The sequence below is a fragment of the Streptomyces sp. PTY087I2 genome (assembly GCF_001687325.1).
GTDB lineage: Bacteria > Actinomycetota > Actinomycetes > Streptomycetales > Streptomycetaceae > Streptomyces.
The window spans coordinates 1-106553 of record NZ_LZRD01000027.1 but is presented as its reverse complement, the minus strand read 5'-3'; the positions used below and the strand labels follow the sequence as shown (position 1 = coordinate 106553).

The window sequence follows — 106553 nt, the reverse complement described above, 5'->3', positions numbered from 1 at the left end:
TGTGCAGCCGGTTCAAATTGCAAGCATTCCAGTTACCCCGCCTGCGACAATTTGCAGTACTGCGGGTGTGACTTGGAATGACGCTCACGATAGGGTCTGTGTCACTGACAGATCCGGTTACCTGTGGCAGGTTGATCAAGTTTCATCACGCGTGTTCTGAAGGTTCCCGTGAGGAAGCAGGACCGTGCGGGGAGGTTTCGCGTTGTACACGGCCACGGCTCGGCGACGCTCACAACAGTCGGCTGACGAACAGATCGATATGAGCTTTGAGCTCTCATGCCGTCTCGCTCGGTCGGCAGGAGTGTGCCGTGCGGCATCACGTGCGCGCCTTGATGGCCTGGCAGTGCGGGTTGAGCATAGGTATCGCCGCACAGCAGGTGAGCCAAGGCGAACAGAAGTCTGTCACGGCGGCCGGTAGGTAGGTAGGCATGCCGGCCCTATCCTCTACCAGGAAGTTCATCGCGTTGCGGGCCAGCCAACTGGTAGGCGTCCGAGGTGAAATCATCACCAATCGCGGGCCTGACTCGTCGGTACCCGGGCGCCCATCCAATATCCAACCGAGGGGCATGGATGCATTAATTACCTACGAAATATCAAGAGTCCGAACGGGGGCTCTGCGCACAGAATTGGAGGGTGGCGCAAATGACATGGTATAGCGTTGCGAAAGTTACAATTGCGTTTGAAACTGGCCTCCCAAGTGAGTCCATTTACGCGAACTCGCGGAATCAGGTTGGTGTAATTGTCACCATTTGGCCGGAGGATGAAAACCATAATTCGATCACCGTCGATCAAAGCCATCTGGCCGCTAACACATGGCTCATTGACTATGTCGATGAGTCCGAACTTAATTGGAAGGGCCAATCGAGCTGGTGTTACACGGATACCGAGGATCCGCATTTCAATAATGTCCCGAACCTCGCAGGAATTTCTAACCGAAGGCAGCCTGTAGTTTCTCATGCCGCAGAAGGGGGAGCGCAGCAGCTAAAATACTACGTATACTGCAGCCCGGGCGTGAGTGGCAAATCAATTGCAGTCAAGGTGANATTTCAATAATGTCCCGAACCTCGCAGGAATTTCTAACCGAAGGCAGCCTGTAGTTTCTCATGCCGCAGAAGGGGGAGCGCAGCAGCTAAAATACTACGTATACTGCAGCCCGGGCGTGAGTGGCAAATCAATTGCAGTCAAGGTGAAATCCGATAGCGGGGAGGTTACCGTCACTTCGCAGAATTCGGGGCAGTCCCTCCAGTCCAAGGTTTCCCTCGTGCCGAAGCAGGCAGTGAATTACGATCTCGACAATATTGACTGGGTCAGGGAGGACCTAGTATCGCTTCGCCAGGACGACACTCAATATGTAAATTTCGAGGGCGGAAGTAACTGGTATCTGACTGCGAAGGAGAATTCCGAAGGGCGCGTCTTCTGCCACTTCGAAGTCTCCAACGTTGTGACTGATAACCAATACGACGGTTTCTATGGGTGGCAAAGCGGAAAGGACAATTTTAACGCGAAGTGGTGGAGTTTGCTGTGCGGCGCCTATGTTTGGTACCAGGAGCCACACGACGTCAAGTATCCGGCAAATGGATTTTCCGCAAATTCGAATTCTGCAAACCCTGGTGGAGGGGCAAGCGCCGTAATCCTTAAAATGCCCAACGGGAACAAATGGTGGGACGCGGCAAAGATCTACGATCGGTCTGCGGATGCTGACAACCAGTCGCTGTGCGTGACTTGGGCGAATGCCGGTACTGGTGGAGATGGCTGGGTGCAGAACCAGCCCAATCCGCTACAGAGTGGCACCCCCCTTCATGGGCCTAACGACATCCACAATTACTACAACCCGAAAATTGTGGCATATGACCAGTATGGGAATAGCGGCACCTTCTACCTCGATGGGCATGACGGCCAATACGGAGGCATTATGAAACTCTATACCAGTGCCCCGCCTGCTCCCTACTGAGCTCACTGATTCGTGAATGGTTCGCCGGCTCTGTCGGCGAACCATTCCGCGTTCCTTTGGCTCGACCGGGGCTTGGCAGAAGGAAGGCAAGCACAAGCCCTCTCCAGTCTCAAGATCCGGTCCTGTGCTCAATCGGCCGTATACCGGAGTCTGGCTCTCGTCCAGGTTCATGTCCGGATAGGCGGGCCTCAGCACTCTGAAATCCCCGCCTTGCCCTCGGTCGGGGGCGCCGGCACATCATGGGAACAGGGCGCGAGGTGCTGTGCATGGCGGTGCGGTGTCATGCGGCGCGTATCCCGTAGTCGCAGGGAATGGCGATGCGGGCATAGACGGTCTTGCCGGTCTTGCGGTCCGTGCGGGGCCGCGTACCCCAGTCTTGGGTGAGCCGGTCGACCAGAGCCATGCCGAAGCCGCCGTTCTCGCCGCGTGCCGAAGGAGGGCAGAGGCAGGGCGGAACGGGCCCGGAGTCGTCGACCTCCAGAGTCACATCGGTTCCGTCCCAGTGGGTGCGGAACTCTTCCGGATCCGCGGCGTGCTGGTCGGCGTTCGTCACGAGTTCGCTGACGATCAGCAAGGCATCGTCGATCCGGTCCCGCACGGAGGAGTTCTGCGCGGTGGACAGTCCTTCGATCGTCGAGGGGAACGTCTTCCGTCCAGAGTGCGCTCGTCGCTGATGTCGGCCATGTCGATCCTGTCGGTGTCTACGACGGTCATCGTGCCGCTCCTCCCCGCTGCCGCACGGGCGTGCGGGCAGCCGCGTAGTACAACGATAGGCCCGGCGCCCCGGACACGCCCGGACCTGCCAGACTCGCGCGCATGAGCAGCAGCGATCCCGGCCGTCCGGCCTCCCAGCGCCTTTTCGCCGCCGTCCTGCCGCCCGCGTCGGCCGTGGCCGAACTCCGTACGGCACTCGCACCGCTGCACACCCTGCCCGGGGCACGGGATCTGCGCTGGACGGGCCCCGAGGGCTGGCACGTCACGCTGGCGTTCTACGGGGAGGTGCCCGAGGACGCCACGCCGGAGCTGGAGGCGCGCCTGGAGCGGGCCGCGCGTCGGACCGCGCCCTTCGCGCTCTGCCTGCACGGGGCCGGGCACTTCGGCGGGCGGGCGCTGTGGGCCGGGGCGGCGGGCGGGCTCGACACGCTGCGGCTGCTCGCCGAGCGCGCGGATGCAGCCGCCCGGCGGACCGGGCTGCCGATGGAGCACCGCCGCTTCGCCCCGCACCTCACGCTGGCCCGGAGCCGGGGCGGGGTGGACCTCCGGCCCTTCGCCGCGGCGCTGGCGGGGTTCGAGGGGCAGCGCTGGGAGGCCGCGGAGCTCACGCTCGTACGGAGTCATCTGCCGGTGTCCGGGGTGCCGGGGGAGCGGCCGCGCTACACGGCGGCGCGGGCCTGGCCGCTGGGCGGGTGAGGGGCCGCCATGACGCCCGGGGCGGCCCGGCGGCCGGGTCCGGTGAGCGGTGCCGTTACGCTCGAAGGGTGGACCCGAAGACCAGAAACCGCATCATGGCGGCCGTGCTCGTGCTGATATTCGTCGTCGTCGCCGTGGGGGCCGCCCTGGGCGGCTGAGACCGGCGGGCCGCCGGGTGGCGTCGCGCCTCCCGGAAGCCCGGCGCGTCCGGGGTGCGTGCTTGCCTGGAGTGGACTCGAAGGCGTTGGCTTGGGCGCCATGAAGTACACACAGCTCGGACGTACGGGACTCAAGGTCAGCCGCCTCGTCCTCGGGACGATGAACTTCGGCCCGCAGACCAACGAGTCCGACAGTCACGCGATCATGGACTCCGCGCTCGGCGCGGGCCTGAACTTCTTCGACACGGCCAACGTCTACGGCTGGGGCGAGAACAAGGGGCGCACCGAGGAGATCCTCGGCACCTGGTTCGCCCAGGGCGGTGGCCGGCGCGACAAGGTGGTCCTGGCCACCAAGATGTACGGGAACATGGGCGCCGACGGCGAGGCCTGGCCCAACCACGACAAGCTCTCCGCCGTGAACATCCGGCGCGCGGTCGACGCCTCGCTCAAGCGCCTCCAGACCGACCACATCGATCTGTACCAGTTCCACCACGTCGACCGGAACACGCCCTTCGACGAGATCTGGCAGGCGATCGACGTCCTGGTCCAGCAGGGCAAGATCCTCTACGCCGGTTCGTCCAACTTCTCCGGCTACAAGATCGCCCAGGCCAACGAGCAGGCCGCCCGGCGCGGTTCGCTCGGCCTGGTCAGCGAGCAGTGCATCTACAACCTCGTCGAGCGCCGCGCCGAGATGGAGGTCATCCCGGCCGCGCAGGAGTACGGCCTCGGGGTCATCCCCTGGTCCCCTCTGCACGGCGGCCTGCTGGGCGGCGTCATCAAGAAGACGACCGAGGGCGGCCGCCGCGCCTCGGGCCGCGCGGCCGACGCCCTGGCCGACCCCGCCACCCGCGCCCAGCTCCAGGCGTACGAGGACCTGCTCGACAAGCACGGCCTGGAGCCCGGCGAAGCGGCCCTGGCCTGGCTGCTGACCCGCCCCGGCATCACGGGCCCGATCGTCGGCCCGCGCACCGCCGAGCAGCTGGACAGCGCGCTCCGGGCGCTTGAGCTGGACCTCCCGGAGGCGGTGCTCACCGGCCTGGACGAGATCTTCCCGGGCCCGGGTCCGTCGCCGGAGGCGTTCGCCTGGTAGGAGCCGCGGACACGGTGTACGGGCCCGCCCCCTCCCGGGAATGCTTCAGCCGGGGCGGGCCCGTCTGCCTGCATGCGGCCGGTCCGAAAGGCGGGCCCTATCCCTTCGCCGCGAACCCGTCCAGCGCCGCCAGCACCGCCCGCCGGGTCTCCGTGCCGCCCATGTGGCCCGCGTTGTCGATGATCGTCAGCTTGGCGTCCGGCCAGGCGCGGTCCAGTTCCCAGGCGGTGATCAGGGGGCCCGCGAGGTCGAAGCGGCCGTGGATCAGGGCGGCCGGGATGCCGGTCAGGCGGTGGGCGCGGGAGAGGAGTTGGCCCTCCTCCAGCCAGGCTCCGTGGGCGAAGTAGTGGGCGCAGATCCGGACGAGCGCCAGCTGGTCGCGGTCCGGGCGGCCGCTGTACGGGGGCGGGCCCGGGGGCGCCTCCATCGAGACGACCGCGTCCTCCCAGGCGCACCAGTCCGCCGTCGCCTTCTCCCGTACGGCCGCGTCCTCGCTCTCCATCCGGCGGGCGTACGCCGCGACCAGGTCGGCCGGGTCGCTCACCTCGGGGACGCCCGCGCGGAAGGCCGCCCAGGCCTCGGGGACGAGCTGTCCCGCGCCCCGGTAGAGCCAGTCGATCTCGCTGCGGCGGGTCGTCGTCACCGAGGGGATCACGACCTCTGTGACCCGCTCCGGGCGCTCCTCGGCGTACGCCAGGATCAGCGTCGAGCCCCAGGAGCCCCCGTACAGAAGCCAGTTGTCGATGTTCAGGTGTTCTCGCAGGCGTTCCATGTCGGCGATCAGGTGGGCCGTCGTGTTGTAAGCCATATCCGTTGCCGGGGCGCTCGCGTGCGGCGTCGAGCGGCCGCAGCCCCGCTGGTCGAAGAGGACCACCCGGTAGCGGTCCGGGTCGAAGTACCGGCGGGAGCCGGGCGAGCAGCCGGACCCCGGGCCGCCGTGCACCACCAGAGCCGGCTTGCCGTCCGGGTTGCCGCACACCTCCCAGTACACGAGGTTGCCGTCCCCGACGTCCAGCATCCCGCTCTCGTACGGTTCGATCGGCGGGTACAGGTCGTTCGGTTCGCGGTGCACGGGCGTCGTTCCCCTCGGCGTGGCGGGCGGGTGGGCGGTGGGCCACGTTACGCGGATGCGGTCGTCGGACGAGTCCCGTACGGTCCTGGCCATGCCCGTACGCATCGATCTGACCCTGGACTGCACCGACGCCCAACTACTGCGCGCCTTCTGGAAGTCGGCCCTGGGCTACGTGGATCTCCCACCGCCGCCGCCGTTCGCGACCCGGGAGGAGTGGCTCGCCCAGTTCGATCTGCCGGAGGGCGAGACGGTGGACGACGGGGCCTGGCTCTGCGACCCCGAAGGCGTCGGCCCGCACCTCGCCATCCTCAAGGTGCCCGAGCCGAAGACCGCGAAGAACCGGCTGCACATCGATGTGCGGATCGACGGCCACGGCACCCCGGCCGAGCGGTGGGACCGGGTCCGGGCGGAGGCTGCGCGGCTCGTGGCGGCGGGCGGGTCCGTGCTGGCGGAGGTCGACGAGCACCACGTGGTGATGGTCGACCCGGAGGGCAACGAGTTCTGCGTGGCGGCGGCCGGCGCGCCCGACCCGCAGGACTGAGTGCGCGTGACCCGGCGGCCGCCGCGCGCCCGCCCCGCCGCCGCGGCGTAGCCTGGACGCCGTGAACGCCGACCCCCGAATCCTCGCCGTCCTCGACACGCTCCTCGCCTCCGCCGCTCCCGACGAGCGCGGCGCGCTGTGGCATCTGGCCGAGCCGGGGCGGGAGTTGGACGCCAATCTGGTGCGGCTGCCGCCGGACGCCGAGGTCGGGGAGCATCAGGAGGACGTGCTCGACGTACTGCTTGTGGTGCTGGAGGGGGCGGGCCTCCTGAGGGCGGGCGGCCAGGTCCATGACCTGGACCTCGCGCCCGGCGTCGTTCTCTGGCTGCCCCGGACGTCCCGGCGCGCCCTCGCGGCGGGGCCCGACGGGCTCACGTACCTCACCGTCCACCGCCGCCGCCCCGGCCTCGCGATCAAGCCGCCGAGCGGGGCGTACGAGGGTGGCGAGGGGCCCTGCATGCTGGACCGGGTCTGCCCGGAGTGCGGGCGGCTGTCGCAGGACCCCTCGCCGGTGTTCTGTAGCCGGTGCGGGGAGCGGTTCCCGGAGCGGTGAGCCGGGGGTCGTGAGCCGGGGGTCGTGCCCCGGGGTGCCCCATCGTCGGCGCGGCCCTCAGAACCCCTCGCACTCCGTCAGTTCCGGGCGGCCCGGCGGGTTCTTGTTGCCCACCAGCCCCGACAGGTTCTCCTTGTACATGTCCTCCCACACCCGGCCGGCCAGGATCGTCCGCAGCGCCGAGCACACCTCGCCCTTCAGGATCGGCGACTTCGGCCGCATCGCCACGCCGTAGCCCTCCGCGCCCTGGATGTTCTCCAGCCGCCGCACCTTGCCCGGGTTGGCCTCGACGTACCCGGCGAGAATGATGTCGTCCGAGGCCACCGCGTACACGTCGGACCTCGGGTCCAGCAGCTTGTCCAGGCAGTCCTGGTAGGTGTTGGGCTGCGATTTCGCCATGGTGAAGCCCTGCTTCGGCAGCGCCTTCTCGTACGTCGACTCCCGTGCCGTGCACACCTCGACGCCCAGGTCCCGCAGATCGCTGGAGTCGTTGATCGTGTACTTCGCCGACTTCTCGCGGACCAGGAAGCCCCGGCTCGCCTCGTAGTACGGGCCCGCGAAGTCGACGCTGTAGCCGTCGGGGCCGGCCGTCTTGCGGTCGTCGGTGATGCTGTACGAGGCGATGACCAGGTCCACCTGCTTGGTCTTCAGCGCGGTGGACCGGTAGTCCGTGGCGACCGTCGTGAAGGCGACCTCGTCCTTGCCGTACCCCATGCTCTCGGCGATCGCGTACGCCAGGTCGATGTCGTAACCCTTGTACGTACGCGTCTTCTTGTCGAACTTGCTCAGCCCGGGCTGGTCGTCCTTGACGCCGATCTCCAGGGTGGGGTGCGTGTCCTTCCACTGTTCCTGGCTGCCGTTGCCGGCCCCTCCCCGGCCCTCCGTCGAGCCGGCCCGGTCGCCCCGTTTGCCGTCCTTGCCGTCGCCCCGCGCGGCCAGCCAGCCGGCGCCGGCCAGCAGCGTCACGCACACGACGGCCGCCGCGATCTGCCACCCCCGGTAGCGGGAGCGCCGCTGCCCGCTCGCCGCCGGAGGGTCAGGTGCGGGCTCGGGAGCCCGAACAGCCGTGCGCAGTACGGGCGTCGGGGGCGTCGCGGGGTCCGGCGTGGAGACCTCCGTCGGCGGATGCGTCGCCGCGCCCGCCGCACCGGCGTTCGGCGAGGCCGGGTCGTCGAGCACCTCGCGGAGCATCGCCTCCGCCGTCGCCGCGTCCAGGCGGTCCCGGGGGTCGGTGATCAACAGCCCCTGGATGACCGGGGCGAGGGGCCCCGCGTACCGGAGGACGGGGTCGGGGGAGTGCCGGATGTTCTCCTGGACCTCCCACACCTCGTGCCCGGCGAACGGCACGCGGCCCTCGACCGCCTCGTACAGCGTGACGCCGAGCGCCCACAGGTCGGAGGCGGGCGTGGGGCCGGGAGAGGCGGGGGCGAAGAGTTCGGGGGCCAGGTAGGAGGGGGTGCCGATGACGCTGCCGGTCCGGGTCACCCGGTCCGCGCCCTCGAAGGTGGCGATGCCGAAGTCGACCAGGATCGCGAGGCCGTCGTCCCGGACGAGGACGTTGCCGGGCTTCACATCCCGGTGGACGACCGATGCCGCGTGGACCGCCCGCAGGCCCTGGAGGACCTGGAGGCCGATGTTCGCGGCGCGCGGCACGGCGAGGACCCCGTCGCGGCTCAACAGGTCCGCGAGGGACCGCGCTTCGAGCAGCTTCATCACGATCCAGACCTGGTGGTCGGTCTCGACCCGGTCGTGGACCGTCACCACGTTCTGGTGCTCGATCTTGGCGATGGCCTCCGCCTCGCGCCGCGCGCGCTGCATCGCCGTCGCCTGCGTGCCCCCGGTCACGGCGTTCCGGTCGAGCAGGCCCTTGACCGCGACGAACCGGTTCAGCCGCCGGTCGTGGGCCTTCCAGACCTCGCCCATCCCGCCGCTGCCGATCTGCTCCCGCAGCTCGTAACGGCCGTCGATCACGGTCCGGGGGGCGTCGTCGTCCGCCCGGCGGTCGGCGAGGCGCCCGTCCTGCCCGTCGTCCGCTCTGCCGGTCCGGTCTTCGTTGTGCATACGAAACCCCCTGTGCACTACATGGACCAGCTCAGACTAGACACCTTCTAGCCTGCCGCGCCGCCGTTGCTCTTCAGCAGCTGGCCGTTGATCCACTGACCTTCGGGGGAGCAGAGGAAGTCCACCAGATGGGCGGTGTCCCGAGGGGTGCCGAGCCGGCCGAGCGGGGTGCCCGCGGCCAGGGTCTCGCGCAGGTCGTCGGTCATCCATCCGGTGTCCACCGGGCCGGGGTTGACGACGTTCGCCGTCACTCCGAGGTGGGCCAGCTCGTGCGCGGCGGCGAGCGTGATGCGGTCCAGGGCCCCCTTGCTGGCGCCGTAGGGGAGGTTGCCCACGGTGTGGTCGCTGGTGAGCGCGACGATCCGGCCGGTGGCGGTGCCCGGTGCGCTGCGGAAGCGGAGACCGTACTCCCGGATCAGCAGCCAACTGGCCCGGGCGTTCACCGCGAAGTGCCGGTCGAACGCCTCCACGGTGGTGTCCAGCAGCCCCGAGTCCACCGACTCCGCGTGCGAGAGGACGAGCGCGGTCACCGGTCCGCCGAGGCGCTGCTCGGCCTCGTCGAAGATGCGGGCCGGTGCGTCGGGGTCGGTGAGGTCCGCCTCGATCGCCGCCGTACGGGCTCCGGCCTCGGCCAGCTCCTTCGCGATGGACTCGGCGGCCCCGGCTTCGGCGCCCCACTCCATGCGGCGGTCGTACGGCGTCCAGTAGGTGAAGGCGATGTCCCAGCCGGAGGCTGCCAGCCGCCGCGCGATGCCCGCGCCGATGCCGACACTGCGGCCGACGCCGGTGATCAGGGCGATGGGACGGGACGGAGCGGGCGAAGGCTGTTCGGTGATTGTCACGCGGTGATCCTTCGTGACTCGTACGGCGTACGTCAATGGCCTTTCCGGTCACGCGGGCAGTACCCGTGCGCCCGCGCTGACCTGCGGTGACCCATCTTCCTGGTGGGCCGACGCGATCTTTGTGTTTCCCCGCGGAGGCAGGCGCTCCTAGCGTGGACACCGGAAACCACAACGAACGGCACATATCGGAGAGGGAGTCCGTCATGAGTGAGCAGCAGCAGTCGCTGAAGGGGAAGACCGCCGTCGTCGCCGGGGGCGCGAAGAATCTCGGGGGCCTGATCAGCCGCTCGCTCGGCGAGGCCGGAGCGAACATCGTCGTCCACTACCACGGCGAGAACACCGCCGCCGACGCCGAGAAGACGGCGGAGGCCGTACGGGGCACAGGCGCCCAGGCCGTCGTCGTCCGCGAGGACCTGACCCGCGTCGAGGGGGTGCGGAGCCTCTTCGACCAGGCGCTGGACGCCTTCGGCGGGGTGGACGTCGCCGTGAACACCACGGGCATGGTGCTGCGGAAGCCGATCGCGGAGACGACCGAGGAGGAGTACGACCGCATGTTCGCGATCAACTCCAAGGCGGCGTACTTCTTCCTCCAGGAGGCCGGTGCGCGTCTCAACGACGGCGGCCGCATCGTCAGCCTGGTGACGTCGCTGCTCGCCGCGTTCACGGACGGGTACGCCACCTACGCGGGCGGCAAGGCCCCGCTGGAGCACTTCACCCGGGCGGCGGCCAAGGAGTTCGCCCCGCGCGGGATCGCGGTGAACAATGTGGCCCCGGGGCCGATGGACACGCCGTTCTTCTACCCGCAGGAGACGCCGGAGCGCGTGGAGTTCCACAAGTCCCAGGCGATGGGCGGCCGGTTGACCGAGATCGAGGACATCGCGCCGCTGGTGAAGTTCCTCGTCACCGAGGGCGGCTGGATCACCGGCCAGACGATCTTCGCCAACGGCGGCTACACGGTCCGCTGACCCCTGTCGGCGGTTCGCTGACCTCAGTCGGCCGATGGCGTCCGGGAGGACCGCGTGAGTCTGGACCTGCGCAAGCTGGAGCATCTCGTCGCCGTCGCCGAGGAGGGCGGGTTCACCCGGGCGGCCGAACGGCTGCATCTGAGCCAGCAGGCGCTGAGCACCTCCATCCGCACCCTGGAGCGGCACGTCGGCGTCCGGCTCCTGGACCGGGGCCACCAGCACGTCACCCCGACCCCGGCCGGGCAGGCCCTCATCGACGACGCCCGGGCGCTCAGCGCCCAGGCGCTCGCCGCCCTGGACCGGGCCCGCCGCATCGGGCGCGGCCAGGCCGGGCATCTGCGGATCGGCCACACCCCGGCGGTCACGGCGGAGGAGGTCGTGGAGCTGCTGACCCGGGCCGGTACGGAGGAGCAGGGCATACAGGCCCACGTCCGCCAGCTCTTCCCCGACGAACTGCGCGAGCAACTCCTCACGGGCGCCTGCGACCTGGGCCTGACCCGGGCCATGCCCGCCGACACGGGGCTGACCCGGGCGCGGATCGCCGAGCACCGCCTGCGGATCGCCGTCCCCGCCGGGCACCCGTTCGCCGCCCGGCCCGCGGTGGCCCTGGCCGATCTGCGCGGCCAGCCGCTCACGGTGTGGGGCGAGGCCGGCTCGTCCGCGTACACGGACCTCCTGATCGGCCTGTGCCGTCAGGCGGGCGTGGAACCGGACGTCCGGCGCAACCCGGTCCAGGGCACCCCGCCGGTCACCGCCGTCACCGCGACCGGCCGCATCGCCTTCGTCACGACGCCCCCGGGCCCGGCGGCGGGCGGCGCGGCGTACGTCGTCGACCTGGACCCGCCCGTGCACGTCCCGGTCCACGCGCTGTGGCCCGCGCACACGACGTGCCCGGGCCGGGACCTCTTCCTGAGGGACGACAGGGACGGCAGGGACGACATGCGGGGGTGAACCCGCCGACAGAGACTCGGTGGGTGGAAGACAGAGACTCGGTGGGAGGAAGAAAGAGGAGGAGCACGATGACCACATCGATCAGCGATCCGGTGGTGGAGAAGTTCATCGCCGCGGTGAACGCGGGCGACAAGGACGCCTTCTTCGCCGATGTCCTCACCGAGGACGCCACCATGTCCGACGACGGCAGCGAACGGGACCTGGCGGCCTGGACGGAGAAGGAGATCTTCTCCCCGCAGGCCAACGGCCGTATGAAGGTCGTGGAGGCCTCCGACGACGGCCGGGTCCTCGTCGTCGACTACACGAACGACACCTGGGGCACGATGCGGACCCGCTGGGTCTTCACGGTCACCGGCGACCGCGTCAGCCGCTTCGAGACGGGCCAGGCGCCGTCCTAGCCCTGCTCTCCGCCGCCGCTCACAGCCGGCGGTAGGTGCGCCCGCCGCGCCGGGGCAGGGCCGCCGGGTCGTCGGGACCGGTCCGGGTGGCCCGCAGCGCGAGGTGGATCTCGGCGCGTACGGTGGCGTCGCCGAGGTTCTGGGCGAGGTGTTCGGCGCACTGGGTGAGCCAGTTGGCCAGGGTGGTGCGGTGGACGTGCAGTTCGGCCGCGGCGGGGGCGGTCCGGGCGTGGTGGCCCAGCCAGCAGGTCAGCGCGATCCGCAGATGCGGCTCCAGACCGCCGACCAGACCGCGGGCCCAGGACCGGGCCGCCTCGGTGTCCAGGAGGCCGGCGGGCAACGCCTCCAGCCGGGCGGGGCCGTTCCCGTTCTGGCTCCCGCTGTCGTCGGCGGGGGCGGGCGCGCGGAGGGCGAGCAGCAGATGCGCCTGCACGGTGGCGTCCTCCAGGTCCGCGCCCAGCAGCCGGGACAGCTCGCGTATCCGGGCCCGTACCGTACCGGCGGACAGCCCGAGCGCGGCGGCCGCGCGGGGCTTGGAGCCGGTGCGGAGCCAGACGAGCAGCAGGTGCTGGTGGGCCGGGGTCAGCGGGCGCAGCACGGCCCGCGCCCAGCGGGCGTACGGGGCGGTCGGCAGCAGGGGCGTGAGCCGGGAGGTGCCGACGGCGTCGGCGGGGACGATACGGCGGTCGGGGGTGGCGCTGTGCCGGGCGGCGGCGGCGTCGCTGTGGGCGGTGGGCATCTCGGCCAGGGGCAGCGGCCCGGCCATGCCCGCCAGCAGGTGGTGGCGCTCGCTCACCCGGGAGACCAGGCGCAGGACGCGGCCGTCGTCGCCGCCGCGGTGGAGTTCGGCGACGACGAGTTCGCCGTCGAGCCGGCCCAGCAGGGTGCAGGCGTCGGCGTGCGGGGCGAGCGAGGGGCGTACGGCCCGCCACAGGACCTGGTGGGCGGTGGGGACGTCGGCGCCGGTGAGCCGGTAGACCGTGACATGGGTGAGCCGGTTCCCGCCCAGGGTGTCGGCTACGGCGGTGGTGTGGCCGGCCAGCAGCAGCCGGACGAGCGTGGTGTGCAGCCGCATCTGCTCGCCCCGCAGCTCCGCCGCCCGCTGCCCGCGCACCTCCAGGAGGGCCGCGGTGGTGGTGGCGACGCGGGCGGCCTGTTCGGGGGAGACGGTGGGCCCGGGGGCCAGGACGAGGACGGCTCCGGCGGCCGGGCGCTGGAGGCAGTGCGGGTGTTCCCGCGGGGCGGCGGCCGCGTGCACGCCGTCGGCGGCCGAGGCGGCGGGGGTGCTGTAGACGGCTCCGGCGATCGGGTCGGCCAGCACGGCCCAGCCCTGGACCAGCAGGGCGGCCTCGGCGATCAGATGCGCACCGGACCGGGTCGCCGCCCGCAGCAGCCGGTCCGTCGTCTCCCGCGCGTGCCGGGCGCCGCCGCCCGGACAGGCGGCCTCGTGGCCGGTCGTACCTGTGGTGCTCATGGGAGAGAGCCTCTGCGGGCCGTGCGCGCCGCGTACGGGACATCTGGATATCTCCCGTACGCGACAAGGCTGTTGGGGGTGGGATCGGACGCGGATCAGGGGATGCGGGCGACCGCGCCCCATCCGGCCCGGGCCGTGGTGGTGCCGGTGTTGGCGTCGGGGCGCCAGTTCGGCCAGGACACCATGCCCGGCTCCACCATCTCCAGCCCGTCGAAGAACGCGACCGTGGTCTCCGGCTCCCGGAAGATGTACGGGATCGCGCCGCTCGCGTTGTACTCGTCCTGGACGGCCCGGTGGGCCTCGTCGGACGCGGTGGAGTGACTGAGCGAGAGGTAGCTGCCGGAGGGCAGGCGTTCCACCAGCCGCCGGACCAGGGACAGCGCGTCGTCCCAGTCCACGATGTGCCCCAGGACGTCGCTGATGACGAGCGCGACGGGCTGCGTCAGGTCCAGGGTCTTGGCCGCCCCGGTGAGGACGGTCTCGGTGTCGCGCATGTCCGCCTCGACGTACGCGGTCGCGCCCTCGGGGGCGCTGGTCAGCAGCGCGTGGACGTGCAGGAGCACCAGCGGGTCGTGGTCGACGTACACGATCCGGGACTCCGGGGCTATCCGCTGGGCGACCTCGTGCGTGTTGTTCGCGGTCGGCAGCCCCGCCCCGACGTCGAGGAACTGCCGGATCCCGGCGTCCCGGGCGAGATAGGTGACGGTCCGGCGCAGGAAGTCCCGGGACTCCTTCGCGAACGTCTCGATCAGCGGGTACTTGCCCCGGTAGGCGTCGCCCGCCGCCCGGTCCGCCGGGAAGTTGTCCTTGCCGCCGAGCCAGTAGTTCCAGACACGTGCGGAGTGCGCGACGCTCGTGTCGATCTGCGCGGGCAGTTCAGGCCCATTTCCGGTCGTACTCATCCTGTAGTACCTCTCTGGTTCGGGCCGGCCGTATCGCCATCACGCACGACACGTCCAGCATTCCCTGATACGTCTGCACGGGGTGCGGGCTGTCCCACACCTCCGCCGTGCCGGGCAACCCGCCCTCCCGCACCACATGATCGGCGATCTCCCGGATCTCCACCCGGTACAGGGAGAGGGCCGGTACGCCGGTCAGCGGGTGCGGAGGTGCGTACTCGGGATGCAGTTGCATCGTCACATCCCCGCGCTCCGCTGTCCGTTGAAGCATCTCGAACTGCTCGCGCATCACCTCGTCGTCGCCCACCTGGCAGCGCAGCGCGGTGACGGGCAGGACGGCCCAGAGGCGGGTCTGCTGTTCCTGGAGCCGTTTCTGACGCTCCACCAGGAAGTCTGCCCGCCGCTGCCGGGCCGCCGCGTCCCGTTCGGGGAACATGACCTCGTCCACGGCCATCGCGTACGCCGGGGTGCGCAGCAGCAGCGGGACCAGCGCCGGATGCCAGGTCCGGACGACGCCGGCGGCGGACTCCACGCTCATCAGGTCCATCTGCCAGGGGGCCATGGCGTCCCGCCAGGGGTGCCACCAGCCGGGCATGTTGGCGGCGTTGAGCCGCCCCATGATGTCGTCGGTCTCCGCCGCGCCGGCCCCGTAGAGGCCGAGCAGATCGGACACCTGCCCCACGTCGAGGGAGGTCTGCGCCTGTTCCAGCCGCCGCAGCGTCGAGGGATGCCAGCCCAGTTGCGTCGCCGCCTGCGGTACGGACAGGCCGGCGCCCTCCCGCAGGCGCCGCAGACGGGCCACCAGGACCAGGTGCCGTGCCGTACGGCCCGACCGTTCGCGCGCCACGGTTGCCCCCTTCCGGCTCCGGCTCGATCTGTCCGACATTCCGCGCAGTCTGCGCGCAGTGCACACAGAGCACCTTGCGACGCTCGCACGGCGCTCCCAAGGTAAGCATGTCCGACTCCATCGCACGCCAACTCGGTAAGACCGGGCCGATCTTGCCCCATGCCCCGCAGCTCCCGCCTCCCGCCCCTTCCGGCCCCTTCCGCCTCAGCTTCGCCGCCCCGCCAGCCGCTCCGCGTACGCGCCCAAATGCTCCGGTACTTCCGTACTCCGGTACTCCCGTACTCCCGTACTTCCGCACCCCGTTCTGCCGTTCCGTGCACCGTCGTTCCGGCGGCCCGTTCTCTGGAGCCCACCGCATGAACCACCCGACCGGCCTGACCGACCCGACGCCGCTGAACCACCTGGCGGACGTGACGCCGCTGATCCACCCGAAACTGCGGTCGGTCGTCGCGGCTCCCCGGCCCGCCCAGCCCCGCCCGCTCGACCTGCGCGTCCGCGCCCAGCGGATCCAGATCGACGAACTCGTCGTCGACGACCCCCACCAGGTGCTCGCCCACGCCCGGCAGGCCGCCCTGGACGACCCGGAAACGGCCGAGCAGTTGGGGTACAGCGCGACGGACGAGCTGCCGCTTCCGGACGCGGCGGCGCTGCTGTGCGCGCTGTACGACACGGACACCCTGACGGCCATGGGCCTGCGCCTCACCCGTCACACCACGCGCGTCTCCGCCTCCAACCAGCAGACGGAGCCGGTCTCGTTGGTGCGGTCCACCGCGCCGGAGGGCCAGGAGGGCTGATTCTTCCGGCCGTTGGGCAGCGTGGGTGCGGGCAGACTGGAGTGCATGGACTCTGGACTCGCCGCACTGCTGGGGGCCGCCGTAGGTTCCGCCGCGACGCTCGGGGCGGCGATCGTCAACGGCCGCGCCCAGGCACGGTCGCAGCACGCCCAGCAGAGCCGCCAGCACCGTCGTGAGGCGTACGCCCGGTACCTCGGCGCGCTCCACGACCGCGACCTCGCCATGGACGCCGTACTCGACGCGCTGCGCCCGGACCGGCCCGATCGGACCGCGATCGAGGAACTGACGGTCCGCTTCGTCACGTTGGCCCGTGAGGTCCACCGGACCTGCGAGGTCGTCATCCTCGAAGGCCCGGCAGCGGTCGCGGCCGTCGCGGAACGCGTCTCCAACGCCTCCGCCGACCTCTCGTACGTCATGCGGAGCATGGCCGAGGATGCCCGCGCGGGCGACACCACCCGCAAGGCGGAGCACGCAGCCCTGGCCGCCGAACGGGAGCGGGCCCTCTACGAGACGGTCAAGGAATTCCGCGTGGCGGCCCGTGCGGCCATCGGCCAGGCGGTCTGACGGCAACGGGGTCGTGGGGCGCGGGCCGGGGTGTGACGAGAGGGCTACCGGGACACCGCGTGGCGGATGCCGTACGCGGCGGCGCCGACGAGGAGGACGGCGGCTCCGGTGAGCACGGAGGGCAGCGGCAGGGCGAAGGCGAGGACGAGGCAGCCGGCCAGACCGGTGACGGGGATGATCCGGGCCGGGCGGCCTTCGGCCCGGGTCAGGGTCCATGCGGAGGCGTTGGCGATGGCGTAGTACGCGAGGACGCCGAAGGAGGAGAACCCGATCGCTCCGCGTACGTCGGTGGTCGCGGCGGCCACGGCGACGACGGCGCCGACGAGGAGTTCGGCCCGGTGGGGGACCCGGAAGCGCGGGTGTACGGCGGCCAGGGCGTGCGGGAGGTGGTGGTCGCGGGCCATGGCCAGGGTGGTGCGGGAGACGCCGAGGACGAGGGCGAGCAGGGAGCCGAGGGCCGCGACGGCCGCGCCGACCCGTACGACGGGGACGAGCCAGCCGGCGTCGGCCGCCCGCGCGGCCTCCGTGAGCGGGGCCGCGGCGGAGGCGAGTCCGTCGGGGCCGAGGACGAGGAGGACGGAGACGGCGACGAGGGCGTAGACGACGAGGGTGATGCCGAGGGCGATCGGGGTGGCGCGAGGAATGGTGCGGGCCGGGTCGCGGGCCTCTTCGCCGAGGGTGGCGATGCGGGCGTAACCGGCGAACGCGAAGAACAGCAGCCCGGCTGCTTGGAGCACACCGGCGGCCGTGGCGTCCGTACCGATCTCCAGGTGGGCCGCATCGGCGCTGCCGGAGGTCAGGGAGGCGGTCGCGACGGCGGCGAGCACTGCCAGGACGACCGCCACGATGACGCGGGTGAGCAGGACGGACTTCTGGATGCCCGCGTAGTTGACCGCCGTCAGGGCCACCACGGCGGCCACCGCGACCGCGTGGGCCTGGCCCGGCCAGACGTAGGAGCCGACGGTCAACGCCATCGCTGCGCACGATGCGGCCTTGCCCACGACGAACGCCCACCCGGCCAGGTACCCCCAGAACGCGCCGAGCCGCTCACGCCCGTAGACGTAGGTGCCGCCCGAGGCCGGGTAGAGGGCGGCGAGCCGGGCGGAGGAGGCGGCGTTGCAGTACGCGACGACAGCGGCCAGCCCGAGCCCGAGCAGCAGCCCGGACCCGGCGGCACGGGCGGCGGGGGCGAGCGAGGCGAAGATCCCGGCGCCGATCATCGACCCCAGGCCGATCACCACGGCGTCCGGCACGCCGATACGCCGCTGGAGTTCGCCCGGGGGTGCGGATGCGGATGCGGCTGCGGCTGCGGCTGGGGATGCGGCTCTGCGCGGGGACGGACTGCTCAATCCGTGTCTCCTTGCGGCCATGTTCTGCTTCTGCGGTCCGCCGCACGATAAGCGATCTCGGTGAATCCTTCACCGAGAAGGTGGTGAGGAGAGGAGGCGATCAGGGCGCGTGAAACTGTGCGGCGGCAGGACCTGGGGCAGGGCCTCGGAGGGCCCCAATGCTTCCGGATCGACTGGGTGCCAGGCTGGCTACTGGGTTGGGGTGGCGTCCACGGCGGCCTCGGCGATCCTTATCGCCTTCTGCTCGCAGTCGGAGGGTTGCGGCTCGTCCCAGAGCTTTACGGACACGATGAGGTTGTCCGCACGGACGGAGAGCGCACATCCGCCGCCGCGGGACGGCGAGGAGTTCCAGTACGCCTCGTCGGCGAAGGCGAGACCGGTCGCGGAGCGCTCGCCCCGCCCGAAGATCTCCTTCTGGAGCGCAGCGCCGCTCTGGGATTCGTACGAACGGCGCAGGTTCCAACTGACCTCGGCGAAGGGAAAGACATTCCAGCTGTCCGGCTTGAGCGGGTTCTTCTTCTGCCAGGAGCAGGTGGTCTCCAGTGAGGAGGTGAGGTCGTCACGGTCTGTGCGCTGTTCCGGCAGGGGGAGCTTCGGCGCCGCTTCGGCGCAGGTCGGCATCCTGAGGTACCGGTCGGTCGGCCCGTCGGTCCGTACGAACCACCAGGCCCCGGCGCCCAGTACGCCCAGGGCGGCCGCGGCTGCGGCCCAGTCCCGGATCCAGCGCCTTCGCCGGGGTGGGGCGGTCCCGGCCGGGGTCGACAGTTGGGTGACGACGGCGGTGAGGGCGTCCGGCCGGGGCGGGACCGCCACCGGCTCGGGGGTGGGGTCCTTGGCCAGGAGGCGGTCGACGCCCGCCCGTTGCTCGGCGATCGCCGCTCGGACGGCCGGCGGCCAGGGGTGGGCGACGGGGGTCACCGGCCCCAGGGCGGCGAGGAGTTGTGCGGGGGTCGGGCGGCCCGCAGGGTTCTTGGCCAGGCAGGCGGCGACGAGACCGCGCAGCTCTACCGGCACGGCGTCGAGCGGGGGTTCGGTGTGCACGACGGAGTAGAGCTCCTGGAGGGGCGAGGGCCCGGCGAACGGGCTCTTCCCCGTCGCCGCCAGGACCAGGACCGAGCCGAGGGAGAACACGTCGCTCGCCGGAGTGAGTTCCCGGCCCTCCGCCTGCTCGGGGGACATGAACGCGGGAGAGCCGACGACCAGCCCCGTGCCGGTCAGCTCGGTGAGGTTGCCGCTCTCGGCGGCCCGCGCGATACCGAAGTCGATGACCCGCACCCCGTCCTCCGACAACAGGACGTTGTCCGGCTTCAGGTCGCGGTGGATCAGCCCCGCCCGGTGGATCTCGTCCAGCGCCGCCGCCAGGCCCACGGCGAGCCGCCGTACGGTCTCGGCGGGCAGCGCGTCCGATCGCTCCACGGCCGAGCCGAGGGAGGGTCCGGCCACGAACACGGAGGCGAGCCAGGGGGCGGCCGCCTCGGTGTCGGCGTCCAGGACGGCTGCCGTGCAGGCCCCGGACACACGCTGGGAGGCAGCAACCTCGCGCCGGAACCGGGCGCGGAAACCCTCGTCGGCCGCGAGCCGGGCGTGCACCTGCTTCACGGCGGCGAGCCGCCCGTCCGGCGCGACGCCGAGGAGCACCCGCCCCATGCCTCCCCGGCCCAGTTCGGCGAGGAGCCGATACGGGCCGACCCGGTGCGGGTCAGCAGGACCGAGGGGGCGGATCACCATGCCTTCACCGCCGCCATGAACTGCTGCCCGGTCTCCTCGGCGACGCTCTCACAGCGGTCCGCCGGAAGGGTGGGACGATCCACCGCCACGAAGAGGTTCAGATTCCCGTCCCGCCCGCGCAGGACGCATTGGTCGCCGGCCCTCTCCCACAGGGCCTCTTCGACGAAGTCGAGGTCCGAGACGCGCGAGGTGGTGCCGCGCCGGTAGAACTCCTCGTAACGCTCCTTCGCCCGCTCGGCGCCGGTCCGGCCTTCGGCGCTGTCGTACTGGTCCCAGGTGATCGTGATCGTGTCCTCGGAGCCGGCGCTCCACCTGCACTGTTCGGACCACCGCCCGCCGGGCGGCGGTCCGGCCGGGTCCCCCGTGGCCGGGTAGCGCTCCGCGACGAGTCCGGCGGGCGTCTCGACCCGCGCGTATATGTGGGCGCAGTCGGGCGGCGCCCCGGTGTACCGGTCGGCGACCCGGTCCAGCGGTACGTCCCCCGGCGTCGGGACCGACTCCGGCACCACCAGGTAGAACACATCCGCCGCCCAGCCCGTCGCCGCGCCCACCGCGCCGGTGACCACGAGGACGCCGGCGACGACGGCTGCCGCGATCCGCCCCGCCGGGGCCGGCGTCGGGGAGCAGGGACGGGAGCCCGTACAGGAGTGGGCGGGGAGGCCGGGTTGGGAGTGGGGGGTGAAGCCGGTACGGGCGCGGGCGGGGGAGCGATGGTCGGCGTGGTATGGACGACCAGCCGCTCGGCCTCCGTCCGCCGGGCCGTGATTCGGGCGTGCACGGCCTGCGGCCAGGGGCGGGCGGCGGCCGGCACGGACCCGAGGCGGGCCGACACCTCCTGCGGGGAGGGGCGCAGTGCCGGGTCCTTGGCAAGGCAGGCGGCGACGAGATCCCGCAGGTCCGGCGGTACGGCCGTGAGGTCGGGCTCCTCATGAACAACGGCGTACAGCATCGCCGGAACCGAAGCGCCGTCGAAGGGTGGCCTGCCCGTGCAGGCCAGGGCCAGGGTGGCACCGAGCGCGAACACGTCAGCGGCGGCGCCGGGATTTCCGCCCTCGATCTGTTCGGGGGCCATGAAGGCGGGGGAGCCGATGAGGGCGCCGGTGTGGGTGATCCTGGTCGCGTGGTCGACGGCCCGCGCGATGCCGAAGTCGATGACCCGGACGCCGTCCTCGGTGAGGAGGACGTTCGACGGCTTCAGGTCCCGGTGGACGAGCCCGGTCCGGTGGACGTCGGCCAGCGCCCGTGCGAGCCCGGAGGCGAGCCGCCGCACCGCCTCCTCCGGCAGCACGCCAACCATCTCCAGGGCCTCACCCAAAGTGGGTCCGGGCAGGAACAGGGAGGCGAGCCAGGGCGCGGGGGCGTCCGGGTCGGCATCGACCACCGGCGCCGTATAGGCCCCGGAAACCCGCCGGGAGGCGTCCACCTCGCGCCGAAACCGGGCGCGGAAGCCCTCGTCCTGGGCGAGGTCGGTGTGCACGCGTTTGACGGCGACGAGGCGCCCGTCCCCGGCCGCCGCCAGCAGGACCCGGCCCATGCCGCCCTGGCCGAGCACGGCGATCGTCCTGAACGACCCCACCTGCGACGGATCGTCCGGCCCCAGTGCCTGCATGTTGAGCTCTCCCCCGCATGGATGACTCGAACCAGCACGTGATCCTAGTGGCGCTTGTCATGTTGGTACGGGGCTGGAGTGAGGCGGTGTCAGGTGGCGCGCCGGCCGCCTTTGCGTCATCCGTTCCAGCCGGCCGCCGGGCTGTTCTATGGCCGGCGAAGGTGGTCGGCCAGGGCCAGGAAGACGAAGAAGTTCGGCATCTCTGACACTACGGGGGTAGTCACCGCAGTGGCGCCCAGCGAACGCCACTTCCCGGCCATCTTGATCTTGACGTAGCCGCCGATCACCCTGATCTCCTCGATCTGAGTCCACTTCGCGGCATCGCGCGCCGAACCCACTGCCTCCCGGGATATCCACAGCTTGCCGAAGTTGAGCGATTCCCCCGAGTGGATCGCGGCGAGGGCCTTGGGGAGCTGTGCTCGGGTCACTCCTTGCTGGATGGCCGTCCCCCACTCCTGTGGTTTGGAGAACTGCCCCTTCTTCACCACCCTGTCCGACCGGCCGCGCAGCACGATGTTCCGCTCGTCGATATCGGTGAGCGTGTACCAGTACTCGGTGTACCCGGTGGCACCTGTGTGCCGGATGCTCCTTTGGAGAACCGATGTGCTGTCGTAACGCACGGCATGGGCCTGGCCCTTCACGACTGCGGTGAGGCCGTGCTCGTACAGGTCGAGCCGAAAGCCCTCATTCCTCTTCGACGTGCGCCGATCGAACCAAAGGCTGATCAGAACCGCTACGAGCAACCCGCCGGGAAGCACTGCCACGATCGGTTCGGTCGTGAGGGCCAGGACAAGTCCGAGCCCTCCGAGCACAATCACCGCGGCCACGGCGCAGCCGCGGAAGCCATCCGTCTGAGATCCGGGATAGGTCGCGGACCGTTTGCCCAGACGCCCGCGGTCCGCGGCTTCGTCGATGCTTGCCTGGAGCTGGTCCTGGGCATGCGATCGCCCGTCTTCTCCGGTCACTTCTCCCCCTTGAGCTCCGGTGTATCGCCCGAGTCCGGCGATGAGCACGAGGGATGCTAGCGCCCCAAGATGGCTCAGCGATGATCATTTCAAGACACCGTCCAAGAGGCGGCGAACTCGACGAGCGATGTCCAGGTGTCGGACGCATGGAGGCCCATGCTCGTTTTCCCGGAATGCATTCGCTACAACAGTGCGCTCTCTGTTCGGTCCCTTGTGCAAGCACAAGGGACCGAACAGCACAGTTGTCCAGCCATTCCCATGTCTGGAACTCGTTCCCGATCGCATACATGTGCTTGACCTTCGTTAGTCTGTCGAGGCGCGAGAGCGAAGCGTAGGCAGACGGGGGAGTTGCGTGTCCGATTCGGAGCGATGGCAGGGACTGTTCGGACCGGCGGAAGACGGCACCGCGATGAGGCTTGCCTCGGCGTCCTCCGGCCCTGGGGCCGGGGCAGGCGGAGCAGGGAACCTCAAATACAGCAAGGGCCCTTGGACCAGTGCGTCCGGCACCGCCGGTGATCTGCGGACAAGGACGGTGACGAGCCGGACGGTGCTCGGGCGCGGCCACGAGGGCGTCGGGGCGGGTGCCACCGGATTCAGCTCCGCCGCGGCCCTCAAGAGCGTGCTGAAGTCCTGGGAAGAACGCCTTCAGGCAGTACGGGACGAGTGCGAGCAGCTCCAGGGGAACCTGCTGACGGTCGCCAAGGAGATGGGGGAGTCGGAGACCGCGGTCAAGGCGTCCCTCAAGGGCGTCCACGTCCCCGGCAAGGCGGACGAGAAGCGATGACCGAAACCCTGACCTGGCAGCTGCTGCGCGACCTCAAGACCTCTGAGTTCACGCAGGCGGGCGACAAATGGCACGAGGTCTCCAGCCGTTCGGCCTCCGACCGGGGGCGGGTCGACCGGGCGATGTCCGCGAAGCTCCGGGAGACCCAGGAGAGCGATTCGGCTGAGGCGGCCCTCGGCCGGCTCCGACGCCTCAGCCGCAACTTCCAGTACGTGCACACGGAGTGCGGTCTCATCCGGACAGCGCTCAACGGGCTGGCCGGCGATCTCGCCGAGCCTCAAAAGCAGTTGAAGCAGGCACTCGCGGACGCCGCCTCCCTGAACTTCACCGTCCACGAGGACGGGTCCGTCAGCTACCCGGCCGTCAAGGTCGAGGACCTGACCGGGGCGAAGCAGGAAGCACCGGGCGGTAGTTCCCAGGGAAGCTCGCGCCTTCCACTGGATCCGCCCGGCCTCGGCTCGCCGGGGCAGCCGTCGCTGTATCCCGGCTACTCGGGCTTCAAGCCGGTGAACCCGAACGCGGAGAAGGCGCAGGACGTGGCCGACCGTATCGCCCGGGCCGTACGGTCCGCGCGCGAGATCGACGCCCGGTACGCGAAGACGCTCAACGGACTGAGGGCGGAGAAGGGCCTCGACGTCACCGCGGCCACGCTGAAGGACGTCGCCCGGGACACCGCCGACGTCCGCTCCACCGCGGGCATGCACCTCGCCGAAGGCATCCCGCAGGACAAGGACCCCGCCGAGCGCAAGAAGTGGTGGGACGGGCTGACCGATGAACAGCGGCAGGAGTACCTGAAGGTCGCACCGGATCTGATCGGCGATCTCGACGGGATTCCGGCGGCGGCCCGCGACGAGGCGAACCGGAACTACCTGCCGGTCCTCATCGATGAGTTGGCGCGGCAGAGCGGCGACGAGGCGAAGACCAAGCTCAATGCCCTCCGCATGATTCAGGGCAAACTGAACGGGTCCAGTCACCCGCCCATGTATCTTCTGGGCATCGGGGACGAGGGCAACGGGCGTGCGATCGTGTCGTACGGCAACCCCGACACCTCCAGGAACGTCTCGGCGTACGTTCCTGGTCTCGGCACCAAGCTCGACGAGGACTTTGTCGAGGAAACGATGAAACGGGCTGAGGACACTGCCCTTGGCGCCCGGGAAGTGGATCCATCTACCGCTTCCATCATCTGGCTCGGCTACGACGCCCCACAGAGCCTGGACGTCATGTCGAAGGGCGACGCCCAACGCGGTGCTCCGGCCTACAACGAGTTCATGGCAGGCCTCTCGGCGACGAATGGGAACGGGGACCCGCATGTGACGGCGATCGGGCATTCCTACGGCTCGCTCACCGTGGGCACGGCCGCGAAGGAGGCCGGCGGGATTCCGGGCGTCGACGATGTGATCCTGCTCGGCAGCCCCGGCGTGGACGCGCAGAAGGCGACGGAACTCGGCGTGGGCAAGGAGCACGTGTTCGTCGGCGCCGCCGACAACGACCCGGTCACCCACCTGCCGACGAAGGCGGAGTCGTACCTCGGCTCGTCGGTCGGCTGGGTGCTGGGAGGTCCGGAGGGGGTCAGGACGGCGAATGACCTCTTCGACCTCGGCAACGATGATGTGTACTTCGGGAAGGACCCGGCGAGCGCGGCCTTCGGGGCACAGCGCTTCGCGGTCGACGACGGGCCGAGGATGGTGCTCGAAGCCGGACGGTTCAAGGCCCACTCCCAGTACTTCGATCCGGATAGGGATCGGGAATCGGCGGACAACATCGCCAATATTGTCGGCGGGCGTCCTGAGGCCGTCGTGAGGGAGAAGCACCGATGAGGCGCATAGCGCGGACTGTTCATCTGACCTGTGCGGGGGTTGTGGCCGGTGTGCTGGTCGCTGGGTGTGGGCTGGTGGGCGGTGCCGAGAGCGGAAATGGGGCGGTGGCAGACATGGACATGCAGGAGGCAGCGGAGCGTGCCGACGAGGTGTTCTACGCGACGGTCGGCGAGATCAAGCCGGAGGTCGACTGGACCCACCGCGCGACAACGACAGGCAGCTGCGACGTAACGCGTTACTGGACGGTCATGACGGTCGTCTCCGAGCAGCGCCGGGGCAACTTCCTGGGGGTGGTTGAGCGCTTCTGGAAGGCGAGCGACTATCGGATCGACATGGTGAATCCGAGCAAAGACCTACCCACGATCATCGCCACGTCGCCGGACGGTTTCGGGATCAGGGTCAAGTTCGGCTACAAGGGGCAGGCGTTCTTCGAAGTCACGAGTCCCTGTGTGGACAAGTCGAAGGTGGCCCCGCCCACGAAGCTCGCGAATGGTCGCACGTACGAGGGCGAGATCCCCACCCCCAACGTCCGCTCCGACTTCTGGTCCGCCGAGTCCCCGGTAGCGAGCCCCGCCCCGTCGTCCTGACGTCGTTACTGACCATTTCAGGATGAACGTCAGCGTCGGCACCCTGTTGAGTTACACGCCGTCGTCGAGGGCGTACAGGTCGCGGCTGCGCGGCATGCCTTCAACCAGGTTTAGGATCGCTTCGTGGAGTAGACCGTTGGTGGCCAACACCGTCATGTCGCCTTCCAGTACGGGCTCGCCTCCGAGGTCCGTCGCCCGGCCGCCGGCTTCCGACACGATGACGGGCATGGGTGCCACGTCCTCGTAACCCATGGGTGGGCCGGCGATCACGACGGCGTCCGCGCGGCCGGTGACGAGGTCAACGATGCAGCCCATCGACGCCATCAGGAACACCTGTCGGTGGAGAGCGGTGAGGAGTTCCTCCGGCCAGCCGGCCGGGTTGAGTGCCTGTGTCCTCGCTCCGCGCGTGCTGGTCCGCTTGGTGACTCGGGCGCGGTGGCCCGATTTCAGGTCCGGGCTCTCCCCGGTCAGCACCCAGCAGCCCAGGCCCCGCCCGGCTACGACCATCTGTCGGCTCATGGGCATGTTGATCACCCCGATAGCGGGACCATATTCGTCCTCGTAGGCGATGTCGTTGGAGAACAGCGGCCACCGGCGGGTGAACGACGTGGTGCCGTTGATGGGGTCGATGATCCATCGTCTCCCTGACAGCCCGGTGGTCGAGCCCTTCTCCTCCCCGTAGATGCCGTCCTCCGGCACACGGCGGGCCAGCTCGTCCCTGACCAGCTCTTCGACGGCGAGGTCGATCTCGGTGACCTCGCTGCCGTCTTCCTTACGGCGGCTTCCCCACTCTCCGAAGAAGCCCTGCGCGGACACCTGGCCGGCCCGCGCGGCCAAGTCGACAGCGAAGTCGAGGAGCTCTCGGTCAGCGGGAGGGGCGTCGAATGTGTGATCCATCCAGTGAGCCTGTCACGACTTCCAACACCAAGGTGCGCCCTCCTTCAACCGACCGGCTCAGGGCGACGTTCGGAGTCGGCGTAGGCAGATGCTCCCGCTTGGCGCTCTTGGTCCAGGCGGCGGTACTTGTCGTAGTCGTAACCACGGTCGCCGAACAGCCGCTTGGGCCTGCGGTGAGGTCGCCCACGAGCACCGCGGATGTGCGGTATCGCGTCCAGCAGCGGGATCAGCTGAGGGACGTCGTGGCGGTTCCCGCCAGTCAGGGAAACGGACAGAGGTGTTCCGTGTCGGTCGGTGATCAGACGGTGCTTGCTGCCCGGACGAGCGCGATCGACCGGCGAAGGCAGCCGGCACGTCGGCCCAGTTCACCCCTTTGCGCAGCACGTAGACGATCCCACGCAAGGCAGCCCGGTCCTCCACCGGCAACCGCCCCGGATACCGACGACGACGCGGCGGGCGAGGAGGAAGCAACGGCGCGATGCGGTCCCAAAGGCCATCGGGTACAAGACCATCCGCCATGGGAAAAGTCCGCCCCGGCCCATGTCACAACAAATCCCCCACCAACTCATTCTGAAATGCTCAGTTAGGCGATACGTCCGCGACGTCTACCGACCGGCGTGCTGCCGGACACCGGGCCGCTCGTGGGTGTGGTGTCCGACGGAGGGTTCCGGACAGCTTCGAGCCGTGAGTGATGCCACGTCTTTGTGTGTTTGACAGGAGATTATTCGGGGATTCGACGGTGAATCCGTAATATTTCCTTGCAGTTCCGATTCGCCCCTCCCGGGACAGCAAGATCAACATCGTCGGACTCTGCCCCTCCCGTTTCGCCGTGTCCGTATGGCGGCGAACCGGATCGCCGCGACTACTCCCGCCCGGGCATGTGGCTGTAGGCATATTCCATGACTGCATGCCGGATGCTCCGACCCTGACCGAGTCGGGCGGCACCGGCAGTGACATGCCGTCATTCGTGGGGTTCTCGAGGGCGCCTGCCTTCGATCCCCGTTCACCCGTCGCCGTACCTGGGGGTTCTTTTCCATGTCTCCATTCACTCGTCGTCGCGCTGTCGGCGCTGCCGCCACTGCTCTGACCGGCCTCGCCCTGACAGGCTTCGCGCGGGCGGCAGGAGGGTCGTCGCCCGACCGCCGGACCGCAAGCGATCAGCTCTCCGGGGGACACGCAGGGCACTCGGAAACGCATGGGCACGGAAGTCCGCAGCCGTTCCGCGAAACCTTTCAGGGGCGCCTCATCGAGGGCGCGCCGACGCATGACGACGGGCACCACGGCGGCTACTCCGTGCGGGTCGACGGCGAGGAACTGCATGTGATGCGGAACGCGGACAGCACGTGGGTCAGCGTCATCAACCACTACGAGACGTTCGCCACCCCGCGCGCGGTGGCCCGGGCCGCCGTGATCGGGCTCCAGGGCTCCGACCTCGTACCCCTGCTGTGATCAGCCCATCCGCCCGCTGAACGTTTTCGAACCGGGGAGCAACCTCATGACCGTACGCAAGAACCAGGCGAGCCTCACCGCCGCCGAGAAGCGACGCTTCGTCGACGCGCTGCTGGAACTCAAGCGCACCGGCCAGTACGACACCTTCGTGACCACGCACAACGCCTTCATCATGAGCGACACCGACAACGGCGACCGGGTGGGTCACCGGTCGCCGTCCTTCCTGCCCTGGCACCGCAGATTCCTCATACAGTTCGAGCAGGCGCTCCAGGCCATCGACCCTTCCGTGGCGCTGCCGTACTGGGACTGGACGGTGGACCGTACCGCCGCCGCCTCGCTGTGGGCACCCGACTTCCTGGGAGGCACCGGCCGCGAAAGGGACGGGCAGGTCGCCGAGGGGCCGTTCGCGGTGAGTGGCGGCAGATGGCCGGTCACGGTGACGGTCGACGGGCGCGGCTTCCTCCGCCGCGCGCTCGGCTCCGGCGTACCGCAGTTGCCGACCCGCTCGGAGGTGGACGCGGTCCTTGCCATGCCCACCTACGACTCCGCGCCCTGGAACAGCGCTTCGGACGGGTTTCGCAACCACCTCGAAGGCTGGCGCGGCGCCAATCTCCACAATCGCGTGCATGTGTGGGTCGGAGGCCAGATGGCCACCGGCGCCTCGCCCAACGACCCGGTCTTCTGGCTGCACCATGCGTTCATCGACCGGCTCTGGGCGCAGTGGCAGGCACGCCACCCCCGCTCCACCTACCTGCCTGCCACCCGGACGAGGAACGTCGTGAGCGTCGACGACGTCATGCGGCCGTGGAACGACGTGACACCTGCTGCCATGCTGGATCACGCGGCGTACTACACCTTCGACACCCTGGCATAGCGCGGCGGCGGGTTCCGGGCCGACCTGTGACGCCGCCTAGGACGCGGCGAACTCCACGAAGGACGTCCAGGTGTCGGGGGAGACGGCGAGCGCGGGGACGGTGAGGTCCTTGGAGTCGCGGACGTGGACGGTGTGGGGGCAGGTGGCTACCTCGACGCAGTCGCCGCCCTGGTTTCCGCTGTAGGTGGACTTGGACCAGGTGAGCGCCACCTCTATGCAGTTGCCGCTGTTCTCGCCGCTGTAGCTGCTTTTGAACCAATGGAGTTCTGTGCTCATTCGGCCAACTTCTCGATCTCTGCGCTGGAATTCTCGGGGTCGAGAGCTTGCGCCCGCATGTTGCCATACTTGCCGAACATGTTGCCCACGGTGGGCTCTTGGTCGGTGAGGGCCCTGTGGTCCTGGACTTCGAGGTAGGCCAGCCGACGCCGTTCCCTCGTTTCCAGGAGGACGAACGGTCCGCTCAAGCCGCTGTGGGTCTCGCGGCGGGGAGACATCACCTGGAGTGTCACATGGCGTAGCTGCGCCACCTCGAGAATGCGGGCGATCTGCCGACGGTGTACGGCCCGGCCGCCGATCGGGCGGGCCAGCGCGCTCAGTTCGAGGACGAAGCTGAGGTCGGGCACGTCCTTGCGCGTGATGAGCGCCTGGCGGGCCAGCCGGTCCGCGACCCGGCCTTCGACCACGTCGTCGCTCACCGGGGGGTAACCGCCCTGTAGAACGGTGCGAGCGTACGCCTCCGTCTGGAGGAGGCCGGGCACCACATGCGTCTCGTACTCGTGCCGGGCCGCCGCGTTCCTCTCGAGTTTCGCGAAGTCCTCGAACCAGTCCGCCAGGTAGCTTCCCGTCACGTCCGCCGCCGCCGCGATGAGTGCACCTTGTGCACCCAATGCGGCGTCAGCGCGCTCGACGAACGGTCCTCTCGGCGGCCGGTTCCCGCGTTCGACCATCGCTACCTGGGACTTGGAGAACCCGATCCTCCCGCCCAGGGCCTCCTGCGACAGCCCGGCCCGCTCGCGGAAGTGGCGCAGCAGTCGGCCGAACATGACGGCGTTGCCGCTCGTCTCGTTTCCCAGGTGCACGGCGCCCCCTACAAGTGCACAGTGGTGCACGGACTCCTCAGAACTCTGGTCACCGTACGTGTCTGCCGCAACGCTGAGCGCATGGAACTGAAGAATTCACCGGATCCGGTCCCCTTCCATTCCTCCTGGATCCCCGCCTCCGGCCACGCCCTCCGCCACGTCGGCATCCACTTCGACGCCGTCCGGGCCATCGGCATGCTCGGCGAGGAAATCGCGTACGAGGTCATGCAGTTCACCGACTTCCAGGCCGGGCCCATCGTCCGCTCCGGCATCGGCGAGCGCAGCATGTACTTCCTGCTCGCGCCCGGGGCCGCCGCCGAGCACCGGTGGCCTCCCGGGGTGGAGGCGATGAGCCGGAGTGCTCGCGGGGACGCGTTCGTCGGGGTGCCCGCGTTGGGTGGCGGCACCTGGCCGCTGGACTGGCGGTCGCGGCCCACGGTCCAGGATCCCTTCGTGGACGGTGCGTTGCTGCACGAGATGGCCTGGCTGCGGGCGGGGTGCGCCGTGCCGGAGTGAGCGAGCGTGCACGACGAAAGCAGCGGGGCTGTGTCAGCACCCGCTGCTTTCGTCGTCGCCCCCCGGCGACAGCCCTGATCAGTGTGCGAGGTCGCCCTTGAAGGTATGGCTGGCGAAGTCCATGGAGATGCTGTACTTGGTGCCGGTCTTGACGTCCACGGCAATCTCGCGCCACTGGTCCAGGGAGTTTTTCTTGGTGAATTCCTTCCAGCTGTTGCACGTCGTGCCGCCGGAGGACGGGTGGAAGCACACCCGCACCATCAGTGTGTTCGCGCTCCCCCAGGTAGTCATCCTCAGGTTGATGTCTTTGCACCGTGAACTGGTGGTGTACGGGCCGAAGCTGTGCGCAGCCTCGTCCGTCCCCATGTTGAAGGTCTTCTTGGTCGCGCCCCCGTAGCAGGTCGCGGCCGCCGCGGGCGACGCCGTGCCGACCGTCAGTGCGCCGGCCGCCATGACCAGTCCACCCGCAACTGCCGTCAGCCGCTTTGCCGTTGTCTTCATGTGCAGTTCCCCCGTTGGTCCCTGTGATCGAGCGGTCGGGCTCGTGGCTCGTCCGGCTCCTGAGCCCGCTGCCCAAGCTACCGAGCCCGCCGCTCACAGGGTCCCTATAACTATTCAGGGTCCGGCCGCGCGCACCATGGAGACATCGATCGGGTCCTGCCTCTTCAGGACGAAGCCGTGGCGCTCGTACAGGCGATGGGCGGGGCGGACCGTTACGCAGCCCGCGAGTTCACCGTCGACCGTGATGACCGACGTGTGCCGCGCGGAGAACGACTCCCGCAGCCGGTGCCGCCGAATCCGATCGCGTACCGCTCTCCGTGCCGTCGGCGTTCATGGCCGAAGTGTCTCGGTCGGCGCTTCCGGTTACGGGACCCGGGCCACGGCCACGTAGATGCCGCTGAACTCCTGCGTGGGCGCGGGCGTTCCGTTGAACCACTCCGGGGCCTTCACCAGGCCGGGGGCGACGATCTCCAGGCCCTCGAAGAACCGGGAGAACTCCTCGCGGCTGCGCAGGGCCAGCTGGATGCCGCCCTTCTTGTACTCGTCCTCGCTCTGCTGCCCGATCTCCTCGTTCACGTCCGACGCGCCGTGGGACAGCACGATGTAACTGCCGGGCGCCATCGCGTCCGTGAACGTACGGACGATGCCGATCGGGTCCTCGGCGTCCGGCAGGAAGTGGAGCAGGCCGAGGAGGGAGAGGGCTATCGGGCGGTCGAAGTCCAGGGTCTCGCGGGCCGCGTCCAGGATGATCGCGGGCTCGCGGACGTCGGCGTGGACGTAGTCCGTCACGCCCTCCGGCCGGCTGACCAGCAGCGCTTCCGCGTGGCGCAGGACGATGGGGTCGTTGTCGCAGTAGACGACCCGGGCCGAGGGGCGGATCTCCTGCGCCGTCTGGTGCAGGTTCGGCTCGGTGGGGATGCCCGTCCCGATGTCCAGGAACTGCGTCACGCCCTCGCCCGCCAGCCAGGCCGTCGCCCGGTTCATGAACGAGCGCTGCTGCCGGGCGCCGACCTTCGCCTCGACGGGCAGGAGTTCGGCCACCTGCTGGTCCACCGGGTAGTTGTCCTTGCCGCCCAGCAGCGCGTCGTAGACGCGGGCCGAGTGCGGCTTGCTGGTGTCGATCGGGGGGTGAGGCGCCTGTGCCGTCATACCGAACTCCAGATACACGTGGTGTGGACCATTCAGTCGACGCAGTCTCCCATACGCCTACGGGGCCCCGGCGGAGACCCAGTGACCCACCAGATCCGCGTAGAGCGGGCTCCTGTGCAGGAGTTGGGCGGGAGAGCCGACGTCCGTGCGATCGCCGTCGAGTACCAGAACGCGCGGCGCGCGCAGCGCTGAGCTGATGCGGTGCGCCACCACGACGAGTGTCGTTCCCCGCTCCGCGAAGGCCCGCTCGGCCCGTTCCTCGGCCGCCGGGTCGAGGTGGCAGCACGCCTCGTCCAGCAGCACGATCGACGCGGGGGATACATGCGCGCGGGCCAGGGCCACGAGCTGCCGTTCACCGGAGGAGAGCGGGGGGCCGTCCAGGCCGACGGGCGCGTCCAGGCCGCCGAGCCGGTCCACCAGGGCGCGGGCGCCCACGGCCGTCGCCGACGCGAGGAGATCGGTGTCCCGAGCCTCCGGACGCAGGTAGCGCAGGTTGTCCCGCACGGTGCCCGTGAACACGTACGCCTCCTGCGGGATCAGGGTCACCGCCCGGTGGAGCCAGGCCCGGTCGACCTCCGTCGCCGGTACGCCGCCCAGGGTCAGCCGGCCGCTGTCCGGCCCGGCCATCCCGGCCAGCAGCGTGGTGAGGGTGGACTTCCCCGCACCGCTCGGCCCGACGACCGTCAGATGTGAGCCGGCGGGGATGTCGAGGGTGAGCCCGTCGATGACGGGTGCCGCTCCCGGTCCGTACGCGTAGACGACGTTCACTAGGGACAGGTCCGGGGAGCGCGGAGTTCGCGGAGTTCGCGGGGTTCGGAAAGTCTGTGGGGGGAGGGCCTCGCCCGAACCCCCCGGAGGGCCGGGCCGCGCTTCCCCGGGTTGGCCGGGCTGCGCTTCCCTCGGAGGGCCGGGCCGCGCCTGCCCTCGAGGGCCGGGCCGCGCTTCCCGCGTCGATCGGCTCAACTGGCCGAGTACGGTCGCCAATTGCACCCCCCACGAGCCGAGTACGGCGACGAGCGCGCGCAGGGCCGGAGCCACTCCGCTGACCAGGTAGCTGGTCGCGCCCAGCAGTTCGCCCACCGACAGTGCACCGCTGTCCAGGAGTCGCGGGGCCGACAACAGCAGGACCAGCAGCGGGAGATGGCTGCCCAGCGACACCAGCAAGGCGTTGGCCGACGCGGTCCGGGCAACCGCCCTGACCGCGTCCCGGTGGTCGGTGATCCGGGCGGACAGCTCGTCGGCCACCCGGTCCCGGGCACCGCACGCGACGACGTCCCGGATGCCGTCGAAGGTCTCGCCCGCAGCCCCCGTGAGCCGCTCCTCCGCCCGCAGCTGGCGGCGCTGGCGGCGGGCGAGGACGCGGAGGCGGGGGACGCAGAGGAGCAGGGTGAGCAGGACCGGGGGCAGGGTGACCGCCGCCACCGGGGCGGACAGGGCGGCCAGGCCCACGAACGCCATCAGCAGGGAGACGCCCAGCTGCCGGGCCGAGCGCAGCAGGGCGGACACCAGCGCCCGCACGGTCTCGACCTGGACCGTCAGCCGGGCCACGCCCGCGCCCGCCGTGTCCCGGGCTCCCGCCGCCGCGCGGTGCACGGCCCCTGCCGCCACGGCCGTCACCAGGTCGTCCCGGAGCGGCTCCACGATCCGCCCCAGCCACGGTGTCAGCGTCCGGGTCATCAGGGCGCGGAAGACCATCGCGGCCCCGAGCAGGCCGATCCAGAAGAAGCCTTCGGCGGGCCGTCCCGCGAGGAAGCCCCGGTCCAGGGCGGCGGCCACGAGCAGCCCGGAGGCGAGCGCCGGAACCGCCTCCAGCAGCGACCATCCCGTCACCGCGACCGCTGCCCCGCGGTGCTGCCGCAGGAACCCGGCGAACAGGTGCCGGTCGATGGGGCGCGGGGCTGCCTCGCTCATACCGACTCCTGGGCGTGCGGGTTCATGTGCGGGGCCGTGCTCGGGTCGGTCCGCGCTTCGGCCCCGGGCCCCGTCCTGTGCGGGGCCGTGCTCTTGCCGGTCCGCGCTTCGGCCCCGGAGCCCGGCTCGTGGTCCGGGGTGGCCTCCGGGGCGGTCCGCGCCTCGGACCCGATCCCCGCTCCGAGGGTCGGGGCCGCCTCCGAGTCCGTGCCTACCGCGAACAGGGCCCGGTAGTCGGTGAGTTGCCACAGATCCGCGTGCGTGCCCAGGGCGCGGATCCTGCCGTCCTCCAGCCAGGCCACCAGGTCGGCCCGCGCGGCGGTCGACACCCGGTGGGCGATCAGCACCCGGGTGCGGTCCGACCAGGCCGAGGCGAGCGCGGAGCCGACCCGTGCCTCAGTGGCGGTGTCCAGGCTCGACAGCGCGTCGTCCAGCACCACCACCGCCGGATCGTGCACCAACGCGCGTGCGAGGCCTAGGCGTTGGATCTCGCCGCCGGAGAGCGGGGCCTCCGTGATCGGAGTGTCGTAACCATGCGGGAGGCGGGCGATGAAGTCGTCCGCCCGGGCGGCCGCGGCGGCCGCCCGCACCTCCTCGTGCGAGGCGTCCGGGCGGGCGAAGGCGATCATCCCGGCCACCGTCGCCCCCAGCAGCGCGGGCCGCTCGAAGGCGTAACCGACGGTGGCGCGCAGGGCTCGGGGAGTCAGCTCCCGCAGCGGTACGCCGTCGATGGCGACCAGGCCCGCGTCGGGCTCCCGCAGCCGCCCGATCAGCGCCGCCAGGGTGCTCTTGCCCGCCCCGGACCGGCCGACCACCGCGAGCGCCGTGCCCGCCGGGACGACGAGGTCCACGGCGTCCAGGACGGTCCGGGCGTCCGAACGTACCGTCACCCCCGACAGGGTCACCGTGCCGGAGCGGCCCGCCGGGCGCGCGCGGGTGCCGGGGACCGGGACCGGCTGGTCGACGACCTCGGCGACCCGACGTGCGCCGGCGGCCGACATGCCGAGCGCGAAGAGGGCGTCGAGCTGGTCCAGCGCGGCCATCGCGAGCGCCGTGTAACCGACGACCGCGGCGAGTTCGCCCGCACTGATGTCACCGTGGAGCAGGGCGAGACCTCCGGCACAGAGCACCAGCACCTCCACGGCCGGGATCAGCAGGTCCACCTGCCATCCGGTGTCCCGCTGGAGCGCCCAGACGCGGTGCCCGGTGCGGGACAGCTCCGGGAGGGGGCCGAGGACCCGGCGCGTCTCGGCCGCCGCCGTGCCGCTCGCGCCGATGGTCCGGGCCCCGCCGAGCGCTTCCAGCAGCAGGGCGGAGATTCTGCCCTGGGTCTCCTGATACCGGAGGAACAGCCCCGAGCCGCGGTTCATGAAGCTCCGGGCGATCAGCGCCAACGGCGGTACGCCCAGCGAGAAGCAGAGCCCGATCCGCCAGTCGAGCAGCCACAGCGCGACCACCCCGCCGAGCGAGGTCAGCACCGCCGTCGAGGCGGTGACCAGCGTGACCCCGGCCGAGCCGGCCTGCGCGCACCCCGCGGAGAGCCGCCCCGCGAGATCCCCGGCGGGAAAGCCGGCCGTCCCCGGTACCCCCGCGTCCAGGGCACGCCGGGCCAGGGAGTGGCGGAGAGCGGCCACCGTGCCGGAGCCGTACCCCCCGTTGGCGAGGGTCTGGAGGGCCCCGGTGGCGACGACGAGGGCGAGGAGCGCGGCGCACACGAGAAGGGGGCCGGTGACGGACCGCCGGGCGACGACCGCGTCCAAAGCCCGCGCCATGGCCCAGGGGAACGCCAGCGTGCCGGCCGACCCCAGGACGGCCGTGACGGAGGCGAGGACGAACCAGCCACGCGTCCGGGCGGTCGCGTCCCACACCAGTCGCTGGGGAGACGTCATCGAACTCCTTCCGGCCGTCCGGCGGTCCGGCGGGGGCGGACGGACACGGATCGCGGTGAGTCGTGCGTACGGGAGATGAGCGGCGGGCGTACGGCGGACACCCGAGTGGTGTGCGTACGGGAGACACGGCGCGCGCCGGACGGGCCCGGGAGGGGCCCGCCCGGCGCACGGCTGCTACTGCTGCTCGAGGCTGGTGATGCGGCACGTCCAGGTACACGTCTTGGTGCAGCCGGCCAGTGCGACGGACTCCTCGCCCTCCAGGGTCTGGAGCTCGTCGACGTCGACGGTCATGGTGTTGTCGATCATGGTGGTGTCCTTTCGTCGTGAGTGATGTGCCCGAACACCGCCGAGGACCGGCGGTGTCGCACGGCCGCGTCGGCGACCGTGAGTTCAGGGGGAGCGGGGGTGCGGCGGCGGTCCGGGACCCGGACTGTCAGGAAGCTCACCAGCCGGTCGGTGAGTTCGGCGCCGCCCCGCTCCTGGAGCGGGTGGTGGCCCGCTCCCGCGATGTCGAGGCAGTCGTGGGGGGCGCGCCCCGGGCCGCCCGCTTTCGCCAGCGACCGGCGCAGCCGGCGCGTCTCGTCCACCGGCACGACGGGGTCGTCGGTGCCGTGCAGGGCGAGCAGCGGTACGCGGATGCGGTGGGCGAGGCGCTCGACGTCCCGGGGGCCCAGGTCGTCGTCCGGCGGCTCGCCCAGGCCGTGCCGGTCGATCAGCGCGCGCACGGCGGGCGACGACCGCTCGCGCAGCCCGCGCGCCGACAGGAACGGGGCGATCACCGCGCAGCGCGCCCAGGCGTACGGGTCGGCGCACACGGCCAGCAGGGCGAGGAAGCCCCCGTAACTGGTGCCGAGGAGAACGGGCGGTTCGGCGTCCGGCGGGCGCTGCTCCGTGAGCGTACGGACCAGGCAGCGGATGTCCGCGAGGTCGGGCACGCCCCAGGCGCCGTGGATCGCCTCCGCGTGGGCCCGGCCGTAGCCGGTGCTGCCGCGCTGGTTGGGGGCGACCACCGCCGCCCCGGCCTCCGACAGGCGCGCGAGCACCGGGTCGTGGCCGAGCGTCCAGTGGTCCTCCGGGCCGCCGTGCAGCGCGACGACGACGGTGGGCGCGGTACGCCAGTCGCCCAGGCGGACGGCCTCGAACCGCCCGGACGGGGTGGCGAACCACTCGGTCGGGGCGTGCGAAGTCCCCGGGGTGTCAGGGGTGTTGGAGGCCGTCCCGAGGGTGCCGGGCGGGGCCTCGCGGGTGTCGGACGGAGCGTCGCGAGTGTCGGACTGGGCGTCGTGCGAGGCGTCGTACAGGGCGGGGAGCGCGGTGGGGTGCGTGGCGGTGTCCGGGACGGTGACCAGGTCGGCGGGACGGTCCGGGGTCGCGTACACGACGCGCAGCCCGCCCGCGCTCCAGCCGGCGACGGGGTGGAACGCGCCCGGCGGCAGCCCGGCGGGACGGGGCCGGTCCGCCCCCACGTCGTACAGGAAGAGACGGGCCTGCGCGCCCCGCGAGACCCGCAGCGCCACCCGCTCACCTGCCGGGTCGGCGACCAGTGGAAGGACCGCGCCGTCCAGGGAGTTGAGCCGGTCCGGGAAGTCGAGCCGGGGCTGGTCGCCGAGGCTGGCGCGGGCGATCCGCAGCCGCCCGTCGCCGGGATCGCTCGCCGTCAGCAGCAGCCCCGAAGCCGGTGCCGAGAGCAGCAGTCGGTGGATGCGGCCGTTCGCCGGTGACGGGAGAGCGTGCCACCTCCCGTCGCGCAGGTCGAGGGAGACGGGGCGGTATCCGTCCGGCCCTTCGAGGTCCGTGGCGTAGCGGCAGCCCGTCCCGTCCAGCGGCAGGAGGGCGGTGACCCGGCCCGGCAGGGTGACGGGATCGCTCAGCCGCAGCGGCGTGGAGCCGACCCGCCAGATGCGGGTACGGCCGTCGTGGTCGGTCTCCACCGCCAGCGCGAGCGTGCCGTCCGGGCCGCCGGGCACCAGGCGCAGGCCCCGCGCCTCGACGTCGAGGTCCTCGGCGGACAAAGGGGCCTCGGCCGGGGAGAAGCCCTCGGGCTCGGGCTGGGCCGGGTGCGGGACTTGGGGTCCGGCGGGGGAGGGGGCCTCGGCTGGGTAAGGGACTTGGGGTTCGGCGGAGGGCGGGATCTCGGCCGGGTACGGGACTTGGGTTCCGGCGAGGGGCGGGATCTCGGCCGGGCAGGAGTCCTCGGGCTCGGGCTCGGGCTCGGCCTGGTACGGGACTGCCGGCCCAGCGGGGGACAGAATCTCTGCCTGGTATGGGACTTGGGGTCCGGCGGAGAGCGGACCCTCGGCCGGGTGCGGGACTTGGGGTCCGGCGGGTAACGAGACCTCGGCTGCGTACGGGACGTGGGGCCCGGTGCGGGAGGGGACCTCGGCCGGTGACGGGGCCCGCGGCTCATCGAGCGGAGGGCCGGCGGGCGCGGGGCGGGACAGCAGGAGCAGGTGGCGGCCGGAGGCCGCCGCGCTCCGCAGCCGCAGCAGTCCGCCGTCCTCGGTCGGCAGCACCTGGGTGGCGGTGGTCTCCGCCGGGGCGCCCTCCCGGTAGTGGGGCGTACCACCGGCGTACGGGGGTCGCGGACCGTCGAGGTCCCACCACCCCGGAGCCAGCGTGCCGTCGAGGTCCCACCACCCCGGGGCCAGCGCGCCGTCCGCCGTGGCCACCAGGCAGGCGGCGAAACGGGACCGCGCCGAGAAGCGGAAGCTGATGCGCTCCGGCCGCCGGTTCATCGCACCCCCACCGCGGTACGCGGATGGCGACCGGCGGGCGCGAAGAGTTCCGGGGTGTCCGGCATCCAGAGCCGCGGGCCCCCGTCCCGCAGGCGCAGCAGCATGCCGACCGTTCCGGCGGCACCGGTCTGGTAGCCGCCCGTGACCGCCTCCAGCGATTCGTCGGGCACCACCAGCAGGCCGTCCTGCCGCACGGCACGCGTGCGGATGCACGCGGCCAGCTCCCCGGCCTGATCGCGGTACCGGGGGTCGTCGAGCGCGGTGGCCATGTCGAGCAGGAACTCCGCGTTCCCGGCGAGCCCGTGGCAGGCGGCGGGGGAGGAGAGCCACATGGCCTCCCGTACCCCGGCCGCCGCGCCCACGGCCGCCTCCCGGTGGCGTTCGTCGCCGGTCCGCGCCCAGAGCCGGACCAGGAACGTGCCGATGCCCGAGGATCCGCTGCACCAGTGCGTCTGCCCCACCGGCCCGTCGGCGTCCCGGTCCCCGGCCGGCCAGACCGCCCGGCCGTCCTCGACCCGGGCCAGCTTCACCAGGGTGTCGCCCGCCGTACGGGCCGCCCAGAGGAGGCCCGCGTGGTCCGCCGCCACCCCGGTGGCCAGCAGGAACGCGCCGATCCCCGCGATGCCGTGGGCGAACCCGTAGTGGCGGGCTCCGGCGAGGTTCGAGTCGAAGGCGGCCGGGACGGGCCAGATCACCCCGGCCGGATGATCCTCGGCCGCCGCGACGATCGCCTCGGCGCAGGCGATCGCCCGGTCGCGGAAGACCGGGTCACCGGTCGTGCGCCAGAAGTGCAGTTGGGTCATGCCGGCCCCCGCCGCCCCGTGGCAGATGTCCCGGTTGGGCCAGTCGACGGGGACCGCGCGCGCCAGTGCGGACGCCTCGGCGGCGACGTCCTCGTCGCCCAGCAGCAGCGCCGCGTCGAGCAGCGCCCAGGCCGTGCCGGAGCGGCCGAAGTGCAGCCCGGGCAGGAGCGTTCCGTCGGCTGTCCGGCCGGTGGGAAGGTCGGCGAGACGCCGCCGCGTCCACTCCGTCAGCTCCGCCACCCCGTGCCGGACGTCGGGCCCCGCGCCCGCCGCCGCGGCCCGGGTGAGCACGGCGAGGACGCCGGCCGATCCGTACTGGACGTTCAGCGGGTCGGTGGTCGCGCCGAACGAACTGACGTCCCAGAGGTGTCCGCCGCTGCCGGGGCGGGTGCGGAGCAGGTACGCCAGGCCATCGGCGATCAGCCGTTCGCGCTCCTCGTCGGGCAGGGCCGGGACGCCGCTCCCACCGGTGGCGCCCGTGCCCGTCACCCGGGTTCCGCCGGTGGGCCGGCGATCGGTTCCGGCCAACTCCGCGAGAACCTTCCGTACCCGGGACAGCTCCCAACGCCCTTCGGGGAGCGGGGCGCAGAGGGCGAGCAGCAGGGGCAGGAGCGGTGCCGCCCAGGCGCGATCGGCGATCGCCAGAGCGATCAGGGCCTCCGTACGTTCGCCCACCGGGCGGTCGTCGGGGACCAGGAGCATGTCGACACCCGTCGCCAGGTGGAGCAGCACCGCGCCGAGGCCGTAGAGATCGCCCGCGTACGTCGGAGCCGTGAAGTCGTAGTCCCGCAGCGAGGACACCTCGGGGCCGACATAGCCCGGGGTGTACCCGCGGCGGACCGGGACGCCCTCGGGGGCCACATACTCGACGTCGATGAGCCGGACCCGGCCGTTCGGCGTGACCATGAGGTTGTTCGGCGAGAGGTCGCGCAGCACCCGCCCGGTGCCGTGGACGGCCGCCACGATGTCCACGATCTGCCGGCCGAGGTCCAGGAACTCCGCGAGGTCCCGCACCGGGCGCTCCACCAGCCGGTCGCGCAGCGTCTGCCCCGGCACGAACTCCTGGGCCAGGAACAGGTTGCCGCCCTGGGCGAACAGCTCGATCGCGGCCGGGGTGAAGCCCAGCGGGGCCAGCACCTCCAGCATCTCGGCCTCGTGGCGCAGGGTGTCCTGGAGGTCGGTGCCGTCCATGCGGACGCCGACGTGCGCCCGCGCCTCCTTCACCACGACCTGCCCGCCGGTGGTCTCGTCGGTCGCGAGATACACCCCGCCCTTGAAGGCGTGCCGGATCGCCTTGGCGACCACGTAACGGTCGTTGAGACGCACGGACTTCTTCCCCGGATTCTTCCCCGGTGTCCGCGTCGGCTTCCTCTCCGGTGCCCGCGTCTGCTCCCGCTGTCCGGTCTGCTCCTGCTGTCCGGTCTGCTCCTGCTGTCCAGTCTGCTCCCGCTGTCCGGTCTGCTCCTGCGACGGGCTCGGCGTCGTCTCCGGGGAAGCCGTCGGTTCCGGGAACGGCGGCGGCGCCCACGCGGGGGTGGTGACCCAGGCCTGACGCCGGTCCTTCTCCAGCCCGCCACCAGGATTGCGCAGCCGTACGTCCGTGTCCCCGTCGTTCGTCGTCGTCCGCACCCCGCTGAACACCCCGTAGCGGTAATGGACGAGGCTGCCCGGGGCGTACGGCTGGTCCGACAGGATGCGTGGTCCGCGCAGTCCCAGCGTCGCCGCGTGCAGCCGTCGGGCCAGCCGGCGGAACAGCTCCGGGTCGTCGGGGTAGACCGTGATGAACTTGCCCCCGCCGCCGCGGTCGGCGCGCCCGCCCGTCAGCAGGGCGACCCGGTCCAGGGCTCCGGCGAACTTGAACGAGGCCCGCTCCTCGACCAGGACATCGGCCGCCACCGCCAGGACCAGGGCCGCGGACAGCGGTGTGGCCGACAGGTGCAGCTTCCAGCCCTGCTCGCCGCTCCGGTGGCCGCGCGGCCGGACCGAGCACCAGAACTCCCCCTGCTCGACCGCCCATTGAGTAGCGCCGCGCCGGTGCAGCACCCCTTCGACGATGCCGGGCAGCAGGCCGGTGTCCAGCGCGAAGAAGTTGCCGCTGTCGTGTTCGTCGCGGTCGGTGCTCACGGGCGATCCTTCCTGGCCGGTGTGCGGCGCATGGGTGCTGGTGACCGAACGTGATGAGTCGTCATATGCGTTTTGGCCAGGGCGCATCGAAAGATCTGCCGAGTTGTCCGGGAATCGCGGACCGTCCTCGGCCACCTCTGTTTATCGTGGCGGCGAGCGATCCCCCGATCGCCACGGGTGACGTTAGCGGTGTGCCGAGGGGCCGGTGCACCACCCGTTCTGGGGGGTTGCGATCAAGGGGGGCCGTCGGATCGACAGAACCGAAACCGGGCTGCACCGGGCTCGGAAGACCATGGTCATCGCCACCGCGCTGTATCGCGGGAGCCACCTGGTCGCGGGGGGTTCCGTGGTCGCGCAGCACCAGCGCGACCGGCTGTTCCCGTGGCTGGCCCTGAGCGCCGCGATCGCGTCGACCGCCCTCATCTGGTTCATGGCGGCCCGGCACCGGCGGCTCGTCACCTGGGCCGTGGGACTCGACGTTCTGGTCATCGGCTGCCTGCTGCCCTTCGGCGCGTACGCCTGGGGCGGGGCCCGCACCCAGGAGTCGATCGCCTGGGTGATGCTCCTGGGCGGATCGGCTTCGGCCATGGCCGCCGTCGCCTTCGGGGCGCGCCTCCTCGCCGTCGCCGTGGCGCTCCTGGTGGCCACACATCTCACCGGGTATCTCATGGCGGATGCGGACGCCGCCGTGACCGGCGCCCATCTGAACGCCCTGGTCTTCTCCGCCGTCGTCTCCTGGGTGCTCACCTGGTACCTCTGCCGGCAGGGCGAGCAGGTGGACTCGGCCAACCGGCGCGCGCTGGCCGCGGAGGCGCAGCGGGCCAGGTTCGCGGAGCGCGTCGCCCATCACAACGCCCTGCACGACACTGTCCTCGCCACGCTGACGGCCATCGCCCGCGGCGGCGTCGACGCCAACACCTCGATGATGCGGGAGCGTTGCGCGCGGGAGGCCGCGTACCTCAGGAGGCTGGTCGAGGAGGCGGACGACCGCGAGCAGGCCTCCGAGGTGCGGGCCGCACTGGAGGAGTCCGTACGCGCCGCCGAAGCGCTCGGGCTGCGGGTGACCGCCCGCTACCACGAACCGCCCGCCGTGCCCGGCGAGATAGCGCTGGCCATGGCACAGGCCACGACCGAAGCCCTCAACAACGTGCGGTGCCACGCCGGTACGGGACACGCCTTCCTGACCGCCGCCGGCGACTCCGGCCGGCTGATCGTCACCGTGGTCGACCGGGGCCGGGGTTTCGACGCCGGCGCCGTCGGGCCGGGTGAGGCAGGCAGACCCGCCGGGCCGGGAGGAGGGGTCGGTTCCGCCGGACCGAGGGGCGGACCGGACGAAGCAGGCAGGCCCGCCCGGCAGGCCACCGGCGGGATCGGGCTCGACCGTTCCGTGTACGCCCGGATGCGCGGCGTGGGCGGCCGGGCCTTCGTGGACAGCGCCCCCGGCGAGGGCGTGCGCGTGGAGCTGAGATGGCCGGGGTGATCACCGTCGCCGTGGTGGACGACGACCGGATGCTGCGCGACGGCATCCGCTCGTGGTTCGCGGGAGTCGAGGAGCTGGACCTCGTCGCGTGCGCCGCCACTGTCGACGAGCTGCTCGCGGGCCCCTGGGAGCCGCCGGACGTCGTCCTGCTGGACCTGATGCTCCGGGACGACCGGCCGCCCGCCGACAACATCCGCCGCCTCCGGGCGGCCGGCAGCCGGGTGCTGATGATCAGCGTGGTGGCGGACCGCGACCGGATCGTCGCGGCCATCACCGACGGCGCCGACGGCTTCCTCACGAAGGACCACGAGCTGTCCGTACTCGTCGAAGCCGTCGGCGAGATCGCGGCCGGGCGCACCGCCCACTCCCCGGAGCTGGCCTTCGCCCTGGCCTACGACCGGGGCTCGGCCCGCCCCCGGCTCTCGCCGCAGGAACGCGAGGTACTGGTGGGGTACGCCTCCGGGCTCACGTTGAAGGCGACCGCCCGCCGGGCCGGGATCACGGTGAACACGGCGAAGTACTACCTGGACCGGGTGAAGGCCAAGTACCAGGAGGCGGGGCGGCCCACCTACACCAAGATCGACCTGGCGACCCGGGTCCGCGAGGACGGCTGGCGTTGACCCGCACGCGGGCGGCAGCCGAAGATCGCTGATGTGAGCCACCCTTCTGACCTGCCTCCGTCCTCGTCCTCGCCCTCACCCTCGGGCGAACCGCCCCGCACGGACGGGCCGCCCTCCCCCTGGGCCCCGCCGTCCTCGGCCGAGTCACCGCACCCGCCCGCACCGGCCTGGCAGAGCGGGCAGCCAGGGCAGCCAGGAAACGCAGGGCAGGCATGGCAGCCAGCGCAGCCAGGGCCGACAGGGCAGCCAGGACAGGCATGGCCGGGCGGGCAGGGCTGGGACAGGCCCCCGGAGTGGAGCCGCCCGCCGACCGGGCCGGTCCGCGCCCCCTCCGGCTCCCGCTACGACGAGCAGGGGCGCAACGGGCAGGGCGGACGGTTCGGCTGGCTCGGTGAGCTGTCGGCCGTCGTGGGGCTGGTCGTGGCGGGCGTCATGGTCATCAGCATCGCCGGGTTCGTCGTCGCGGAGCTGCTGGACGCGGGGCCCGCGTCGGCGGACAGCGAGCTCTTCTTCGAGGACCCGGTCGCGGATCTCGTTGTCCAGCTCCTCGGCATCGCGATCGCGATACCCATCGTCCTGTTCGGCGCCCGCGTGCTGGGCCGGCGCCCCGCCGGAACCGTGTCCTCCGTCGTCGGGCGGCTGCGCTGGGGCTGGCTCGGGCGGTGCGCCGCCGTGGGCGTCCCGCTGATGGTCGTACAGGTCGGCCTGCTGATCGCGTGGACCTGGAACGACGAGCCGGTGGGTGAGTCGGGCACCGGCTTCCCCGGGTGGCCCGTCTTTCTGCTCAGCCTGGCCGTGATCCTGGCGCTCGTGCCGTTCCAGGCCGCCGCCGAGGAGTACGTCTTCCGGGGCTGGCTGGTCCAGGTGATCGGCCGGGTCGCGCGCTCGCCCTGGCCCGCGGTCGTCGTCGCGTCCCTGCTGTTCGCCCTGGCCCACGGGTTCGGCGAACTCTCCGGGTTCGTCCTGCTGCTGTACTCGGCGCTGTGGTGGGGCTGGCTGGTGATCCGTACCGGCGGACTCGAAGCCGTGATCGTCATGCACGTCGCGAACAACCTGCTGGCCTTCGGCCTGGCTGCCGGCTTCGGCGAACTGGCCAGCACGGAGACCGCCGCCGACGCCCCCTGGCAGGCCATGGTCGCCGAACTCGTCTTCGCCCCGCTGTACTGCCTGATCGTGGCCAGGATCGCCGGCCGCCGCGGTATCGAGCGGGTGACTCCCTGACCGGAGCCCGGCCACGCCGGTCATCCCGGTCATCCCGGTCACCCCGGTGGCCCGGGGAGCCGGGGCCCGTCAGAACTCCACGGTCAGCTGCGCCCGCACGTGCGCCCGCAGCACCCCCGCCATGTCCGTCGCGCAGTCGCTGATCAGCCACTGGATCTGGAGGCCGTCCATCAGCGCGATGAGCTGCTGCGCGGCGGCCGACGGGTCGACGTCGTTCCGGAGTTCGCCCGCCTCCCGGGCCTGGAGGTAGGCGCGTTCGGTGTTGGCGACGGACGTACGGTAGCGGGCCTCGAAGTACGCGTGGGCCGGGTGGTCGGGGGCCGTGGCCTCCGCCGCGACCACCGAGAACAGCTCGACGATCCCGCGCCGTTTGGCGTTCAGCTCGGCGAGGTCCACCAGCCGGCGCAGATGGTCCACGCCCCGGGTGACGCCGAGCGCCAGCCACTCGTCGTCCACGTCGTCGCGGCGCTGGAGGACTGCGAGGAGCAGCGCCTCCTTCGTCGGGAAGTGGTGCAGGAGCCCCGGGTGGGAGATGCCGCAGCGGGTGGCGATGACGCGCAGCGACGCGCCCCGGTAGCCGGCCTCGCCGAACAGGGTCATCGCCTGGTCGAGGATCTCGGTCCGCTTGGCCCGGCCCTTGGCGTAGTTACGTCGGGTTCCCGGGGTCACGCGTCTTCACCCGCTGTCATCGCCACGCCTCTCTGCTTCCGCCCCAGATTCTCACAGGGGTGAATACTTACCAAGCGGTCGGGATTGAGCGTACGGTACTGCGAGTGCCGCACCGCGAGTGCGCCGTAGCCGTCGTAGCCCTCGTGGCCGTCGTGAGAGGAAGTCCCGTGGGTCCCAAGCCGCCGTATCTCGACCCCGCGCTGCCCGTCGCGGAGCGGGTCGCCGACCTCCTGGGGCGCATGACGCTGCCCGAGAAGGTGGGCCAGATGCTCCAGCTCAACGCCAAGGAGGGCGTGCGGCATCTCGTCGAGGACCTGCACGCGGGCTCGATCCTGCACGCGTCGCCGGAGCGGGTGCGCGAGGCCGCCGAGCTCACCGCGAGGACCCGGCTGCGCATCCCGCTGCTCGTCGCGGAGGACTGCATCCACGGGCACTCGTTCTGGGAGGGCGCCACGATCTACCCGACACAGCTCGGGATGGCCGCCACCTGGGACCCGGAGCTGGTCGAGCGGATCGCGCGGGCCACGGCGGTGGAGGTCGCGGCGACCGGGGTGCACTGGACGTTCTCGCCGGTGCTCTGCATCACCCGGGACCTGCGGTGGGGCCGGGTCAGCGAGACGTTCGGCGAAGACCCTTTCCTGATCGGCGAGTTGGCCTCCGCGATGGTGCGCGGCTACCAGGGTGAGGGCCTGGACGACCCGACCGCGATCCTCGCCTGCGCCAAGCACTTCGCCGGGTACTCCGAGACCCAGGGCGGCCGGGACGCCAGCGAGGCGGACATCTCCCGCCGCAAGCTGCGCTCCTGGTTCCTGCCGCCGTTCGAGCGGGTCGCGAAGGAGGGCTGCCGGACCTTCATGCTCGGCTACCAGTCGATGGACGGCGTGCCGATCACCGTCAACAACTGGCTGCTGAACGAGGTGTTGCGCGGCGAGTGGGGCTACACCGGGACGCTGGTCACCGACTGGGACAACGTCGGCCGCATGGTGTGGGAGCAGAAGGTCTACGCCGACTACGCGCAGGCGTCGGCGGCGGCGGTCCGCGCGGGCAACGACATGGTGATGACCACGTCGAACTTCTTCGAGGGGGCCCAGGAGGCGGTGGCCCAGGGCCAGTTGACGGAGGCGGAGATCGACGCCGCCGTACGCCGCATCCTCACGCTCAAGTTCGAGCTCGGCCTCTTCGAGAATCCGCGCCACCCCGACGCCGACCGGCAGGCGGAAGTCATCGGCAGCGGGGCGCACGGGGCGCTGAACCTGGAGGCGGCCCGCCGCTCGCTGGTGCTGCTGACGAACGACGGCACGCTGCCGTTCGCGGGCGGCCTGGAGGCCGGCGGAGAGGGGCGGGCCACCGGGCCCGGTCCCCGTACGGTCGCGGTCATCGGCCCCAACGCCGATGACGCGCAGACCCAGTTGGGCGACTGGGCGGGCTCCTCCGGACAGGCCGACTGGCTGCCGGACGGCCAGCCGCGCGTCATGATCCGTACGGTCCTCGACGGCTTCCGCGACCACGTTCCCGCCGACTGGACCGTCTCGTACGCGCCCGGCGCCCGGATCCTGGAGGTCGGGCCGGACCCGGAGGGGGAGTTCTTCCCCGACGGCCAGCCCCGCCCTGAGGTCGTCCACCCGGCCGCCCCCGACGCGGAGTTGATCGCCGAGGCCGTCGCCGCCGCCGAGGCCGCCGACCATGTGGTCGCCGTCGTCGGCGACCGGATCGAGCTGATCGGCGAGGGCAAGTCGACGGCCACCCTCGAACTCGTCGGCGACCAGGTGGCGTTGCTGGACGCCCTGGCGGCGACGGGCAAGCCGCTGGTGGTCGTCGTCATCAGCTCCAAGCCGCTGGTGCTGCCGCCGTCCGCGCTGGACGCGGCGGCGATCGTGTACGCGGCCAACCCGGGCATGCTCGGCGGCCGGGCGATCGCCGAACTGCTCCTCGGGCTGATCGAGCCGACCGGGCGGCTGCCGCTGTCCTTCGCCCGGCACGCGGGCCAGCAGCCGACGTACTACAACCAGGTGCGCGGCCAGCACGGTACGCGCTACGCGGACCTCACCCAGCGCCCGGCGTTCGCGTTCGGCGAGGGGCTGAGCTACTCGACGGTCGCCTACACGGACCTGGAGGTGCTGACGGCGGTGGTCGACGAGTCGGAGACCGTACGGGCCCGGGTCACGGTGACCAACACGGGGGCGCGGCCCGCCCTGGAGACGGTCCAGGTGTACGTGAGCGACACGGTGACATCGGTGACCTGGGCGGAGAAGGAGCTGAAGGCCTACCGGCAGGTGGCGCTGGCCCCGGGGGAGTCGCGCGAGATCGTCTTCGGGCTGCCGGTGGCCGACTGCACGCTCGTGGACGCGGAGGGCGTGCGCAGGGTGGAGCCGGGCCGCTTCGAGCTGCTGGTGGGCCCGTCGTCCCGGGACGAGGCGCTGCTGCGAGGGGAGTTCACGGTCAAGGGCTGAGCTCTGGACGGTGGGCGGCTCTCGGATCGGACGCGATCAGGGATCGTGCAGGGGACGCCGACGGACCTGAGGCGAGTCATTTCCGTTGTGGTCCAACACAGTGGTCCTGCGGCACGGCGCGGTCGTCGTCATGGCTTTGTCGTTGGTATAGACATATATGCTGGGGCAGCAGCTTCCTTAAGAGCGATATAGAGCGCTAACAAGAGGCTCGAAGCAATGCTTTTCTCCAGCCGTATGTGCTGTTAGTTCGGACCATGTTGCTTGTGCGCCATAAGCGAGAGTCGGAGATACTGATATTCGGCTCGATTTGGCATGGCCATTATCTACGCGCGCCCAGAAACTGGGGGACCCGAGCGACGAGAACGATCTGAAGGAATCTGCATGCACCTCCACCCCGCAGCCCTCAGGGCCGCTGCACTGTCCGCAAACATGAGAGGGGTACGCGACCGGGCGGTACCCCGTGCATCCGACCGGCACGGTCAAGGCAGCTGATGAGAACGGTCACGACGGACACGATCAGGGAGGCCGCACCCGACCGGGCCCGATCGCCCTGGCGTTGGGGGCCGTTGGTCCGCTCGGGGTGGGCTCATCGCTGTTCCGGTCCGCGCACCTGCGGCGGCACCCCATGGGATCGCTGCCCATCTTCGTGGAGAGTCGGCCGGTCAGCGATGCATCTTCCTCGATGAGTAGTTACATCGTCCCCTGCGCAGTCCCGCTCATTGCACGCATCGTCGCTGTGTTGGCGAGCGAGGCGGGCGAAGGCGGCGCCGAAGATGCAGGACAGGACGCACCAGGCCGTCAGGCACAGGAGTAGCGCCTCAAGGGGCATGGGCTGTCTCCAGACGTTCCGCCGTGGAAGGGAAGTAAGTTGCTCGATCTCCCCAATGAGGGGTGCAGGTCAACGAGGCCCCTTGCGTCAAGCCGTTTTTGGGTTGAGGCCACCCCCTTATTTGGGATCACCCCCTTATTTGGGATCACCCCCTTATTTGGGATCACCCCCTTATAGGTGGCAAGGGCCTGCCCCTCCCTCGGGCGGCTGCTGATCCGAGCAGCACGCGATGTCGCAGAAGACAGAGCTTCGGTGCCGGCGCCCGGGGCGACGTTCTCCGCTGCGTGTTCGCATCGGCAGCGATTGCCTGAGCTCAGCGATTCCACACGCGAGCTTGGCGAAGGGACCCGCCCTCGCCTGTCGCGGCGATGAGGCCGACGTCGCGTTCCCTATCCGCCCCGGCTCGCTTCCCTGGCAGAACCGCGTCTTCCTCGGTGTGCGGAGCTGGGTCAAGGCACCGCGCACCGCGCGCGACTCAAGAGGTGCACGCCGGGGGAGCCGCCCGTCGAAGCATCGGCCGACCTGGGCGAGCGCCTGACGGACGGGCGCCTTGCTGGGCGGACGCCTGATTCACAGTGGCACGGTCGATGTCTGAAATTTTGCCCTTAGGGATTCGCCTAGAGACTTATCCTCCGGGCTCTCATCACTCCAAGCATTTGCCAGATGTTTCAACAGGCGATTCCATAAGGCGCATGCAAGGGTTGAAGCATCACTTCCGGGGGGACCGGAGGCAGAAATGATTTCTTGGGTGATCATATCGGTGGTTCTTCCTGCGGCCCTATGGGTCAGATGGATTATCTGGAGCATCGAAATGACAGATCGAACGAAATCCAACCCTCGGTTCGGGGCCAAGTCCCGACCAAAAGAGATGGATAGCGATGAGCGTGATGAAGGAAAGCAGTAGATCGGTTCCCGGAAACAGTTGCCGGAGCCGCGGAGAGAGCTTTATGGGGCCGATGCCTCGGAGGGATGATCTCGCGGAATGGTCGCACAGGTGTGCAGATCGTGGAGAGCTTTTCCGGGAATGGAAAAACCTTGAGGAACAGCTGGCCGAGTATGCGATGAAGGTTATTTATCACTGGATCAAAAATGGGACGATCTTTCACCGTGTGCAGCAGATTTCCAGATACAAGGTAGGGGGGAGTCGCGAGACTTTAAGAGAGAGCGACACTGCCCTGGAGTTGGCAGGATGCATTGTGGCAGTCGCCCTGAAATCCTTCCGCAAGAATCTGGAAGCAGGCACCCTTTCCTGGCGTCCGGACGGTGGCGCATCGCTCCCTACATATTTTGTCGGACAATGCCTCCTCTGCTTCCCGAACGAGTACCGAAGGTTCATGAGGGAGTTTCAAAGCGCAAATGAGAGCTCTTTGTCAAGCATCAGCGATGATGCGTTCGGGGCAGACAAGGGAGTCACACCTGATAAGGCCGCCACCAACTATCTGGAGGCTCGAAGAATTCTCAGCGGTCTTCCGAAGCGAACTCAGAGAATGCTCGTCTACGCCTCAGTGGGTTACTCGCAGAAGGAAATTGCAACCTACCTGGGAACCACATCAAAGGCGGTGGAGATGGTGCTGCGACGCTACCGGAACAGTATCCTGAAGAACGATTCGACCTCATACCCATGAACCTCGCCTTCCCTGGTGCGCGATGCCCGAAACGGGCGAGCAGCAGAGCAGAATGCGTAGCGATGAACGCACTCTGCCGATTGCTCGGCCTGCAGATCCAAAATTCGTACCAGCAGCGCAATTTTGCTCCGTGGTGCGCTGGTCCCAGACTGGAGTATTTTGAAGTGTCCAGCCGTATTGATTTGGCGATCAAAGAAGCAGCCAAATCTCTATGCCGACACAAGGTCGGTGCTGTTCTGATAAAGGGGTCCAGGGTGCTGGCCATGAGCAGCAACCGATACCGCAATTCTCCAGGGGTCGACTTCATGAATGCGACCTTTCATGCGGAGGAGGTTGTGCTGCGCAGGTTCACCCCGGCGAGAGGGGCGACCATCTACGTCGCACGCGTGAACCGGATTGGTGAGACGGCTCTGGCCCGGCCCTGCGAGCGCTGCCAGGCGGCACTTCTCGAACGAGGCGTGCGCCGTGCCTGTTACACAACGTCCACAGGGTTTGAAGTACTCAAGTTGACTTCCTTCTGATCCATCTCTCCGTATGTGTAAACCAAGGCGGACGGAGGAGAATCGACATGCCAAATGTACTGAGTGAGGCCCGCAGTGAGTACGAGCTGCATCCTGCGACTCCAACGGTAACGCTCGCGTTCCCCACCCCAACTAGCCAGTCTGACGTGCGTACACTCATTGAAACTTCCGTACGTCTAGGGGTGAGAGAATTTGACATCACTGTATCTGGCTCAGGACATGAAACTGTGGAATCGTGGGTCGGGGAAGGGCTCCGCAGAAGCGGTCTCATCCGTGAGAAGCTGACCATCTCTGCTCGAATCGGGCTGGGGACGCAATGGTGTCCTAGCGCCGGATACACATCCCGAAAGCGCATCCTGTCAGGATTGGACGGAGTTCTCCGACGTGCAGGACTCGATTTTTTAGACGTGCTGTACGTACATCGATTGGACCCGACGACTCCTTTCGAAGAGACGATGGAAGCTCTTTCCTGGACTGTTCAGCAAGGGAAAGCCATGTACGCGGGTGTTTCTGCGCTTTCCCCTCGATACCTACTGGCGGCCAGTAGGTATCTACGGAGTCTGGGGACGCCCTTGAGGATGTATCAATCCTCTTACTCATTGAGTAACAGGTGGGTACAGAAAGGAGTGACGGATATCCTCCGGCGGGAAGGGATCGGTCTCTTGGCCGCAGCACCGCTGGCCCACGGTCTCCTCACTTCGCGAACCTGCACCGGAGCCACTAGCGTCTCAAATTCGTTCCCGTCAGAGTTGTCCGCCTTCGGCGCGAGAAAAGGGTGGACGGTCGAGGAAGTCGCCCTTTCCTGGGTCTGTAGTCAGCCGGCCGTCACATCGGTGCTCATCGGTTCTTCTTCGGCCGACCATGTCACAGCCAATGTACTGGCGGCTGAGAAATGCCGGCTGACTCGTCCTGAGCTGCAACAGCTGGATGAGCTCAGCGCAGACTATTCCGCCTGGCTCCAGCGGTGAACGTGATCTCCGGAGATTTCTCGCATCGACTTTCACAGGACGCGCGTATGCGACCCGATCGGTCGGTACGATGCCGCACAGACGGCTGAAGCTGACAGTGGAACTACTTCGCTGCTACCGGGAAACGTTTGTTCGGTTAATCCCCCCCAACGGGTGAAGACCGAAATTCTGACACCTATTCGTTACGGGCAGAACATCTCGGCGGGCAATATAACCGTCTTCATGGGGGTCTTTTATGGAATCGACAATCCTATTTCCTTCGGTGCTTTCGGATAACCTTCCTGTCGCCTTCTGGGTCACAGACCTGGATCTTCAGCTGACGTGGATCACGGCGTCCCCAGTGCTTGAGAGTCTGCTTGCCGGACCCGGATCCGTACGGATGCTGGGCAATAGAAAAGTCCTGGACCTCTCCTACCCGCAGCACCCGAACGTTGTCGCCCACCTCAAGGCGAGAAGAGGGGAGGTTGTGAAATGGAAGACCGGACCGAACCAGTCGCTATGGGCGTGCGTTGCCCCTCTGTTCGATAAAGAAGGCGCCACAGTCGGGCTCTCCGGGGCCGCAGTCGATATGAGCGAGCTGCAGGCAGAAAGATCACAAAGGGAGAGCCTTGAATTTCTTGTCAGGATGGTTCTGAAAAACGGCGGGTACGGAATGGCCGTGACAGATCAGGACGGATATGTTGTCTTTGCGGACGATGAGTACTGCAAAATCTTGAACAGGGAGAAAAGTGAATTGCTCGGCAGTAAGGGGCCTATCGCCCCCCGGGCCCAAGCCGAACTGGCAGACATGAAGGATTCCCCTCACCGAGAAGGAAACGTTTCTTCCCAGGGGAAGTTCAGGATCACCCACACTCCTCTTCGCACTTTCGACGGGCGAACGATGACCTGCCACCTCGCTCGGAGGCAATCCGCCGAGGACGAAGTCACGCAGGAGTTGGGGGGATTGTATGAGGCGCTTTTTCTTGAAGCCTCGAACCCGATGGTCCTGCTGAATCGCGACGGAACGATCAAGAAGGCCAATGGGAAATTCTGCGAAATTCTGGAAGAAAAAGAATCCAGGGTCTGCGGTACCTCAGTCTATGACTGGCTGACGCAGGAATCTGCCGACAAAGTGCATGGCTTGTTCGAGAACAAACCTGGCGAACTGTGCTCGGGCCTGGACATCATCGTGACGGGGAGTCTCGGAAGGCGCTTTATTATGCACTGCGAAGTGCATATGAGCAGAGAGCGATCGAGCGGCAACTCCCATGTCCTACTGTTAGCGAACTCCTGGAGAAGTTCCGCACTCCGGGGCGCTCCCAAGAAGCTGGACGACCTGGACAGGAAAATCTTGGAGATGATAGCCCAGGGGAAGCAGAATTCCGAAATCAGTGGATCTCTTTGCATCAGCCGCCAAGGGCTCGATTACCGTATCAAACGGCTACGGGACATCCTGGGTGCGGATGGCCGTGGAGCGCTGGTAGCAAGGGCATACTTCCTTGGAATGCTCTGTCCCGAGCAGTGGCCTCCGAAAGTATCCGCAGACAACCTTCAGCCTTGCTTCTGATGCTCTGCGAACCTCTTATCTATCGCCTACTGTCACGTCCCCATCAGAGGATTAGCAGAATTCCATGGGTTGGAGTGGCCGTCATCTGTCAGAGCAGATGACGGCCACGGAACGGCTTGCCGGAGAGTGCGACGGAGGAAGAGCGCTGCTGACCTTTAGAGAGCGGGGGTCGGCAGACTGCGTGAAAGACGGCAAGCGCTTATGCGATGACCTTTCACATGACCCTCTTCCCGGCCGTTTACTGGGCTGTTCTCGGGAGCGTTCTTCTCTTCGGCCTCCCACCACTCTGCGCACAGTTCGGCGCACCAGTGAGATTCTCGGTCGTTGCAGGGGGAGCGCCGGTCTCTTGTCCAGTAAGCGTCGAACAGCTCTCTCCAGGCGCCGGAAGCGTATTCGTCATACGACGGTGAGTGTTTACTCATGCCACGATCAACCTCCGGCACCGCAGTTGGTTGCTGGGTGAATGCCCCCTGTCGGACGACCGACTCCGGCACAGCCCTCGCTCAGCCCCATGCAGCAGAGCCCTCTTGCGACGTACATCGGAGGCAGGCGCCCTTGCTCATCAGCCGGCCCTGGCCTTGGCCGTCGGCTCTCCCTCGTCTTCCGGTCACATTGTCCCCGAGCTCGTTCCGTGGCGAGGGCCAAGCGGTGAAGGGCGGCTCGAGCCCCCAGCAAGCCCTCGACTTCCTCGTGGAAGGCCCCACTCGCGCTGGATGTGAACGCGGTCTGACCACCCAGGTGCTGCCGATGGCGGGTCAGCTCACCGCGAAGCCCACCAACGGCGCCGTCAATCTCTTCGTTCCTGAGACCGTCAGCAGCGGCGGCCTCGATGTCACGGCTGGTACCCAACTCGCCTGTACCGCGACCCACGCCAAAATTTCAGACAACTGTCCCGCTACCCACGTCGACATACGCATCCATGAGAATCTCACCCTCTCTCAGACCCCCTGGGCCGTCCGCTGCGGTCCCAACGGAACCCTGACCCCCGTGACCAAGTAGCTATGAGACCGAGGTCAAGGCGGGGGTCTCAGAGCGCTGAGACCCGCATCATTCCTATCTGAACCGCTAGGGTCATCCGGAAGCATGTACCTCGGCAGTCCTGCTGCACCGGCCCACCGCTGTGCTGTCGTATCCGGGGCAGCCATGGCATCGCCGAACTGAAAAACTGTGGCGGGACCTGTGCCGCCACCTCGGCATCATGGGCACACGAGCGACGCTGTCCAAGCCAGCGCGCTTGCGGGGCCCGCCCATCCCACCAGCGGACGTGAACCTGGGCGAGAGCCAGACTCCGGCATACAGATGGTTGAGCGAGCATAAGATCAGATTTTGGGACTGGAGAGGGTCTGTGTTTGCCTTACTTCTACCAAGCCCCGGTCAAGCCAAAGAACGCGTGAATGGTTCGCCGGAGAAAAGAGCCAGCGAACCATTCACGAATCAGGTCGTACTAGTAACGAACCAGCCAGATCAGTAGGGAGCAGGTGGGGCACTGGTGTAGAGTTTCATAGTGCCTCCATATTGGGCGTCATGCCCATCGAGGTAGAAGGTGCCACTATTCCCGTACTGGTCATATGCCACAATTTTCGGGTTGTAGTAATTGTGGATGTCATGGGGCCCGTGATAGGGGGTCCCATCCTGTAGCGGATTGGGCTGGTTCTGCACCCAGCCATCTCCCCCAGTACCTGCGTTCGCCCAAGTCACGCACAGCGACCGGTTGTTGGTATCCGCAGACCGATCGTAGATCTTTGCCGCGTCCCACCACTTGTTTCCATTGGGCATCTTAAGGATTACGGCACTTGCCCCTCCACCAGGGTTTGCAGAATCTGAATTTGCGGAAAATCCATTTTCTGGGTACTTGACGTCGTGCGGTTCCTGGTACCAAATATAGGCGCCGCACAGCAAACTCCACCACTTCGCGTTAAAGTTATCCTTTCCGCTTTGCCGCGCATAGAAACCATCATATTGGTTATCAGTTACAACATTGGAGACTTCGAAGTGACAGAAGGTGCGACCTTCGGAATTCTCCTTCGCAGTCAGATACCAGTTACTCCCGCCCTCAAAATTCACATATTGAGTTTCGTCCTGGCGAAGTGATACCAGGTCTTCTTTGACCCAGTCAGTATTACCGAGATCGTAATTCACCGCCGGCTTCGGCACGAGGGAAACTTTGGCCTGCAGGGCCTGGTCCGAACTCTGCGAAGTGTAGACAAACTTCTCGCTATCAGTTCTCACTTTTACCGCAATTGATTTACCACTCGCGCCCGGGCTGCAGTAAGCGTAGTACTTTAGCTGCTGCGCTCCCGGCCTCTGCGGCGGAATTAAAATCTACAGGCTGGATTCGATTAGGAGCTCCTGCAGAGCTCGGGGCTTTATGGAAATACGGATCCTCGGTATCCGTGTAGCACCAGTTCGATGTCCCATTCCAGTTCATCTGGGACTCGTCCACATAGTCAATTAGCCATGTGTTTGCAGCCAGATGGCTTTGATCGACAGCAATTGACTGACCGTTCTCATCAATCGGCCAAATGGTGACGATTATGCCAACTTGATTCCGCGAGTTCGCGTAAATAGACCCACCCGAGGCACCGCTGTCAAGCTAATTGAAATTTTTGAACAGCTATTTCATTTCATTTGCGCCATCCTTCCGTTCTGTGAAAAAGCCCCGTTCGGGCTCTTACTATTTTCGTAGGTAGTTGAGGTACCCATGTCCCTCGATTGGACTTTGGATTTTCTCGGGTGCCGACGAGCCAGCTGGCGGTTGTACCCGGACGTCCATCAGTTGGGTGGCCTGCAACGCGACGAAGCTCCTGGCAGAGGGATCGGTGCGGAGCCGGCGTTCCTATCTGCAGCGCCGTGACAAACCTTTGCTCGCTCTAGCTCACCTGCTGCACGGCTCACTCCCCGCCGGGCGAGCGAGAGGGACAGCATGAAAGCCCAAGGCCCTTATCGATCTGTTCGTCGTCCGACTGTTGCGAGCGTCGCCCAGCTCTGCCACGACCGTGAACGACGTGATACCGCAGCGCACGGTCGTGTTCCTGTCTAAAATTTCTTGAGGGAGAACCTTTAAACCACACGCGATGAAACTTGATCAACCTTCCACAGGTAACCGGATCTGTCAGTGGCATAGACCCTATCGTGATCTTCATTCCAAGCCGCGCCCGCAGTGCTGCAAATCGCCGCAGGTGGGGTAACCGGAATGGTTGCGATTTGAACCGGCGGTGCACGTATCCTGGACTCACCCTCCAAAGGATCTCCCTGCCACTCGTTACATAGGCATTGCCTAGGCTGTCCAGCGTCACCCCTATGGGCTTACCGAGATTCCCGCCAACCTTTATTGATTTCTTCTTGTCCAGATCGATATTGAACAGTGAGCCGCCTCTGACGTCGGTCACGTATGCATTTTCTCTATCCCCGTCCAGCGATACAACGCCGATCTCGTCAGTTTCAAGGCGGGCCACCTCAGTGGTGTTTATGCCAGGCTGGCCATCCAGGGCTACCCTTAGCAGTGCACCATTTGCAGTGACGTACCCAAAATTCCTGGCCGCGTCCAAAGCGACACCTATGGCGCCCGGTATGTTTGCGACTAGTGTATTTTACGTGCTGTCCACAGATTCATGCAGGCCGGTCACTTTCCATAGTGCATCAGGTGTAGTTATATAGGCGCGGTCTGCGTCGTCTAGCGCCAAATGTGCGACACGGTCGGGTAGCGTTGCAAATACCTCCAAGCTTCCATCGCCCCGCTTTTCGCCCTCCATGCTTTCTGGTTATAGTAGTCGGTGGCATAGATGTTCCCCGATTGAACAGTCCGCCGCTGCTGACCATCCACATGCTCTTCGGCCAGTCATCCGTCTCAACAGGCCCGCCTCGTAATGCTTTTTTTACCTCTACCTCGCGGCAAGCCGCTTCGCGAATTCCGGGTCAGGAGCGTTAGTGGATGCGGTCCAGGTCCACGTCGAGGACCGCGAGACCTGGTTGACCGCGAAGCTGCTGGTCCCGCGCCAGTTCGCGAGGTCGGCTTCGTGTGCGGCTGGCACGGCGTCGGTGGTGGTGCTGGTGGCGGTCGAAAACCCGGGGCAGCCGGAGAAGGGCACCAACACGCAAACGGATCACTTCCGCCGGTCGAGGACGCAGGCGTGATGCCGCTCGTAGTCCGGGGGCGCCGTTGACCGACGGGCAGTGGGCGCAAATCGGGCTGGTGCTCCCGGTTCGGACACCGCAGCGGGCGGCCCATGGCGGGATCACCGAGAAGTGATCCCGCCATCGCTCACGTGATGCCCCGCCTTCGCGTTCCGGGTCCGTCCACGCCGCCCTGTTCGTGCCCCGTTCCGAGGCCGTCGGCTCAAGAGGTGGAAGCGCCGACACCACAGCATCCACACCAAGATCCGATGCCTCGGCGAGCAGGCCATGCCCCTCGAAGAAGTCACCGCGGCTCGCCCGTGGCCGTCACCGGGATCACCGTGCCATGGGGGCCGCACCGGACGGTCCACGGTGTACGGGAGGGGGTGAGGCTCTCGTAGATGTGGATGTCGACCTGGGTGGCAGGGCGGTTGCCGGGGACGTGGGCATGGGCCGCCGTACAGGCGAGTTGGGTGACAGCGGTGACGTCGAGGTCGCCGCTGCTGACCGTGTGGGGTACGTAGAGGTCGACGGCGCCGTCGGCGGCGTTGGCGGTCAACTGCCCGGCCATCGAGGGCACCTGGGTGACCAGGCCGCGGTCGCGTTCGGCGGTCGTGGGGCCTTCCAGAAGGAGGTCGAGTGCCTGCTGGGGGCTGAGGGGACGATCGGTGGGGCGGTTGACGGCGCGAATGCCGTACGGGCCGGTGAAGTAGAGCTTGACGGTGCGGGCTTCGGTGCCCGGACGCTGGATGCCCGAGGCGGGCGCTCCCGCGGGGGTCGGTGCAGTGGACGTGATACCGCATCCGGCGGCGGTCAGAGCGGTGAGCACGACCGTGGCGGCGGCGCGGACGGGAAAGCGGGACATCATCGTGGTTCCGGTGGGGGCGGGGCGGCGAGGGGGAGGGTGAGAGTGAACACGGCTCCGGCACCGACGGCGTTGACGGCGGTCAGTGCGCCGTCGTGGAGGAGGGCGTTCTCGTATGCCAGGGCAAGCCCGAGGCCGCTCCCTTCGGAACGGGCGCGAGCCGTGTCGGCCTTGTAGAAGCGGTCGAAGACATGGGGCAGGGCATGTTCGGGAATGCCATCGCCGTGGTCGACCACGGTGAGGACTGCCCGATCGCCTTCGGCCCGGGCCCGGACGACGACCGGAGGCCGGCCGTGGTGCAGGGCGTTGCCGACCAGGTTGGCGAGGATCACGTCGATGCGGCGTGGGTCGGCGTGAAGGGGGACAGGCCCGGCGAGATCGGTGATGACGCGTTCGTCGTCGTCCCAGCCACGCAGGCGAAGGGTCTTGGCGACGAGGGTGCGGAGGTCGACGTCTTCGGCGCGCAGCGGGGCCGTCTTGGCGTCGAAGCGGGAGACCTCCATCAGGCCCTCGACCATGCGGGCGAGGGCACGGGTCTCGTCACTGATGAGGCGTACGGCGTCGGCGGTGTCGGGCGGCAGGGTTCCGGACGCCGCGTCCTCGTCGAGGACCTCGGTGACCGCGGTCATCGCCGCGAGCGGGGTACGCAGTTCATGGGCGACGTCGGCGGCGAAGCGGCGCGCGCTCCCCTCCAGCCGGCGCAGCTCGGCGTCGTCCCGCTGCAGGGTCTCCGCCATGGTGTTGAACGTGCGTGTCAGGTCGGCGAGTTCGTCGTGGCCCGTAGGCTCCAGCCGGGTACCGAGCTCACCGGCGGCGATGCGTTCGGCACCGTCGTGGAGGCGCCGTACGGGGCGCAGCACACGGCGGGCGGCGAAGAGCGCGGGTACGAGCGCGAGCGCGAGTGCGGGGAGAGCCGCCGCTTGGGCGGCGGTGCGCAGGGCCGCCAGGTCTGCTTGATCGTCGTCGAGGGCGAGGGACGCGTAGACGGTCAGCCCCGAAGACGTACGCCCGCGGCCGGACGACACGGCGGAGTCGGCGGCGTACTCGACCGGCATCGCAAGCGCCAGCCAGGGCCTGCCTCCGTGCTCGACGCGCTGATACGAGGCCTCGCTCCCCTCCCGTGCCCCTGCTCGCAGCTCCTTCGGAACGGGGGGAGCCATGGGCGCGGCGGAGATGAGCGGACCGTCTTTGTAAGCGGCTGCGGAATGCCAGGCGTAGGCGCCGCCGGCCCGGTCGAGCTGGCGGGTGAGGTCGCGCAGGCCCTCAGCGCTCGGTGGAAAGGGCAGACCGGGGGCGAGGGAGTCGAGCTGGGCCCGCAGATCGGCGACGGCGGCGTCCTGAGTGCGGTCAAGGATCGTGGAGCGCGCCTGCTGGAAGGTGAGACCAGCTGTGAGCAGGGAGCCGAAAGCAGCGGCGAGGAGAAAGGCGACCACGAGGCGTACGCGCAGGCCGCGCGGGAAGCGGAGCGGGGGAACCGCGCGGAAGGTCATGTCGGCCCGAACCGGTAGCCGAAACCACGCACGGTCTGCACGTACACCGGAGAGCGGGGGTCGTCCTCGATCTTGGCCCGCAGCCGCATCACGCAGGCGTCGACGAGGCGGGCGTCACCGTAGAAGGAGTGCTCCCAGACCTGTTCCAGGAGCTGCTGACGGGAATAGACCTGCCCGGGGGTGGCCGACAGGAAAAGCAGCAGTTTGAGTTCCGAGGGGGCGAGGGCGAGTTCGGCCCCATTGTCGGACACGATAAGCGCCGTACGATTCACGGTGAGGGTGCCGTGCCGCTCCACGTCTGTCCGCGCGGCCCCGGCCTGTACGTCGTGGTCCTGGGCGGGGGCGACACGGCGCAGGACCGCCTTCATGCGCGCTTCGAGTACCTCACCGCCGGCCGGTTTGATGATGTAGTCGTCGGCACCGGCCTCCAGCCCGACAACCACGTCGATGTCGTCACCTCTTGCGGAGAGGATGATGATCGGAACCTGCTTGCTCTCACGGATGCGGCGGCACACCTCCAGACCGCTCATGCCCGGCAACATCAGGTCGAGCAGCACCAGATCTGGGCGATGGCGTTCGAGCGCGAGCAGACCGGTCTCCCCGCTGGCCGCGACCTCCACCTCGTGTCCTCGGCGCTTGAGCGCGAGAGTGACACCTTTCTGCACGGCGAGGTCGTCTTCGATCAGGAGAACTCGTGGCATGGGAGGGGGCGCTCTTCTCCGGTGTGGTTCGGCCCGGTGGGGCTCCGGGTGTGGTTCGGCCCAGTGGGACTCTCGACGTCGTCCGGTCCTGTGGTGCTCTCGGCATTGTTCGACGAGGATGCTCGAAGCGTATGACGGACAGTTCCGCTTTTCTTGATGAAACGATGACGGTCGGCCCCTCCCCTTGCTCTGGGCGGTTCCGTCGAGGGCATGAGCGATACGCAGCACAGCACGAGGACAGACCACCGGGTGGGAGCGAGAGGCGCAGCCCGACAGGCCGGCTTCGCACGACTGGGGTTGATGGCCGCCATCGTCCTCGCCCTGGCCTGGACCGCGGCCTTCTCCTTCCCCGGCGGCAGAGCACCGGGACACCTCAGGAGCGAAACGGCTGCTGCCCGCGGCGGGCCGAGTGGGGAGGACGTGTCCTTGCCCCGGCCGGTCGTGGACATGGCCATCGTCCGAGAGTCCGAGGACCCCGGAAAGACGGTGAACATCACCCTCGACGACGGTCCCAGCCCCCGCTGGACACCCAAGGCCCTCGAACTGCTCCGGCAGTACAAGGCCAAGGCCACGTTCTGTGTGACGGGCCCGAACGCCGCCGCTCACCCTGACCTCATCCGGCGGATCGTGGCTGAAGGACACCGCCTGTGCGACCACTCCATCAGCCACGACAGCACGATGGACCACAAACCCGTGGCATACCAGGAGAAGGAGATCCTGGACGCCAAGCGCATGATCGACAAGGCGTCCGGCGGCGCGCGTCTCTGGTACTACCGGGCGCCCGGCGGCGCCTTCACGCCCCAGAGCCGCCAGATCGCGGCAGCCCACGGCATGCGCAACCTCGGCTGGAACGTCGACCCGAGCGACTACGAACAGCCGGGCACCAACCGGATCATCCGGGCCGTGCAGCAGCAGATCGAGAAGGGTCCAACCGTCCTCCTCCACGACGGCGGCGGCAACCGTGCCCAGTCGATGGAAGCCCTGGGGCGACTTCTGCCCTGGTTCACCGAGCGGGGCTACACCTTCAGTTTCCCCGAGGCCGGCTGAACCGGTCGCCCCGTCCCGCACCCGTCCTCACAGCTCCCCCGACCGCACCTGAAGACCCGACCGGAGATATCACCATGCGTAAGACCGCTGCTCCTCGACCCGCTCGTCACACGCACCCCCGAACCGTCGGCCTGGCCGCCCTCGCCGCCGCAGCCGTTCTCGGCCTCACCGCCTGTCAGAGCTCCGCCACCGGTACCGCGAGCAGTGCCGACAACCCGGCGGCCCGGTCCGTGTCGAAAGGCGCGGACACCAAGCCGCGCCGACTGCTGTGGATGGGCGACTCCATCGGCGAGGCGGAGGCCCCCGCCCTCGGCGCGGCGATGAAGGCGAGCGGCACCGAGTTCGCGTCGATGGCCGCCGCGGGTGGCGGCGGCGTGATCGGTGAGACAGCCGCCCGCACGTGGCAGCTCCTTCCGGAGAAGCTGGCCTCGTTCAAGCCGGACGTCGTGGCCTACCAGATCACCACCTACGACTGGGGAACCCCCAGTCAACAGCGCGCGGGGTACGAACACCTGGCCAAGGCAGTGCACGACTCCGGGGCCGAGCTCCTGATCGTCTCCGCTCCGCCCTTCAAACTGGACGACTTCTACAAGAAGCATGAGGCCGCTATCAGGACGGCCCCTCAGGCCGCCCGCGGAATCGCCGACAAGCGCCCGGACAGCGTCCGCTTTCTCGACGCCTCCACGCTGTGGGGAACCGACAGCGGCACCGCCAGGGCACAGCGCAGCAAGGACGGCATCCACTCCTGCCAGCAGGGTTCGGCCGCCTTCGCCACTTGGTTCGGCAAGGAGCTGAACAAGCGGTACGGATTTGCTCCCGCTGCCCCGGAGCAGTGGGCCACCGGCGCGTGGACCGGCGACAAGGTCTTCGGCTCACTCGGCTGCGCATAGCAGCGGTGAACCCGTCACACGCCACGTACGCGGCGGCTCCTGTGAGCAGGACCGGGCGCCGTGTACTTCATCGAGGAGCCCCATGACCGCGCCCGTCCCCTCCCCGTCCCGCGCTCCCGCCACCGGCGTCGCGACCCCTGTGACACGACCAGGCGGCAGCACCGGCCACATCAAGGCCCTGGACGGGCTGCGAGGGCTGGCGATCCTCGGTGTCCTCCTTTTCCACGCCGGCCGCTTCGACGGTGGCTTCCTCGGAGTGGACCTCTTCTTCGTCCTGTCCGGCTTCCTCATCACCGGGCTTCTCCTGAAGGAGGCAGGCACCCAGGACGGCCGTATCCGCCTCGTCGCTTTCTGGGGACGGCGAGCACGCCGCCTGACGCCCGCTCTCGCCGTGATGATCACCGGGGTCTTGCTGCTGGTCTGGCAGTTCGGCACGTCACCGCTCCGACAACAGGCTCTCGACGACGCCCCCTGGGCCGTGGCCAATCTCGCCAACTGGCACTTCATCGCTGAGCAGGCGGCCTACTGGCAGTCGTCCGACAGCCAGGTGTTCGGTCACCTGTGGAGCATCAGTGTCGAAGAGCAGTTCTACCTTGTCTGGCCCCTGCTGATCGCCGTACTGGCGCGCACCAGCAAGGCCGAGAGGCTCGTCGCGACGGCGGCGGCCACCGGGGCGATCCTTTCCCTCGCTCTCATGGTCACGCTCGCCGAGCCCGTCGACACGACCCGCGTCTACGAGGGCACCGACACCCGGGCCTTCTCTCTGCTCCTGGGCTCCCTGATGGCCACGGCACCCGCCTCCCGGCTGTTGGACCGTGTCGGCGCACGCGCAAAGGGGTGGTGGGCTCTGATCCTGGCGGGCTGCATCGCGGCCTACTGGCTCAGAGCCGACGGCCAGAGCTCACCCGGCCTGTTCCACGGGGCTCTCTTCTTGCACGCCCTGGCTGCGGCCCTGCTCATCGGTTGTATCGTCCGTGCCCCGTATCACCCTCTCAGCCGCTTTCTGTCGGCACCGCCGCTGCGCGGACTCGGCCTTGTCTCGTACAGCCTCTACCTGTGGCACTGGCCCGTTTTCCTCCTGCTCGGCGAGGCTCTGCCTGGCCTGGTCGGCTGGGGCCGCACTGCCTTCCTCGTGGCTGTCTCTCTCGCCGCTGCCTTCGTCTCCAAGGTCTTGGTCGAAGACCCCATCCGCTTCCGGGCAGGCTGGGCACATGGCCGCACAGGTGCGGCAGCCTTGCTCGCTGCCCTTGTCGTGCTCACGGCCCTGTGGGCGATCCTGCCCCGGCCTCAGCTCGGCGCGGGCTCGGTCGACCTCACCCGCCTCGCCGCACATTCGAAGCCGTGCAGTTCACAGGTCTGCGACCTGTCACGAACGGACGCCGGGGACGTTGGAATGGTCAGCAACTCTACCGAGGGGTAAGGAAGCGGGGGGACATATGAGTGATCGCAGCAACTGGCCAAGTGGCCTTGGGGCCCGGCCCTGAAAGGCGGGATCACCGGCCACGTCGGCTGCGAGATGAACAATCTGTCGTGGGAGGGGAAAAGACAACAGCGCATCGGCATGTGTGTTAAGGCTGCGCCGGGCCGATCGAGGCGGGATCATCGCCTCGCCCAATGTCGGCAGATTTGATCTTTGGGTCGAGAGGCGGCAGTGCCGGACGGTCGGCGCCGACCAACCGGTACTCGGTACTCCTCTCTCAGCGAGGTCCCCAAGCCGGCCGTCCCCGTCATTTCCGAAAAGGTGATGGCGTGTGGCTGAATAGGTGAACGCCTTCTCGGCTTTCGTCTCAAGATGCCCGCCAGCACAGACAACGGCACCCGATTTCCGTGGCGGGGGGCTCCTCCGCCGCGCCCTGGAACAACGAAGGAAGAACGGCTTTGGGAACTCCGCTTCCATTTCCGAGTGATGAGGATGTAGACCGTGCACTCGATATTCTCAATTTGGCCATCACGCGTGCGGGCGACGGGATTCACACCCTTACGCTCAGTGTGGAGGGAGTGGGCGGGCAGGCTCTCGCGCAATTCCATTTTGCTCATCATGTGGACTACGGATTCGTTCCGGTCGAGGAGATGAGTGTCCCCTTCTGTGAACTGCTGGCAGTGGCTGTCAAGGGGGATTGTTCGAGCGGGATGATCCTTCGCTCGTGGGGCCTCAAGGAGCGGGTGCGTGGATGGGAATTCGACGATGCCGGTCATCCGTGCCCTCTCAGCGGATCCGAACTTTTCAACTTCTACCGCAAAGGTTTAGGGGCTGGAGTCCACGATGCGCTGCCTGGGGATACGGATTACATAGACGCCCCGGTCATCTGAGAAATCAGATGTAGGGGAGCCTGGGATGGCTGCTGTCGAGCTGGACGGGCGCGGCGGCAGACGGACTGAGGAAGACATCGACCGCCGCGGGAGCGACTGCGGCCCCAGGGGGAACGCAGACTGGGGTCGCAGTGGTCGGATGAGCATCCAGTCGGGGCCCCAAAGGCCCTGCCCGCTGCTCGCGTTTACTCCCTCACCGCTGACGGACCTCTGACCGGACGAGCCCTGGCTCGCTCCGGTCGGTGGTGTCTCGGTGGCGGCGAAGTTTTCCGGCAAGGGCAGCTGTTCGGGAACGGAGGCCGACAGCGTCTCGCGTGGTACGAGGCAGGGCCGGGCCGTCACGAACCGTCGGACGCCCTCCTCAGCACGTACAGGTCCCAGGAGTCCGGGTCGCCGATGTACTGGTAGAGGGTGGGCCGGCTCGCCGTGCCGCCGACGTTCCAGGCGTCGAAGCTGCACGAGTCGACGGTGATGCCCACCTCCTGCGACCAGGTGCTCCCGCCGGGTTCGTACGTCCAGGTGCCCTGCCCCGTACAGCGGGTGTCCGCGCCCTCCGGACCGTCCGGGCCCGTGGCGTCGTCCTCCGGGCCCCAGCCGCCGAGGTCGTCGTCGATGTCCACGGCGGTGACGCGCCGTCCGCCGTGAAGGTGACCGTCCCGCCCTGCCCGTCGGACCAGCGTCCGACGAGGTCCGCCGAGGCGAGCGCCGGTGGCCGGTACTCCTTGAGCACCCCCGTCCCCAGACCGACACCGCCGAGGACGGCGGTGAGCACGATGGCGGCCACGCCCCACAGGATCACCGGCTTGAAGATCCGCTCCCGGCGCGAGCGCCAGAGCAGTGCCGGGACGGTGAGCGCGGCCGTGGTCAGGGGCCAGCCAAGAGCAACGACACCGGCCCCCGCCCCGTCGGCCAGGGTGACGACGGCGACGATCACGAGCGAGACGGCCCCCGCCGCCACCGGAACCCACCACCACGCTCAGCCAGGCGGTCGGGAGGACGAGGCACACGGACAGGGCGCCGGCGATCAAGGCCGCGAACACGGCGAGCACAGGCAGGAGGAAGATGAACATCCCCGAACCGACCCCTGCGTTCGGTGACTCCTGCGTCACGCCGTACACGACGGACACGACGTACGCGAGGATCGCCTCCAGGAGCAGCACCAGGATCGAGAGCCGCACTGACCGCCCGGAGAGCCACTCCTCCTCCGGTCTTCCTGTCCCCTCCACCGTCAGTCCCCCTTGCACGCGGTGATGCACGTGAGGCCTGCCCGGGGCGGGCCGCTGCGGGCATCGTGGCAGATCCGTTTGAACGCGTTCAACGCGGGGTGCGTGGTGGAGGGGACGTATGTGCGGGCGCACTCGGGGCGCGTAAAGAAGAAGCGTTTCCGCGTACGGCTATTACCCCGTACGGGTGTGGCGCGGCCGTCCGGGCGGCGGTGGGGCGAGCACAATGGGGCGGCGGTTCGTGCAGAGGCGCGCAGGCCCCTCTCCCGCACCTTGCGCTCAAGGAGGACCGGTGGCGGAGAGCTGGACGGTTCAGCGGACCGGGCCCGGGGACGCCGCGCGCACGCAGGCGCGGGAACAACTTCTGGAAGCGGCCAGGGAGCTGTACGGCGTCAACGGATACCGGGCGACGGCCGAGCACGACGTGTGCGAGGCGGCCGGGGTGCCGGTCGAGGTGCTGCGCCAGGAGTACGGCTCACGGGAGGGGCTGCTCATCGCCCTCCACAACCGGGTCACGACGACCGGGCTGCGGGCGGCGGAGCGCGCCCTGCTGACGGAGGGCATCGACGAGTGCTCGATCGAGGAGCGGGTCCGGCTGCTCTTCGACGCGTACGTGGAGGCCGTCACCAGCGACCCGCGCGAGGCCCGCGTGACGTTCGTCGAAGTGCTGGGCGTGAGCGCCGTGGTGGACGAGCACTGCAAGCTCTGGCGGGCGCTGTGGACGGAGTTCCTGACGGGCGAGGCCGAGCGGGCGGTGGACCGGGGCGAGGCGGAGGACCGGGACCACCGGGTCGATGTGATGGTGATGGTCGGCACGGTCCACGAACTGATGGCCCACCACGCCCGCCGCTGCCGCCGGGCCCGCCCCGGCGAGGTCTCGGGCGAACTGACCCAGCTGGCCCTGACGATGCTGGGGTCGCAGCGGAGCGGGTGAGGGCCCTTCCGGGCCCCGGCCCGGGGTGCCCGGTGCCGGCTCGGGCATCACGGAGACCGTGGACCGGTGCCGCCGGAACGGGTTGGTGCCCGTGCCGGCGACTCTGGCCCGGTCTCCGGTCGGCCGTTACCTGACCGACCGCTTCGGCTACGGCCTCGCCTTCTGTAGAGACCTCACACCGGAAGATGGCGCTCGAACGGCTCGGAGCCCGGTGCGAGCCACGCAGGGCAGGCCGCCACGGCACGCTGAGCGTCATACGGGCCCGCTGAAGTCGCGGCGCGCGGTCGCCCTGCGGCTGCGGCTTGTCGGGTTCGGGCAAATGTTCATGCGATCTGGTGTGTCCTTGTAGTCATGAAGACGCGTTCGCCGTCCCGTCGGGGAGACCGTGGCCTGCGGCTGTGGCCCGTCGGCCGTGCTCTTGCCCTCACCTTCACCTTGGCGGTTCTCGTTGCGGCGGGGGTCTTCTACACCGGGTGGGAGCTGCTCGCGGTGCAAGGCCTCAAGCCTCAGCGCCGCATTGACGCGAAGACCCTCTTCGACCTGGTGACGTTGTCCTTCGGCGTGGTCGCCGGCGCGGGTGCCCTGGTCGCCCTGGTGGTGGCCTACCGACGCCAGCGCGTGGATGAGGAGGGGGCCCGGCGGGAAGCGACCCGTCTGCATACCGAGCGGTTCACCACGGCTGTGGGCCAGCTCGGTGACGAATCTCCGGCGGTGCGCCTGGGCGGGGTCCACGCCCTGGCCGGTCTCGCCGACGACGCGCCGGACAGTGGCCTGCGCCAGACATGCATCGATGTCCTGTGCGCTTACCTCCAGCTCCCGTTCACCCCCGACCCAGGCACCGACGATGCCAACCGGAAGGAACACCACCGCTACCTGGCCCTGCGCAAGGTCCGCCACACGATCTTGCGCCTCATCGGCGACCACTACCGGCGGGCGCCAGAAACCCACGGTTCCTGGCAGGGGTGCGACCTTGACCTGACCGGCGTCATCATCGACGGCGAGTTGGATTTCACCGGGGCGAGGTTCTCGGGGGGCAGGGTGTCCTTCGCCGGTGCGCGGTTTTCCGAGGACACGGTGTCTTTCAGCTACGTAGAGTTCGCCGGCGGAGACGTGCACTTCGAGCACGCGACGTTCTCCGACGACGCGATGTTGTTCTTCATCGACGCGGAGTTCTCCGGCGGCGACGTGCACTTCAACAGCGCGACGTTCTCCTGCGACGTGTTCTTCACGAACGCGAGGTTCTCCGGAGGCACGGTGTCATTCGGCCACGCGAGGTTCTCCGGCGGATCTGTGAACTTCAGTGAGGCAACCTTTCTCGGCGGGTTTGTGTCGTTCGCCCATGTGGAGTTTGAGGACTGCGCTGTCTCCTTTGATTCCGTGACGTTCCACGACGCACCAGTGCAGAACGATGACCCGGACTCTGTGCTGTTCATCGGTATGAGGTACAGCGGCGGGAGCATGACCCTCGAAGGCGCCACAGGGCCGGCTCCTGAGGGGCTGTTGGAGGGACTTGGCAGTCCTGTGCCGCCGACGGTGATCCTGCCGCCTGCGTGGACATGAACCGTCCACGCTGGCGGCGCCGGGGTGGTTGCGGAGGTGCTGCGGGCCAACGCTGCGGACAACGGGACCTGGGAGCCGCCCGGGGGTGTGCTCGAACTGGCCGAGGCTCCCGAGGACGGCGTCCGACGCGAGGTCTTCGAGGAGACGGGTGCCAAGGTTCAGGTGGACCGGCTGACCGGCGTCTACAAGAACACCTCCCGAGGCATCGTCGCTCTGGTCTTCCGCTGTCGCGTCGAAGGCGGTCACGAGCAACTGACGGACGAGGCATCGGCAGTTGAATGGCTGACGCCGGACGAGGTGACCAGCCGCATGGCCGAGGTCTACGCGGTCAGGGTCACCGATGCGCTGCTGGGCGGAGCGCCCCGCGTACGTACCCATGACGGTCGAAGGCTCGCTCGGGACGCCTGAGATCGGGGACAACCGGTCGGCCGAGCTGACAGGCTGGCCGGATGACGCAGCGTACGAACACGACCGCGACCGTGACCGTGCACCGCCTCGACCTCGGCTCCTTCGTTCGGCCCGCGTCCGAGACCGGCGGGCCGCACCCCCGGGTCGAACCGGTGCTCGCCTACCTCGTCGAGCACGAGCGCGGCCGGATTCTCTTCGATACGGGGATCGGGGCGGGGGATCCCGGCGCCGAAGCGCACTACCGGCCCCGGCGCCGCCCGCTGGACGGTGCGCTTGCCGCCGTGGGGGCGGCACTTGAGGACGTGGCCCTCGTCGTGAACTGCCATCTCCACTTCGACCACATCGGCGGAAATCCTCTGCTGGCCGGGGTGCCCATCCTGGTCCAGGAGACCGAGCTGGCCGTCGCGCGGCGGGGCGGGTACACCATCGACGCCCTGGTCGACTTTCCCGGTGCGGTGTACGAGGAGCTTTCCGGGGAGGCCGAGCTCTGGCCCGGGGTGTGGATCGTGCCGACTCCCGGCCATACGGACGGACACCAGTCGCTGGTGGTCCGGCGCGATGACGGCACTGTCGTCGCCCTCGCCGGGCAGGCCCACGACTTCGCCTCGCACTACGCGTCCGACGAGCTGGCCCGCCGCGCCGCGCTCGACGGGGTGGCGCAGCCGCTGCCGCCCTACCGGCCCTGGCTGGACCGGCTGGCCGCGTTCGATCCGGCACGGGTGTTCTTCGCGCACGACTCCTCGGTGTGGGAGCCGTGACGGTCGGGCCTCAGACCGTGGCGGAGACCAATGACTCCTGGGGCGCGGGCCCGGCCGCGTACGGGCCGCCCAGCCCCCACGCCTGGTGCATCGCGTCGGCGAAGGTCGCCGCCAGGAGGTGTTCGCCGGTCGGGCCGGGGTGGGTGCCGTCGTACGTGTCCGTGTGGATGTCGTAGCCCGGCGGGCGCGAGGCCAGCAGGAGGGGGGAGGACGGGGTGTCCAGGTCGGCCACGGCCTTGGCCAGCAGTTCGTTGAAGCGGGCGCAGGAGGCGGCGAAGGGGGCGTCCGTCTCGGCCCGGATGTTCGGTATCACCGGGAGCAGGACCATGCGCAGCCGCGGGTTCGCCGTGCGGGCCGCCGTGATGAACGCGCGGGCGTTCGCCGCTGTCTGCTCGGCGTCCGTGTAGAAGCCGAGGTCTATCAGGCCCAGCGAGACCAGCAGGACGTCCGCCTCCGTCTCGCGCACCGCGTCCGCGATCACCGGGGCCATGTGCAGCCAGCCCTCGCCCCAGCCGGACAGATGACGGCGGGCGGCGGGCGGGAAAGACGGGTCGGCGTACGCGTGGGAGAGCGGGGCGTCCGCCTCGGCGTCGTACAGCGTCGAGCGCGGGCCGACGATCTCGTACGGGAGGCCGGGGAACGCCTCCAGGTGCTGCCACATCCGGTAACGCCAGGTGAAGTCGCCGGCGTGCCCGATGGTCATGGAATCGCCGACGAAGAGGAAACGCATGGCGTCATCATGGCCGATCACGGCTCCGGCCTGCGACGTGACGATGGACACTTGGGTCATGCGCCTGTATCCGACCGGGCCGGCCGGCCGCGCCGCCGCCGCTCTCGCCACCTCCCTCGCGGTGCTCGTCCCGCTGTTCGCCGGGGCCGGCCCGGCCGTGGCCGACGACGGGCGGCCCGACCGTGACTTCACGATCGAGGACCCCCGTATCACCGAGTCCAGCGGCCTCGCCGCCAGCCGCGTCCACCCCGGCGTCTACTGGACGCACAACGACAGCGACGACGGCCCCTACGTCTTCGCCGTCGACTCCCGTACGGGCAAGACCGTCGCGACGATCACCATGCGCGGCATCGGGGAGCCGCGTGATGTCGAGGCCATCTCCATCGGGCCCGACGGGAACATCTACGTCGGCGACATCGGCGACAACCTGGACGGCTCCTGGAGCCATGTCTGGATCTACCGGTTCCCCGAGCCGAAGGAGCTGCGCGACGCCACCGTCGACGCCGTCCAGTACGACGTGAAGTACGCCGACGGGGCCCGCAACGCCGAGGCGCTGATGGTCCACCCGAAGACCGGCCGCGTCTACATCGCCTCCAAGAACGAGGACGGCGGCGGCCTCTACGAAGGCCCCGCGAAGCTGACCGCCGGGGCCGTGAACACCTTCCGGCGGGTCGACGAGGTGCCGTGGGTCACGGACGGGGCCTTCTCGCCCGACGGGAAGCACCTGGTGCTGCGTTCGTACTTCAGCGCCCGCGAGTACGCCTTCGAGAACGGCCGCCTCGGCGAGGACCGGTCCGTCGCCGCCCCGTTCCAGCGGCAGGCCGAGTCCGTGACGTACACGGCGGACGGCTCGGCCATGATGTTCGGCTCGGAGGGGGCGCGGAGTGACGTCGTCCGGGTGGAGGTGCCGGGCGGCGGCCCCGGCGGCGATCAGGAGCGGGGGAAGCCCTCCGGGAGTGCCGGCGGCGAAGCCGGTGACCAGGGCGGTGGCGGGGAAGGCGCCGGCAAGAGCGGCGCCGGGCTCGGTGCGGCGATCGTCATCGGGGCGGGCGTGCTGTGGCTCGCACTCCGGCGGAAGCGGGGGCAGGGATAGGGGGCAGGGGTAGGGGGCAGGGCTAGCTCCCCTCAGTCCTCGTCCGTCATCGGCCACACCTCGTAATGCAGTGTCCGGTCCCGCTTCAGCCGGTGCGCGAGCGGGACCAGCACGCCCTGCACGACCGGGTACTTGCGCGACAGCATCCGCGCCGCGTGCGTGTTCTCCTTCGTGCCCGGCCGCAGCAGCCGCGCGTGCGCCCTGATCTGCGGTCCGGTCGGGACGCCCCACACCGTGCAGGGGGCGAGCTCCACCCGCGGGTGGTTGCGCATCCGCTCGACCTTCCAGGCGGACGAGAACGTGCGGATGAACGCGTGATCGCCCTCGACGGCGATGTTGACCGGCGTGCCGACGGAGGTCCCGTCCTGCCGGTGGGTGCTCAGCAGGACGGCGTACTGCTTGACGAAAGGAGCGAGCTCCCGGCTGGCATCCATATATCCATTGGGGCACGCACCGGCCGCCCTGTCATGTGCGGGACGCAGCCCGTTCCGCCGCCCGCTCCCGGACCAGTGCGTCGAAACCGGCGATCAGCCGCTCAAGGCCGAACTCGAAGTGGTCGAACTCGGAGCTGAAGGTGTCCTCCGCCATGGCCGCCATCACCGGGTACGCGCCGCTCAGCATGGCCCGCTCCAGGAACGGGCGCTGGTGGTCCCAGAACGCCTCGTCGCTCAGCCCGGTCTGCGCCACCGCCTCCGCCGCGTCGGCCTGCGTACGGGCCAGGCCCTCCACGAAGCTGTTCACCGCGATGATCACGCCGATCAGCTCGGGGTCCCGCAGGCCCATGTCGCGGAGGCCCGTGAGCGCGAGCTCCAGTCCGCGCAGGGCGCTGGGGCCGAGCACCGTACGGGCCTGGTTGATCTTCAGCAGCCAGGGGTGGCGGCGCAGATTCTCCAGGTGCCCCCGGGCCATCCCGTCGATCGCCGCGCGCCAGTCGGCGGGCGGCTCGTCGGGGCGGGCGGCGAACGGTTCGCCCTGCACCCGGTCGAGCATCAGGTCCAGCAGCTCCGCCTTGCCGGGGACGTACCGGTAGAGCGACATCGTGCCCGTGCCCAGCTCCGTGGAGAGCCGACGCATCGAGACGGCGGCCAGCCCCTCCGCGTCCGCGACGGCGACGGCGGCGGTGACGATCCGGTCCAGGGACAGCCCCGGTTTCGGGCCGCGGCTGGGGCGCTCGCCCGTGCCCCACAGAAGCTCCAGGCTGCGCGCGATGTCGCCGCTCCCGGTGGCCGAACCGTCCGTCTTCGACGCTGTCCCGGCTGTCGTTCCGTCGTTCGTCATGGGCTCAGCGTAATGGGCCGGAGAGAAAGTGGGTACGCCGTACTCATAATCGGGTACGGTGTGCTCAATTCGGGCGGCCGATCTTTCGGCCGTCGAGTGGAATCAGGGGGTACGTCATGTCCGCATCCGCATCCGGATACGCGGTGCTCGCCGAGGGCGTCGTGAAGCGGTACAAGGAGAAACGGGCCCTCGACGGGTTCGACCTCGCCGTCCGCCCCGGCACCGTCCACGGCCTCCTCGGCCCGAACGGGGCCGGCAAGACCACCGCCGTGCGGGTCCTCGCCACCCTGCTGCGGTACGACGCGGGCCGGGCCGAGGTCGCCGGGCTCGACGTGGCCCGCGAACCCCGCCGCGTACGGAGCCGGATCGGGCTCACCGGCCAGTACGCCGCCGTCGACGAAGGACTCACCGGGCGGCAGAACCTGGAGATGTTCGGGCGCCTCTTCCACCTCGGCAACCGCCGGGCCCGGCAGCGCGCCGGGGAACTGCTGGACCGGTTCGACCTGACCGACGCGGCCGACAAGTCCGCCAAGGAGTACAGCGGCGGCATGCGGCGCCGGCTCGACCTCGCCTCCTCGATGATCCTCCAGCCCGACGTGCTCTTCCTGGACGAGCCGACGACCGGGCTCGACCCGCGAAGCCGGGGCGAGGTCTGGGAGGCGGTCCGGGCGCTGGTGGCGGGCGGTACGACGGTGCTGCTGACCACGCAGTACCTCGACGAGGCGGACCGGCTCGCCTCGCACATCACCGTCATCGACCGGGGCCGGGCCATCGCCGACGACACCCCGGACGCGCTGAAGAACCGCGTCGGCGGCGACCGGATCGAGGTCGTCGCCGCCGACCCGGGCGACCTGGACGCGGTCGCGAAGACCGTCGACCGGGTGGCCGGGGGCGGGCTCGTCGTCACCGACGCCCCCGCCCGCCGGGTGCACGCCCAGGTCGCCGACCGGGTGGCCGCGCTCACCGAGGTGGTCCGGAGCCTCCAGGACGAAGGCATCGCGGTGGAGGACATCGGGCTGCGCCGGCCGAGCCTGGACGACGTGTTCCTGCGGCTGACGGGTCACGGTACGGCCGAGAACCACGACGCCCCGGAGGTGGCGGCGGCATGACGACATTCGGACGCAGCGCCGCGACGACGGGCGTACGCCGCCCGGGAGACGGCCCCGGCCCCTCCCGTAACCCCGACTCCTCCCACAGCCTCGTTTACTGGGCCGTCGTCGACTGCTGGAACATCACCCGTCGCACCCTCACCCACTACCAGCGTCAGCCCGCCGCGATCGTCTGGCAGCTCGGCTTCCCGATCCTCTCCCTCCTGCTGTACGGATACGTCTTCGGCAGCGCGATGAAGGTGCCCGGCGGCGGGGATTACCGGGAGTTCCTGATGCCCGGCATGTTCGCCATGACCATGGCCATGGGCTTCATGAACACCGCCGTCGCCGTCGTCACCGACGCCTCGAAGGGGGTCGTCGACCGCTTCCGGTCCATGCCGATGGCCCCGTCCGCGTTCGCCTCCGGGCGCGGGGCGGCCGATCTGGTGGTGGCCTCCGCCGAGCTGACCATCCTGGCCGTCACGGCCCTGCTGATCGGCTGGCGCGCGGACGGCGGGCCGCTGGGCGCGCTCGGGGCGTTCGGGCTGCTCCTGCTGCTGCGGTTCAGCCTGATCTGGGTGGGCGTCTGGCTCGGCATGCTGGTCCCCACCCCGGAGGCGGCGGGCGGGCTGTACGCGGTCGCCTTCCCCCTCACCATGATCTCCAGCACCTTCGTCTCGCCGTCCCTGATGCCGGACTGGCTCGGCTTCGTCGCTGCCTGGAACCCGATCTCCTCGACCGCGACGGCGACGCGCGAACTGTTCGGCAACCCGGTGGCGGGCGGCGGGACCTGGGTCGAGCAGCACGCGGTGCTGATGGCGGTGGTGTGGCCGCTGGTGGTCACGCTGGTGTTCCTGCCGCTGGCGGTGCGCCGCTTCCAGCGCCTGAGCCGGTGAGGGGCTGAACAGCCACTGGCTCGGAAAAGGGCGGTCGGGGCGGACGCCGGCCGCGTAGGGTCGGGCCTCGTGCCGACGACCGCGACCCCCTTGCCCCTCACCCCGCAGCCCTTCGCCACCGCCCGCCTCGACGCGCTCCCGCTCGAACCGGCGTACGCCGAGGAGATGGCTGCCGTCCTCGCGGACCCGGCGCTGTACGTGTTCACCGGGGGCGAGCCGCCCGCCCCGGCCGCGCTGCGGTCCCGGTACGAGCGCCAGTGCGCCGGGTCGCCGGACGCGGGGGAGCGGTGGTGGAACTGGGTGCTCAGGGTTCGTACGGCCGGGGACGAGAAGGCGTACGGGGAACTCGTCGGATACGTCCAGGCGACGGTACGAGGGCCCCGCGCGGAGATCGCCTGGGTCGTCGGAACGCCCTGGCAGGGCCGGGGTTACGCGAGCGAGGCCGCGCAGGGCCTGGCGGCGCATCTGGCCTCGGCCGGGGGCGTCCGGGAGCTCGTCGCCCACATCCACCCCGACCACGTCGCGTCCGCAGCCGTGGCGGTGGCGGCGGGTCTCGGCCCGACCGGGGAGTGGGAGGACAGTGAGCGGCGGTGGGCCGCGAGCGTGACACCGCTGCCGGTGCCGTAAGGCGGAGTTCCGTCAGTCGGGCTGCTTCTCCAGGTGGGCGAGGACGCGGTTCGAGATCCGGGCCAGGGTGTCCAGCTCTTCCTGGGTGAGCGCGTCGATGAACAGCCGCCGGACGTGCTCGACGTGCACGGGCGCGGCCTCCTCGATCGCCTCGCGGCCGGCCGGTGTGGCGACGATGAACGCGCCGCGTCCGTCGTCGGGGCAGTCCTCCTTGGTCACGAGACCGCGCTTGGCCATCCGCGCCACCTGGTGGGACATGCGGCTCTTCTCCCACTCCACCAGCTTGGTCAGGTCCATGAAGCGCATGCGCCCGCCGGCCTCGGTGAGTTTGGCCAGCACGATGTAGTCGGCGGGGGACATGCGGGAGTCGGCCTGGACCCGGCGCGACAGCCGTCCGATGAGCTTCTCCTGCATGCGGATGAAGCCGTCCCAGGCGGCCTGCTGCTCCGGGTTCAGCCAGCGAGGCGTCGCGTTCATGCGAGGAGCGTAGCGAGGCCGCCCCGGGCGTCTCCATCGGAGGCTCGGGGCGGCGTTCGCGGCAAGTCTCCTGCGCCAGACCATGGTTGACGCGTCAACCACCCATGCCTAGGGTGGATGACGTATCAACCAGCTGCTGGAGGGGATTCCCATGAGCGCCCAGAACAAGGCCGGACTCGACGCGCTGCTGACGCCCGAGGAGAGCGTCGTGGTGCTGATCGACCATCAGCCGTTCCAGGTCGCCAACCTGCACAGCCATGAGCCGACGATGGTCGTGAACAACGTCGTCGGGCTCGCCAAGACCGCCAAGGCGTACGGCGTCCCGACCATCCTGACGACGGTGCTGGCGGAGCGCGGCGGCCGGCTGATCCAGGGCGTCCAAGACGTGTTCCCGGACCAGAAGCCGATCGACCGGACGCTCATCAACACCTGGCAGGACGAGCGCGTCGTCGACGCCGTCAGGGCGACCGGCCGCAAGAAGCTGATCCTCGCCGGGCTCTGGACGGAGATATGCCTGGCGATGCCGGCCATCCAGGCGGCGGGCGAGGGGTTCGAGGTCTACGCCGTCACCGACGCGTCCGGGGGCGTGTCGGCCGAGGCCCACGACATGGCGGTACGGCGCATGGTCCAGGTGGGCGTCGTGCCGATCACATGGCTGGCCGTGATGGCCGAGTGGCAGCGCGACTGGGCCCGCGAGGAGACGATCCAGGGGGCCATCGAGGTGCAGGCGCAGCACGGCGGCGCCTCGGGTGTGGCCTTCGCCTGGGAGATGCAGCTGCTGGCCGGGGGTGCCGCCTGACACCCGGACAGCAGGCTTGACGAGCGCCTAGGGTGATGCGCCATGACCACCCCTGACCTGTCGCCCGGCTTTCTGCACGCCACCCGGACCTCGTACGACGCCATGGCCCCCGCCTACGTCGATTTCGCCCGCGGCGAGCTGGCCGCCAAGCCCTTGGAACGTGCGCTGTTGAGTACGTTCGCGGAACTGGCGGCGGCGGGTGGCGGCGGCCTCCCGGTGGCCGATGTCGGCTGCGGCACGGGCCGGGTGACCGGGCATCTCCACGGACTCGGCCGGGGACTGGACCTGTTCGGGATCGACCTCTCCCCGCAGATGGTCGCGGTGGCGCGGCAGGAGCATCCCGGGCTGCGGTTCGAGGAGGGCTCCATGCTCGCCCTCGACCTGCCGGACGCGTCGCTGGGCGGGCTGCTCGCCTGGTACTCGACGATCCACGTCCCGGACGAGGAACTGCCGCGCGCCTTCGCGGAGTTCCACCGCGTGCTGGCCCCGGGAGGCTACGTACAGCTGGGCTTCCAGGCCGGCGACGAGCCGGTGCGGCGGACGGAGGCGTGGGGTCTGGAGATCTCGCTCGTCTTCCACCGGCGGCAGCCGGAGCGGATCGCCGAACTGCTGCGGGACGCGGGCCTGGAGGTGGTGTCCCGGGTGTGGCGGGAGCGGGAGACGGACGGGCCGTTCCCGGAGCGGGCGCCGCAGGGGTTCGTCCTTGCGCGCAGGCCGATTGTCAGTGGTGGCTGTGAGGATGGGGACATCAGCGCAACGGACTGACCGGGCGCGGACCAACCGGCACACGGATTGAGGGGGACCCTATGGGCGCCTGGGACATCGGCCACTTCGACAACGACACCGCGGCCGACTTCGGCGGCCGGGTGGACGACGCGGAGCCGGAGAAGAAGGCGGACGTGCTCCGGGACGTCCTGACCGCCGTGGCGGGCACGGGCCCCGAGGACTACGTGGACGGCGGGGAGGAGGCGGTGGCCGCCGCGGCGCTGGTCGCGGCCCAGTGCCCCGGCGGCGACCCCGTCACCACGCCGTACGGCCCGAAGAACCCCCTGCCGCCGCTCCCCGCCGATCTGCGCCCGCTGGCTGTCCGCGCCCTGGACCGCCTCACCGCGAAGAACGCCGAGCCGCTGGACCTGTGGGCGGACGCCGGCGCGGACCAGGAGTGGCTGGCAGGGATAGCCGTGCTGCGGGCGGTGCTGGCGGGGGCACCGGGGGAGTAGGCCGCCCGCGTCCTCAGCGTTTCGGGCTGCCCGCGCGCACGATCTCGTCGACGTCCAGGGAGACTTCGGCGCCGATGGAGGCGGGCAGCGGGGCCTGCTGGCCGGGGGCGTAGACCTCGTGGCGGTCGTAGCCGGCGGGGAGGGGTTCGGTCAGGACGTGGACCCGGCCGTGCTTGCGGTCGACGATGACGTAGACCGGGATCTTGGCCCGGGCGTAGGCGGTGACCTTGTGGCGGAGGTCGGTCCGGTGGTTCTCGGAGGTGACCTCCAGGACCAGCCGGAAGCAGGCGGGGTCGTAGCAGTTGTTCTCGATCAGGTGGTCGTCGAAGTCGGCGTCGACGATCGACAGGTCGGGGATGGCGTAGTCCTCGGGGCCGCTGGGGAGCCAGAGACCGATGCCCTGGAGGACCTCGGCTTCGGTGTCGCCGTCGCTGAGGCCTGCGGAGAGGAGCGGGAGCATCACCGTGGTCAGCGCGTTGGCATGGGGGCCGTCCCGGAGCGGTGCCACGGTGAGCATGCCGTCGATGATCTCGACCCGGTACCCCGGAAGCCGGTCCATGAGCCGGTTCGCCGCTTCGATCAGCGGTTTCGGCTCATCGGCGCCGGGGCGGTCGACTGCTGCCGTGGGCATGGCGGGCCTCCTGGGCGATAGGGGTGAGGCAGAAACGGCCCGGCACCCACGTGGGTGCCGGGCCGTCCCCGTACAGCCGTACAGAGCCGAGGAGCTACAGCTTTTCGATCACGTAGTCGATGCACGCCGTCAGCGCCTGCACGTCCGCCGGGTCGATCGCCGGGAACATCGCCACGCGCAGCTGGTTGCGGCCCAGCTTGCGGTACGGCTCGGTGTCCACGATGCCGTTGGCGCGCAGCACCTTGGCGACCGCCGCCGCGTCGATCTCGTCCGCGAAGTCGATCGTGCCGATCACCTGCGAGCGCTTCGCCGGGTCCGTGACGAACGGGGTGGCGTACTTCGACTCGTCGGCCCAGCCGTAGAGGTGGCCCGACGACGCGGCCGTCCGGCCCGTCGTGAAGTCCAGGCCGCCCTGGCTGTTCATCCACTTCAGCTGCTCGTTCAGCAGGAAGAGGGTGGCCAGCGCCGGAGTGTTGTACGTCTGGTTCTTCAGCGAGTTGTCGATCGCCGTCGGCAGCGAGAAGAACTCCGGGATGTGCCGGCCCGAGGCGTGGATCCGGGCCGCGCGCTCCAGCGCCGCCGGGGAGAACACGCCGATCCACAGGCCGCCGTCCGAGGCGAACGACTTCTGCGGGGCGAAGTAGTAGACGTCGGACTCGGTGATGTCGACCGGCAGGCCGCCCGCGCCCGAGGTGGCGTCCACCAGGACGAGCGCGCCCTCGTCGGCGCCCGCGACGCGCTTGACCGGCGCCGCGACACCCGTCGAGGTCTCATTGTGGGTGAAGGCGTAGACGTCCACCCCCGCCTCGGCCTGCGGCTCCGGGTGCGTGCCCGGCTCGGAGGCGATGACGGTGGGGTCGGACAGCCAGGGCGCGAGCTTCGCGGCCTTGGCGAACTTCGACGAGAACTCGCCGAAGTTCAGGTGCTGGGACTTCGAGTCGATCAGACCGTGCGTCGCCACGTCCCAGAAGGCGGTCGAGCCGCCGTTGCCGAGGATGACCTCGTAACCCTCGGGCAGGGAGAAGAGCGCGCGCACACCGTCCCGTACCTCGCCGACCAGGTTCTTGACCGGGGCCTGGCGGTGGGACGTACCGAGGAGGGAGGTGCCGGTGGCGGCCAGCGCGTCGAGCGCCTCCGTCCGTACCTTGGAAGGACCGGCGCCGAAGCGTCCGTCGGCGGGCTTGATGTCAGCGGGAATCTGGATGTCGGCCACGGGACGGAGCGTAGTCCCTCGGTGGCACGGCTTCGTAACCGTGTCCGTCCGATGAGACATGCGCTCCGGCCCGTGGACGTCCCCCGCCATGAGCGATCAGGCGTCGCCGCCGAACGGGCAGCCCAGTTTCACCGGCAGCTCGTACAGGTCGTTCTGCGTCACGATCGGCTTGTTGCGCAGCTCCGACGCCGGGACCGCCAGGTCCAGTTCCGGGAAGCGCTCGTAGAGGGCCGGGAGCGCGATCCCCGCCTCCAGGCGGGACAGGGCCGCGCCCGGGCAGACGTGCGGGCCGTGGCCGAAGGCGATGTGGCGGTTCGGGGTGCGGGCGGCGTCGAAGTCGCCCGCTGTCGGGCCGTACTGCTCCTCGTCCCGGCCCAGCGCGCCGAACGAGACGATCAGGCCCTCGCCCTTCGGCAGGATCCGGTCGCCCACCTCGATGTCCTCCGTCGCGAAGCGGATCAGGACGTGCGAGGTCGGAGTGTTCCAGCGCAGCGTCTCCTCGATCACGCCCTCCCATCCGATCTCGCCGTTGAGCACCTTCTTGCGCTGCTCCGGGTGGGTCTGGAGCGCCTCCACCATGTTGACGATCAGGCTGATCGTGGTCTCGTGTCCGGCGGCGATGATCAGTTGCAGGGTGTTGACGATCTCCTCGTCGGTGAGGTGGTCACCGTTCTCCGAGGCCGCGATCAGCGCGCTCGTCAGGTCGTCGCCCGGGTTCGCCCGCTTGTCGTCGACGATCTTCGTGAAGAGGGTCCCAAGGTCCGCCATCATCTGCGGGACCTCCTCCGGCGGGGTCTGCGTCGAGAAGAACTTCTCGAACAGCTCCTTCAGCCGCGGGTGGTCCGCCGCGTCCACGCCCATCAGCTCGCTGATCACGTTCATGGGGAGGGGGTAGGCGAACTCGGCCTTGAGGTCGACCGGCTGCCCGGCCGGGAGCGCGGCCAGCTTCTCCAGGCTCGCGTTCGTCAGCGCCTCGATGCCCGCCCGCAGCCGCTCCACCCGCTTCACCGTGAGCGCCTGCGCCACCAGCGTACGGAGACGGCGGTGGTCGGCCCCGTCGACCGTCAGCATCGAGCGGCCCGGGTTGGCCAGGCCGATCAGCGGCCAGTCCATCGGTATCTCGCCGCGCCGCCAGGCGTTCCAGACGTTGATGTCCTTGACCACCCGGCTGTCGGTGAGCAGCGCGCGGGCCTCCGCGTGGCGGGTGACCGCGTACACGTGTACACCGCCCGGCAGCTCCACCTCCGCCAGCGGACCGGCGGCCCGCAGCGCGGCGCTCTCGCCGTCGAGGTCTCTGACGAAGGGGTCGAGCGCGATACGGGTCATGCGGGGCCTCCGTGGCTTCCGGGTCTGTCCAGGGGGTGTCTGACAATTCGGCGGGGATCAGCGGGCGTCGCCCGCCCGCGCGGAATTGTTCAGACACCCCCGAGGGCGGGGGTGGGAGTGAAGAGCACCGGCAGGTCCGTCAGACCGCGCAGCCACGGCGACGGGCGGCGGGTGAGCTGCTCGGCGGGGACGGCGAGGTCCACGTCCGGCAGCCGGTCGAGCAGGACCTCGATGCCGGTACGGGCGATGACCTCGGCGGTCTCCTGGGCCGGGAACGGACAGCGGTGCTCGCCGTGGCCGAAGGAGAGGAAGGCGTTGTTGCCGCCGGTCAGCGCCGAGCCGTCGGTGCGTACCTGCGGGTCCCCGTTGGCGGCGGCGAGGCCGAGGAGCAGCAGGTCGCCGGCGCGGATGTGGCGGCCGCCGAGGTGGGTGTCGCGGGCGGCCCAGCGGCCGGCCACGTTCTGCGTCGGCGTGTCCTCCCAGAGGACCTCGTTCATGGCCTCGGCGACGCTGTGCCGGCCGCCGGAGAGCGAGGCGGCGAACCGGTCGTCGGTGAGCATCAGGCGCAGCGAGTTGCCCATCCAGTCGGCGGTCGGCTGGTGACCGGCCGCCATCATCACCATGAGGTCCTGGGCGACCTCCTCGTCGGTGAAGCCGCCGCTGTCACCGAGCATCCGGGTGGCCACGTCGTCACCGGGCTCGGCGTGCTTGTCCGCGAGCAGCTGGAACATGGACGTCGCCAGGTGCTGCTGTCCGGCCAGCGCCCGCTCCCGGCCGTCGATCATGTCGTTGATCGCGCCGACCAGCGGGTGGGCCTCCTCGTCGGAGAAGCCGTAGATCCTGGCCAGGACCAGGGCGGGGAGCAGCTTGGCGTACTCCGCGATGATGTCGACCGAGCCCTTCGTGCAGAACCGGTCGATCAACTCGTCCGCGAACTCCTCCGCGTACCGCTTCAGGGAGAACGGGTCGACACCCTCCAGCGCGTTGCTGATCATCATCGCGCGGACGCTGTGGCGTTCGCCGACCGTGTAGAGGATCGAGGGCTGCTTGCGCCCGATCATCGGCAGCAGCGGCCAGTCGTCGGGGATGCGGTCCCACTGGTTCCACAGGTCGGAGTCCCGGCTGAAGAGGACCGGGTCGCCGGTGACCTGGTGCAGTTCGCGGTAGCCGAGGACGAGCCAGGCGGGGACGTCGCCGTCGAGGACGACCGGCGCGATCGCCCCGTGGTCGCGCCGCAGGTCCCGGTAGAGCTGGACGGGGTCGCTCTGGAAGCGCGGCCCGGACAGCGGGACGGAGGTGTGGGTGACGGGGCAGCCGGAGACAGTGGTCACGGGGCGGGCTCCGGGGTCGGGCCGGCCGCCGCCAGGGCCGCCGCGGGCGCGGCCGCCGCGGAGGCGGTCGTTCCGGCGGTCTGGAGGCGGGCGGCGGAGAGCGCGGCGAGATGCTCGACGAGCGTGATCAGCACGTACTTGCTGGACGACCGGTCACGCGCGTCGCACTCCACCAGCGGTACGTCGTCCGAGAGGTCCAGGGCCTCCCGGATCTGCTGCTCGCTGTGGAGCGGGCCACCGAAGTCGTTGCACGCCACGATGAACGGCGTGCCGTGGTGCTCCAGCCGGTCGATGGCGTACCAGGAGTCGGCGAGGCGGCGGGTGTCGACGAGGACGACCGCGCCGAGCGTGCTGGCGAACAGCCGGTCCCACAGGAACCAGAACCGCTCCTGTCCGGGCGCGCCGAAGAGGTACAGCACGGAGCGTTTGTCGAGCGTGATGCGGCCGAAGTCGAACGCCACCGTGGTGGACGTCTTGGCGTGGACGCCGGCGAGGTCGTCGACGGCCTCGCCCGCGCGGGTCATGGTCTCCTCCGTGTTGAGCGGACGGATCTCGCTCACGGATCGGACCATGGTGGTCTTGCCGACGCCGAAGCCGCCCACGACAACGATCTTGAGTCCGTTGTCGGCGGTGGAGCTCAGGGTGGCGCGGTCAGAGGTTGCGGAGTCCAACGAGCACCTGTTCCAGGATGTCGGGGTCGGGGAGCCGGTCCGCGACACGGGCTGTACGGGGGTGGCGGGCGCTGATCCGGCCGGTGTCGAGCAGATCGCACAGCAGGATGCGGACGATGCTGACCGGCAGGTTCAGGCTCGCGGCGATCTCGACGACGGCGGTGGGGCCCTGGCACATCCGCAGGATCGCGACGTGCTCGGACTGCATCCCCGGGGACGGGTCGCACTCGGCGACGACGAGCGTCACCAGGTCGAAGGCGGCGGAGTCGGAACGGCTGCGTCCCCCGGTGAGGGTGTACAGCCTGTCCGGATCGTCGTCGCGGCCCGGTCGGGGGCGGGGCGCCGTCGTCATACGGCCGGGACCTCGGCGGGTTCGCGCGGCGGCGCGACGAGGTGCTCGCCGAGCTGCTCGACGAGCTCGCTCATGTTGTGGCCGACGAGGCCCACGTCGGAGTCCTCGTCGGCGACGACGGCCAGGTGGGCCCCGGCCCCCGCCTCGACGATGAACAGCACGCCGCCGTAGAACTCGGCCATCGCGGACCGTACGCCGCCGGTGCCGTCGCCGAACTCGATGGACGCGCCGTGCGACAGGCTCTGGATCCCGGCGGAGATCGCGGCCAGCTGGTCGGCCTGGTCGACGGAGAGCTCGGGGGTGCGGCACAGCTTGAGGCCGTCGCGGGACAGGACGAGGGCGTGGCGGGTACCGGGGGTGCGGTCGAGCAGCCCCTCCAGCAGCCAGTTGAGCTTCTCGTCGGTGGTCGCGGTCATCGGGTGTTGCCTTCCGGGTGCGGGGAGTTGGCTCGTACCGCCTTGCTGAAGGTGCTGAAGCGCGCTGCCTGGACCTTCGGGTCGGTGGTACGGGCCCGGGGGGTGTCGGCTCCGCCGGGGGCGGCGTTGCCGGTACGGGCTTCGGCGGCGGCCAGCGTGCGGCCGCGGCGGCGCTTGGGCAGCCCGCTCTCGCCGAACTCGGGCACGCTGCCGGTGGACTCGGAGACGGATTCGGACTCGGACTCCGCCGCCGAGGTCGGGGGCGTGAAGGCGTCGTCCTCGGTGCGGGTCCCGGAGGTCCGGGCCGCGTCGTCGGCGGAGGCGAGGTCCGCTTCGGCGGCCGAGGCGTGCGAGGGCTCGGGCTCGTCGGGGAGGACGGGGGCGGGGTCCGCGGGGGCCGGGGCAGTCGGTTCGGCCGCTGCCACAGGGGCTGCCGGGGCCGCCGGTGCAGCAGTCTCCGGGGCCTGTGCCGCAGCCGCCGGGGCCTGTGCCGCGGGCGGCACAGGCGGCACGGCCGGTGCCGCCACGCTCGGTGCGATCGCGCGGGAGATCAGCTCCTGAGGAAGCATCATCAGCGCGCCCGTCCCGCCGCGCGCGGACGGCCGGAAGGAGACCGTCAGGCCGTGTTTACGGGCCAGTCGGCCGACGACTGCGAGCCCGAGGCGGGTGCCGGAGAGGTTGGTGAGGTTCTGGTGGTCGGCGGAGACCGCCCGCTCCGCGCGGCGCAGCTGCACCTCGCTCATGACGAGCCCGCTGTCCTCGACGGTGATGACGATGCCCGCCGGGACCTCCTCGACGTACACATGCACCTCGGCGGTGGGCGGCGAGAAGTTGGCCGCGTTGTCGAGGAGTTCGGCGAGCGCGTGCATGACGCCCTCGGCCGCGTGACCGGCGATCGCGACATCGCTGGTGGAGTGGAGACGGACCCGCTGGTAGCTGCCGATCCGCCCCATCGCGCCGCGCAGGATCGACTCCATGACGATCGGCTTCGCCCAGCGCCGGCCGGAACGGGCCCCGGTCAGCACGGCGATGGAGTCGGCGAGGCGGCCCGCCTGGGCGGTGCGGTGGTCCAGGTGCAGCAGGTCCCCGAGCACGGACTCGTCGGAGTGCCGGTGCTCCATCTCGCGGAGGTCGGCCAGCATGCTGGTGGCCAGGGCCTGCATCCGGCCCGCCGCGTTGGCGCAGGCGGCGACGGCCGCCGAGCGCTCGGTCTCGGCGCGGGTCGCACGGGCCGTCAGCCGGTCGATGGCGAGCTGGAGGCGGGCCTGTTCGGCGGCGGCCGCCGAGACGATCCGCTCGTTCTCGGCGCGGGCCTCGGCGACCAGCCGGGAGGTCTCGGCAGCGGCGGCGCCCTTGATCCGGGCGGTTTCGGCCGTGAAGCGCTGGGCCTCGACGGCGGAGGCGGAGACCAGGCGCGAGGTCTCGGAGGTGAACCGCTGGGCGTCGGCGGCCCGCAGGGAGCGCAGCGTCCGCGCGGTCCCCAGGGCGTGGACGGTGACGGCCACGCAGACGCTCAGCAGCACGGCGGCTGCGCCCGCGCCCCAGGCCAGCGGGGTCCGTACCGTGTCAGGGGCCGCGGCGACGGCCCACAGGGTCAGCGTGCCGGTTGCGGCTGCCGATATCAGCAGGGCGAGTGCGGTGGGCCGGTGTGAGGGGCGCAATCGGAGTCCTCGGTGGCGGACGGTGCGGGATGTCGGGCGGTGCGGGGCGGTAGGGCGGTTCGGTGGGGCGGTTCGGGCAGTGCTGGTGCGGCGAATTCAGGACACTTCGTCACGGGTGCGGGCGATCCTGCACAACTGGAACTGATAGTTCCTGCGCAAGTCTTGGTCACTATAGGAGACTTGACGGTCTGTTTGGGAAGATCTTGTGGGCTTTTTTGTGTGGCTTGTGTACTTTCATCCGTGCGCATCCCAAGAGTTCATCTGTACCGGCGGCATGCTGAGGGAATGGCCGAACAACATCGACCGCATACCGGAGCGCCCACCGGACCACCTGCCGCGGCCTCCCCGCCCTCCCCTGCTTTCGTCGCGGCGCTGCGCTCCGCCGTGCGGGGCGCGAGCGACTTCGGGCCCGCCGCCAGGGCGTTGACGACGATGGACGCGTCCAACTACCGCCGCGTCCCCCTCGGCGTGCTCGCCCCGCGCGACGCCGACGACATCGCGGCCGCGCTGACGGTCTGCCAGGAGTTCGGGGTGCCGGTCGTCCCGCGCGGCGGCGGCACGTCCATCGCCGGGCAGGCCACCGGCACTGGCCTCGTCCTCGACCTCACCCGCCATCTGCGCACGATCCTCGACCTGGACCCGGCCGCCCGTACCGCCGTCGTCCAGCCCGGCGTGATCCTGGACGATCTGCGGGCCGCCGCCGCACCCCACGGCCTGACCTTCGGCCCCGACCCGTCCACCCACAGCCGCTGCACCCTCGGCGGAATGATCGGCAACAACTCCTGCGGCGCGCACTCGGTCGCCTGGGGCACGACGGCGGACAACGTGCGCGCGCTATCGGTGGTCCGGTACGGGGGTGAGGCGCTGCGCCTGGAACAGGTGAGCGGCACGGGCCCGGCGGGCGCCGGCGCCCGCCGGGCGGGGGCGTCCCACGGCCCCCGGGGCGTGAGCGAACTCGTCGCCTCCCACCTCGCCCTCCTCCGCACCGGCTACCCCGAACTCCCGCGCCGCATCTCCGGGTACGCCATCGACGCCCTGCTCCCCGAACACCCCGGCGGCCCCGACCCGGTCCGGGCGTTCTGCGGCAGCGAGGGCACCCTCGGCGTCGTCACCGAGGCCACCGTGCGCCTGGTCGAGGCGCCGCCCGCCCGCGCCCTGGCCGTCCTCGGGTACGCCGACGAGTCCGCCGCCGCCGAAGCCGCCCCGGGCCTCCTCCCGTACGGCCCGCTCACCGTCGAGGGCATGGCCGCCGACCTCGTACGCGAACCGTCCGGGCCGCTGCCGCGCGGGGCCGCCTGGCTCTTCGTCGAGACCGGCGGGTCCACCCCGGCCGAGGCCCGCGCCCACGCCGAACGCGTCCTGCGGGCGGCCGACGCGGTGGACGGGACCGTCGTCACCGACCCGGCCGGGCAGCGGGCGCTGTGGCGGATCCGCGAGGACGCCGCCGGGACCGCGACCCGGATGCCCGACGGCAGTGAGGCCTGGCCGGGATGGGAGGACTGCGCGGTCCCGCCCGCCCGACTCGGCGCGTACCTCCGGGACTTCCGGGCCCTCCTCGCCGAACACGGCCTGCGCGGCACCCCGTACGGCCACTTCGGCGACGGCTGCATCCATGTCCGCATCGACTTCGACCTGATCACCGAGGCCGGGGTGGCCCGCTTCCGCCGGTTCTCCGAGGAGACGGCCGATCTCGTCGTCGCGCACGGCGGCTCCCTCAGCGGCGAGCACGGCGACGGGCAGGCGCGCGCGGAGCTGCTGCCCCGGATGTACGGGAACGAACTCGTCGCGCTCTTCGGTAAGTTCAAGGATCTGTGGGACCCGGACGGCGGCCTGAACCCGGGGATGCTGGCCCGCCCGGACCGCCTCGATACGAACCTCCGCTTCGCCGTCCTCCCGAAACGGCCGGTGGACGTGGAGTTCGGCTATCCGCAGGACGGCGGGGACTTCACGGGCGCGGTCCGCCGCTGCGTCGGCGTCGCCAAGTGCCGTACGACACAGGCGAGCGGCGCGGGCGTCATGTGCCCGTCCTTCCGCGCGACGGGCGAGGAGGCCCACTCGACCCGGGGCCGGGCCCGGCTCCTGCATGAGATGCTGGCGGGCGAGGTCATCACGGACGGCTGGCGCAGCACGGAGGTCCGGGACGCGCTCGACCTCTGCCTCTCCTGCAAGGGCTGCCGCAGCGACTGCCCGGTGGGCGTCGACATGGCCACGTACAAGGCGGAGTTCCTGTACCACCGCTACCGGGGCAGGCTCCGGCCCGCCGCCCACTACGCGATGGGCCGCCTCCCGCAGTGGCTGCGCCTCGCGCGCCCCTTCGCCCGCCCGCTCAACGCCCTCGCCCGGCTGCGCCCGCTCGCCGCGCTCGCGAAGCGGCTGGCGGGCATCGCACCCGAGCGGACGATCCCGGTGCTGGCGACGGAGACGTACAGCCGGTGGCTGCGGGAGCGGCACGGCAAGGGGACGCGCGTCCTCTCCTCGGACCGGGTGGTGCACCTCTGGGCGGACACCTTCACCGAGCATCTGTCCCCGCAGGTGGGCCGGGCGGCGGTGCGGGTCCTGGAGGAGGCGACGGGGCGTACGGTGCTGCCGCCGCCACGCGGGGTGTGCTGCGGGCTCACGTACGTATCGACCGGGCAGCTCGACGCGGCGCGCCGGGTGATGCGCCGCACCCTGGACCGGCTGGACCTCTTCCCCGGCGGTCCGCTCGTCGTCCTGGAGCCGAGCTGCGCCGCGACCCTCCGCACGGATCTGCCCGAACTCCTCCCCGACGACCCGCGTGCCACCGAACTGGCCTCTGCTGTAAGGACGTTCGCCCAGTACCTGGAGGAGTACGCCCCCGACTGGACGCCACCCCGCCTGGACCGCCCGGCCGCAGGCCAGACGCACTGCCACCAGCACGCGGTCCTCGGCGACGCGGCGGAGCGGCGACTGCGCGAACGGCTGGGCCTGACCGGCGAACTCAGCGGCGGCTGCTGCGGGATGGCGGGCAACTTCGGCTTCGAGAAGGGCCATTGGGAGGTGTCGGTCGCCTGCGCGGAGGAGCGGCTGCTCCCCGCCGTACGGGAGTCGGCACCCGGGACGGAACTGCTCGCGGACGGCTTCTCCTGCCGCACACAGCTCGACCAGCTGGCCGGCCGCCGGGCCCGGCACCTCGCGGAGGTGATCGCGGAGGCCCTCCCCGGATCCGGACCGTTGGTCAGTGGGGCCGGCCCCGGGCGATGATCTCGCGGGCGAGGGCGGCCAGTTGGGGGAGGGCCGGGTGGCCGGGTGCGTCGCGGCGGGCGAGGAGGACCGGGACGCCGGGGGCGTCGGCGAGCGGGACGTAGGCGACCCCCGCGTGCGGGTGCAGCTCGGCGGTCGACGCGGTGGACACCCCGCTGCCGCGGCCGGCGGCGATGGCGGTGAGCCAGTCGTCGGTGTTGCCGACGGTGAGGGTGGCGGCCGGGCGGGCGTGCGGCGGCCACAGGTCCACGGTGGTGGTGCCGGAGACGGTGTTCAGGACGACCGGGCCGTCCGCGAGATCGGCGAGTTCGAGCGAGGCGCGCGCCGCGAGCGGCCCGTCCGCGGTCACCGCCGCCACCCGCACCTCGGTGAACAGCACCTCGGCGACCAGCCCCGGCGCGTCCACCGGCCCGCGCAGCAGCGCCGCGTCGACCTCGCCCCGGGTCAGCCCGGCGGTGCGGTCGTCGATCCGCAGCAGCTCCAGCGGGGTGCCCGGGAAGCGTTCCTGCCAGGTGCGCAGCAGCGGTGTGGTGTACGGCCCGAACGCGGACCAGGCGTGCCCGAGCCGCAGCGGCCAGGTGCGCAGCCGCCCGGAGTCCAGCGCCTCGTCGAAGGCGGCGACCGCGGCGGCGGCCTTGTCGCGGAAGGCGACGCCGTCGGGGGTGAGGGCGAGGTGGTGGGTGGAACGGTCGACGAGCCGGACCCCGAGGTGCCGCTCCAGCGCGGCGAGGGTGCGGGACACGGCGGGCTGGGTCAGCCGGAGGCGGGCGGCGGCGCGCGTGATGTTCAGCTCGTCGGCGACCGCGAGGAAGGCCCGCAGATGCCGGAGTTCCACGGGGCGGCCGGTGGAGGGTTCCTCGTTCATGCGCGGGAAGCATAACGAGAGCGTGACCGGCATTTCACGGAACGCGCGGCGGTCCTTACCGTGAAGGGAAACCCGTGGCGGCCACAGTTCCTCATCCTGTACCGTCCAGTGCATTGAAGTGAACTACCCCGCTCGTCCCTCCCTCCCCCCGGAAGGCCCCCGTGAACGACCAGCGCAGCGCCGCCGAACCGGCCGCCGCAGCCGTCGCCGTACCTGAAGCGGTGACGGCACTCGAAGGCGCCGGACGGTCCTGGGCCGACCGCCGGGCGGCGTTGGCGCCGATCGCGCTGGTGGTCGCCGGTGGGCTGTCCGTCCAGTTCGGCTCGGCGGTCGCGGCGCTGCTGATGCCGAAGGCGGGCGCGCTGGGCGTCGTCACCCTGCGGCTGGCGGCCGCCGCGCTGATCCTGCTGGTGATCTGCCGCCCGAAGCTGCGCGGCCACTCGCGTGCCGACTGGGGCACGGTGCTGGCCTTCGGCGTCGCGATGGGCGGCATGAACACGCTCTTCTACCTGGCGCTGGACCGGATCCCGCTCGGTATCGCCGTCACCCTGGAGGTGCTGGGCCCGCTCGCCCTCTCGGTGCTCGCCTCCCGCCGCCTGATCAACGTCCTGTGGGCCGGGCTGGCCCTCGTCGGCGTGGTCCTGCTGGGCGGCGGCGGCTTCGACCGCCTCGACCCGCTCGGCGCGGCCTTCGCCCTGGGGGCCGGGGCGATGTGGGCGGCGTACATCGTGTTCAGCGCCCGCACCGGCCGCCGCTTCCCGCAGGCGGACGGGCTGGCGCTGGCCATGGTGGTCGCCGCGGTCCTCTCGCTGCCGCTCGGCATCATCGAGTCCGGGGCGAAGCTCACGGTCCCGTCCACGATGGCGCTCGGCGCGGCGGTGGCGGTCCTCAGCTCGGTCCTCCCGTACACCCTGGAGCTGATGGCCCTGCGCCGGCTGCCCGCACCCACGTTCGCGGTGATGATGAGCCTGGAACCGGCCATCGCCGCCGGCGCGGGCTTCCTGATCCTGGACCAGGCCCTCTCCACGACGGACGCCCTCGCCATCGCCCTGGTGATCGGCGCGAGCATCGGGGCGGTACGCAGCCGGACGGGCGCGGCACCACGACGCGAGGTGTGAGGCGCGGTCCGCCGGGTCGAGGCGGCTCGCGGCAGCAGCCGTGCGTCCGGGCCGAGGCGGCTCGCATCCAACGGCCGGGCGGCCGGGCGGACATGGTGGGAACCCGGGGCGGGCAGAGCTTCGTCCTGAATCTTGAGGGACGGCCGAGCGCCGGTGATCTCAAGGGGGATGTCCATGCGGTGGAGGTCGAAGGGGCAGGGACCGAGGGGCGGCGGGGCGGAGGCCCTGCGTGAGGCCGCCGAGGCAGGGGATGCCGCCGGAATGACCCGGTACGGCGTGTATCTCGGTCATCACCAGGACCAGGAAGGCGCCGAGCGGTGGCTGCGCCGGGCGGTGGAGAAGGGGCACCCCGATGCCCCCGTCGCCCTTGGCGCGCTGCTCCACCAGTGGGGACGGCGGGACGAGGCCGAGCAGCTGCTACGGGCGGCCGCCGGCGCGGGGCACGTGCGTGCGATGGAGATGGTCGCGTTCGCCCTGCGGTCGCGGGGGGACCATACCGAGGCCTTCCACTGGTACCGGCGTTCGGCCGAGGGAGGCAATGCGTCCGCGATGGCCACCCTCGGGGCCCTGTACGAGGAGCGGGGTTCCGACGCGGAGGCCGAGGACTGGTTCCGCCGGGCCGCCGAGGCGGGGCACGCCGACGCCGCGTACACCGTCGGGCAGCTGCTCCACCGGCGGGGTGAGGTCGTGGAGGCCGAGCGATGGGCCCGTCGGGCAGCGGACGGGGGTTCCACCGCCGCGATGAACACCCTCGGGATCATTTTCCTGGAACAGGGCGACAGGGAGGCGGCGAAGACCTGGTACCGCAGGTCGCTCGACGCGGGCGACCCCGAGGGCGGTCGCCTGCTCGCCGGACTGCTCAGCCGCTCCGAGATTCTCGACATGCTCAGGGCCCAGGTGATCAAGGACGCGCGGAAGGGTGACGTCGAATCGATGATGGCGCTGGGGCGCACCGGGGAACGGAAGGGTGATCTCTACGCGGCACAAGGCTGGTACGAGAAGGCGGCCGAGGCCGGGCACGTGGCGGCGATGACCCGGCTGGCGGAACTCTCGGAACAGGCGGGGCACTTCCGTCAGGCGCGGACGTGGCACCGGAAGGCCGCCGCCGCGAGGCCGCGGCCGGAAGGCGGGGGAGGCGGGCGGTAGTTGGTTTCCCGCCGGGCGTCGGCCGCTCGGCGGGAAGGTATCCGTCGGCCGCCCGACGGCCGGTGAAGGCTCCGCCATAGGGTTACCCGGATGACGACAGACGCGTACCGTGGCTGGGACTCCGAGACACGGTTCCAGCGCTTGCTGGACGAACTGCTCCCGCTCGACATGGGCACCTGGCGGCTGCCGGAGGTGCGGGCCGCGCTCGACTCGCTGGGGTGGCAGGTGCGGCCCGTGACCCCCGGCGGAAGCCCGCCGGACCTGGCGCGGGGCCGCCGTCCCGAGGTGGCATGGGAGTTGGGCGGCCATCCCCAGGGGCCCCGCCAGGGCGTCGGGGTGCTGACCGTGGCGGCCGAGGACCCCGAGCAGGTGCTGGGACTGGAGATCAACCTTTCCTACGGCATCGCCTACGACGACGACCACTCCCACGAGTTCCACTTCGCCCAGACCGCCCGCGAGGTCACCGCGTACGCCCTCGGCGGGCCGCCCACCCGCCTGGCGGGTCCGGGCCTCCGAGCGGTGTGGCACCGGCCGGGAACCAGTGTGGCCGTCACGCTGGACGAGGGCTGCGTGATCCTCCAGTTGCTCTGCACCGACCGGGGCGCCGAGTTCCGCCCGGGGCAGCCGGATCTGTGGCGCGGCTCGGCCCGCGCGGATCTCTCCCCTCCCGAGCCCTCGAAGCCCGTGCGGGACTGGGAGGACGCCCAGGCGCGGCTGGGCAGCGCACTTCAGGCCCTCTGCGCCGAGGTGTTCGAATTTCCCGGCGACTTCAGCCTTCGTCTGTCCTCCGCCCGCGACCCTCTCCGCTTCGCCGTCGCCGCCGCCACGTCCTACACCGATGCCCTCCGGCTGGAGACCCCCGTCGGCACCCCTGGCCTTCCCGACCCCGAGCGGCTCGGCCGACTCGGCTGGGACCGCCACGACACCCTCTGGCAGCGCACGGTGCCCGGCGCGCTGACCATGAGAGATCCCGCCCTCGAGGCGGCGGCCGACCTGGTGGAAGCGGTCCGCACCCTGGAGGTGGACCTCTCCGACCTGGTCCACTCCGGCGAGGTGTCCGTCCCCACGGGGACCCGTCACCTGGAGCTGCCGCAGCTGGGTGTTCCCCGTGCCGTCCTGGACGAGGCGGGGCAGGCGGGGGCGTAGGAGCGAACCGGGGGCTTCGCGCGCGAGCGGGGCCCCTTCTTGCGTGAGCCGGTACGGTCGGGCCCGGGCGTTCCCCGTGTGCGCCGGGGGCCGTTCGCCTGGACCGGATACGGCGCGAAGGCGTCTGCACCTTCGCCCCGACCCCGTACCGCTCGGGCGGGCTACGCGGGGGAGCGCGTTGACTCCGCGCCGCACCCTGGCCGAGGAACACCACTGGCGCCCCCCGCCCTGGGCCGGCTCGTGGCCACCGTGCTCACCACCGTGGTGCTTGGTGCTGCCTGGGCCTGGCGGCCTGACGGCCCTGGCCGTCCGCAATCGCGTCAAACGCTGACGAGCCCCGCGCCGAGGGCTCGCACGCCCCTCACCACCCGCACGGCGGCCCCAGCTCCGTGATGGAGTCGGCCAGCTCCGCCGGGCGCTCGGGCCACCCCGTCCGGTGCCAGTGCTCGATACGCCAGGACAGCCGCCGGGGCCAGAGCGGGGTGGCGGGCAGGCGGTCCACGGGGACCCAGACCGGGGTGCCGCCGTAGTTGTCCAGCGTCTCCGGCGGGCCGACCTCGCCCGTGGCGGACACCAGGAAGTAGTGCTCGTGGCGGCCGTCCTTCCAGACGCGGGCCACCTGGGGCCCGACGGTCCCGGTCAGGCCGGTCTCCTCGTCCAGCTCGCGTACGACGGCCGTCTCCGGCGTCTCGCCCTCCTCGACCCCGCCGCCCGGGATCTCGTAGTGCGACGACCCGTCCTCGTCGGTGAAGCGGATCAGGAGCACGGCCCCGTCGCGGATGACGACCGCCCCGGCCCGTACCCGTACCGGCTCCACCGCCGCGGGGTCGACCAGAGCCACCGGGCCCTCCGGCGCCGCGCCCTCCGACCAGGCGCGCAGAACCGTCTCCGCCGTCCCGGCGGGCCGGATGCGGGCGTGCAGGGCCTCCGCCAGGGGCAGGGCGACGCGCGGGGCGTCAGCGGCGGCGGAGAGCCCGCCGGGGAAGGCGTGGTACGCGCCCTCCGCGTCGTGACGCAGTTCCAGGATCAGCTTGTCGGCGTCGAACAGGACGGTCAGCGGGCGGGTTTCGGCAGTCATCGACGGAGGCTAACGCGCCCGACAGCCGAGCCGCCGCCGGAATACCTTCGTCCGTACGGTGCCCGGTTCTAGAGTCGCCGGATCGACCCCCATCCTGCGCCCCAGGAGGCACGCCATGGAACCGACCGGACCGACCGGCAGCGCCCCGAAGACCGGTGAACGCGAAGACCTGCTGGTCATGGTCGCCGACCAGCGCACCAACTTCCTCTACACGGTCGCCGGGCTCACCGACGAGCAGGCCCGCACCCGGTCGACCGTGAGCGAGCTGACCCTCGGCGGCCTCGTCAAGCACCTCGCTGAGGTGCAGCGCAACTGGCTGTCCGTGATCGACGGCACCGCCGCCCCCGAGGTCGGCTGGGCCGACCTCGATCCGGACGGCAACCGCATGACCGACGACGAAACCCTCGCCGGTCACCTCGACGCGTTCCGGGCCGGGGCGGAGGCCTTCGACCGTGCCGTCCGCGAGGAACCCGATCTCGACCGGGCGATCACGCTCCCGCGCTATCCCTGGTCGCCGCCGGAGCCCCTCGTCTGGACCGTCCGGCACGTCCTGCTGCACGCGTTCCGCGAGATCGCCCACCACAGCGGTCACGCGGACATCGTGCGCGAGGCCCTCGACGGGGCCAGCACGACGGAGCAGATGGCGAAGGCGGCCATGGGCGGCGACTGACCGAGCGGCTAGTGACCGGCGACGAGTGACCGGCGGGCCGGCGCGGTGGGCGTCGTCCCGGCGGTCTGCGGGCAGAAAATCATGCAAGCGTGCTTGATTGTTTCCTGGTGCGCTGCCATGCTCCTGGGCACCACACCCGGTCCCGAGGGGAGCGCACGTGTCCGCTGTCGTAGCCGTGATCGACGATCTGCGCGAAGAGAGCGACGAACTCGACGAGCTGGTGGGGGCGTTGGACGAGCCCGGCTGGCGCGGGCCGACGCCCGCCGAGCGGTGGACCGTCGCCCACCAGATCGCCCATCTCAGCTGGACCGACGAGGTCGCCCTGCTGGCGGCCACCGAGCCGGACCGGTTCGGCGACGAGGTGACCAAGGCCCTGGCCGCCCCCGAGTCCTTCGTCGACGAGGCGGCCGACGCCCTGGTCGCCGCCCATGCCCCGGACGCCCTGCTCGCCCGCTGGCGGGAGGGCCGGGCCCGGCTCGACAAGGTCCTCCGCGACGCCCCGGCCGGCACCCGGATCCCCTGGTACGGGCCGCCGATGAGCGTCGCGTCCATGGCGACCGCCCGGCTCATGGAGACCTGGGCCCACGGCCAGGACATCGCCGACGCCCTGGGTGTCACCCGGGCCCCGACCGCCCGGCTCCGGCATGTGGCCCGGATCGGCGTACGGGCCCGGAACTACGCCTACGCGGTACGCGGGATCACCGCGCCCGAGGAGGAGTTCCGCGTCGAACTCCGCACCCCGGACGGCGAGATGGTCGCGTACGGGCCCGAGGGCGCCGCCCAGCGGATCACCGGCCCCCTCCTCGACTTCTGCCTCCTGGTCACCCAGCGCGCCCACCGCTCCGACCTCGCGATCACCGCCGAGGGCCGCGAGGCCGACCAGTGGCTCGGCATCGCCCAGGCCTTCGCCGGCCCGCCGGGACCGGGCCGGCTGCCGAGCGCGGAGCGGGAGACCCGATGAGCGGCCCCTCCGCCCCCGCGCCCCTCCGCATCGGCAACGCCTCCGGCTTCTACGGCGACCGCTTCGACGCCCTGCGCGACATGCTCACCGGCGGCCCCCTCGACGTCCTCACCGGTGACTACCTCGCCGAGCTGACCATGCTCATCCTCGGCCGCAGCCGCCTCAAGGACCCGCAGAAGGGATACGCCACCACCTTCCTCCGCCAGTTGGAGGAAGGGCTCGGCCTCGCCCACGAGCGCGGGGTGAAGATCGTCGCCAACGCGGGCGGCCTCAACCCGGCCGGACTCGCCGACTCAGTAAGGCAGTTGGCGGAGAAAGTCGGCGTGCCCGTCGCCGTCGCGCACGTCGAGGGCGACAGCCTGCCCGTCCCGGACGGGTTCCTCACCGCCAACGCCTACCTCGGCGGCTCCGGGATCGCCGCCTGTCTGCGGGCCGGGGCCGATGTCGTCGTCACCGGCCGGGTCACCGACGCGGCCCTGGTCACCGGGCCCGCCGCCGCCCACTTCGGCTGGGGCCCGGACGACCTGGACGCGCTCGCGGGGGCCGTGGTCGCCGGGCACGTCCTGGAGTGCGGTACGCAGGCGACCGGCGGGAACTACGCCTTCTTCGGCGAGCACGACCCCGCCCGCCTCCGCCGCCCCGGCTTCCCGCTCGCCGAGATCCACGCCGACGGCTCGTCCGTCATCACCAAGCACGACGGTACGGGCGGGGTCGTCGACCTCTCCACCGTCACCGCCCAACTCCTCTACGAGACCGGCGGATCCCGGTACGCCGGCCCCGACGTCACCGCCCGCCTCGACACCGTACGGCTCACCCCCGACGGCCCCGACCGGGTCCGCATCGACGGCGTACGCGGCGAGGCCCCGCCGCCCACCCTCAAGGCCGGGCTCACCCGGCTCGGCGGCTGGCGCAACGAGGTCGTCTTCGTCCTCACCGGTCTCGACATCGAGGCCAAGGCCCTCCTCGTACAGGACCAGTTCGCCGACGCCCTGGAGCGAGGCGGCGGCCGCCCGCCCGCCGAGGTGCGCTGGGAACTGTCCCGTACCGACCACGCCGACGCCGACACCGAGGAACGGGCCAGCGCCCTGCTTCGGCTCGTCGTCCGCGACCAGGACGCCGACGCGGTCGGCCGCGCCGTCTCCTCCGCCGCCATCGAACTCGCCCTCGGCAGCTACCCGGGCTTCCACGTCACCGCCCCGCCCGGAAAGGGCGCGCCCTACGGGGTGTTCGAGGCCCGGCCCGTACCGGCGGCCGATGTCGAGCACATCGCCGTGCTGCCGGACGGGACCCGGAGGGCGATCGAACCGCCCACCCAGACACAGGAGTTGGTCGACGTCCAGGAACCCCCGCTCCCCGATCCGTACCCCTCCGCCACCCCCACCCGCCCCGCCCCCCTCGGCCTCATCGCGGGCGCTCGCAGCGGCGACAAGGGCGGCGACGCCAACGTGGGCGTCTGGGTCCGCGACGACGACGCGTGGCGGTGGCTGGCACGCGAGCTGACCGTCGAGCGACTGCAAGAACTGCTGCCGGAGACCGCTGACTTGACCGTCGTACGCCATGTCCTGCCCAACCTCCGCGCCCTCAACTTCACCGTCCACGGCCTCCTGGGCGAAGGCGTCGCCGCCCAGGCCCGCTTCGACCCGCAGGCCAAGGCGCTGGGGGAGTGGCTGCGGTCCCGGTGGCTGCCGATCCCCGTAGCCCTGCTCGAAGGCATCGATGCCCCGGAGGTGACCGCATGACCGTCCTGCCCACCGCGCTCGACACCAACAGTCCCGAGTACGCGGCGAATCGGTCCACCATGACGGAGAAGCTCGCCGAGCTGGAGACCGAGCACGCCAAGGCGCTCGCGGGCGGCGGCGAGAAGTACGTGACCCGGCACCGCAAGCGCGGCAAGCTTCCGGCCCGGGAGCGGATCGAGCTGCTCGTCGACCCCGACACCCCGTTCCTGGAGCTGTCGCCGCTGGCCGCCTGGGGCAGCGAGTACGCCGTCGGGGCCTCGCTCGTCACCGGGATCGGGGTGGTCGAGGGCGTCGAATGCCTGATCACCGCCAACGACCCGACCGTACGCGGCGGGGCGTCGAACCCCTGGACGCTGAAGAAGGCCCTGCGCGCGAACGAGATCGCCTTCGCCAACCGGCTCCCCGTCATCAGCCTGGTGGAGTCGGGCGGGGCCGACCTGCCCTCCCAGAAGGAGATCTTCATCCCCGGCGGGGCGCTCTTCCGGGACATCACCCGGCTCTCCGCCGCCGGAATCCCCACCGTGGCCGTCGTGTTCGGCAACTCCACCGCCGGAGGCGCGTACGTCCCCGGCATGTCCGACCACGCGGTGATGATCAAGGAGCAGTCCAAGGTCTTCCTCGGTGGACCGCCTCTCGTGAAGATGGCCACCGGCGAGGAGAGCGACGACGAATCCCTCGGCGGGGCCGAGATGCACGCCCGTACATCGGGGCTCGCCGACCACTTCGCCGTGGACGAGCACGACGCGATCCGCCAGGCCCGTCGGATCGTCGCCCGGCTCAACTGGCGTAAGGCGCACACCGATCCGGGCCCGGCCGAGCCGCCGAAGTACGACGAGGACGAACTGCTCGGCATCGTGCCGGGCGACCTGAAGGCCCCGTTCGACCCGCGCGAGGTCATCGCCCGCCTGGTCGACGGCTCGGACTTCGACGCGTTCAAGCCGCTGTACGGGACGAGCCTGGTGACGGGGTGGGCGCGGCTCCACGGCTATCCGGTCGGCATCCTCGCCAACGCCCAAGGGGTGCTGTTCAGCGAGGAGTCACAGAAGGCGGCCCAGTTCATCCAACTCGCCAACCAGCGCGACATTCCGCTCCTCTTCCTCCACAACACCACCGGCTACATGGTCGGCAAGGAGTACGAGCAGGGCGGCATCATCAAGCACGGCGCGATGATGATCAACGCGGTCGCCAACTCCAAGGTCCCGCATCTGTCGGTCCTGATGGGCGCGTCCTACGGGGCCGGGCATTACGGCATGTGCGGCCGCGCCTACGACCCGCGCTTCCTCTTCGCCTGGCCCAGCAGCAAGTCCGCCGTCATGGGCCCGCAGCAGCTCGCGGGCGTGCTCTCCATCGTCGCCCGCGCCTCGGCCGCGGCAAAGGGGCAGCCGTACGACGACGAGGCGGACGCCGGGCTGCGCGCCATGGTGGAGCAGCAGATCGAGGCGGAGTCGCTGCCGATGTTCCTGTCCGGGCGGCTGTACGACGACGGGGTCATCGACCCGCGCGACACCCGGACCGTCCTCGGGATGTGCCTGTCCGCGATCCACACCGCACCGGTCGAGGGCGCCCGTGGCGGCTTCGGCGTCTTCCGGATGTGACCCGCCCATGAGGAGTGACGTGATCCATACTCTGCTCGTCGCCAACCGGGGCGAGATCGCCTGCCGGATCTTCCGCACCTGCCGTGACCTGGGCATCACCACGGTCGCCGTGTACTCCGACGCGGACGCCGACGCCCTGCACGTACGGGAGGCGGACCTCGCCGTACGCCTGCCGGGCGCGGCCCCCGCCGACACGTATCTGCGCGGCGACCTCGTCGTGGCCGCCGCGCGGGCCGCCGGGGCGGACGCCGTGCACCCCGGCTACGGCTTCCTCTCCGAGAACGCCGCGTTCGCCGCCGCCGTGCAGGACGCGGGGCTCGTGTGGGTGGGCCCGCCGGTGAAGGCGATCGAGCTGATGGCCTCCAAGACCCGGGCCAAGGAGCTGATGGCGGGGGCCGGGGTACCGCTGCTGGTCCCGGTGGACCCGGCGACGGCGGGACCCGACGACCTGCCACTGCTGCTCAAGGCGGCCTCCGGCGGCGGTGGACGCGGGATGCGGATCGTTCGCGAACTCGACGCACTGCCAGGTGAGTTGCTGGCGGCAGCGGCCGAGGCCGCGTCGGCCTTCGGGGACGGGGAGGTGTTCGCCGAGCCGTACGTGGAGCGCGGCCGGCACGTCGAGGTCCAGGTGATGGCGGACGCGCACGACACCGTGTGGGCGCTCGGCACCCGGGACTGCTCGCTCCAGCGCCGCCACCAGAAGGTCATCGAGGAGGCCCCGGCGCCCGGCCTGGACGACGTCCTGCGCGACCGGCTGCACGAGGCGGCGGTGGCTGCGGCACGGGCGGTCGACTACCGGGGCGCGGGGACTGTGGAGTTCCTGGTCTCCGCCGAGGGCCGGCCGTACTTCCTGGAGATGAACACCCGCCTCCAGGTCGAACACCCGGTGACGGAAGCCGTGTTCGGGCTCGACCTGGTCGCCCTGCAACTGCGGGTGGCGGAAGGCGAACCGCTGCCGTCCCCCGAGCCGCCGCAGCCGTCCGGCCACGCGGTGGAGGCCCGGCTCTACGCCGAGGACCCGGCACGGGACTGGCAGCCGCAGACAGGCGCGCTGTTCACCCTGGAGGTGCCGGAGGGGCCCGGTCTGCGCCTGGACACCGGGTACACCGGCGGCGACACGATCGGCGTGCACTACGACCCGATGATCGCCAAAGTGATCGCCCACGCCCCGACCCGCCCCGAGGCCGTCCGGCTGCTGGCCCGCGCGCTGGAGCGGGCCCGGATCCACGGCCCGGTGACCAACCGCGACCTGCTCGTACGGTCGTTGCGCCACGCGGACTTCGCGGCGGCCCGCCTGGACACGGGGTTCTACGACCGGAACCTGGCGGAGCTGACCGGGCCGGGAACCGGTGACTCCGCCACGGCCGCCCTCGCCGCGACTCTGGCGGAAGCCGTACGGGGTCCGGAAGCCGTACGGGGTCCGGAAGCCGTACAGGGCCCGGGAGCCGTACAGGGCCCGGGAGCCGTACAGGGTCCGGAAGCCGTACGTCCCACGCACCCCGGACGCCCCGCCCCCGCCCGCTTCGGAGCCTGGCGCAACGTACCCTCGCAGCCTCAGCGCAAGCGCTACCGCAGCGAACCCGACGGCACGGAACACGAGGTCGCCTACCGCACCCCGCGCACCGGAGTCCCGGAACCGTACGAGGCCCCCGGCACCCGGGTCCTGACCGTCACCCCCGACCGCGTCACCCTCGAAGTGGACGGCGTGACACGGCACTTCGCCATCACTGCCCACGCCGACCGGGTCCACGTCGACGCCCCCGACGCCTCGTACACGTTCACCGCCCTGCCCCGCTTCACCGACCCCACCACGCACACCGCCCCCGGCTCCCTGCTCGCCCCGATGCCCGGGACCGTCGTCCGCCTCGCCGAGGGCCTGGCCGCCGGGGTCGCCGTCGAGGCCGGGCAGCCGCTGATCTGGCTGGAGGCGATGAAGATGGAGCACCGCATCCTCGCCCCCGCCTCCGGCACCCTCACCGCCCTGCACGCCGCGCCCGGCCACCAGGTCGAGGTCGGCGCGCTGCTCGCCGTGGTCCAGGAGGACCCGGCCGCCACCACCCCCGTACCCGTTCCGGAGGAGACCGCATGAGCACCGCACGCACCGCCCTCGAAACCGAAGAGCACCAGGCCCTGCGCGCAGCCGTCGCCGCCCTCGGAAAGCGGTACGGGCGCGACTACATGACCACCGTCATCCGCGAGGGCAAGCACACCGGCGAACTGTGGGCGGAGGCCGCCAAGCTCGGCTACCTCGGGGTGAACCTTCCCGAGGAGTACGGCGGCGGGGGCGGCGGCATGGCCGAACTCTCCATCGTTTTGGAGGAGTTGGGTGCGGCTGGCTCACCGCTCCTGATGATGATCGTGTCGCCCGCGATCTGCGGCACGGTCATCGCCCGCTTCGGCACGGAGGAGCAGAAACAGAAATGGCTGCCGGGGCTCGCCGACGGCTCCCTCACCATGGCCTTCGGCATCACCGAGCCCGACGCCGGATCGAACTCCCACCGCATCACGACCACCGCCCGCCGCGACGGCGACGACTGGGTTCTCACCGGCCGCAAGGTCTTCGTCTCGGGTGTCGACATGGCCGACGCCACGCTGATCGTCGGCCGGACCGAGGACGCCCGCTCCGGGAAGCTGAAGCCCTGCCTGTTCATCGTCCCGCGTGACGCCCCCGGGTTCGGCCGGAACCAGATCGACATGGAACTCCACGCCCCGGAGAAGCAGTTCGAGCTGGTCCTCGATGACGTACGGCTGCCGGCGGACGCCCTGGTCGGCGACGAGGACGCGGGTCTGCTCCAGCTCTTCGCCGGGCTGAACCCCGAGCGGATCATGACGGCGGCGTTCGGCATCGGCATGGGCCGCTTCGCGCTGGCCAAGGCCGTCGAGTACGCCCGTACCCGCCAGGTCTGGAAGGCCCCCATCGGCTCCCACCAGGCCATCGCGCACCCGCTCGCCACCGCGCACATCGACCTGGAGCTGTCGCGCCTGATGATGCAGAAGGCGGCCCGGCTGTACGACGAGGGCGACGACATCGGGGCGGGCGAGGCGGCGAACATGGCGAAGTACGCGGCCGGGGAGGCGTGCGTGAAGGCGGTCGACCAGGCGGTGCACACGCTCGGCGGCAACGGCCTGACACGCGAATACGGCCTCGCGTCCCTGATCACCGCGTCGCGGGTGGCCCGGATAGCCCCGGTCAGCCGCGAGATGATCCTGAACTACGTGTCGCACCAGTCGCTGGGCCTGCCGAAGTCGTACTAGCCGATCTCCCTGATCTGCTCCCATCCGACCCCTCCCCATCCCTCCCCCACAGGGGTGATTCTGACCCTCCACACTCCACACCCGCACGGCGTCCCGCGCCGCCACTCGGGCGGCGCGGGCCACCGCGACGACAGGGGACCGCCATGGTGTTCCGCAGCGAGTACGCAGATGTAACGGCTCTCGACACACCCATCCACGACGCGGTTCTCGGCGAGGCCGCCGGGTTCGGTGACACCGTCGCCCTGATCGACGGGACGAACGGCACCTCCCTCACGTACGCCCAACTCGACGGTTTCCACCGGCGGATCGCCGCCGCGCTGGCCGAGGCGGGGCTCAGGAAGGGCGACGTCCTCGCCCTGCACAGCCCGAACACCATCGCCTACCCGGCGGTCTTCTACGGGGCCACCCGCGCCGGGGCCTCGGTCACGACGGTCCATCCGCTGGCCACGCCCGAGGAGTTCGCGAAGCAGCTCGCGGACAGCGGGGCGAAGTGGATCGTGACGGTCTCCCCGCTCCTGTCCACGGCGCGCCGCGCAGCCGAACTGGCAGGAGGGGTGCGGGAGATCTACGTCTGCGACCAGGCGGAGGGCCACACCTCCATCCTGGACATGCTGTCCTCCACCGCCCCCGAGCCGGAGATCGCGATCGACCCCGGCGAGGACGTGGCGGCCCTCCCGTACAGCTCCGGCACGACGGGCACGCCCAAGGGCGTGATGCTGACGCACCGGTCGATCGCGACCAACCTGGAGCAGCTGAGACCGTTCATCCCCATGGGCGAGGGCGACCGTATCCTCGCCGTCCTGCCCTTCTTCCACATCTACGGCCTCACGGCGCTGATGAACGTGCCCCTGCGCTGCGGCTCGACGGTTGTCGTGCTGCCGCGCTTCGACCTCGCGCAGTTCCTGGAGGCCATCCAGACGCACCGCATCTCCGGCCTGTACGTGGCTCCGCCGATTGTGCTGGCCCTGGCGAAGCATCCGCTGGTCGGGGAGTACGACCTGTCGTCGCTCCAGTACATCGTCAGCGCGGCCGCCCCGCTGGACGCCGAGCTGGCGGAGGCGTGTTCGGCGAGGCTGGGGGTGCCGCCGGTTCGGCAGGCGTACGGGATGACGGAGCTGTCGCCCGGTACGCACGTGGTGCCGCTCGCCGTCGAGCAGCCGCCGCCGGGCACGGTCGGCAAGCTGCTGCCGAACACCGAGATGCGGATCGTGTCGCTGGAGGACCCGGCGAAGGACGCGGAGCCGGGGGCGGACGGCGAGATCCTGATCCGGGGCCCGCAGGTGATGAAGGGCTACCTGGGCCGCGCGGACGCCACGGCCGCGATGATCGACGAGGACGGCTGGGTGCACACGGGCGATGTCGGCCGGGTGGACGAGGAGGGCTGGCTGTACGTCGTCGACCGGGTGAAGGAGCTGATCAAGTACAAGGGCTACCAAGTCGCCCCCGCCGAGCTGGAGGCGCTGCTCCTCACGCACGAGGCGGTGGCGGACGCGGCGGTGATCGGGGTGTACGACGCGGAGGGCAACGAGGTCCCGAAGGCGTTCCTGGTCCGGGGACCGGGGGCGGAGGGCCTGACGGAGGAGGCCGTGATGGCGTACGTCGCCGAGCGCGTGTCCCCGTACAAGAAGGTGCGGCTGGCGGAGTTCATCGAGGCGGTGCCCCGGGCGGCATCGGGCAAGATCCTCCGGCGCGAGCTGCGCGACCGCGAGGAGACGGATCATTCGGGAACATCGGAGGAGCAGTGACCCTGATCGCCACATCCCGGGACCGGGGCATCGCGACGCTGACGCTGGACTCCCCGGCCAACCGCAACGCGCTGTCGGCGGCGCTGGTGGGGGAGTTGCGGGAGGCCCTGGCGGGCTGTGCCGCCGACGACACCGTACGAGCGGTGGTGCTGACCCACACGGGGTCGACGTTCTGCGCCGGGGCGGACCTGACGGCTCCGCCGGACCCGGAGGCGTTCGTGGGCCTGATGCGGGAGATCGTGGCGCTGCCGAAGCCGGTGGTGGCCCGGGTGACCGGCCATGTCCGGGCAGGCGGCCTGGGTCTGCTGGGGGCGTGCGACATCGTGGTGGCGGGCGAGGCGTCGTCCTTCGCCCTCACCGAGTCCCGCCTGGGCCTGGCCCCGGCGGTCATCTCCCTCACGCTGCTCCCGCGCCTGGACCGTACGGCGGCGAACCGCTACTACCTGACCGGGGAGAGGTTCGACGCGGCGGAGGCGGCGAGGATCGGCCTGGTCACGGTGGCTGCCGAGGACGTGGAGAAGGGCCTTGTCCCGGTCCTGGACGGACTGCGCCGGGCCTCACCTCAGGGGCTGGCCGCATCGAAGGAGCTGGTCACGGCTACGGTGCTGAGGAGCTTCGACCAGTACGCCGAAGACCTCATCGCCCGATCAGCAGCGCTGTTCGCCTCCGACGAGGCGAGGGAGGGGATGACGGCCTTCCTCGAACGACGGGACCCGGCATGGGTGCGGTGACCTCTTCCTTCTCTGCTTCCCGGGCCGCTCACGCGCCCAAGCAGGACCGCAGCCGGGCGACGCGGCAACGGCTCCTGGAGGCGGCGGTGGCCTGCCTGGCCGAACACGGCTGGGCGGGCTCCACCGTCTCGGTGGTCGCGGAGCGGGCCGGCGTCTCGCGGGGCGCGGCCCAGCACCACTTCCCGACCCGGGAGGACCTGTTCACGGGTGCGGTGGAGTACGTGGCGGAGGAACGCTCGGCCGCCCTGCGCGCGCTCCCGATGCAGGGCCGCGCGGAGGTGGTCGCGGCCCTGGTCGACCTCTACACGGGCCCGCTGTTCCGGGCGGCGCTCCAGCTCTGGGTGGCCGCCTCCAACGAGGCCCAGCTCCGCCCGCGCGTCACGGAGCTGGAGGCGCGGGTGGGCCGCGAGACCCACCGCATCGCCGTCGAACTCCTGGGCGCGGACGAGTCCCGCCCGGGCACCCGAGAAACGGTCCAGGGCCTCCTGGACATGGCCCGCGGCCTGGGCCTAGCCAACCTCCTCACGGACGACACGGCCCGCCGGGAGCGGGTGGTGGCGCAGTGGGCGGCGCTGGTGGAGGAGGGGTTGGGGTGAGGCCGGGCGGAGGCTCATGCCGGGCCCCCGACGTGCGCCGGTCACTCGGCGACCGGGACGGGCGTGGCCTGGTGGTAGTACATCCGCCAGCCCGTCTCCCCGTCCCGCCTGCGCCACAGCGAACTGCGACGGGCCCGGCGCCCGCCGAAGTCGGTCTCGTACGTGAGGTGCACGATCCCGGGGGCCAGGACGACCCCGCCCATCCGGGAGGTCTCGAACCGGGCCCCGCCCCCGCCGTCCAGCTCGGGGAGGGCGGCGAGCATCTCCTCGTACGTCCACCGCCGCCCCGAGGCCCCGACCTCGACGAACTCCGGGTCGAGGAGGCGCGCGGCGAGCGACCGTGACGCGCGGACGCGGGGGTCCAGCAACTGGAGCTCGGCGTCGATGGCCGCGCTGACGTCCGCGGATTCCTGGGATTCCTGGCTGATCCGGCTCATCGGCTCATGATCGCGGAAGGGCCCGGGAGCGCACGCCCATATGTTTCGGGGGCGACCCCTTGTAGGTAGCTCGTCCTCTCGTAGATCCCCTGTAGCTGTATGGGAGCATCCCCGCACGTGCGGGGACCACTGGAGCTCCTGCGCTCCATGCTCCGCGCCGCGGGGAACACCCCCGCGCGTGCGGGGACCACGGGCCGGCGGACCGGGGCCCGGCGCAGGTCGAGGGAACACCCCCGCGCGTACGGGGACCACCTTCCGGGCGCACTGTCGGCGGCCGCGAGGATGGGAACACCCCCGCGCGTACGGGGACCACGTCCGCTCCACCGCGTACTGCGGCCGGGAGGTGGGGAACACCCCCGCGCGTACGGGGACCACCTGATTCCGGCCTGGTGAACACCTGCCAGGTGGGGAACACCCCCGCGCGTGCGGGGACCACGACGGGCGGCTGATGCCGGTGAGGGTGAGCGCGGGAACACCCCCGCGCGTGCGGGGACCGCCGGCGACATCCACCACCCCGACCACTGCACCCGGGAACACCCCCGCGCGTGCGGGGACCGCAGTTCGTGACCTGCGGCTTTATGCGCTCCGGGAGCGGTTTTTGCTCACTTCTTGAGAAACGGACATACCGCCCCTGGAGTTGTAGTGGTCGCAGTTGGAGTTCGTCAGTGGCGATTCTGCCCTCTGCCCGGCTGTGGGGCGCGGGTTTCTCGGAGGAGAGAGTCGTGGCTTTCGTCCCGTCGGGGTCTGTGTGTTGGTCTTGCTGGGGGCGGTAGGCCTGGCGGTGGCGGGTTGTTCAGGCGTGGTTGGGGTCAGACGGGTTTGAGCAGGGTGCGGAGGTTGGCCATGTGGGCCTTTACGGCGGCGATTTCGGTGGGG

97 protein-coding genes, 2 pseudogenes and 1 CRISPR repeat array are annotated in these 106553 nt (G+C 70.3%); of the genes and pseudogenes, 54 read left to right on the top strand and 45 right to left on the bottom strand.

Annotation, left to right across the window (positions count from 1 at the left end; translation table 11 throughout):
• The first annotated feature begins 1261 nt into the window (after positions 1-1261).
• Positions 1262-1951, top strand: a complete 690-nt coding sequence (locus A3Q37_RS36950; protein ID WP_141693622.1) for a hypothetical protein — start codon at positions 1262-1264, stop codon at positions 1949-1951.
• Between the two features lie 280 nt (positions 1952-2231).
• Here A3Q37_RS36950 and A3Q37_RS27885 read toward each other — a convergent pair whose 3' ends face one another.
• Positions 2232-2549: an ATP-binding protein gene (locus A3Q37_RS27885; protein WP_065488437.1), complete on the bottom strand. Its 318-nt coding sequence runs from the start codon at positions 2547-2549 to the stop codon at positions 2232-2234.
• Positions 2550-2767: 218 nt separating this feature from the next.
• Here A3Q37_RS27885 and thpR point away from each other — a divergent pair, with 218 nt between their 5' ends.
• Positions 2768-3361: an RNA 2',3'-cyclic phosphodiesterase gene (gene thpR, locus A3Q37_RS27880; protein ID WP_065488435.1), complete on the top strand. Its 594-nt coding sequence runs from the start codon at positions 2768-2770 to the stop codon at positions 3359-3361.
• A gap of 258 nt (positions 3362-3619) precedes the next feature.
• Positions 3620-4609 (top strand): aldo/keto reductase, encoded by a 990-nt coding sequence (locus A3Q37_RS27875; protein ID WP_065488432.1) that lies wholly within the window; start codon positions 3620-3622, stop codon positions 4607-4609.
• A 97-nt stretch (positions 4610-4706) separates the two neighbouring features.
• On the opposite strand, the gene pip is transcribed toward A3Q37_RS27875, so the two are convergent.
• A complete protein-coding gene (gene pip, locus A3Q37_RS27870; protein WP_065488431.1) occupies positions 4707-5681 on the bottom strand; it encodes a prolyl aminopeptidase in 975 nt (324 codons plus the stop codon).
• Between the two features lie 91 nt (positions 5682-5772).
• Here pip and A3Q37_RS27865 point away from each other — a divergent pair, with 91 nt between their 5' ends.
• Both A3Q37_RS27865 and A3Q37_RS27860 read left to right on the top strand, forming a co-directional pair.
• On the top strand, positions 5773-6222 hold the full coding sequence (locus A3Q37_RS27865; protein WP_065488460.1) for a VOC family protein: 450 nt from the start codon (positions 5773-5775) through the stop codon (positions 6220-6222).
• Between the two features lie 61 nt (positions 6223-6283).
• A complete protein-coding gene (locus A3Q37_RS27860) occupies positions 6284-6775 on the top strand; it encodes a hypothetical protein (RefSeq protein WP_065488430.1) in 492 nt (163 codons plus the stop codon).
• Positions 6776-6832: 57 nt separating this feature from the next.
• Here the strand turns inward: A3Q37_RS27860 and A3Q37_RS27855 are convergent, their stop codons facing one another.
• Together A3Q37_RS27855 and A3Q37_RS27850 are read right to left on the bottom strand one after the other, a co-directional pair.
• Positions 6833-8836, bottom strand: coding sequence for a serine/threonine-protein kinase (locus tag A3Q37_RS27855; RefSeq protein ID WP_065488429.1), 2004 nt, complete (start codon positions 8834-8836; stop codon positions 6833-6835).
• Positions 8837-8883: 47 nt separating this feature from the next.
• Positions 8884-9678 carry an SDR family oxidoreductase gene (locus tag A3Q37_RS27850; protein ID WP_065488427.1) on the bottom strand — a complete coding sequence of 265 codons (795 nt, stop codon included), beginning with the start codon at positions 9676-9678 and terminating at the stop codon, positions 8884-8886.
• A 203-nt stretch (positions 9679-9881) separates the two neighbouring features.
• Here A3Q37_RS27850 and A3Q37_RS27845 point away from each other — a divergent pair, with 203 nt between their 5' ends.
• The 3 genes from A3Q37_RS27845 to A3Q37_RS27835 all read left to right on the top strand — a co-directional run bounded on the left by A3Q37_RS27845 (position 9882) and on the right by A3Q37_RS27835 (position 11992).
• On the top strand, positions 9882-10643 hold the full coding sequence (locus A3Q37_RS27845; RefSeq protein ID WP_065488458.1) for an SDR family oxidoreductase: 762 nt from the start codon (positions 9882-9884) through the stop codon (positions 10641-10643).
• A gap of 54 nt (positions 10644-10697) precedes the next feature.
• Positions 10698-11594: a LysR substrate-binding domain-containing protein gene (locus A3Q37_RS27840; protein ID WP_065488425.1), complete on the top strand. Its 897-nt coding sequence runs from the start codon at positions 10698-10700 to the stop codon at positions 11592-11594.
• 68 nt (positions 11595-11662) lie between these two features.
• The gene (locus A3Q37_RS27835) at positions 11663-11992 is read left to right on the top strand and encodes a nuclear transport factor 2 family protein (protein ID WP_065488421.1); all 330 of its coding nucleotides are present in this window, start codon (positions 11663-11665) and stop codon (positions 11990-11992) included.
• A 19-nt stretch (positions 11993-12011) separates the two neighbouring features.
• On the opposite strand, the gene A3Q37_RS27830 is transcribed toward A3Q37_RS27835, so the two are convergent.
• From A3Q37_RS27830 to A3Q37_RS27820, 3 genes are all read right to left on the bottom strand, one after another.
• Positions 12012-13466 carry a helix-turn-helix domain-containing protein gene (locus A3Q37_RS27830; protein WP_065488419.1) on the bottom strand — a complete coding sequence of 485 codons (1455 nt, stop codon included), beginning with the start codon at positions 13464-13466 and terminating at the stop codon, positions 12012-12014.
• Between the two features lie 95 nt (positions 13467-13561).
• Complete coding sequence (locus tag A3Q37_RS27825) at positions 13562-14368, bottom strand: SAM-dependent methyltransferase (protein ID WP_006126586.1); 807 nt, start codon at positions 14366-14368, stop codon at positions 13562-13564.
• A complete protein-coding gene (locus A3Q37_RS27820) occupies positions 14343-15212 on the bottom strand; it encodes a helix-turn-helix transcriptional regulator (protein WP_065488418.1) in 870 nt (289 codons plus the stop codon). Before A3Q37_RS27820 ends, A3Q37_RS27825 begins: the two co-directional genes overlap by 26 nt.
• Before the next feature lie 356 nt (positions 15213-15568).
• On the opposite strand from A3Q37_RS27820, the gene A3Q37_RS27815 reads away from it, so the two are divergent.
• Both A3Q37_RS27815 and A3Q37_RS27810 read left to right on the top strand, forming a co-directional pair.
• A complete protein-coding gene (locus tag A3Q37_RS27815; RefSeq protein WP_065488416.1) occupies positions 15569-16006 on the top strand; it encodes a hypothetical protein in 438 nt (145 codons plus the stop codon).
• A gap of 45 nt (positions 16007-16051) precedes the next feature.
• Positions 16052-16570 (top strand): proline dehydrogenase, encoded by a 519-nt coding sequence (locus A3Q37_RS27810; protein ID WP_065488415.1) that lies wholly within the window; start codon positions 16052-16054, stop codon positions 16568-16570.
• A 44-nt stretch (positions 16571-16614) separates the two neighbouring features.
• Here A3Q37_RS27810 and A3Q37_RS27805 read toward each other — a convergent pair whose 3' ends face one another.
• From A3Q37_RS27805 to A3Q37_RS27785, 5 genes and pseudogenes are all read right to left on the bottom strand, one after another.
• Positions 16615-17823, bottom strand: coding sequence for an APC family permease (locus A3Q37_RS27805; protein ID WP_065488412.1), 1209 nt, complete (start codon positions 17821-17823; stop codon positions 16615-16617).
• Between the two features lie 285 nt (positions 17824-18108).
• On the bottom strand, positions 18109-19647 hold the full coding sequence (locus A3Q37_RS27800) for a serine/threonine-protein kinase (RefSeq protein WP_218064574.1): 1539 nt from the start codon (positions 19645-19647) through the stop codon (positions 18109-18111).
• On the bottom strand, positions 19641-20213 hold the full coding sequence (locus tag A3Q37_RS38080) for a hypothetical protein (RefSeq protein ID WP_065488410.1): 573 nt from the start codon (positions 20211-20213) through the stop codon (positions 19641-19643). Before A3Q37_RS38080 ends, A3Q37_RS27800 begins: the two co-directional genes overlap by 7 nt.
• A gap of 314 nt (positions 20214-20527) precedes the next feature.
• Positions 20528-21181, bottom strand: a pseudogene (locus A3Q37_RS38075) (serine/threonine-protein kinase); the annotation flags it as partial.
• Between the two features lie 221 nt (positions 21182-21402).
• On the bottom strand, positions 21403-22221 hold the full coding sequence (locus A3Q37_RS27785; protein WP_255311969.1) for a DUF6585 family protein: 819 nt from the start codon (positions 22219-22221) through the stop codon (positions 21403-21405).
• A gap of 532 nt (positions 22222-22753) precedes the next feature.
• Here A3Q37_RS27785 and A3Q37_RS38070 point away from each other — a divergent pair.
• Genes A3Q37_RS38070 through A3Q37_RS27770 form a run of 3 tightly spaced genes read left to right on the top strand, consistent with a single transcriptional unit; the run spans position 22754 to position 25409 of the window.
• Positions 22754-23005: a hypothetical protein gene (locus A3Q37_RS38070; protein ID WP_255311968.1), complete on the top strand. Its 252-nt coding sequence runs from the start codon at positions 22754-22756 to the stop codon at positions 23003-23005.
• On the top strand, positions 23002-24822 hold the full coding sequence (locus A3Q37_RS27775) for an alpha/beta hydrolase (protein WP_065488405.1): 1821 nt from the start codon (positions 23002-23004) through the stop codon (positions 24820-24822). The genes A3Q37_RS38070 and A3Q37_RS27775 overlap by 4 nt, the downstream gene beginning before the upstream one ends.
• Complete coding sequence (locus tag A3Q37_RS27770; protein ID WP_065488404.1) at positions 24819-25409, top strand: hypothetical protein; 591 nt, start codon at positions 24819-24821, stop codon at positions 25407-25409. The genes A3Q37_RS27775 and A3Q37_RS27770 overlap by 4 nt, the downstream gene beginning before the upstream one ends.
• 51 nt (positions 25410-25460) lie before the next feature.
• On the opposite strand, the gene A3Q37_RS27765 is transcribed toward A3Q37_RS27770, so the two are convergent.
• Together A3Q37_RS27765 and A3Q37_RS36055 are read right to left on the bottom strand one after the other, a co-directional pair.
• Complete coding sequence (locus tag A3Q37_RS27765) at positions 25461-26306, bottom strand: inositol monophosphatase family protein (protein ID WP_079138018.1); 846 nt, start codon at positions 26304-26306, stop codon at positions 25461-25463.
• 116 nt (positions 26307-26422) lie between these two features.
• Positions 26423-26825 (bottom strand): annotated as a pseudogene (locus tag A3Q37_RS36055) (transposase); the annotation flags it as partial.
• Between the two features lie 516 nt (positions 26826-27341).
• Here A3Q37_RS36055 and A3Q37_RS27760 point away from each other — a divergent pair.
• Together A3Q37_RS27760 and A3Q37_RS27755 are read left to right on the top strand one after the other, a co-directional pair.
• Complete coding sequence (locus A3Q37_RS27760; protein WP_065488402.1) at positions 27342-27755, top strand: apotyrosinase chaperone MelC1; 414 nt, start codon at positions 27342-27344, stop codon at positions 27753-27755.
• A 46-nt stretch (positions 27756-27801) separates the two neighbouring features.
• Positions 27802-28629 carry a tyrosinase MelC2 gene (locus tag A3Q37_RS27755; protein ID WP_065488397.1) on the top strand — a complete coding sequence of 276 codons (828 nt, stop codon included), beginning with the start codon at positions 27802-27804 and terminating at the stop codon, positions 28627-28629.
• 36 nt (positions 28630-28665) lie between these two features.
• Here the strand turns inward: A3Q37_RS27755 and A3Q37_RS27750 are convergent, their stop codons facing one another.
• Both A3Q37_RS27750 and A3Q37_RS27745 read right to left on the bottom strand, forming a co-directional pair.
• Entirely contained in the window at positions 28666-28905 is a 240-nt protein-coding gene (locus A3Q37_RS27750) for a DUF397 domain-containing protein (RefSeq protein ID WP_065488395.1), read from the bottom strand.
• Entirely contained in the window at positions 28902-29672 is a 771-nt protein-coding gene (locus A3Q37_RS27745; protein WP_065488450.1) for a helix-turn-helix transcriptional regulator, read from the bottom strand. Before A3Q37_RS27745 ends, A3Q37_RS27750 begins: the two co-directional genes overlap by 4 nt.
• Positions 29673-29789: 117 nt before the next feature.
• On the opposite strand from A3Q37_RS27745, the gene A3Q37_RS27740 reads away from it, so the two are divergent.
• Positions 29790-30224, top strand: coding sequence for a hypothetical protein (locus A3Q37_RS27740; RefSeq protein WP_065488393.1), 435 nt, complete (start codon positions 29790-29792; stop codon positions 30222-30224).
• A gap of 78 nt (positions 30225-30302) precedes the next feature.
• On the opposite strand, the gene A3Q37_RS27735 is transcribed toward A3Q37_RS27740, so the two are convergent.
• The 7 genes from A3Q37_RS27735 to lanL all read right to left on the bottom strand — a co-directional run bounded on the left by A3Q37_RS27735 (position 30303) and on the right by lanL (position 41336).
• Positions 30303-30725: a hypothetical protein gene (locus tag A3Q37_RS27735; RefSeq protein WP_141693621.1), complete on the bottom strand. Its 423-nt coding sequence runs from the start codon at positions 30723-30725 to the stop codon at positions 30303-30305.
• 363 nt (positions 30726-31088) lie between these two features.
• A complete protein-coding gene (locus A3Q37_RS27730; RefSeq protein ID WP_065488447.1) occupies positions 31089-31874 on the bottom strand; it encodes an SAM-dependent methyltransferase in 786 nt (261 codons plus the stop codon).
• Positions 31875-31931: 57 nt separating this feature from the next.
• Positions 31932-33785 carry an ABC transporter ATP-binding protein gene (locus A3Q37_RS37380; protein ID WP_065488389.1) on the bottom strand — a complete coding sequence of 618 codons (1854 nt, stop codon included), beginning with the start codon at positions 33783-33785 and terminating at the stop codon, positions 31932-31934.
• Positions 33782-35674, bottom strand: a complete 1893-nt coding sequence (locus A3Q37_RS37375; protein WP_079138016.1) for an ABC transporter ATP-binding protein — start codon at positions 35672-35674, stop codon at positions 33782-33784. Before A3Q37_RS37375 ends, A3Q37_RS37380 begins: the two co-directional genes overlap by 4 nt.
• Positions 35675-35848: 174 nt before the next feature.
• The gene (locus tag A3Q37_RS37510) at positions 35849-35980 is read right to left on the bottom strand and encodes an ALQxL family class IV lanthipeptide (protein WP_218064573.1); all 132 of its coding nucleotides are present in this window, start codon (positions 35978-35980) and stop codon (positions 35849-35851) included.
• Positions 35977-38409, bottom strand: a complete 2433-nt coding sequence (locus A3Q37_RS27715; RefSeq protein WP_065488385.1) for an alpha/beta fold hydrolase — start codon at positions 38407-38409, stop codon at positions 35977-35979. Before A3Q37_RS27715 ends, A3Q37_RS37510 begins: the two co-directional genes overlap by 4 nt.
• Entirely contained in the window at positions 38406-41336 is a 2931-nt protein-coding gene (gene lanL / locus A3Q37_RS27710; RefSeq protein WP_065488383.1) for a class IV lanthionine synthetase LanL, read from the bottom strand. Before lanL ends, A3Q37_RS27715 begins: the two co-directional genes overlap by 4 nt.
• 292 nt (positions 41337-41628) lie before the next feature.
• Here lanL and A3Q37_RS27705 point away from each other — a divergent pair, with 292 nt between their 5' ends.
• From A3Q37_RS27705 to A3Q37_RS27695, 3 genes are read left to right on the top strand one after another with little or no spacing between them, the layout of a single operon-like run.
• A complete protein-coding gene (locus tag A3Q37_RS27705) occupies positions 41629-42816 on the top strand; it encodes a sensor histidine kinase (protein WP_065488381.1) in 1188 nt (395 codons plus the stop codon).
• Complete coding sequence (locus A3Q37_RS27700; protein ID WP_065488376.1) at positions 42804-43436, top strand: response regulator transcription factor; 633 nt, start codon at positions 42804-42806, stop codon at positions 43434-43436. Before A3Q37_RS27705 ends, A3Q37_RS27700 begins: the two co-directional genes overlap by 13 nt.
• 33 nt (positions 43437-43469) lie before the next feature.
• A complete protein-coding gene (locus A3Q37_RS27695; protein WP_255311967.1) occupies positions 43470-44657 on the top strand; it encodes a CPBP family intramembrane glutamic endopeptidase in 1188 nt (395 codons plus the stop codon).
• 69 nt (positions 44658-44726) lie between these two features.
• Here A3Q37_RS27695 and A3Q37_RS27690 read toward each other — a convergent pair whose 3' ends face one another.
• Positions 44727-45326: a TetR/AcrR family transcriptional regulator gene (locus A3Q37_RS27690; protein ID WP_065488373.1), complete on the bottom strand. Its 600-nt coding sequence runs from the start codon at positions 45324-45326 to the stop codon at positions 44727-44729.
• A 167-nt stretch (positions 45327-45493) separates the two neighbouring features.
• Between A3Q37_RS27690 and A3Q37_RS27685 the strand changes: the two genes are divergently transcribed.
• The 6 genes from A3Q37_RS27685 (at position 45494) to A3Q37_RS36940 (ending at position 54264) form a co-directional block, all read left to right on the top strand.
• Positions 45494-47776: a glycoside hydrolase family 3 N-terminal domain-containing protein gene (locus tag A3Q37_RS27685; RefSeq protein WP_065488370.1), complete on the top strand. Its 2283-nt coding sequence runs from the start codon at positions 45494-45496 to the stop codon at positions 47774-47776.
• A gap of 1707 nt (positions 47777-49483) precedes the next feature.
• Entirely contained in the window at positions 49484-50230 is a 747-nt protein-coding gene (locus A3Q37_RS36945) for a sigma-70 region 4 domain-containing protein (protein ID WP_141693620.1), read from the top strand.
• 62 nt (positions 50231-50292) lie between these two features.
• On the top strand, positions 50293-50751 hold the full coding sequence (locus A3Q37_RS36045; RefSeq protein WP_176711525.1) for a hypothetical protein: 459 nt from the start codon (positions 50293-50295) through the stop codon (positions 50749-50751).
• A 47-nt stretch (positions 50752-50798) separates the two neighbouring features.
• Positions 50799-51719 carry an aldo/keto reductase gene (locus A3Q37_RS38385; RefSeq protein ID WP_079138014.1) on the top strand — a complete coding sequence of 307 codons (921 nt, stop codon included), beginning with the start codon at positions 50799-50801 and terminating at the stop codon, positions 51717-51719.
• A 235-nt stretch (positions 51720-51954) separates the two neighbouring features.
• On the top strand, positions 51955-53265 hold the full coding sequence (locus A3Q37_RS36630; protein ID WP_107471601.1) for a PAS domain-containing protein: 1311 nt from the start codon (positions 51955-51957) through the stop codon (positions 53263-53265).
• Between the two features lie 747 nt (positions 53266-54012).
• Complete coding sequence (locus A3Q37_RS36940) at positions 54013-54264, top strand: hypothetical protein (protein ID WP_141693619.1); 252 nt, start codon at positions 54013-54015, stop codon at positions 54262-54264.
• Positions 54265-54729: 465 nt separating this feature from the next.
• Here A3Q37_RS36940 and A3Q37_RS36935 read toward each other — a convergent pair whose 3' ends face one another.
• Both A3Q37_RS36935 and A3Q37_RS36930 read right to left on the bottom strand, forming a co-directional pair.
• Positions 54730-55419 carry a hypothetical protein gene (locus A3Q37_RS36935; RefSeq protein ID WP_141693618.1) on the bottom strand — a complete coding sequence of 230 codons (690 nt, stop codon included), beginning with the start codon at positions 55417-55419 and terminating at the stop codon, positions 54730-54732.
• A 737-nt stretch (positions 55420-56156) separates the two neighbouring features.
• Entirely contained in the window at positions 56157-56813 is a 657-nt protein-coding gene (locus A3Q37_RS36930; protein WP_141693617.1) for a hypothetical protein, read from the bottom strand.
• 379 nt (positions 56814-57192) lie between these two features.
• On the opposite strand from A3Q37_RS36930, the gene A3Q37_RS27675 reads away from it, so the two are divergent.
• Positions 57193-57399 (top strand): hypothetical protein, encoded by a 207-nt coding sequence (locus A3Q37_RS27675; RefSeq protein WP_065488367.1) that lies wholly within the window; start codon positions 57193-57195, stop codon positions 57397-57399.
• Positions 57400-57682: 283 nt separating this feature from the next.
• On the opposite strand, the gene A3Q37_RS27670 is transcribed toward A3Q37_RS27675, so the two are convergent.
• The 3 genes from A3Q37_RS27670 to A3Q37_RS27660 are packed head-to-tail and all read right to left on the bottom strand — an operon-like array spanning position 57683 to position 60434.
• Complete coding sequence (locus tag A3Q37_RS27670; RefSeq protein WP_255311966.1) at positions 57683-58243, bottom strand: hypothetical protein; 561 nt, start codon at positions 58241-58243, stop codon at positions 57683-57685.
• Positions 58243-59733 carry a cell wall metabolism sensor histidine kinase WalK gene (locus A3Q37_RS27665; RefSeq protein WP_065488363.1) on the bottom strand — a complete coding sequence of 497 codons (1491 nt, stop codon included), beginning with the start codon at positions 59731-59733 and terminating at the stop codon, positions 58243-58245. The genes A3Q37_RS27670 and A3Q37_RS27665 overlap by 1 nt, the downstream gene beginning before the upstream one ends.
• Entirely contained in the window at positions 59730-60434 is a 705-nt protein-coding gene (locus A3Q37_RS27660; protein ID WP_065488361.1) for a response regulator transcription factor, read from the bottom strand. Before A3Q37_RS27660 ends, A3Q37_RS27665 begins: the two co-directional genes overlap by 4 nt.
• A gap of 300 nt (positions 60435-60734) precedes the next feature.
• Between A3Q37_RS27660 and A3Q37_RS27655 the strand changes: the two genes are divergently transcribed.
• From A3Q37_RS27655 to A3Q37_RS36925, 4 genes are all read left to right on the top strand, one after another.
• Positions 60735-61481 (top strand): polysaccharide deacetylase family protein, encoded by a 747-nt coding sequence (locus tag A3Q37_RS27655; protein ID WP_065488360.1) that lies wholly within the window; start codon positions 60735-60737, stop codon positions 61479-61481.
• 74 nt (positions 61482-61555) lie between these two features.
• Complete coding sequence (locus tag A3Q37_RS27650) at positions 61556-62371, top strand: SGNH/GDSL hydrolase family protein (protein ID WP_065488358.1); 816 nt, start codon at positions 61556-61558, stop codon at positions 62369-62371.
• An 82-nt stretch (positions 62372-62453) separates the two neighbouring features.
• Entirely contained in the window at positions 62454-63791 is a 1338-nt protein-coding gene (locus A3Q37_RS27645; protein ID WP_065488356.1) for an acyltransferase, read from the top strand.
• Positions 63792-64249: 458 nt separating this feature from the next.
• Complete coding sequence (locus A3Q37_RS36925; RefSeq protein WP_141693616.1) at positions 64250-64681, top strand: hypothetical protein; 432 nt, start codon at positions 64250-64252, stop codon at positions 64679-64681.
• 338 nt (positions 64682-65019) lie between these two features.
• On the opposite strand, the gene A3Q37_RS38065 is transcribed toward A3Q37_RS36925, so the two are convergent.
• Complete coding sequence (locus A3Q37_RS38065) at positions 65020-65301, bottom strand: hypothetical protein (protein ID WP_255311965.1); 282 nt, start codon at positions 65299-65301, stop codon at positions 65020-65022.
• Between the two features lie 895 nt (positions 65302-66196).
• Here A3Q37_RS38065 and A3Q37_RS27635 point away from each other — a divergent pair.
• The 4 genes from A3Q37_RS27635 (at position 66197) to A3Q37_RS27620 (ending at position 69564) form a co-directional block, all read left to right on the top strand.
• Entirely contained in the window at positions 66197-66838 is a 642-nt protein-coding gene (locus A3Q37_RS27635; RefSeq protein WP_065488355.1) for a TetR/AcrR family transcriptional regulator, read from the top strand.
• Between the two features lie 351 nt (positions 66839-67189).
• The gene (locus A3Q37_RS27630; protein ID WP_065488353.1) at positions 67190-68398 is read left to right on the top strand and encodes a pentapeptide repeat-containing protein; all 1209 of its coding nucleotides are present in this window, start codon (positions 67190-67192) and stop codon (positions 68396-68398) included.
• A gap of 24 nt (positions 68399-68422) precedes the next feature.
• Positions 68423-68806, top strand: a complete 384-nt coding sequence (locus tag A3Q37_RS27625) for an NUDIX domain-containing protein (protein ID WP_065488351.1) — start codon at positions 68423-68425, stop codon at positions 68804-68806.
• A 41-nt stretch (positions 68807-68847) separates the two neighbouring features.
• On the top strand, positions 68848-69564 hold the full coding sequence (locus A3Q37_RS27620) for an N-acyl homoserine lactonase family protein (protein ID WP_065488349.1): 717 nt from the start codon (positions 68848-68850) through the stop codon (positions 69562-69564).
• A gap of 10 nt (positions 69565-69574) precedes the next feature.
• Here A3Q37_RS27620 and A3Q37_RS27615 read toward each other — a convergent pair whose 3' ends face one another.
• The gene (locus tag A3Q37_RS27615) at positions 69575-70354 is read right to left on the bottom strand and encodes a GDSL-type esterase/lipase family protein (protein WP_176711524.1); all 780 of its coding nucleotides are present in this window, start codon (positions 70352-70354) and stop codon (positions 69575-69577) included.
• On the opposite strand from A3Q37_RS27615, the gene A3Q37_RS27610 reads away from it, so the two are divergent.
• Positions 70353-71387: a hypothetical protein gene (locus A3Q37_RS27610; protein ID WP_065488347.1), complete on the top strand. Its 1035-nt coding sequence runs from the start codon at positions 70353-70355 to the stop codon at positions 71385-71387. The two genes, A3Q37_RS27615 and A3Q37_RS27610, sit on opposite strands and share 2 nt — an antisense overlap.
• 32 nt (positions 71388-71419) lie before the next feature.
• Here the strand turns inward: A3Q37_RS27610 and A3Q37_RS27605 are convergent, their stop codons facing one another.
• Both A3Q37_RS27605 and A3Q37_RS27600 read right to left on the bottom strand, forming a co-directional pair.
• Positions 71420-71821 (bottom strand): PPOX class F420-dependent oxidoreductase, encoded by a 402-nt coding sequence (locus A3Q37_RS27605; RefSeq protein WP_065488345.1) that lies wholly within the window; start codon positions 71819-71821, stop codon positions 71420-71422.
• 31 nt (positions 71822-71852) lie between these two features.
• Positions 71853-72665 (bottom strand): TetR/AcrR family transcriptional regulator C-terminal domain-containing protein, encoded by an 813-nt coding sequence (locus A3Q37_RS27600; RefSeq protein ID WP_065488343.1) that lies wholly within the window; start codon positions 72663-72665, stop codon positions 71853-71855.
• Between the two features lie 116 nt (positions 72666-72781).
• Here A3Q37_RS27600 and A3Q37_RS27595 point away from each other — a divergent pair, with 116 nt between their 5' ends.
• The 3 genes from A3Q37_RS27595 to A3Q37_RS27585 all read left to right on the top strand — a co-directional run bounded on the left by A3Q37_RS27595 (position 72782) and on the right by A3Q37_RS27585 (position 75276).
• Positions 72782-73774, top strand: a complete 993-nt coding sequence (locus A3Q37_RS27595) for an ATP-binding cassette domain-containing protein (RefSeq protein ID WP_065488341.1) — start codon at positions 72782-72784, stop codon at positions 73772-73774.
• Positions 73771-74649 carry an ABC transporter permease gene (locus A3Q37_RS27590; protein ID WP_065488339.1) on the top strand — a complete coding sequence of 293 codons (879 nt, stop codon included), beginning with the start codon at positions 73771-73773 and terminating at the stop codon, positions 74647-74649. Before A3Q37_RS27595 ends, A3Q37_RS27590 begins: the two co-directional genes overlap by 4 nt.
• Positions 74650-74718: 69 nt before the next feature.
• Positions 74719-75276, top strand: coding sequence for a GNAT family N-acetyltransferase (locus tag A3Q37_RS27585; RefSeq protein WP_065488337.1), 558 nt, complete (start codon positions 74719-74721; stop codon positions 75274-75276).
• 12 nt (positions 75277-75288) lie between these two features.
• Here A3Q37_RS27585 and A3Q37_RS27580 read toward each other — a convergent pair whose 3' ends face one another.
• The gene (locus tag A3Q37_RS27580; RefSeq protein ID WP_065488335.1) at positions 75289-75753 is read right to left on the bottom strand and encodes a MarR family winged helix-turn-helix transcriptional regulator; all 465 of its coding nucleotides are present in this window, start codon (positions 75751-75753) and stop codon (positions 75289-75291) included.
• 151 nt (positions 75754-75904) lie between these two features.
• Between A3Q37_RS27580 and A3Q37_RS27575 the strand changes: the two genes are divergently transcribed.
• The 3 genes from A3Q37_RS27575 to A3Q37_RS27565 are packed head-to-tail and all read left to right on the top strand — an operon-like array spanning position 75905 to position 77772.
• Complete coding sequence (locus A3Q37_RS27575; protein WP_065488333.1) at positions 75905-76552, top strand: hydrolase; 648 nt, start codon at positions 75905-75907, stop codon at positions 76550-76552.
• A gap of 42 nt (positions 76553-76594) precedes the next feature.
• Positions 76595-77317 carry a class I SAM-dependent methyltransferase gene (locus A3Q37_RS27570; RefSeq protein WP_065488331.1) on the top strand — a complete coding sequence of 241 codons (723 nt, stop codon included), beginning with the start codon at positions 76595-76597 and terminating at the stop codon, positions 77315-77317.
• Positions 77318-77358: 41 nt separating this feature from the next.
• Entirely contained in the window at positions 77359-77772 is a 414-nt protein-coding gene (locus A3Q37_RS27565; RefSeq protein WP_065488329.1) for a DUF4259 domain-containing protein, read from the top strand.
• A 13-nt stretch (positions 77773-77785) separates the two neighbouring features.
• Here A3Q37_RS27565 and A3Q37_RS27560 read toward each other — a convergent pair whose 3' ends face one another.
• The 8 genes from A3Q37_RS27560 to A3Q37_RS27525 all read right to left on the bottom strand — a co-directional run bounded on the left by A3Q37_RS27560 (position 77786) and on the right by A3Q37_RS27525 (position 85373).
• Complete coding sequence (locus A3Q37_RS27560; protein ID WP_065488327.1) at positions 77786-78403, bottom strand: Uma2 family endonuclease; 618 nt, start codon at positions 78401-78403, stop codon at positions 77786-77788.
• Positions 78404-78497: 94 nt separating this feature from the next.
• Positions 78498-79616, bottom strand: a complete 1119-nt coding sequence (gene serC / locus A3Q37_RS27555) for a phosphoserine transaminase (RefSeq protein ID WP_065488326.1) — start codon at positions 79614-79616, stop codon at positions 78498-78500.
• Between the two features lie 96 nt (positions 79617-79712).
• Positions 79713-80942 (bottom strand): cytochrome P450, encoded by a 1230-nt coding sequence (locus tag A3Q37_RS27550; RefSeq protein ID WP_065488325.1) that lies wholly within the window; start codon positions 80940-80942, stop codon positions 79713-79715.
• Between the two features lie 89 nt (positions 80943-81031).
• A complete protein-coding gene (locus tag A3Q37_RS27545) occupies positions 81032-82273 on the bottom strand; it encodes a cytochrome P450 (RefSeq protein WP_065488324.1) in 1242 nt (413 codons plus the stop codon).
• Positions 82270-82944 carry an ATP/GTP-binding protein gene (locus tag A3Q37_RS27540; protein ID WP_065488323.1) on the bottom strand — a complete coding sequence of 225 codons (675 nt, stop codon included), beginning with the start codon at positions 82942-82944 and terminating at the stop codon, positions 82270-82272. The genes A3Q37_RS27545 and A3Q37_RS27540 overlap by 4 nt, the downstream gene beginning before the upstream one ends.
• On the bottom strand, positions 82925-83296 hold the full coding sequence (locus tag A3Q37_RS27535; RefSeq protein WP_006126640.1) for a DUF742 domain-containing protein: 372 nt from the start codon (positions 83294-83296) through the stop codon (positions 82925-82927). The genes A3Q37_RS27540 and A3Q37_RS27535 overlap by 20 nt, the downstream gene beginning before the upstream one ends.
• Positions 83293-83712 (bottom strand): roadblock/LC7 domain-containing protein, encoded by a 420-nt coding sequence (locus A3Q37_RS27530; protein ID WP_006126641.1) that lies wholly within the window; start codon positions 83710-83712, stop codon positions 83293-83295. The genes A3Q37_RS27535 and A3Q37_RS27530 overlap by 4 nt, the downstream gene beginning before the upstream one ends.
• A complete protein-coding gene (locus A3Q37_RS27525; RefSeq protein ID WP_065488322.1) occupies positions 83709-85373 on the bottom strand; it encodes an ATP-binding protein in 1665 nt (554 codons plus the stop codon). Before A3Q37_RS27525 ends, A3Q37_RS27530 begins: the two co-directional genes overlap by 4 nt.
• A gap of 432 nt (positions 85374-85805) precedes the next feature.
• Between A3Q37_RS27525 and A3Q37_RS27520 the strand changes: the two genes are divergently transcribed.
• Positions 85806-88595, top strand: coding sequence for an FAD-binding and (Fe-S)-binding domain-containing protein (locus tag A3Q37_RS27520; protein ID WP_255311970.1), 2790 nt, complete (start codon positions 85806-85808; stop codon positions 88593-88595).
• On the opposite strand, the gene A3Q37_RS27515 is transcribed toward A3Q37_RS27520, so the two are convergent.
• Positions 88570-89460: a LysR family transcriptional regulator gene (locus tag A3Q37_RS27515; protein ID WP_065488321.1), complete on the bottom strand. Its 891-nt coding sequence runs from the start codon at positions 89458-89460 to the stop codon at positions 88570-88572. The two genes, A3Q37_RS27520 and A3Q37_RS27515, sit on opposite strands and share 26 nt — an antisense overlap.
• A gap of 161 nt (positions 89461-89621) precedes the next feature.
• Here A3Q37_RS27515 and A3Q37_RS27510 point away from each other — a divergent pair, with 161 nt between their 5' ends.
• The 3 genes from A3Q37_RS27510 to A3Q37_RS27500 all read left to right on the top strand — a co-directional run bounded on the left by A3Q37_RS27510 (position 89622) and on the right by A3Q37_RS27500 (position 92870).
• Positions 89622-90578 (top strand): DMT family transporter, encoded by a 957-nt coding sequence (locus A3Q37_RS27510; RefSeq protein WP_065488320.1) that lies wholly within the window; start codon positions 89622-89624, stop codon positions 90576-90578.
• Positions 90579-90752: 174 nt separating this feature from the next.
• Positions 90753-91724 carry a tetratricopeptide repeat protein gene (locus A3Q37_RS27505; RefSeq protein ID WP_176711522.1) on the top strand — a complete coding sequence of 324 codons (972 nt, stop codon included), beginning with the start codon at positions 90753-90755 and terminating at the stop codon, positions 91722-91724.
• Positions 91725-91814: 90 nt separating this feature from the next.
• Positions 91815-92870: a hypothetical protein gene (locus A3Q37_RS27500; protein WP_065488318.1), complete on the top strand. Its 1056-nt coding sequence runs from the start codon at positions 91815-91817 to the stop codon at positions 92868-92870.
• Positions 92871-93231: 361 nt separating this feature from the next.
• Here A3Q37_RS27500 and A3Q37_RS27495 read toward each other — a convergent pair whose 3' ends face one another.
• Positions 93232-93948: an NUDIX domain-containing protein gene (locus A3Q37_RS27495; protein ID WP_065488317.1), complete on the bottom strand. Its 717-nt coding sequence runs from the start codon at positions 93946-93948 to the stop codon at positions 93232-93234.
• A gap of 115 nt (positions 93949-94063) precedes the next feature.
• Here A3Q37_RS27495 and A3Q37_RS27490 point away from each other — a divergent pair, with 115 nt between their 5' ends.
• The 9 genes from A3Q37_RS27490 (at position 94064) to A3Q37_RS27450 (ending at position 105240) form a co-directional block, all read left to right on the top strand.
• Positions 94064-94618, top strand: coding sequence for a DinB family protein (locus A3Q37_RS27490; RefSeq protein WP_065488316.1), 555 nt, complete (start codon positions 94064-94066; stop codon positions 94616-94618).
• A gap of 157 nt (positions 94619-94775) precedes the next feature.
• Positions 94776-95579 carry a TIGR03084 family metal-binding protein gene (locus A3Q37_RS27485; protein ID WP_065488315.1) on the top strand — a complete coding sequence of 268 codons (804 nt, stop codon included), beginning with the start codon at positions 94776-94778 and terminating at the stop codon, positions 95577-95579.
• On the top strand, positions 95576-97318 hold the full coding sequence (locus A3Q37_RS27480; RefSeq protein ID WP_065488314.1) for an acyclic terpene utilization AtuA family protein: 1743 nt from the start codon (positions 95576-95578) through the stop codon (positions 97316-97318). The genes A3Q37_RS27485 and A3Q37_RS27480 overlap by 4 nt, the downstream gene beginning before the upstream one ends.
• Entirely contained in the window at positions 97315-98913 is a 1599-nt protein-coding gene (locus A3Q37_RS27475) for an acyl-CoA carboxylase subunit beta (protein WP_065488313.1), read from the top strand. Before A3Q37_RS27480 ends, A3Q37_RS27475 begins: the two co-directional genes overlap by 4 nt.
• A 7-nt stretch (positions 98914-98920) precedes the next feature.
• Positions 98921-101002, top strand: coding sequence for a biotin carboxylase N-terminal domain-containing protein (locus A3Q37_RS27470; RefSeq protein ID WP_176711521.1), 2082 nt, complete (start codon positions 98921-98923; stop codon positions 101000-101002).
• Positions 100999-102168, top strand: a complete 1170-nt coding sequence (locus tag A3Q37_RS27465; protein WP_065488311.1) for an acyl-CoA dehydrogenase family protein — start codon at positions 100999-101001, stop codon at positions 102166-102168. The genes A3Q37_RS27470 and A3Q37_RS27465 overlap by 4 nt, the downstream gene beginning before the upstream one ends.
• A 143-nt stretch (positions 102169-102311) precedes the next feature.
• Positions 102312-103913 (top strand): 4-coumarate--CoA ligase family protein, encoded by a 1602-nt coding sequence (locus A3Q37_RS27460; RefSeq protein ID WP_065488310.1) that lies wholly within the window; start codon positions 102312-102314, stop codon positions 103911-103913.
• The gene (locus A3Q37_RS27455; RefSeq protein ID WP_065488309.1) at positions 103910-104644 is read left to right on the top strand and encodes an enoyl-CoA hydratase family protein; all 735 of its coding nucleotides are present in this window, start codon (positions 103910-103912) and stop codon (positions 104642-104644) included. Before A3Q37_RS27460 ends, A3Q37_RS27455 begins: the two co-directional genes overlap by 4 nt.
• A complete protein-coding gene (locus tag A3Q37_RS27450; protein ID WP_065488308.1) occupies positions 104632-105240 on the top strand; it encodes a TetR/AcrR family transcriptional regulator in 609 nt (202 codons plus the stop codon). Before A3Q37_RS27455 ends, A3Q37_RS27450 begins: the two co-directional genes overlap by 13 nt.
• A gap of 41 nt (positions 105241-105281) precedes the next feature.
• Here the strand turns inward: A3Q37_RS27450 and A3Q37_RS27445 are convergent, their stop codons facing one another.
• A complete protein-coding gene (locus A3Q37_RS27445) occupies positions 105282-105677 on the bottom strand; it encodes a DUF4440 domain-containing protein (protein WP_065488307.1) in 396 nt (131 codons plus the stop codon).
• 101 nt (positions 105678-105778) lie between these two features.
• Positions 105779-106233: direct repeats of the CRISPR family, unit length 27 nt; unit sequence GGGAACACCCCCGCGCGTGCGGGGACC.
• Between the last annotated feature and the right edge of the window lie 320 nt (positions 106234-106553).

Excerpts from the sequence above, each read along its gene's own strand:
- A3Q37_RS27480 (WP_065488314.1), top strand. The coding sequence starts at position 95,576 with ATGAGCGGCCCCTCCGCCCCCGCGCCCCTCCGCATCGGCAACGCCTCC.
- A3Q37_RS27450 (WP_065488308.1), top strand. The coding sequence starts at position 104,632 with ATGGGTGCGGTGACCTCTTCCTTCTCTGCTTCCCGGGCCGCTCACGCG.
- A3Q37_RS27655 (WP_065488360.1), top strand. The coding sequence starts at position 60,735 with ATGGCCGCCATCGTCCTCGCCCTGGCCTGGACCGCGGCCTTCTCCTTC.
- A3Q37_RS27490 (WP_065488316.1), top strand. The coding sequence starts at position 94,064 with ATGGAACCGACCGGACCGACCGGCAGCGCCCCGAAGACCGGTGAACGC.
- A3Q37_RS27705 (WP_065488381.1), top strand. The coding sequence starts at position 41,629 with ATGGTCATCGCCACCGCGCTGTATCGCGGGAGCCACCTGGTCGCGGGG.
- A3Q37_RS27465 (WP_065488311.1), top strand. The coding sequence starts at position 100,999 with ATGAGCACCGCACGCACCGCCCTCGAAACCGAAGAGCACCAGGCCCTG.
- A3Q37_RS27470 (WP_176711521.1), top strand. The coding sequence starts at position 98,921 with ATGAGGAGTGACGTGATCCATACTCTGCTCGTCGCCAACCGGGGCGAG.
- A3Q37_RS38385 (WP_079138014.1), top strand. The coding sequence starts at position 50,799 with ATGCCAAATGTACTGAGTGAGGCCCGCAGTGAGTACGAGCTGCATCCT.
- A3Q37_RS27750 (WP_065488395.1), bottom strand. The coding sequence starts at position 28,905 with ATGAGCACAGAACTCCATTGGTTCAAAAGCAGCTACAGCGGCGAGAAC.
- A3Q37_RS36940 (WP_141693619.1), top strand. The coding sequence starts at position 54,013 with ATGGCGGGTCAGCTCACCGCGAAGCCCACCAACGGCGCCGTCAATCTC.
- A3Q37_RS27535 (WP_006126640.1), bottom strand. The coding sequence starts at position 83,296 with ATGACGACGGCGCCCCGCCCCCGACCGGGCCGCGACGACGATCCGGAC.
- A3Q37_RS36630 (WP_107471601.1), top strand. The coding sequence starts at position 51,955 with ATGGAATCGACAATCCTATTTCCTTCGGTGCTTTCGGATAACCTTCCT.
- A3Q37_RS27520 (WP_255311970.1), top strand. The coding sequence starts at position 85,806 with ATGGACGCGTCCAACTACCGCCGCGTCCCCCTCGGCGTGCTCGCCCCG.
- A3Q37_RS27845 (WP_065488458.1), top strand. The coding sequence starts at position 9,882 with ATGAGTGAGCAGCAGCAGTCGCTGAAGGGGAAGACCGCCGTCGTCGCC.
- A3Q37_RS27650 (WP_065488358.1), top strand. The coding sequence starts at position 61,556 with ATGCGTAAGACCGCTGCTCCTCGACCCGCTCGTCACACGCACCCCCGA.
- A3Q37_RS27775 (WP_065488405.1), top strand. The coding sequence starts at position 23,002 with ATGACCGAAACCCTGACCTGGCAGCTGCTGCGCGACCTCAAGACCTCT.
- A3Q37_RS27590 (WP_065488339.1), top strand. The coding sequence starts at position 73,771 with ATGACGACATTCGGACGCAGCGCCGCGACGACGGGCGTACGCCGCCCG.
- A3Q37_RS27730 (WP_065488447.1), bottom strand. The coding sequence starts at position 31,874 with ATGACGGCACAGGCGCCTCACCCCCCGATCGACACCAGCAAGCCGCAC.
- A3Q37_RS27565 (WP_065488329.1), top strand. The coding sequence starts at position 77,359 with ATGGGCGCCTGGGACATCGGCCACTTCGACAACGACACCGCGGCCGAC.
- A3Q37_RS27575 (WP_065488333.1), top strand. The coding sequence starts at position 75,905 with ATGAGCGCCCAGAACAAGGCCGGACTCGACGCGCTGCTGACGCCCGAG.
- A3Q37_RS27645 (WP_065488356.1), top strand. The coding sequence starts at position 62,454 with ATGACCGCGCCCGTCCCCTCCCCGTCCCGCGCTCCCGCCACCGGCGTC.
- A3Q37_RS27855 (WP_065488429.1), bottom strand. The coding sequence starts at position 8,836 with ATGCACAACGAAGACCGGACCGGCAGAGCGGACGACGGGCAGGACGGG.
- A3Q37_RS37375 (WP_079138016.1), bottom strand. The coding sequence starts at position 35,674 with ATGACGTCTCCCCAGCGACTGGTGTGGGACGCGACCGCCCGGACGCGT.
- A3Q37_RS27505 (WP_176711522.1), top strand. The coding sequence starts at position 90,753 with ATGCGGTGGAGGTCGAAGGGGCAGGGACCGAGGGGCGGCGGGGCGGAG.
- A3Q37_RS27620 (WP_065488349.1), top strand. The coding sequence starts at position 68,848 with ATGACGCAGCGTACGAACACGACCGCGACCGTGACCGTGCACCGCCTC.
- A3Q37_RS27755 (WP_065488397.1), top strand. The coding sequence starts at position 27,802 with ATGACCGTACGCAAGAACCAGGCGAGCCTCACCGCCGCCGAGAAGCGA.
- A3Q37_RS27530 (WP_006126641.1), bottom strand. The coding sequence starts at position 83,712 with ATGACCGCGACCACCGACGAGAAGCTCAACTGGCTGCTGGAGGGGCTG.
- A3Q37_RS27550 (WP_065488325.1), bottom strand. The coding sequence starts at position 80,942 with ATGACCCGTATCGCGCTCGACCCCTTCGTCAGAGACCTCGACGGCGAG.
- A3Q37_RS27715 (WP_065488385.1), bottom strand. The coding sequence starts at position 38,409 with ATGAACCGGCGGCCGGAGCGCATCAGCTTCCGCTTCTCGGCGCGGTCC.
- thpR (WP_065488435.1), top strand. The coding sequence starts at position 2,768 with ATGAGCAGCAGCGATCCCGGCCGTCCGGCCTCCCAGCGCCTTTTCGCC.
- A3Q37_RS27515 (WP_065488321.1), bottom strand. The coding sequence starts at position 89,460 with ATGAACGAGGAACCCTCCACCGGCCGCCCCGTGGAACTCCGGCATCTG.
- A3Q37_RS27495 (WP_065488317.1), bottom strand. The coding sequence starts at position 93,948 with ATGACTGCCGAAACCCGCCCGCTGACCGTCCTGTTCGACGCCGACAAG.
- A3Q37_RS27615 (WP_176711524.1), bottom strand. The coding sequence starts at position 70,354 with ATGACCCAAGTGTCCATCGTCACGTCGCAGGCCGGAGCCGTGATCGGC.
- A3Q37_RS27670 (WP_255311966.1), bottom strand. The coding sequence starts at position 58,243 with ATGTCCCGCTTTCCCGTCCGCGCCGCCGCCACGGTCGTGCTCACCGCT.
- A3Q37_RS27830 (WP_065488419.1), bottom strand. The coding sequence starts at position 13,466 with ATGAGCACCACAGGTACGACCGGCCACGAGGCCGCCTGTCCGGGCGGC.
- A3Q37_RS27765 (WP_079138018.1), bottom strand. The coding sequence starts at position 26,306 with ATGGATCACACATTCGACGCCCCTCCCGCTGACCGAGAGCTCCTCGAC.
- A3Q37_RS27740 (WP_065488393.1), top strand. The coding sequence starts at position 29,790 with ATGGAACTGAAGAATTCACCGGATCCGGTCCCCTTCCATTCCTCCTGG.
- A3Q37_RS27735 (WP_141693621.1), bottom strand. The coding sequence starts at position 30,725 with ATGAAGACAACGGCAAAGCGGCTGACGGCAGTTGCGGGTGGACTGGTC.
- A3Q37_RS27745 (WP_065488450.1), bottom strand. The coding sequence starts at position 29,672 with ATGTTCGGCCGACTGCTGCGCCACTTCCGCGAGCGGGCCGGGCTGTCG.
- A3Q37_RS27595 (WP_065488341.1), top strand. The coding sequence starts at position 72,782 with ATGTCCGCATCCGCATCCGGATACGCGGTGCTCGCCGAGGGCGTCGTG.
- A3Q37_RS36945 (WP_141693620.1), top strand. The coding sequence starts at position 49,484 with ATGAGCGTGATGAAGGAAAGCAGTAGATCGGTTCCCGGAAACAGTTGC.
- A3Q37_RS27660 (WP_065488361.1), bottom strand. The coding sequence starts at position 60,434 with ATGCCACGAGTTCTCCTGATCGAAGACGACCTCGCCGTGCAGAAAGGT.
- A3Q37_RS27815 (WP_065488416.1), top strand. The coding sequence starts at position 15,569 with ATGAACCACCCGACCGGCCTGACCGACCCGACGCCGCTGAACCACCTG.
- A3Q37_RS36045 (WP_176711525.1), top strand. The coding sequence starts at position 50,293 with ATGAACGCACTCTGCCGATTGCTCGGCCTGCAGATCCAAAATTCGTAC.
- A3Q37_RS27475 (WP_065488313.1), top strand. The coding sequence starts at position 97,315 with ATGACCGTCCTGCCCACCGCGCTCGACACCAACAGTCCCGAGTACGCG.
- A3Q37_RS27605 (WP_065488345.1), bottom strand. The coding sequence starts at position 71,821 with ATGGATGCCAGCCGGGAGCTCGCTCCTTTCGTCAAGCAGTACGCCGTC.
- A3Q37_RS27445 (WP_065488307.1), bottom strand. The coding sequence starts at position 105,677 with ATGAGCCGGATCAGCCAGGAATCCCAGGAATCCGCGGACGTCAGCGCG.
- A3Q37_RS27580 (WP_065488335.1), bottom strand. The coding sequence starts at position 75,753 with ATGAACGCGACGCCTCGCTGGCTGAACCCGGAGCAGCAGGCCGCCTGG.
- A3Q37_RS37380 (WP_065488389.1), bottom strand. The coding sequence starts at position 33,785 with ATGAGCGAGGCAGCCCCGCGCCCCATCGACCGGCACCTGTTCGCCGGG.
- A3Q37_RS27610 (WP_065488347.1), top strand. The coding sequence starts at position 70,353 with ATGCGCCTGTATCCGACCGGGCCGGCCGGCCGCGCCGCCGCCGCTCTC.
- A3Q37_RS27835 (WP_065488421.1), top strand. The coding sequence starts at position 11,663 with ATGACCACATCGATCAGCGATCCGGTGGTGGAGAAGTTCATCGCCGCG.
- A3Q37_RS27875 (WP_065488432.1), top strand. The coding sequence starts at position 3,620 with ATGAAGTACACACAGCTCGGACGTACGGGACTCAAGGTCAGCCGCCTC.
- A3Q37_RS27630 (WP_065488353.1), top strand. The coding sequence starts at position 67,190 with ATGAAGACGCGTTCGCCGTCCCGTCGGGGAGACCGTGGCCTGCGGCTG.
- A3Q37_RS27560 (WP_065488327.1), bottom strand. The coding sequence starts at position 78,403 with ATGCCCACGGCAGCAGTCGACCGCCCCGGCGCCGATGAGCCGAAACCG.
- A3Q37_RS37510 (WP_218064573.1), bottom strand. The coding sequence starts at position 35,980 with ATGATCGACAACACCATGACCGTCGACGTCGACGAGCTCCAGACCCTG.
- A3Q37_RS27570 (WP_065488331.1), top strand. The coding sequence starts at position 76,595 with ATGACCACCCCTGACCTGTCGCCCGGCTTTCTGCACGCCACCCGGACC.
- A3Q37_RS27800 (WP_218064574.1), bottom strand. The coding sequence starts at position 19,647 with ATGGTGATCCGCCCCCTCGGTCCTGCTGACCCGCACCGGGTCGGCCCG.
- A3Q37_RS27770 (WP_065488404.1), top strand. The coding sequence starts at position 24,819 with ATGAGGCGCATAGCGCGGACTGTTCATCTGACCTGTGCGGGGGTTGTG.
- A3Q37_RS27760 (WP_065488402.1), top strand. The coding sequence starts at position 27,342 with ATGTCTCCATTCACTCGTCGTCGCGCTGTCGGCGCTGCCGCCACTGCT.
- A3Q37_RS27500 (WP_065488318.1), top strand. The coding sequence starts at position 91,815 with ATGACGACAGACGCGTACCGTGGCTGGGACTCCGAGACACGGTTCCAG.
- A3Q37_RS27810 (WP_065488415.1), top strand. The coding sequence starts at position 16,052 with ATGGACTCTGGACTCGCCGCACTGCTGGGGGCCGCCGTAGGTTCCGCC.
- A3Q37_RS27665 (WP_065488363.1), bottom strand. The coding sequence starts at position 59,733 with ATGACCTTCCGCGCGGTTCCCCCGCTCCGCTTCCCGCGCGGCCTGCGC.
- A3Q37_RS27700 (WP_065488376.1), top strand. The coding sequence starts at position 42,804 with ATGGCCGGGGTGATCACCGTCGCCGTGGTGGACGACGACCGGATGCTG.
- A3Q37_RS27825 (WP_006126586.1), bottom strand. The coding sequence starts at position 14,368 with ATGAGTACGACCGGAAATGGGCCTGAACTGCCCGCGCAGATCGACACG.
- A3Q37_RS27460 (WP_065488310.1), top strand. The coding sequence starts at position 102,312 with ATGGTGTTCCGCAGCGAGTACGCAGATGTAACGGCTCTCGACACACCC.
- A3Q37_RS27865 (WP_065488460.1), top strand. The coding sequence starts at position 5,773 with ATGCCCGTACGCATCGATCTGACCCTGGACTGCACCGACGCCCAACTA.
- A3Q37_RS27600 (WP_065488343.1), bottom strand. The coding sequence starts at position 72,665 with ATGACGAACGACGGAACGACAGCCGGGACAGCGTCGAAGACGGACGGT.